This window comes from Afifella sp. H1R, from assembly GCF_021462425.1.
Taxonomy (GTDB): domain Bacteria; phylum Pseudomonadota; class Alphaproteobacteria; order Rhizobiales; family Afifellaceae; genus Afifella; species Afifella aestuarii.
The window spans coordinates 2,038,246-2,149,791 of the sequence record NZ_JAKEDY010000001.1; the positions used below are offsets into that span (position 1 = coordinate 2,038,246).

Below are 111,546 nucleotides of genomic sequence, written 5' to 3' on the forward strand. Positions count from 1 at the left end.
CGCCATCGTAAAGCGTATCGTTGCCAAGCCCTCCATGTATCGTATCATCACCAGGCGCGCCGAATTGCTCGTCGCCATAGATCACATCATTTCCGGAATCGCCCCATATCTGATCGTTCCCGCCAGCCCCGCGCAAAACATCATCATCGGTCCCACCGTGGATCTGGTCAGCATCGTCACCTCCAACCACGGTGTCGTTGCCCGCATCCCCCCACATTTCATCCGCGCCACCCCTGCCTTCAATCCAATCGTGACCGACCCCCCCTTCAAGGAGATCCACCTCATGGGAGCCGTACAGTTCGTCATCTCCCGCACCTCCAATTAAAAGCCCAGATGACTCCAGAAAAAACGTATTATCTAACGCATTTCCGATAATCTTAGTGAATCCATTTGACTCTATGTATTCTATAGGATCGGCATTTATACCTGTAAAACTTATCGGGAGATTTTTCTCCATAGCGTCAAGAATATAGTTTGTGATTTCATCTGTAGCATATCCAACGCCAGCACTCCCCACAATAACTACCGTTCCCAAAGCGATGGGGGAGCTAAATCCAATGGCCGCTGCTGCACCCGCAACAGCGACTCCGGTACCCAATGCGGCAACAACCTTTAGCGCTACACGAACGGCATCCCATTCCGCGCTTCGTTCAGTTTCGTCTATGACGTATACATCGACCACTGAAAACAACACTTCCGTTGCGGCACCAAGACCACGAAAGGCTTTCAACGTATTCGCTACTTCCGTCTTGGCTGCCGGGCTGGATAATCCGCTCGCCATGCTCTCAAGCGAGAAAATGATAGCGTCGATATGTGCCTGGAAAGCCGTGCCCACGTGAGACCAAGCCTCTTGGCGGTCTTCTGCCGGAAGGTCGCTGTAGTTCATAGTTTTTGCCCCCAATCAAAATTCGTCATTTCTCGTAATTTGATATATTGGATACTGTCAAGTTCGCCCAACACGAGATCGAAAATGCTTGCATGAAGGCGATCGCGCCCCAGAATGTTGCGAGATGAGGGACAATGAAAAGCCACATATTCCACTTATATATGTAATTGATATCAAGAATTGCGTGATCCCCTGGATTAGGAAATACTACATTGCTTAAAAATGGCATTGAAAATATCATAAATGAAGACAAAATAATACAAAATATAATAGATATTCTACGAACCCTGCCTTCCGGAGAGATTTTTGCACCGTTACGCATTAAGCGGTAATAACGTTTAGGAATATCGGAAAGGCAGATAAATGCGCACGGGATGAATACGTACGCAATGTTATAAAATATATACATACGCCGCGCGGTTGTTTCGTCGCCGATTATACCCGCGGCGTCCTTAATGGAACTCGCCGCACGCTCCGGGAACAAAATACATGATGAATTATACAAGTAATTGATAACTAAATTTGACTGAGTGGCGTTGACAAAATAAATTATACTAGTTATCAACAATATCGATACAAATATATCTACGATAATCGGAATTGAATGATGTTCCGGTGTGGTATGGTTATCAGTAGACGAGAAAGCTAACGCTGGCGCGATCAAAATCGACGAAAACACAAAAAATAGCGGGCCATATGGGGATGCAATCCACGAGAACCCGCCGAGAATACATAATATGCACTTAAATAAACGATTCGTCATTTCAAATCCGTCGTGTGGGTCGGCATTAGCGCTCGGAATAGCTTCGTCGGAGGCCAAAGAATAGTGAGACTGGCGCCGCACCGCATCGAGCGGCTCTCGACGGTGGTTAGAGGTGAAGGGATAAAGCCGGGTGTTGTGAAGGTCTTGCTGCGTTGGTTGGAGTTCAACTGAGTTGACTTTCGTGTGGTGGCGCAACCTGGAAATCCGGCTGCGGCCAAACCGCCGTGGTTCAAGACGACCCCGGGGCAGAAATTTCATCCTCAGGAGGGGCCTTCGCACATCGATGCCCTTTCTGATCTGACGCCGGTGGCGACCACGTGTCAGCATAGACGCGGATTTGGGTGACGTGGACCGGCAGGGCTCGGCGCGCTACGATGGGAGGCGCAGCCTCTGTTTCACCCCTGGGGAGCGGTCTTTGCTGCGGCCTCGCGCCATCCCGGAGCGGCATGAGGAGGTGGACGAGGACGCGATGCGACGGCGCAGTGTCGCAGTGCTGCAGCATTTGCCTCTACCCACGTTGATTCCATTTTGCCGGTCGGCGCCGTCCGACCGAATTTGCGTTTCCCTCGAGACACAGTGCCGGGGTGGGATCATTCGCGCCGTCCCCACCCCTTCAACTCTGCCGCGCGCCGGGGCATGCTGCGCGGCTGGAGTATGAATCGATCAACAGGGCATCATGGTTACGAACGACGTTGCGACGCGGCTTTGGGCGGCGGCGGATCAGCTTTGGGCGAATACCGGGCTGAAGCCCGCGGAATTCTCCACGCCGGTGCTCGGGCTCATCTTCCTGCGCTATGCCGAAAGCCGCTTTGCCGCGGTGGAGGCGGAGGTCGGGCGCGTCGGCTCCGGCAACAGGCGCAAGATCGGCAAGGCCGACTATGTCGCCAAGGGCGTCATCTTTCTGAGGCCGGAAGCACGCTTCTCCCATCTGCAGGATCTTCCCGAAGGCGAGGATCTCGGCAAGGCCATCAACGCGGCGATGGAGGCGATCGAGGAGGAAAACGAAGATCTCTCCGGCGCGCTGCCGAAGAACTACACGCAGATCGACAATTGGGTGCTGGAGGAGCTTCTCAGAACCCTCGCACCGATCGAACTTTCCGGCGATGCCTTCGGCAAGGTCTACGAATATTTCCTCGGCGAGTTCGCCCGCAAGGAGGGGCAGAAGGGCGGCGTCTTCTATACGCCGGAGGCGATCGTGCGCCTGATCGTGGAAATCATCGAGCCCTATGACGGCGACATCTACGATCCCGCCTGCGGCTCCGGCGGCATGTTCGTGCAATCGGCGGAATTCGTGCGGCGGCACAACGAGACGGCCAACGACAAGATCTCCATCTTCGGCGTGGAGAAGGACCAGACGACGGTCAATCTCAACAAGATGAACCTCGCCGTGCACGGCCTGTCCGGCCATGTCGTCAGCGCCAACAGCTATTACGAGGACCCGCACAAGGCGGTCGGGCGCAAGGGCGGACGCTTCGATTTCGTCATGGCCAATCCGCCCTTCAACGTGTCGGGCGTCGACAAGGAGCGGCTCAAAAAAGATCCGCGCTTTCCGCTCGGCATGCCGAAGCCCGACAATGCCAATTACCTCTGGATCCAGCTCTTCTATGCGGCGCTCAACGAGACGGGCCGCGCCGGCTTCGTCATGGCGAATTCGGCGGGCGATGCGCGCGGCTCTGAGCTCGAAATCCGCAAGCAGCTGATCGAGAGGGGCGCGGTCGACGTCATCGTCTCGGTCGGCCCGAATTTCTTCTACACCGTCACGCTGCCCTGCACGCTGTGGTTCCTCGACCGCGGCAAGACGCAGACGGCGCGCGCCGACGAGGTGCTCTTCATCGATGCACGCTCGATCTTCCGCCAGATCGACCGGGCGCATCGCGACTTCACGCCCGCGCAGCTGGAATTCCTTGCCAACATCGTGCGCCAGTGGCGTGGCGAGGAGGTGGAGCTCTTCTTCGGTGCGGAAAATCTGATGCGCGAGCACGGGCTGTGGGAGGGCTATGCCGATGTCCCCGGCCTCTGCAAGGTCGCGACGCGGGCAGAGATCGAGGCACAGGGTTTCAGCCTCAATCCCGGCCGCTATGTCGGCGCCGCCAACCGGGCGGAGGAGAATGTCGATTTTGCCGAAAGGTTCGAGGCGCTGAACGAGGAATTCACGCAGCTCACCCTGGAGGCGCGGGGACTGGAGGAGGAGATCGCGGAGAATGCGACGTTCGTGTTGGAGCGGGCGCTATGACTAATGCGATTGCTTGTGTCGGGGACCTTGTGGATGCCGGCGAGGCTGAGGTTAAGACGGGCCCATTCGGAACGCAGCTTAAGGCGAGCGATTATGTTGAGCGCGGGACGCCAGTCATCAACGTGCGAAATATCGGTTTCGGCAGCATTCGAGAGGACAAACTAGAGTATATAAACGAAAGTACCACTGCGCGGCTCCACTCGCACCTACTGCAGGTCGGTGACCTCGTATTCGGGCGGAAGGGAGCCGTAGAGCGACACGCTTTCATTTCCTCCAATGCCGAGGGCTGGCTGCAGGGGTCGGATTGTCTTCGTCTCCGCATTGTAACCCCGCGGCGGGCGCTCCCCCGCTTTCTGTCCTACGTGTTTCTGACGCAGCAGCATCAGCGTTGGATGCAGCAGCAGTGTTCGCATGGGGCGACGATGGCGTCGCTCAATCAAGACATCATCCGCCGCATTCCCTTAGAACTTCCCCCGCTCGATACCCAGCAGCGGATTGCAGACATCCTGTCGGCCTATGACGATCTGATCGAGAACAACACGCGGCGGATCGCGATCCTGGAGGAGATGGCCCGCCGGCTCTACGAAGAGTGGTTCGTCCACTTCCGCTTCCCCGGGCATGAGGCGGCGAAGTTTGTTGACACGCCGGAGGGGCGCCTGCCGGAGGGGTGGCGGCGCGGACGGTTACGCGACGTTGTGGTCTTGCAGCGTGGATTTGACCTGCCTCGCAAAGCGCGAGAACCCGGTCGCGCACCAATCATCTCGGCGACCGGCGCGACTGGCACCCATAGAATGAGTCGGGTCAAAGGGCCGGGTGTTGTTACCGGACGGTCCGGCTCCCTCGGAGAGGTGATGTATGTTCAGGAGGATTTTTGGCCACTGAATACCACCTTGTGGGGCAAAGAATTCCCGCTTGGTTCGCCAAGGTTGGCTTTCTATCTATTACGTACCATTGACCTCAAGGGCTTTAATTCTGGGGCAGCTGTTCCCACACTTAACCGCAACGACGTGCATGACTTGCCAATAACGTTGCCCCCTCGGGAATTGCTAAGCCTGTGGGATCCTCTGACGGATCGACTGCTGCGCCTCCAAGACAGTCTTCGGCGCCAGAACGCCAACCTCCGCGCGCAGCGCGATCTGCTTCTCCCAAAGCTCGTCTCGGGCGAAATCGACGTCTCCGCTGTCGAAGAGGAACTGAGCGAGGCCGCGGAATGAGGCGCGCTGTCATGGCCGCTTTGGTTCTCTCCGGCCCGATCCCTTCGGCGCACGCAGCCCTCTTCTGTTCCGAACCTTCCAAGCCGTATTGCATCGAATGGGCGCAGGAATTCTCAAGCGAGTCGGAGTTCGAAGACTGCAAGTGGGAGATGGAACGCTATCTGAAGGACGCTCGGGCCTATATCGACTGCCTTGAGGAGGAGCGCGACCGAGCGGTCCGCGCCACGAACGCCGCCATCGAAACCTTCAATTGCCTTGCCGAGGGCAACAGCTACTGCCCGTGAACCGCCGATCCTCATGACCGATCTCTTTCCCGAACAACCGACGCCCGTTTATGGCGGCTTCCGCGAAGACAATGTGGTCGAAGAACCGGCCCTCTATCTGCTCGGTACGCAGGGCTGGGAAACGGCCGATCTCTCTGCTGAATGGGCGGGCGGCCAATCGTCCGCCGGGCGCCGGACAAAAAAACAGGCTTTTCTGCCGCCGCGTCTCGACGCCGCCATCCGCAAGCTGAATCCGGATCTGCCGGGGGATGCGGTTGCGGAGGTGGTCGAGGAGCTGACGCGCGACCGCACCAAGCTGGTCCCCGCTGCGGCCAATCAGGAAGTCTATGGCCTCCTGAAAGACGGCGTGAAGGTGGAGGTGCGTGACGCCACCGACCGCCTGCGCACGGTCACGGCACGGGTCATCGACTGGCAGAATCCCGAGGCGAACGACTTCTTCGCCGTGCGCCAGTTCAGCGTGCAAGGGGAGATCTACGGGACGCGGGCCGACATGGTGGGCTTCGTCAACGGACTGCCGCTCGTCCTCTTCGAGTTCAAGCGCCCCTCGGAGCCCTTGCGCTCCGCACTCGACGACAACATTAAGCACTACCGCGAGGCCGTTCCGCAGCTCTTTCCCTTCAACGCCTTCGTCGTCGTCTCCAACGGCTCGGAAGCGCGACTTGGCAGCTTCACCGCCGAATGGGAACATGTCTTTCACTGGAAACGCGTGGATGAGGAGAGCGAGACCGGATCGGTGCGCCAGGAGACACTGATCCGCGGTACCTGCGAGCGGGCGCGCCTCCTCGACATCATCGAGAACTTCACCGTCTTCGAGAAGGCGAAGGGCGGTCTTATCAAGAAGATCGGCAAGAACCACCAGGTGCTCGGCGTCAACCGGGCGATCGCGGAGCTTGCCAATGTGCAGCAGCGCCCGCAGGGCGAAGCCGGGCGCCTCGGCGTCTTCTGGCACACGCAGGGGAGCGGAAAGTCACTTTCCATGGTGTTCTTCTGCCAAAAGATCCTGCGCAAGGTGGCGGGCAATTGGACCTTCGTCATCGTGACGGACCGCCAGGAACTCGACACGCAGATCTACCGCACTTTTGCGGCGACGGATGCGGTGAAGGACAACCAGACGGTCGCAACGAGCGGCGCGCATCTCCAAGAGCTCTTGAAGCTCAACCACCGCTACGTCTTTACACTGATCCAGAAATTCCAGACCGAGCGTGGCGAGACCTACCCGAAGCTCTCCGACCGCCGCGACGTCATCGTTATCACTGACGAGGCGCATCGCAGCCAGTACGACACGCTTGCGCTGAATATGCGCAACGCGCTGCCGCAGGCGGCCTTCATCGGCTTCACCGGCACGCCCTTGATCGCGGGCGAGGAGCGTACACGGGAAGTTTTCGGCGACTACGTCTCGCGCTACGATTTCGGCCGCTCCGTCGCCGACGGCGCGACCGTGCCACTCTATTACGAGAACCGCATTCCCGAGCTGCAGCTCGACAACGACGATTTTGCCGACGAGCTTGCCGAGATCGTCGACGATGCGGAACTCGACGAGGCACAGGAGGAGAAGCTTCAGCGCCAGTTTGCCCGCCAGTATCACCTCGTGGTGCGCGAGGAGCGGCTGGAGGCAATCGCCGACGATGTCGTGCAGCATTTCATGGGCCGCGGCTTTCGCGGCAAGGCGATGTTCGTCGCGATCGACAAGGCGACCGCCGTGCGCATGTACGAGAAGGTGCGCGCCAAATGGAATGCCGAGATCCGCAAGCGCAGAGACGAGCTCGATGCCCTTGAGGGTGATGAGCTGAAGGCTGCCGAGGCGCAGCTGAAGGACATGCGCGAACTCGATATGGCCGTCGTCGTCTCCCAGAGCCAGAACGAAAAGGAGCTTCTGGTCCAGCAGGGGCTCGATATCATCCCGCACCGCAAGCGCATGAAGGACGAGGCGCTGGACGAGAAGTTCAAGGACGCGAACGATCCGCTGCGCCTCGTCTTCGTCTGCGCCATGTGGATCACGGGCTTCGACGTACCCTCTTGCTCGACGATCTATCTCGACAAGCCGCTTAAAAACCACACGCTGATGCAGACGATCGCTCGGGCGAACCGCGTCTATCCCGGCAAGGCGGCGGGCCTGATCGTCGATTATTTCGGGGTCTTCCGTAACCTCAAGGATGCGCTGGCGATCTATGGCGGCGGCGCGAACGGCGCATCGCCGATTGAAAACAAGTCGGAGCTCGTCGCTCATCTGCGCCGCCTGGTCGTCGAAGCCAAGATGTTCTGTGCCCGCCACGGGATCGACATCGACGCGATCAAGGCAATGGCTGACTGGCCCGCCAAGAGTGACGCGGTCGATGATGCGGTCGAGGAGCTTCTCGAAACGCAGGATGTGAAGAAGGAGTATCTCACGGCGGCGCGTGTCGTCGCACGGCTTTACAAGGCCGTCTTACCGGATCCAGCCGCCAACGAGGTGGCGCACGATGTCGTCATTTTGGCGGAGGTCGCCAAGCGCATCCGCGCACGGACCGATCCGGTCGATATCTCCGGCGTCATGCGTGAGGTGGAAGATCTCCTCGACCGCTCGATCGCACCCGTTCCTTATATCCTGCCGCCGGATCAGGACGAGACGGAGCTCTTCGACCTCAACCGGATCGATTTCGACAAGCTGAAAGAGCAGTTCGAAAAGGGCCGCAAGCGCACCGAGGCGGAGCGACTACGCGCCCTTCTCGATCTCAAGCTCGATTCCATGGTGAAGCAGAACCCGACGCGGCGTGAGATGCTGGAACGCTTTCAGTATCTGATTGCCCGCTACAATGAGGGCAGTGTGAACATCGAGGCCTTCTTCGCCGAGCTTTTGAAGATGACCACAGAACTAAGCGAGGAGGACCAGCGGGCCGCGCGCGAGGGGCTTTCGGAAGAAGAGCTTGCCGTCTTCGATATCCTGACGCGCCCAGGCCCGAAGCTGACCGAAGCCGAGCGCACCCGCGTCAAGAAGGTGTGCCGGGATCTCCTGCAATCGCTTCAGGCGGACAAGCTCGTGCCGAACTGGCGGCTGAAGCCGCAGTCGCGCGGCCAGGTGGAAGTGGCGATCAAGACGATCTTCGACGACGGCCTGCCCGAGGCCTATGACGAGGCGACCTATGAGGCGAAGGTATCGGACACCTTCCACCATGTCTTCGAGCGCTATGACGGGCACGCAACCGGGAGCGCATGACCTCGCAGCAAGCGCTTGCCTCAGCATGATCGCCTATCTGAAAAAATGACGCTAATTTCGGATAATTATAAATCGCACTCCGAGGGCTATGTTTAGGTATTTTAGGAGGAGGACATGGGAGAGTTCCTTCATGGAACGGCTTTGGATGAAGCGATACGAAATATCCTTCGACAGGATGGCTGCTGCTGTGCAGTAGCATTTTGGGGGCGTGGGGCTTCAAAAATGCTTCCTGCCCGAAGTGCGGGCAATTGCCGGATAATATGCAACCTTTCGAGCGGAGGAACCAACCCATATGAGATAGAGAAGCTGGCTCATTTCGATATCCGCCAAGTCGATATTCTTCATGCAAAGGTTTATTTGGCGAAAGACAGGGCGGTAGTCGGATCAGCAAACGTGTCAGCAAATGGTCTGGGCTTCGAGGCTGATGAGCAAGCGCGGTGGATCGAGGCAGCCGTTCTTGTGAAGAACATCGCAGCGATCAAGGAGTGGTTCGACCGCCTATGGAAAAATGCCGATGAAATTCGGCCCGAGGACCTCGAGAAGGCTAAAAAAGCTTGGAAGCAAAGACGAAGAAGTCGCCCGTCCCTTCCGAGTTTCCGCGACTTCGATCCGAGCCAGGAAAATCCCCCGCAGCTATGGTGGGTGGTAGACGTCGCTCCTGAATATAATCCATCGTCAATTCATCGGCAGCTCGGTCGTTATGGAGTAGGGGAAAAAGAGCTCATTCGAGAAGGGCTCGATGTGTCTCACTCGAACGACAAAGGGATGATGAGTCCAGGAACCCACTTTCTGGTATGGGTCCGTCGTACACACTCGGACGGTTTACCGGACAAGCGGTATCATCCCTACTGGTTCTGTGCAGGGCGCCGGCTCAAGCGGGTCTGGAGGTTCGATCGGGAGGCAGATTGGGCAGACGCCGTTCTCCCTGCTGCCCCCCCTCAGACCCCGCCTTTTGACTTAAGCGAGCCGCACGTTGTTGGCGCTATTATGGACACTCTCGCAGCTCCCGAGTTTGCTTTGCTCCGGGAGGACGACGACGATCAATGGTTTACATCCCAGCGCATCACGGCGACACAAGAATTCTGGCGTAAATGCAAGGATCGTCATCAAGAGCTCTGCGGGGCACAGACGCAAAATCCAGGCCTTCGGACTTTCTTAAGCTAGGAGGTGGCGACAGAAGCCCGGGAGAAAGCTTCTGGTGCTAAGGGAGCCCATGAAAAGTGTAAATAATTCCTGGTTCATGAGCAGTGGTGACTGGAATGATCTCCCCTAGGCAACAAGCTCGATCGTTGTTCCCCTTTTGAATCAAAAATCTCGGAAACGCCGTTTCAGGGAGTAATGGGGGGAATCATGGCGCATCGTCGTCGGGGATGCCTTCCTTAACCCGCAGCAGATGGGGTTTGGCACGGAAGTCCCAGCCGTTTTGGTAGCGCTCCACGATTTCGTCGAAACGGCGCCTTGCACCTTCCTCTGAGAAGTCTTGCTCCACCAGTTTTTGGATGACCATGTTGCGAAGGCCGGTCAGCTGCTTCTCCTCGCCGGGAGCGAGGGCGCCGGTGATGGCCCAATGCAGGACGATGCGGGCGACGTCGTCTCGCGACGGAATCCGTTCCGCCTTCTGTTTTGCCCGATAGGCCCGCTGCTTGTCTTTCTGCTCCGGACGGCGTGGCTTGGGCTTTCTCATGATCTCAGCTTACGAGCACCAGCCGCCGGGTGTGACGCGAGACGATGCCGCGCCGTGGCCCCCCGCATCATCCTCTTCCCGATATCGTTCCCTGGCATTCGCCCGTGGCGTCGCCTTGCCCGCAAGGAGGCTGCCCTGGCGCCGCAACGTGCTGGCAACCTGCCCGTACATTATCCTGCCTTGCGCGCACATCGTGAAACAAAACTCTCAGGCTTTCGAAACACATGCACAGCCTCTCGAATCGTCCGCGCCAAGACCCGGAACGCATGTCTCGACCTTCGAAACCAATGCGCGGAGATCTGAATCGTTTGTCTCGGGGTTGTGTCACAAAAATTCGCAAGTCATCATAATGTGCAGGCACGTTATCGATGGCCGGAGCGGGCCGCGTCCGGCGATCGGCAGAGCAGCAGGAGCGTGAGTTCGACCTTTCCGAACAGCGCAAACGCCAGCCGGAAAAAAGCCGAAGTGAATGGTGTTCAGCTGATAGCGTCGGTGCCGAGGGATAACGTCCGGTCACTGCACCTCCTCCTCCGCCTTCCACCTGTCGCGCGCCAGCAGGAGCCGTTCCACCAGCCGCCTGAGGATGCGGACGGAGCCGCCCGGCCATGCCGCCTGCAGGGCCGCCAATTCTTCGCCGTCGAGCGGGATCGCCCAACGGGGATCGAGTCCGCGCTCCTGAACGATGTCCTGCATGAGGCGCCCCGCAAGCGGAAGGAGATGTTCCGGCCCGGGCTCCGGGAAATGGAACACGCGGAAGCGATCTCTCAGCGGCCCCGGGAGACTTCGGAGCTCGTTTGCGGTGGCGATCCAGACGACATGCGAGAGGTCGACATGCGCCTGGAGATAGGGGTCATGCCAGTGCGTCGCCGACAGCGGCTCCAACATCGGCAACAGGGCGTCCAGCGGGTTGCCATTGTGGCGGCTCGTCCCAACCTTCTCGATCTCATCGAGAATGATCCCGGGCGAGGCATGACGGAACTGCCGAATGAGGCTCACCGGAAGCGACGGCTCCGCCGACATCCACCGCCTTGCCGTTCCGCCAAGCGCAGCATCGGAGACGCCGCCGCAAGAATACGTCTCGTGCGGCAGAGCGAGTGCGTCGCAGAGCCGCTCCGCAAATCTTGTCTTTCCCGCGCCGGGCTCGCCGACCAGCAGGATCGGCCGGAGCCGGACGATGTCGAGTGGGACGAGTTCGGAGAGGATCGCCGAGACGATCTCGGCTGCCTGCGGAAACTCATCCGTGAGAGTTTTTTGAAGGACCGCAAGATCGGGCTTGTGAGCGAGCCGCAGGCGCGTGTTGAGAAGTTCCGCGAACTCCCGCGCCACGCGCTGCGATGTCTCGACATTGCCGACCGAGCGGAACACGACGGCGCCCGGATCCTCCGGCCGGGGCTCTTCTCCTCCGGCCTCCTCAGCGTCCCCGGTCGGTGAGGCTCCGTCCCGGTTCGGCTCGGTGCGTGTCTTGAAATAGGTCTCGACACGCCGATAGATGCGCCGTTCCCGCTCGTCGAGCATCCGCGCCAGAACTTCGAGGCCGAAGTCGGACGTATCGCCGCGGAAATCCATTCGCGGCCGGGAGCGTTGGCCGGCGAGCCGGTCGGCGGAAAGCGGTTCGTAGCGACCCGCATGGATGAGCCAGCCGACGGCGGCGGTCGCATAGTCGAGCGCCTGATCCTGTGGCGTCTGGAGATCATAGGCACGCGAGATCGCCTCACCCGCAATGCGCCACGGCGCATGCCGGTCCCCGAGACACGCAGAATAGTAATCGAGCCGCAGCGCCGCTACCGCCTTGTTGATACGCTTCAGCTTCCCCGCCCGACGGAAGGCTTCGGCAGTGTCTCTGAGATCGTCCAGGCTCGCCGAAACCGTGAGGATTGTCAGATGGTGGCGCAGAGCCGTGTGGTCCTCACGATCATCCTCCGGGATGAGCGGGTAGACGCGCTCCGCCCAGGTCTGGACATCCGCCGCAAGGTCGTTGCCGAAGAACGACATGTGGAGAATGAGCTCGGCGAGATCGGGAAGATGCCGCCGTTCTCTGGCGGCTTTCGAACGACGGGACCATCGCCGTTCGCGCCGTTCCCGTCCTTCCGGATCTGGATCGGGCCAGACGGGACATGCCGGATTGTCGTCATCGCTAGATCGGCGACGCCGCAGATAGTCCGCAAGTGCGCTTTTCTTCTGATCGTCGCTCATGAGCCGATCTCCGTCGCATCGGCCGCACGACCAAGCCGGTAATAGCGGGAGAGGGTTCGCACGACGCCGAAGTCGGGAGCCGCCACCCACACAGCGGAGGTCAGGACCTCGCGGGTGCCGAGAACCGGATGGCCCGTGACATGGCCCATGAGCGCTGAGGTGCTGATGGAGACGAAGGCCCAGCGGTCGATCATCGGTGCACCGGTGAGATCCTGCGCTGCGGGGATCCGGCCTTGATGAAGCGCGCCGAGGTCGGCCGCGAGCGCTTCCACGCGCGCGACGTCGCGCGCCGCATGTGGCCCGAGACCATCGTGGTCGAGAATGAGCATCTGCTCTGTCCTTCAAAAATAAGACGTGTTGATCCTGCCGGACCGACGCCGCCGGTCCGGTTTTGTTCTTTCCTTGTGGAGTGGTGGGGACGGAGCCTCGACTACTCGACGACTTCGAGAGACCGCCACGGATGGATGGGGCGCCACACATTGCTCGGCACATGCGAGCCCGCCAGAACCCGTGCCGCGATCGACTTCGACCAGAACGCCACCGCGGAATTGAGCCTCTGCCGGTCTTCCACGCCCGGGATCGGGGTCAGAACGCCGCGCTTCTCCAGGATCGCTCGGCGGGTTCGGACAGAGCTCTCTTCGTTGCCGTTCTCACCGAGAACGCGGACTTCAGAGCCCGGCAGCACGATGAAAAGGTTGTCGCATTCAAGCCCACGTCCGAAGAGGCCCGCATAGGTCATCTCCATCATCGGGCGCTTCGCCTGGTCCGGCGAGAGGACATCCGCTCCACCAGCCTCCGCATCGACAATGCCGAGGGCCGGATGGCGGAGAGACGGCTCCAGCAGCGGGCAGCCGAGATCCCAGAGAAGCTGCCGCTCCTGATCTGCCAGCGGGTCGGCAATGGCGGCAAAGACGGGCGGCAGCTCGGCCGCTTCCGGCGGTGCACCGACCAGCTTTACCCGGCCGGAAGCCGCAATGAGGGCCGCATATTTTGCCTGCCGGTGCCGCGCCAGATCTTTTGAGTTCAGGCCGCCCCGGCTGGTGACGACGAAGACCATCTCGGCAAAGGCCTTGTCCTTGTCGCGCCGGTGGGAGCTGAGGCGTTTCATGACATCGACGGTCTCGCCGACATAGGCAAGCGTCTCAGACCCGTTGCGCCCGACGAGAATGTAGGTCGCAGCCTCACCGGATTTGAGGCCGAGTTCGCGCAGCGCCTCGGTGTGCCGGAACGGGGCGGAGAAGGCGCAGGCCGTGCCGACGACGTTCTCAGCCGACCGAGCCGCGAGCGGACCGGACATCGCATCGAGACGCCGGATCAGCGTGACGCTGCCGAGATCTGTGGAGCAGAAGGACGTCGGTGCAAGATCTTCAAGGCTGAGATGGAGGCTCTTCGCAGCGTGCGCGGTCTCGCAGTCTCGTTCGTTGGAGTGAGGCATCTCTTCGGAGCCGGGGGCGCGGGACGAGAGATCAGAAGTGGCGGAAATGGTGTCGGACATGGATGTCTTCCTTGAGTTCAAGAGGATGTTCGGAAGACGATCGGAGAGAGCGGCCAACAGACGGCTGGTGCCGCCGGAGGCTCCTGCGGGATTGGACAAGCGCCTGCAGTCGGACAGGGGATGATGTCCGCCGCGAGGATCGCTCGGAGCATGAGGCAGCCGCCGTCGTTCCCGGACGCGGAGAACACGCCGAGCGAAAGGCATCTGCAATGTCCGAAAATCCGCTGAAGGCGCCAGCCGTCGGCCGGACGCTCTCCTGATCGTCAGATCAAAGGGAAAGCGAACTCAGGCGCGCGGGTGCGTGCGACCCGGCGATGCCGACAGGGCGCCGGACAAGCGACAAGGGGATTTTGGAAAGCGCCCAGTTCGGGCTAAGACGGCCAATAGCCATGGCAAGCATCCTTACTGCTTGGTGTGGTCAGGCCATCGGTGCTGCTGGAACAGCGCCGGTGGCCGCTTAACGCTCCCGTCATCGGGAACACGATCAGCCTGCCAGGACCCGCCCAGGTTGTGAGCTCAAAACCTCAAACATGGTTAACGAGCGCGGGACTTCGCCTTCTTCGTGCGAGGAGACGGTCGCTTCCGAACTGGTCCGCGCGGCTTCGGTTTCTCCCTCTCCTCTTCGACCTGCCCTTGATAGGGCGAGAGATCGAGACCTTCCAGAAGTGGCAGGGTTGCGAGCCGCTCGACTTCCTTCCGCCGCAGGCTCTGCCAGCCGTAATGGTCGTCGATCCCGCTCAGTGCGTGGCCGACCTGCAAATTCTCCATGCGTTTGTCGGTGCCGAGAGGACGTCCCTCCTCGCGCAGCCAGGCTTTCGTCGTGTGGCGAAGGCTGTGGAAGACGCCCGCCTGCGGCAGGTGGATGCCGACACCCTTCATCTGGCGCAGCATGCGCTTGGAGGCCGTATGGGCTGGCCATTGAGCGCGGTGGAGGAGATCGAAGATGAAGCCGTCGCGCCCACGTGCCCATTCCACGAAGCCAAGCTCATCGAGCGTCTTGTGAAGCGCAAAGACCCGCCGTCCGGCCTGTGTCTTGACCCGGCGCTCGAGCGGATCGCCATTGTCGCTCGTCAGATCGGTGCGAAGATCGACGGTCCAGTGCTCGCCGAGGCGTCGAAAATCCTGTCCCTGCAGATAGACGAGTTCGGCAAGGCGCGCGCCGGTGAGCAACCCCAGAAGAGGCAGCCACCGATCATCCGGCCTCGGGCAGGCAGCAGCCGCCGCAAGCCAGAGATTGAGATGCTCGACCTCGATCCCCTCACGTCGGGTCGGGCGCCGCAGAGTTGTGGGCAGCGTCAGTTGCGCCTTCTCCAAAGGGCGGACGCTTTCGTAGTCGATCCGGGCCGACCTCCAGAGCGTGCGCACCGCCGCGACATATTCATTCACGGTCGTCGTCGTGAGGAACGGCAATGGCTGCTTCAGACCTCTGTTGGCCTCCGCCACTTCACGCAGGCTCAGCCCCGCGAAGCGACGGCTCTTCGCCCAGTCGCGCGGCAACCTGCCGACGACAGCGACGAAATCCTGGAGGTCCGCAGAGCGGTACTCGTTGAGAGGTCGGTCGCCGACGATGTCACGGAACGCGCGCAGAGCGAGGGCGCGGCGTGCCACGAAGGAGCTCTTCGGCCCCAGCGCCTCACGCTTGCCCTTCAGGAACTCCGCTGCGGCCTCGCTGAAGAGCGGAACGGGTTGTTCTGAAGTCTCCTCGTCGGTGCTCGCCGCGTGGGCCGATGAAGCCTGACCTTCGCTGAGATCGACGACCGCCTTTTCCTTGAGCGCGAGCGCGGCTTCCTTCTCCTGAAGGCGCTGCTCCAGCTCCTTCAGCTTCGCTTCGTATTCCCGAAGGCTCTGGAATTTATCGGCAGGTGCTCCGGCAAGCTCGTCGAGGGCGGCGGCGAAGTCGGAGCGCAGCGAGGTATCAAAGCTTTTCTCGTCGTCGCCGACCATCTGGCGTGCCTGCCGCAACCGCATGAACAGGATTTCAGCCTGCCCGGCCAGAAGACGCGCGCGCCGCTGCGCCTCTCGCTTGGGCAGAAAACCGAGCGTAGTGCGGAAGGGAGTATGGCCGAGAATCGTTACCAGATCGGAAGGCACCCGAATCTGGAAGGTGGAGCCGGTTCCACGGGTCAGAACATGCATAGAACGCCTGTGTACAAAGCTGTGTACGAATCAGGCGAAAACGCGAAATTCCGAGGAAATATCAAGGACTTAGGCGCTGGTACTCCCTAGGGGAATCGAACCCCTGTTTCCGCCGTGAGAGGGCGGCGTCCTAGACCGCTAGACGAAGGGAGCAGCGGCGTCAGCCTGGCAGGCGAAAGCGCCCGCGCGAAGCATCGGAGGCGCTATGTGGCATGACCCGCGCGGCGATGCAAGAGGCGAGAAGACGAGAAATCAAAATCCCGCTTGCGAGCCGGACTGCGTCCGATCCACCCGGCCCGTTGTGCGGACGAGGCGCCACATAGAATGCCGCAAATCACAACAAAAGGCTCGTTCCCCGCCAGCGCTGCAAGGCGCGAAACACTCAACACGCCGCAAGGTGCAAAACACTCAAAGCAGCGCAAGGCGCAAAACAACAACGGCACGACAAGGAGCAAAAGCCGCAGCGCGCCATTGCGGCTTGGCGCGTGCGGATCCTGCCACCTGCGGGTCTTGCCGCGTGCGGGTCTTGCCGCCTATTCCGGCAAGCACAGCCCCCTGCCCCCAGCCAACCGCACTCACAGGCCCTCGATCAGCCGCCCGGAAGCAATTTGATGCGGTGCAGGATCGTGCCGCTCGCCGCATCGAGGACGAGAAGCTCTTCGCCCCGGCCCTCCTGCCCGTCGCCGCGCGCCGCTTCGCTGATCCGCAGCAGGATGTTGTCGCCGTCGAGCGCGGCCGACGTGACGGTGGATCCCGCCGGCAGCCGCACTTCGGCGACGCTCGGCCCCGTCCCGGCCGGGGCTCCGAGGAGACCGAGCTTGTAGACTATTGCGCCGAACACGGCGACAAAGCCCAAAACCATGGTCCCGAACGAAACGATCAACAGGCGGACGAGCCGCCGGCGCACTCTTTCTGCGGCCGGATCGAGAGGCTTTTCGTCGTCGTCGCCCACCGGCGGCAGTTTTCCGGGGCGCTCTTTGGCGGATGCGTGAGGCGTCATGAAGGATCACGAAAGCGTGTTGGATTACACTGTGGAGCCGGACGAAACCGGCCTGCGCCTCGATGCCTTTCTGGCTGCCCGCGCCGATCGTCTGTCGCGCAGCCGCCTCAAGGCTTTGATCAAGGACGGCCATGTCCGCGTCGGCGGGCGGAAATTAGACGAGCCGAACTACCGGGTCAAACCCGGCGAGACGGTCGAAGTGGATCTGCCGGAACCGGAAGAAGCCACACCGAAGCCGGAAGCGATCCCGCTTGCGATCGTTTACGAGGATGCCCATCTCGTCGTGGTCGACAAGCCTGCGGGCATGGTCGTCCACCCCGCCCCCGGCGCTCACGACGGAACCCTCGTCAATGCCCTCCTCCACCATTGCGGCGACACGCTTTCCGGCATCGGCGGCATTCGCCGTCCGGGCATCGTCCATCGCCTCGACAAGGACACGAGCGGTCTTCTGGTGATCGCCAAGAACGATGTCGCCCACCGCGATCTCTCGGCGCAATTTGCCGATCACGGCCGCCAAGGCCCGCTGAAGCGGGAATATTGCGCACTCGTCTGGGGCGTGCCGCAACTGCGCGCCGGCTCGGTCGATGCCCCGCTCGAACGCGATACGAAGAACCGCGAAAAACGTGCCGTCCGCCGCGGCGGCCGTCATGCCGTCACCCATTACCGGGTGGAGGAAACCTTTCAGAACGGGCTCGCAAGCCTCGTCACCTGTCGTCTCGAAACCGGTCGCACCCATCAAATTCGCGTGCACATGGCCCATATCGGCCATCCGCTTCTGGGCGACGCACTTTACGGCTCGGGCTTTCAGTCGAAGGTCGCAAAACTTCCCGCAGACGCGGCCGATGCCATCCACACCCTCGCCCGCCAGGCCCTGCATGCCCGCTCGCTCGGCTTTCGCCATCCGGAAACCGGCGAGACGGTGCTCTTCCATTCGCAACTGCCGAGCGATTTCGAGACACTTCTGAACGCCTTAAGAAAGCCTTCTGAAGCCTTACAAGGCCGTAATTAGGCAGCATCGCGAGAGGCATGATAGGCTTGACGCAAGCCAGGACGTGACAAAAGTTAGACAGGCGGGGTCGAAAGCTCTGCTCCAAGACAATCCACGAGTGCACAGGATGCGGCCGCTCCGCGGCGCCTCCCGGTGTCGACTCTTCTGATGACAGGCAATCCCGATGGCCACAGGCAACATCCCCGTCGTATCCACCGCCGAAGGCGGTTTGTCTCGTTATCTCGACGAGATCCGCAAATTCCCCATGCTCGAGCCGCAAGAGGAGTACATCCTCGCCAAGCGCTATCAGGAGCATGACGACCGCGATGCCGCGCATCGTCTGGTGACGAGCCATCTGCGCCTCGTCGCCAAGATCGCCATGGGCTATCGCGGCTATGGCCTGCCGATCGGCGAGGTCATTTCGGAAGGCAATGTCGGCCTCATGCAGGCCGTCAAGCGCTTCGATCCGGACAAGGGCTTCCGTCTCGCCACCTATGCGATGTGGTGGATCCGCGCCGCGATCCAGGAATATATCCTGCGCTCCTGGTCGCTCGTGAAAATGGGCACGACGGCCAATCAGAAGCGGCTCTTCTTCAACCTGCGCAAGGCCAAGAGCCAGATTTCGGCGCTGGAAGAAGGCGACCTGAAGCCCGAGCAGGTGGCGACGATCGCCAAGCGGCTCAATGTGAGCGAGGAGGAGGTCATCTCCATGAACCGGCGGCTGTCCGGCGATGCCTCGCTCAACGCGCCGATCCGCGCCAATGAGGGCGAAGGCGGCGAATGGCAGGACTGGCTGTCCGACGATGAGACGGAGAGTCAGGAGACGAACCTCATCGCCCAGGATGAGCTCGAGCAGCGCCGCGCCATGCTGAAGGACGCGATCGAGGTGCTCGACGAGCGCGAACGGCGGATCTTCGAGGCGCGTCGTCTCTCCGACGAGCCGCTGACGCTGGAAGAGCTCTCGGGCGAGTTCGGCGTCTCGCGCGAGCGTGTGCGCCAGCTCGAGGTCCGGGCCTTCGAAAAGGTGCAGAAGGCGATGATCCGCGCCTCCAAGGAACGCGACCGCGGCGCCCAGCAGCGCCTCCTCGCCGACGCCTGAGGCGGCGCACCCTCCCGAGACGAAACAGAGAAATCTGTCCCTCAAGGGATGGGACGCTCTAGCCGCCCCGCAATCGCCGCAGGGCCCGTCCGTCCATGACGACGAGCCCTGCGCCGATCATGGCCATGCCGGCGAACTGCCCCGCCGACAGGCTTTCTCCGAGCAGCACGACGCCGAGCGTCACCGCGCTCACCGGCACGAGAAGCGTGACGAGCATCGCGTTCGTGCCGCCGGCGCGCGCCAGAATCCGGAAAAACAGCACATAAGCTAAGGACGTGGACAGAAGTGCCAGGCCGAGGATCGAAAGGATCGCGGCCATGCCGGGCATTGCCGTGGCGAAGGGCCGGTCGATGAGGAATGCGACCGGAACCATCAAAAGGGTCGATGCGGAAAGCTGCATCGCCGCCGCCACGACGGGATCGGTCGCCCGAAATCCCTTTCCGACGACCGCCGAAAACCCATAAGACGTCGCCGCGGCAAGCATCGCCAGAACGGCCAGAAAATCGGCCGTCAGCCCGCGCAGGGCCGGTAGGCCGATCATCACGGCAACACCCAGAAAACCGAGAACGACGCCCGTGACCTTGTTCGTCGTCATCTTCTCGTCCGCCGTCAGAACATGCGCGATGAGAACGGTGAAGATCGGCGTCGTCGCATTGAGGATGGAGGCCGCGCCCGCACCGATTTCCACGGTCGCGAAGGTGATCAGCGAAAACGGCACGGCGTTGTTGAGAAAACCCATCAAAAGCGCGCGCAGATAAATCCCACCCCGGCTCGGCAGGCGCCGCCCCGAAGCGATGATGACAACCCAGAGTGCCGCAGCCGCGATGCCGACGCGCAAAAGCACGAGCGTGAAGACCGGCACCTCCGCGCCCGCGACGCGCATGAACAGGAACGAGCCGCCCCAGAGGAGCGACAGAAGGACGAGAAGCGTCAGGCTGCCGAGATCGAGAGAGGCCTCGGCTGACGCGGCGCGTGCAGATGTGGGGAGGGTTTTGGCGTCCATGTGACGAGCCCTAAGAGAGGCTTCTCTCCGGCTCCACCCGATTCTTGAGGCGCTGCCTCCGGCTCGCCAGGAAGACGCCGCCGAGAATGCACACGCCGCCGAAAGCGTGGGCGTAGGTAAAAGTCTCGCCAAGGGCGAAGACAGCGAGAATGGCCCCGAAGAACGGCACCAGATGGAAGAAGGGCCCCGCCCTGTTCGGACCGATGAGATCGACGCCCCGGTTGAAGCAGATATAGGCGAGCACTGAGGGAAAAACGGCGACGTAGAAGAGCGCGGCAAGGCTCGCTGCATTGATGTCGATATGGCCGCCGTGCAAAAGATCGAGCGCGCTTGCCGGCAGGAGCATGATGGCGCCCCACCCGATGGTGATCGCCAGAAAGCTCAGCCAGTGAAGAGGCGGCCGCCGCTTCAAAAGCGCGGAGTAGGTGGCATAGATGACGACGTCGACCAGCATGATCACGTCGCCCGGATTGAGCCGCAGATGCGCCAGCACCTGCAATTGCCCGCGCGAGACGATGACCACGACGCCGATGAGGGAGACGACGATCCCGGCAAGCTGGCCGAAGGTGAGCCGCTCGCGGAAGAGCATAAAAACGACGAAGGCGATGGCAAGCGGCGTCGTCGCCTGCAGAAGCACGACGTTGAGCGCCGTCGTATATTCGAGAGCCCAGTAGAGAAGCGTGTTGAAGAGCGTGATGCCGCACAAAGCCATCAGCGTCAGCACGCCGAGATGACGTTGGATCACGGGCCAGTCCGCGCGCAGGGCCTTCATGGCGAAAGGCAGGATCAACAGCGCCGCCCCACCCCAGCGCAGCTGCGCGAAAAGGATCGGTGAGAAATCATCGATCACCGCCCGCGCGACCACCGCATTGCCGGCCCAGAAGAGCGAGGTGAGCGTCAAGAGCAGATAGGGTTGATCGAAAAGCCAACGAAAAGGGGCAAAGAGGACACGCATTTCCCCGCCTCTATCCCTCTGCGACAAACTTGTCACGCATCGGGACCACGGATGAGATCGCAAACGCGCCCCAGCGGCGCCGTGAGACGGCTTGCAAGGCTCGGCCGGAAAGTTATGGTGGGCGTTTCCGAGGGGTGTGCGGACAAACCGCGCTGAGATGGCCGTGATGGCGGCCGAACCCTTTGAACCTGATCCGGATCATGCCGGCGAAGGGACGGGCCTCAGTCTCTCCAGCACGCATGATCTCTGCCATGAAAGGGGCGCGTGCTGGCTATTCTCGCAATCCGGTTATCGATCGCGATCGCGCTCCTGGCCTTGTGGGAAGGGCTCGTGCGCGCAACCGGCGTGCCGCGCTTCATCCTGCCGGCGCCGAGCGATCTCGTGGCGGCCTTCTCCGCCCTTCCCGTTTACTATCTCGGCAACGCCGCCGTCACCGCGACGGAGATCGTGGTCGGGCTCGTCGTCGGAGCGCTGGTCGGAGCCCTGACTGCGATCCTGGTCGTCGCGTCGCCGGCACTTGAAAGGCTCGCTATGCCGCTTTTGGCAGCAAGCCAGGCGCTTCCGGTCTTCGCCATCGCGCCGCTTCTCGTCATCTGGTTCGGTTTCGGCATGGCGTCCAAGGTCGTGATGGCCGGTCTCATCATCTATTTTCCGGTCGCGACCTCTTTTGCCGACGGCTTGAAGCGCACGGATCCGGGCCTTCTCGATCTCGCAAGGCTCAACCGTGCCTCGCGTCGCGACACTTTCCGCTACATCCGTATCCCTGCCGCCCTGCCGGCCCTCGCCTCCGGTCTGCGGGTCGCCGCCGCGATCGCCCCGATCGGGGCCGTGGTCGGCGAATGGGTCGGCGCATCCGCGGGCCTCGGCTTCGTCATGCTGCAGGCCAATGCCCGCATGCAGACCGACCGCGTCTTCGTCGGCCTCTTCCTGCTCGCCGCCATGGCGATCCTGCTGCGCGCCCTGATCGATCTCGTCCTGCGCCGCCTCCTCGGCTGGGTGCCGGGAGAAGCGAGCATCGCCTGAGACGATCTCCGAAACCCCGACATGATCCGAAAAGAGAGGAAATGACCATGCTCGACCGCCTGCGCCTGATGCTTCTGGCGCTCATCTTGACGGCATCGCCCGCCGCAGCCGCGGACCACCTGACCGTGCTGCTCGATTGGTTCGTGAACCCCGACCACGCGCCGCTCGTCGTCGCGCAGGAAAAGGGCTATTTCGCCGAGGAAGACCTCGATGTGGAAATGATCCCGCCGGCCGACCCGAGCGCCCCACCCCGCCTCGTTGCGGCAGGTGAAGGCGATGTCGCGATCTCCTATCAGCCCAACCTCTATCTCCAGGTTGCCGAGGGATTGCCGCTGGCGCGCTTCGGAACGCTCGTCGAGACGCCGCTCAACTCGCTCGTGGTTCTGGAAGGCAGCGATGTGACGACGCTCGCCGACCTCAAGGGGAAGACGGTCGGCTTCTCGGTTGGAGGCTTCGAGGATGTGCTTCTGAAGATGATGCTCGGAGAAAGCGGCGTGACACTCGACGACGTCGATCTCGTCAACGTCAACTTCGCACTCTCACCGGCCCTTCTTGCAGGCCGCGTCGACGCCGTCATCGGCGCATTCCGCAATGTCGAGCTCAATCAGCTCGACATCGAAGGCAAGCCCGGCCGCGCTTTCTATCCCGAGGAGCACGGCGTGCCGCCTTATGACGAGCTCATCTTCATCGCGCGCTCAGACAAGCTCGACGACGACCGGCTGCCGCGCTTTCTGAAGGCGATCGAACACGCCACGCTCTATCTCACGAACCATCCCGAGGAAGCGCTTGAGATCTTCACGAAGGCGCATCCCGATCTCGGCGACGAGCTCAATCGCCGCGCCTTCATGGATACGGTCGGCCGCTTTTCGAAAAGCCCCGGCGCCTTCGACGCCGGCCGCTATCAGCGGTTCGCGGAATTCATGAAGGATCAGGGACTGATCGAGACCGTACCGGAGCTGGAAAGCTACGCCCAGGCCGTTCGGTAAAGGCCCGTTCGGTAAAAGCCAGTCAGGCTGGGGCGATCAGGAATCGCCCCAGCTCTGCATCACATTCTCAAACACCTTGTCGCCCGGAATACCCTTCTCGAAGGTGATCAGGGCCCGCTTGCCGCCCTCGAACAGGATCGGCAGGTCGAACCAGGAACCACTGCGCAGAAGTTCCAGATTGCGCTCCACCTGATCGGGTGTGTCGGAAAGCGCGATCCAGTAGAGATCCCCGGTCACGTCGACGGCAGCGCCTGCAAGCGGCTGTCCGCGCGCCTGCTCGTTGGGCTTCATCACCAAGGCCGGCACCCGCTGCACAGCCACCGTGTCGTCGAGCGAACCTGTGAAGGCGATCTCGATGAGATGGCTCGCGGGCAAGGCGACGTCATTGTTCTTGGAGATGGTGATCGTCACCTCGGCATCCCGTTCCGGCACGTCGATCTTCGCCTGAATGGCGGCACCTCCGTCCCCGCGCTGAACCGTCGACCACGACACGGCGCCGTTCACCGCCTTGCCGGCGGCACCGTCTTCGCCCTGCTCGTAGAAGATCGCCCTTTGCCCGACGAGCGAACCGCTCGCGGCCTGTCCCGCGGCATTGTCGTTGGAGGGCGCCGTCTCGGAGAGCTCGTCCGGCGTGCCCGGCTGCGTCTCGTCGGCCGGCAGACCAGCGCCATCTGATTCGCCCGTGTCGTCCGGCAGACCTTCATCGCTCGGCGCACCGTCGAGTGGCGCATCCATCGGCTCTTCCTGGCTCGTGGAAGGTCCGGTATCGGGCGTCTCGGCTTCCGGCCCGGAGAGGAGACGATCCTCGTCCTTGCCTTCCACGCGTTCGCCCTGGCTCTCGATGAGGCCCGTCAAAGGCGACGAGGAGGTGTTGTCCTCGGCTTTCCCCGGAGCCGTTCCCTGTGCCGTCTCGTCGGAGGAAACCTGGCCGGAGATATCGTCATACGCGGTGACGATCGTATCCCATTGCGAATAGACGACCGCTCCGATGCCGAGCGCGATCAACAGAACCAGAACGGTCGCGATCAGCGCCGGCGCGCGCGATGTCCGCACCTTCTCTGAGCCATCGTCATGGCGCGGTGCCGCAACGGCCTCGTCTCTGGCCTCGCCCTTGGCTTTCTTTTCCTTCTTCCAACGCGACTTGCGGGCAGAAGGCGTTTCGTCCTCGACACCGGCGCCCTCGATCCGGGCGTCCTGCGGGTAATCGTCTTTGCCCTCGGACGTCACATTCGGCACGGGCGCGCCGGCGGGACCAGCCCCGGCCGCAGCATCCGGCCGCTTCGGCTCCCGGCTTCCGGCGAAATCGCCGCCAGCAGCACCGCCCCCAACAGAGCCGCTTCCCCGAAGGTCGCGCTCCCCATATTGGGGCACGGCCCGGGCGTGCGGCGGTTCCGCCCGAGGCGCCTCTTTTGCAGGAGGCGGGGGCGGAGGAGGCGGGGGAGGAGGAGGTGGTGGTGGCGGAGGGGGTGGAGGCGGCGGTGGTGCCGGCTCCTCGTCGGGCTCCTGGACACCGGCACTCTCGGCCGCGAAATCTTCCTCCACGACGGCAATCGCATCTTCGAGCGCCGCATGATGCCCTTCGATATCTTCGGGGGGCAGCGGAGGCTCCACGGCGGTGAGCTGGCGCGCCAACGCAGAGCGGGCGCGGTCGTAGACCGCCTGGCGCATGTCCGGCCCGTCATCGGGAAGACTGGCGATGGAGCGTTTAAGGATCGCTACGTAATCGGGCATAACGCTTGAAGAACTGTGTAACCGTGGATTAACGGCAAGGCTTAGTCCTGAAATGGGTCACGGACAAGGATCGTATCGGCTCGTTCCGGACTCGTCGACAGAAGAGCGACCGGAGCTTCGATGAGTTCTTCGATGCGCCGGACGTATTTCACCGCCTGGGCGGGAAGATCGACCCAACTTCGTGCGCCGGCTGTCGATTCCTGCCAGCCTTCGAGGCTTTCGTAGATCGGCTTCAACCGCGCCTGGGCCGCAGCGCCCGCCGGCAGCCAGGACACGCGGCGGCCGTCCACCTCGTAGCCCACGCAGACTTTGATCTCGTTCAGGCCGTCGAGCACGTCGAGCTTCGTCAAGGCGATGCCGTCGATGCCGGAGACCTTGACCGTCTGGCGCACGAGCGCCGCATCGAACCAGCCGCAACGCCGCTTGCGGCCCGTGACGGTCCCGAATTCGCGGCCGCGCTCGCCGAGGAAGTTGCCGATCTCGCCTTTGTCTTCGGTCGGGAACGGCCCCTCCCCCACCCGGGTCGTGTAGGCCTTGGTGATTCCGAGCACATAATCGAGCGCCGAAGGCCCGATCCCCGACCCGGCCGAGGCCTGTCCCGCCACCGTGTTCGAGGAGGTGACATAAGGATAGGTGCCGTGATCGATGTCGAGGAGCGCGCCCTGCGCCCCCTCGAAGAGAATGCGATCGCCCGCCTTGCGCCGCGCATCGAGCAGCGCCCACACGGTATCGCAGAACGGGATGACCCGTTCGCGCACGTCCTCGAGCTCGGCCAAAATGTCTTCGCGCGACACTTCCGGCTCCCCGAGGCCTTTCAGAAGCGCGTTGTGGTGGACGAGAAGCCGATCGATCTTGGCCGGCAGCGTCTCGGGTTCGGCAAGATCCATGACCCGGATCGAGCGCCGGCCGACCTTGTCCTCGTAGGCTGGCCCGATGCCACGCTGCGTCGTGCCGATCTTCGCCTCGGGCGCGGCGGCATTCTCCCTGAGCCCGTCGAGACGACGGTGCAGCGACAGGATGAGGGCGGCATTGTCGGCGATGCGAAGCGTCTCGGGCGTCACGGTCACGCCCTGCTCGGCGAGGCGGTCGATCTCCGCAATCAAGGCGTGCGGGTCGAGCACCACGCCGTTGCCGATGACGGCAAGCTTGCCCGGCCGCACCACTCCGGAGGGCAACAGGCTCAGCTTGAACGACACGCCATCGATGACGAGCGTATGACCGGCATTGTGGCCGCCTTGAAAACGCACCACCACATCGGCGCGCTCCGACAGCCAGTCGACGATCTTGCCCTTACCTTCGTCGCCCCATTGCGAGCCGACAACCACCACATTGGCCATGACACGAGGCCTTTCTGCGTCCAGCGTCTTTCAGGAATTCCTACCGCGAGTGCCCTGCTTTGGCCCCTTCCGTCAAGCGTTGCAGCGGATGGCGGCCCTGTCTGAGGTGCAGGGCATGGCGGCGAGCGCCGCCCGCGCCGGAGGCCGGCGGGCAGCAAAAGAGCCGGACCCCGCATTGCGGCGCCGGCTCTCGGATGATGGCGGCCGGTCAGGCCGGCCGCCGATCAGGCATCGAAGCGCGTCAGAAGACGAGCGGCTTCACCTGCTGCACGTTCTCGATCCGGTTGATCGCCTCCATCAGCTCCGGCGAGATCTTGTGGTCGACCGAAACGAGGGCGATCGCGTTGCCGCCCTCGAAGTCGCGGCCGAACTGCATGCGGGCGATGTTGATGCCGTTCTCACCGAGAAGCGTGCCGATTCGGCCGATGAAGCCCGGCTTGTCGTTGTTGGTGATGTAGAGCATCAGCTCCGACAGCTCCGCTTCCATATTGATGCCCTTGATCTGGATGATGCGGGGCTTGCCGTCGGCAAAGACCGTGCCGGCGACGGAGCGTTCCTGCTTGTCGGTCACGACGGTGAGGCGGATATAGGTTTCGTAGGCGCCGTGCTGTTCGCGGCGCGTCTCCTCCACCTGGATGCCGCGTTCCTTGGCGGCGGCCGGTGCGGAGACCATGTTGACGGACTGCAGGAGCGGCTGCAGGAAGCCCGTCAGCGCCGCAGAGGTCAGCGCCTTGGTGTTCATCTCTGCGACCGTGCCCTCATATTCGATGCGGACCCGGCGCACGCCCGTCTCCGTCAGCTGACCGGCAAACGAGCCGAGCTGTTCGGCGAGCTTGACGAAGGGCGTGAGCCGCGGCGCCTCTTCGGCCGAAATCGACGGCATGTTGAGGGCGTTCGTCACCGCCCCGGTCGTCAGGTAATCGGCCATCTGCTCGGCGACCTGCAGGGCCACATTCTCCTGCGCTTCCATCGTGGAAGCTCCAAGATGCGGCGTGCAGACGACGTTGGGCGCACCGAAGAGCACGTTTTCCTTCGCCGGCTCCTGGGCGAAGACGTCGACGCCCGCAGCCGCCACTTTGCCGCTGTCGAGCGCATCGCGCAGCGCCTGCTCGTCGATCAGCCCGCCGCGGGCGCAATTGATGATGCGCACGCCGTCGCGCATCTTGGCGATCGCATCGGCATTGATGACGTTGCGCGTCCGGTCGGTGAGCGGGGTGTGCAACGTGATGAAATCGGCACGCCGGAACAGCTCGTCGAGCTCGACCTTTTCGACACCGAGATCGGCCGCCCGGTCTTCCGACAGGAACGGATCATAGGCGACCACGCGCATGGAAAGCCCGAGCGCACGGCGCGCCACGACGGAACCGATATTGCCGCAACCGATGATGCCGAGCGTCTTGCCGGTGATCTCGACACCCATGAACTTCGACTTTTCCCATTTGCCGGCCTGGGTCGAAGCATCGGCCTTCGGGATTTGGCGGGCGCAGGCGAACATCATGGCAATCGCATGCTCGGCCGTGGTGATGGAATTGCCGAAAGGCGTGTTCATCACGATGATGCCCTTGGCGGTCGCCGCCGGGATGTCGACATTGTCGACGCCGATGCCGGCCCGGCCGATGACCCGCAGCTTGTTGGCGGCGGCGATCACCTTGTCGGTCACCTTGGTGGCGGAGCGGATGGCGAGACCGTCATACTCGCCAATGGCGGCGATCAGCGCATCCTTGTCCTTGCCGAGGGCGGGCTGAAAATCGACGTCCACTCCGCGGTCGCGAAAGATGGCGACGGCGGTTTCGGAAAGGGCGTCGGAGATGAGTACGCGGGGTTTGCTCATGGCGAAAATCCTAGTCGAGGCCTGCAGCGGTGGTCGTGTCGCCACGCCGGAGGCCGGTCAATTCGTGAAAGATCGGGAAGCGCCCGCGGGCGCTTGTCCCGCAGGCGAAGAAAAGGTCAGGCGGCTTTCTTGAGCGCGCTCTTTTCCGTGGCGAAGGCCCAGTCGAGCCAGGGCGTCAGCTTTTCCAGATCGGCCTTTTCGACCGTGCCGCCGCACCAGATTCGGAGGCCGGCCGGCGCATCGCGATAGGCGCCGATGTCGAAAGCGACGCCTTCCTTGTCGAGACGCGCAGTCAGCGCCTTGGCAAAGGCGGCCTGCTCGGCCTCGGAAAGCGCCTTCACCTCGTCGTCGACGATGACGAGGCAGACGGAGGTGTTGGAGCGGATCGCCGGGTCATGCGCCAGGAAATCGACCCAGGGGGTCTTCGCCACCCAGTCGGAAATGACGGCGAAATTCGCATCGGCGCGCCCGACGAGGCCGTTGAGGCCGCCGACGGAGCGGGCCCAGGCGAGCCCGTCGAGATAATCTTCCACGGCCAGCATCGAGGGCGTGTTGATCGTCGCGCCTTCGAAGATCTCGGCGTTGAGTTTGCCGCCCTTCACCATGCGGAAGATCTTCGGCATCGGCCAGGCGGGCGTGTAGCTCTCGAGCCGTTCCACCGCGCGCGGCGACAAGATCAGCATGCCGTGCTGCGCCTCGCCGCCCAGGACCTTCTGCCAGGAGAAGGTGACAACATCGAGCTTGTCGAAAGGCAGCTTCTGCGCAAAGGCGGCGGAGGTGGCATCGCAGATCGTCAGCCCCTCACGGTCGGCCGGGATCCATTCGCCATCGGGCACGCGCACGCCAGAGGTCGTGCCGTTCCAGGTGAAGACCACATCGCGGGTGAAATCGACCTCTCCGAGGTCGACGAGCGCGCCATACTCGGCCTTGAGCGTGCGCGTATCTTCGAGTTTCAGCTGTTTGACGACGTCCGTCACCCAGCCGGAGCCGAAGCTCTCCCAGGCAAGAACGTCGACGCCACGGGCGCCGAGCATCGACCACAGCGCCATTTCCACGGCGCCGGTATCGGAGGCGGGCACGATGCCGATTTTGTAGTCGGCGGGAACGCCGAGAATGTCGCGGGTTTCCTCGATCGCCTGCTTCAACTTGGCCTTGCCGCCCTTGGAGCGGTGCGAACGGCCGAGGAAGGCGTCGGAAAGTGCATCAAGCGTCCAACCGGGGCGCTTGGCAGTCGGTCCAGAAGAAAAGCGGGGATTGGCCGGGCGCTCTGCCGGCTGCGAAATCATCGTCATGTCAGTCTACCCTTTCAGATAGGCGCTCCGCGTTGGGGCGGAGTGTCCCGCCGCCGCCTTTACAGAAATGGGGGTGACAACGCAACTGGCTTATTGTGGGCCGCCGGAGAGCAGCCATGTCTGTTGCGCGCTTGCCTCAATATAGAGAATGCGTTTTCAGAAGAGTGTCGTCGGGGGAGCGTCGATCCGACCCTTTCGGGGGTGGCAGAGACGCGGGTTGGGGAAGATGTGATGTCGGGCGCTGTGACGCTCCTGCTTTATTCGGCCGCCACATTGGCGTGCGGCGCCGCGGTGGCGGAACTGCATGATCCCGTCAGCTGGAAATGGCGCAGGCCGCCCCTCGCAGAGCGGCTCGCCGCAATCGTCCTGATCGTGTTTTTTCTGGTTCTTCTGGCGAGCCTGCTTGCAAAACTGGCGCTCGCCTTCGGCCTTTTGGGGCTTCTCGCCCCGGCCATCGTCTTCTTTGCGATTTCGCCGCTCGTCGCGCTGCAGGTGCCGCTTCACGCGATCGAGACATGGTCGGTCGTGCGCGCCTGTTCAGCCGTCGCCGGCCTGTCGACGCTCGCTGCATGGCGCCTGGCCGCGTTCTTCTCTCCGAGCCGGCTGCCGCCCTCCCCGGGCTGAACGAGCCCTGCGCGTCACGGCCTCTGCCGCACGGCATGAGAAAAGAGCCGCAGAACGCGAAACGGGCAGGCAAAGCCGACCCGTTCCAGGAGCAGAGCCAGAGAGAGGCTCAGGACCGGAGCTTCAGTACTTAACGACGGCGGGCTCGCCATAATACATCGGATCGGGTTCCGCGGCCGGCCCCCCGAAGGTGTAGCGCACGCCGAGCTTCACATCGTGGGAATCGATGTCCTTGAACTTGATCGGGTTCACGTTGTCGTTGTTGCCGTCGTAACCGACCATGTCGCCCGATTCCGCGTCACCGAGATTGACGTAGCGATAGCCGAGGTCGAGCGCGAGATTGGGTGTGACCTGATAGGCGACGCCGGCATGCAGCGCCCAGGCGAGGTTCCACTCGCTGTGATCACGGCCGTACGACACGTAGCCGTTCGGCGTGTTGATGTCGCGCATGCCGCTGATCGTGTTGCGCGAGGCGCCGATGCCCGCGCCGACATAGGGCGAGAAGCCGTGCCAACTGCCGAGATCGACATAGGCGTTGGCCAGGAACAGCCATTCCGACTTCATCGCCTCGTATTCGTTCGAGCCGATGAAAGCCGGATCTGCGCCGACATAGGTGTCGAATGCGGAGAAGCTCGTCTTGCCGCGATATTCGCCGGTCAGGTCCACACGGGCCCAGGGATTGATCTGATAGCCGATACCGACGCCGGCGAAGCCGCCGCTGTCGAATTCCGGATCGTTGACGAAGCTGACGGTGTCGCCGTTCGCGATCGCCTGATCGATGAGGCTGCTCGTGATCTTGTCGACCCGCTGATTGGTGATGCCGATGTCACCGCGCAGATACCAGCCGCTGAAGGAAGGCGCGGCCGGCGGCAGCGGCTCTGGCTCGACGATCGGCGGAAGCGGAAGATCGGCAGCAAAAACTGCCGGTGCCGCGGTCAAGGCCGTCACGCTGGCAGCAAGCGCAAGAGTGGCGCGTTTCAACATAGTGGTCCTCGTCTTTTGCGGCGCGTCCGGCAGCCCGAAATCACCCACTGATGCTGACAAGGTTTAGCCGCAATCACTTAAGAAGGGCTTAACTATGAAGATTAACCACGCCTCTAAACCTTAACGAAAGCCTACCGGCAGCCGCGAGTTCAGCAACGTGTTGGACCCTTTCACCACGCCATGGCCGTCCGAACCGAACGCCCGGCGAGTGCTGCTTTCTTTAGAATAGATCCAGAACATAGTGTTTGATTTTGCTCCGGCCTTCTGGTTCGTTCGCAAGGTCGCGACACCCGTCGCAACGTCCTTTGATGTCAGGGCCTTGAACCCTTTCGATTGGAGGAAATGAATGAGATTTTTCTGCGCGACCGCAGCGGATCAGGCGCATCCGCCCCTCCTTCACGCAGCCGGTTCGGCCCACGGCCCAGAACCGTTCCGTGCGCCGCGTCTGCCGACGCGTCTCCAAGCGACACACCTCTCTCTCCGCGAACAGGAATAGCCCATGCACGAATGTCCTTTCGCCGGGGCCTGCGGCTATCTCAAGCGCCCTCCGGAAGCCCTCGTGGTCAACGGCTTCAGGCTGTGGGTCGCCGGCTATCAGACGGGCGACATCGAGCATTGGAGCGAGGCCTGGACTCTCTTCTCCGAAAAATTCGGTCACGGCCCGGCACGCCATTCCGTCACCCAGCTTGCCCATTGGGTGCGCTCCGTCTTCCTCTGGCGCACGGACCCGATCCAGTGCTTCAGCTCAGGCTGCCCCCATATCTGCCGCGACGAATGTCTCGCCGTGGCGATGATCGCCGCCTGTCAGCATCGAGACGGCTCCTGCCTCGATTATTGTCTGGAGCGCTTCTGCGGCTTTGCCGATCATCGCGAACCGCTCGAGGCGGCGCTCGGCTTCGCGTCGGCGCTCGAGTCACACGGCCAGCGGCTGATGTCGGTGCCGTGCGAGGTGGTTCGGGGCCTGATCGAGCCACCGGAATCTGAGCCACAGATCGCCCGCACCTACCATTGAGCCTTTCGACGAGGCGAGCGAACAGAGCTCCAAATGTTGATTCGCATTCTGGTCGCGACCGCACTGACCCTGGCATCGGTCGCCGGCTACGCCCATGCCAGTTTCCACCATCTCTCCCTGCCGACCATGATCAGCCTCGACGCCTGGATCGAAAGCGCCAAGGCGCCGGCATGCCGCGCATCGAGCGGGGCGGACAGCACCGCCGCCTGCCGGCAAGAGAGTGCCGGTGACGAGCGAACCAGTCCCGGGCGAGCCACTCAGAGGTGACAGCAGATTCGAGGGCTCAGACGAGCTCGGTCCCAAGGCCTTCGGGATCCTGAGTGCCGGCGGGCTGTGTGCCCGGATCTTGCGCCAGATCTCCTTCCGCCCGCAGCCTTGAGCTTTCCCCATGCCGCCGCCGCTTCGCCCGGTAAAGCGACCGGTCGGCGGCCGCGAACAATTCCTCGAACGTCCGTCCATCATCGGGCGATGTCGCATGGCCGATGCTGACGGTCACCGGCCGGCCGAGCGGCGGCAATTGCAGCGCCGCGACCCGGCGCATCAGGCGGTCACCGAGCGACGTCGCCTCCCAGCGGTCGAGATCGTTGCAACAGATGACGAACTCGTCGCCGCCATAGCGCACCAGCACGTCCTCCTTGCGCAGAACCCCCTGCATCGTCGCGGCCATCTCCTTGAGAACGGAATCGCCGCACGCATGGCCGAAATCGTCGTTGATCGCCTTGAACTCGTCGATGTCGACGATGAGCACGCTGAACGGCCGCCCCGCCTCGGGGGTGCAATTGAGCGCATCCTTGCCTTCGCCCGGAAGCCGGCTGCGATCGAAAACGCCGGTCAGCTCGTCGCGTCCGACGCGCTTCAGAAGATCCTCGTATTTTTCTCGATATGTGAGGATATCGAAAATGTCGGAGATCCGCTTCTGCCGCGGCGCCACCAGCGGCGGGCGCTCGAGATGGCGCAGATAAAACCAGGCGAGCACGCCGTAGATGCAGGCCGTCACCATCTTGGCGAGCCAGCCGCCGACCAGAACGTCGATCGGCGCATCGAGAAGCGCCCAGAGCGCCGAATAGAAGCCGATCTGATCGAAGGTGAGGATTGCCATGGCGCTGACCGCGATGCGCAGGCCAATGCTCTGGCGCATGATCCGGCCGAGCCGCTCGTAAAGCAGAATGATGAGGATGCTGTCGACGAACAGAAGCACCGTTCCCCACACCATCAGCCAGCCCATGTCGTTCATGAAGCTGAAATCCGGCAATTGCCCCGTCGCCGGCGCGACGATGTGATGGCGCGCCAGGAAGACGAGAGCGACGGTCAGGAAATTGCCGATGAGGAGCCCGTAGATCGGCTGGCGAACGGTGGAGGCGTCTTCGCGGATGTAGACGAGGAGAAGGAGTACGAGCTTGCCGGCGAAGAGGACGGTCGAGCCCGGTGAAATTGCAGTCCCCTCCGCGAAAGGCACGTAGAGGATCGCCGCCAGATAGGTTTCCAGGAAATGCATGGCGCCGAGGGCGCAGAAGAAGATGCCGATCCCCAGCCGATGACGAAGCCTGAAGAGACCGGCCATGACCGCGAAATAGACGGTCAGCTCCAAAAACAGCAAAAGGACGTTCATCACATCCATGAGGCGATCCCTCAAAGGTGCCGCCCTCCCCTGGTGCCGACCGCTTCACACATGCGGCGCGATTTCCAGGAAGGGGGAACGGCGTCACTTCGACTTTATGGAGCCCATAAATCCGATGTGCGGGATCAAACCAAGTGAAAAACTTGATTAAAAGGCAAGCAATCTCTCCACAGAGCCGCCGCCTTCAGCCGCCGACCGTCAAATTCGTCAGACAATAAAAAACGGCCGCAGCATGCGCTGCGGCCGTTGGAAAACCGAAATCCCTCGGACCCTAGCCGAGCGACTTGACGATCGCTTCCGTCATTTTCTTGGCATCGCCGAACAGCATCATCGTCTTGTCGAGGAAGAAGAGCTCGTTCTGAATGCCGGCATAGCCCGACGACATGGAGCGTTTGACGAAGAGCACCGTGCCCGCCTTGTCGACGTCGAGGATCGGCATGCCGTAGATCGGCGATTGCGGATCGTCGCGCGCGGCCGGGTTGGTGACGTCGTTGGCGCCGATGACATAGGCGACATCGGCCTGGCTGAACTCGGAGTTGATATCTTCGAGCTCGAAGACCTCGTCATAGGGCACGTTCGCTTCGGCCAGCAGCACGTTCATATGCCCCGGCATGCGGCCGGCGACCGGATGGATGGCGTATTTCACTTCCACGCCCTCCTTCTTCAAGGCCGCCGCCATTTCGTGAAGCGCGTGCTGCGCCTGCGCCACCGCCATGCCGTAACCCGGCACGATGATGACCTTGGAGGCGTTCTTCATCAGGAAGGCCGCGTCTTCCGCCGAGCCCTGCTTGACCGGACGATCGTCGGCGCCGCCGCTCGCAGCCGTGGTCTCGCCGCCGAAACCACCGAGGATGACGGAGATGAAGGAGCGGTTCATGCCCTTACACATGATGTAGGACAGGATCGCGCCCGACGAACCGACGAGGGCGCCCGTGATGATGAGCGCGGTGTTGCCGAGCGTGAAGCCGATGCCGGCGGCCGCCCACCCCGAATAGGAGTTCAGCATCGACACGACAACGGGCATGTCCGCTCCGCCAATCGGGACGATGATCAGAACACCCAGCGCCAGGCTGACGATGGTGATCAGCCAGAAAGCCGTGTGGCTTTCCGTGGCGGCGAAGATGATGATGCACAGAAGCAGGAAGACGCCGAGGCCGATATTCACCTGATGGCGCATCGGCAGCAGGATCGGCTTGCCGCTCATGCGCCCGTCGAGCTTCAAAAACGCAATGATCGAACCGGTGAAGGTGATCGCGCCGATCGCCACGCCGAGCGACATCTCGACGAGGCTCGCTCCGTGGATCGATCCGGGATCGCCGATGCCGAAGGCCTGCGGCGCGTAAAGCGCGGCGGCGGCCACCAGAACTGCGGCGAGGCCGACGAGCGAATGGAACGCGGCCACCAGTTGCGGCATCGCCGTCATGGCGATGCGCTTGGCGATCACCGCGCCGGCACCACCGCCGATGGCGATCGCCAGAATGATGAGACCCCAGGATCCGAAGCTGGCCGGGGGATGCCCGATCAACGTGGTCAGCACGGCAATGACCATGCCGGCCATGCCGAACTGGTTGCCCTGGCGGCTGGTTTCCGGGTGTGAAAGACCACGCAGTGCCAGAATGAAAAGGACACCCGCAATCAGATAAAGAAAGGCTGTGACGCTGGCAGACATCAGGCGCGCACTCCCTCAGCGGCGGCGCCTGCCGCCCGAGCCTTGGAAAACTGGCTCATTTTACCGCTCTTTCCGCTTGTACATGGACAGCATGCGCTGCGTGACGAGAAAGCCGCCGAAAATGTTGACGCTCGCCAGCATCACCGCAAAGAAACCGAACCAGCGCGCTGTGCTGGAACCGTCCGCGACGAGGTCGACGCCGACCGCGAGAAGCGCGCCGACGACGATGACCGACGAGATCGCATTGGTCACGGACATGAGCGGCGTATGCAGCGCCGGCGTCACCGACCAGACGACGTAATAGCCGACGAAGATCGCCAGCACGAAAATCGAGAAGCGGAAGACGAACGGGTCGATCATGCCACCGCTCGCGGCATGCGCGAGCTGACCCACGGCCTCCCCGTCTCCGAGCGCATTGAGCGCCTGCGAGGCGGCTTCCCGCGCCGCCTCCGCGGCCGACTGCGCCTGTTCGACAGCCTGCCTTACTGTTTCTTCAGCCATCGGCTATCCCCTATTTCTCGTTCGGCGCGTTCACCGGCTCGCCACCAAACTGCGGGTGCACGACGGCCCCGCCATGGGTGAGCAGCGTCGCCGCCACGATCTGGTCTTCACGGTTGATGGAAAGGGCCTTCGTCTCCTTGTCGACCATCGGCTCGACGAAGGCGTAGATGTTGCGGGCGAGAAGCGCCGAAGCGGACGCTGCGATCTGCCCCGCCATATTGACGATGCCGATGAGCGTGACGTTGTCCTTCACGACCTGCTTGTCGGCTTCCACGCCCTCGACATTGCCGCCGCGTTCCACGGCGAGATCGACGATGACGGAACCGTCCTTCATCGACTTCACCATCTCCGCATCGACGAGCTTCGGGGCCGGACGGCCGGGAATGAGCGCCGTGGTGATGACGATGTCCTGCTTGGCGATGTGCTCGCGCACCAGCTCCGCCTGCTTGGCGCGGTATTCCGCCGACATTTCCTTGGCGTAGCCGCCGGCGGTCTCCGCCGCCTTGAACTCTTCGTCCTCGACCGCGATGAACTTGCCCCCGAGGGACTCCACCTGCTCCTTGGCGGCCGGGCGCACATCCGTCGCCGTGACGACGGCGCCGAGGCGCTTGGCGGTCGCGATCGCCTGCAGGCCGGCAACGCCAGCCCCCATCACGAAGACGCGGGCGGCCGGAACAGTGCCCGCAGCCGTCATCATCATCGGCAAGGCGCGCCCATAGGCTTCCGAAGCCTCGATGACGGCACGATAGCCCGCAAGGTTCGCCTGCGAGGAGAGAACGTCCATCGACTGGGCGCGGGTGATGCGCGGAATGAGCTCGAGCGCGAAGCCGGAAAGCTTCGTCGCCGCCATCTTCTTCAGCGCCTCCTCATGGCCGTAAGGGTCCATGAGGGCGACCACGGCCGCGCCTTCCGGAAAGCCGGAAAAATCGTCCGGACGGCGAACGGTGAGGACGATGTCGGCACCTTGAAGAGCCGCCTGCCGGGTCTGGGCGATGTCCGCGCCCGCCTCGGCGAAGACCTCGTCGGCAAGCGAAGAGCCTGCCCCGGCCCCACTCTCAACGACGACATCGGCGCCGAGAGACTTGAATTTCTTGATCGATTCGGGAGTTGCCGCGACACGCGGCTCGTCGTCCCGCGGTTCCTTAAGAACTGCAATGCGCATAATGATTTAGCTCAGGCCACTGCGAAGAGGAAGAAGACGAAAGTAATCCCGAGGACGACCGCGGAGGGTCCCCATCTGCTCTGCCTGAAAAGGCCGTAGAACAGCGTGCCAAGCGTCAGCGCGAGCGCGATAGACCCGAGCCACAGGGCGCCCCCGAGGCCGAATATAGCGACGATCAGGACGATCGTGACGACATGTATGATGCCCAAGATGAGGAGCGACAGAAATCTGTCGTACGTCTTCTCATGGTACTCGTAATCCATTGCGGAACCTGTCGACGCCATCACCTGTTCAGCCATGCGCTACTGCCCTTGCATCATTTGGCGGGATATATCGCCGGCCTTACCACGCCATCTTAGACAAGGGCAACGCCGGGTAAACCTCCAAATGCCGCAGGGGTCGGAAGAGAGCTGAAAAGAAACGCAAAGACGGCGCCACTTGGGCGCCGTCTCGAGGAAAGATCAGGCGTTGCGTTCCAGACGCGGTTCTCAGACGCGGTGCAGCGTGAAAGAAGCGCCCGGCTGACGGCAGGTCATGCTGCTCGAGCCTGCAAGCGTGCAGGTGGCCGCGCGCTGCTGCTTCGTGGCGATGGAGTACCAGCTGATCTCGACCGTCTGCGGACCGGCCATATTGTAGCTGCCGGAGGCGAGCTGGGCCCCAGTCTTGGCGTCTTCGGTGGTCATGGAGCCGTTCGAGAAGGTCGAGACGAAGACCCGGTCGCTGGACATCCAGCGCCCCTCGACAGGCGATGAAATCTCTCGTCCCCCGATGCCCGTTTGACAGCCGGCCAGAAAGGCCGCGGAAAGAAGGACGGCAGCGGTAACGTAACGGGTTTGCAAATTGAGCCTCCAGCAGTTCATTGCTGCTTTAATGCCCTTGCCGCGAATTTGATCCCGCAGATTCAACGACAAGATTCGCGGCTCGAAGCGCCGCCGCCTGGTTGCGGGCGACCGTGTCGACGGAAAATCCGTCGATTTCCTCGTTGAAGAGTCGATGGAAATTCATCTCCGCACGCAGATGCAGGAAGACCCCACCGAGACCGATCGCCGCACGGTCCATGAAGACGAATTCGCGCGGCACGGTGACGGGCCCCTTCTCCTTGAGCGCCATATGCACCCGGTAGGCTTCTCCCCGTCCGTACTGCGCCGGCGAGATGCCGTCGGCAATCGCCCGCGTTCGGTCGTCGAGAAGCGGCCCATAGATGAAGCGCGCCCAGATATTGAGGATATCGATGAGTTCGTTGGAAAGCCCACGAAAGCCCCAGGTCTCGTAAGCGCTGACGATGCGCTCGCGATCGTCGGTCTGCAGCCCGCGATAGAGCTCGATCACGCCTTCCACGAAATGCGGGGGGAAGATGCGCACGCAGCCATAGTCGAGGAGATTGATGCCCGCGGGGCGCCCCTCTTCCTCGAAGACCGTGTAATTGCCGAGATGCGGATCGCCGTGAATGATCGCCTGATGGCTGAAAGGCTGCCACCAGGCCTTGAACATCGACGCGGCGAGATGATTGCGCTCCTCCATCGAATGGTCGCGGTAGTCGAGGAGCTTCTTGCCGTCGAGCCAGGTCATGGTGAGAAGCCGGCGGGTGGAAAGCTCCGGCCGCAGTTTCGGCACCCGCACCCGCGGCTCGTCGGCAAGGACGGCATCGTAGAGCGCCATGTGTTTGGCCTCACGCTCGTAATCGAGCTCTTCGCGCACCCGAGCGGCGATCTCTTCGGCCATCTCACGCGTATCGATCGCCGTATCCATGCGCCGGTGCAGCGAGAACAGAACGGACAGCTGGCCGAGATCGGCTTCGACCGCGCTCGCCATTTCCGGATATTGCAGCTTGCAGGCGAGCTTCGTTCCGTCGTGGTCGACGGCGCGATGCACCTGGCCGAGCGAGGCGGCGGCCGCCGGCTGATGCTCGAATTCCTTGAAGCGGCTTTGCCAGCCAGCCCCGAGCTCCGCCGTCATGCGCCGCTTGACGAACGCCCAACCCATCGGCGGCGCATCAGACTGAAGCTGCGTCAGCTCGGCAGCATATTCCGGCGGCAGCACGTCCGGGATCGTGGCCATCAGCTGGGCCACCTTCATGATCGGACCTTTGAGACCGCCCAGCGCCTGCGCCAGTTCCTGCGCGTTGCGGCTCGGATCGATCTCGCGACCCAAGGCGCGCGAACCGACCATACGCGCCGCAATCCCGCCCATTCCCGCGCCGACGCGCGCATAGCGCGTCATGCGGCCGGTAAAGCGGTTGCGTTCGTCGTCACGAGGCGGATCAACAGGCATCGAGGTAACCTTTTACGTCATACACGCGCGCGTCTTCGTATCCGCTAGATAGGGTGCCTGAGGCTGACCTGCATCCGCCTTTCGCGCATTGCCGGGCTGAAACTTTTTCGCTTCGGAAGGCGGACATGCAGGCGGTTTTGCTCGAACGGGTCTTCTTGCCCGGCCCGATCCGCCCCCGACCCGCAAAACACATCGCCCAGAACGCATTCCCCAAAAGGAAAAGGGCCGCCAGAACGGCGGCCCTCCGCGAGAAGCGGGCGATTTGCCCAGAATTTACTCGATCACGAAAGCGACAGAGGTTGCTCCACCGTCCTGTGACCGATCAGGCAAATACGCCATCCATTCTCACTCGACACTGGATCACCTCCTTTCAAGCTGTTTCGACCAATTCTGAGTTTCTCCATCGAGCGGCCGCTTGGCAAGCGCAAAATTTGCGGGCCCCGCAAATTTTGTAGGCTCGATGAAAAAGCGTCCATTCGGGTCGTCTGCCGCGGCTCACGCGGTCTGCACGCTCTCCAATTCGTCGATCAGCCCTTCGATGACCGAAAGCCCCTGCATCCAGAAGGCCGGGTCGGACGCATCGAGCCCGAAGGGCGCCAGAAGCTCCTTGTGCCGCTTGGTGCCGCCGGCTTTCAGCATGTCGAAATAGCGGTCCTGGAAGCCGGTCTCGGCATCGCGGTAGACGGCATAGAGCGAGTTCACCAGGCAGTCGCCGAAGGCATAAGCGTAGACATAGAACGGCGAATGCACGAAGTGCGGGATATAGGCCCAGAACACCTCATAGCCTTCGCCGAGCCGGATCGAAGGTCCAAGGCTCTCCTTCTGCACTTCCATCCAGATGTCGCCGATCACCTCGGCCGGCAGTTCGCCCTCGCGACGCGCCGTGTGGACGCGGCGCTCGAACTGATAGAAGGCGATCTGGCGCACGACCGTGTTCAGCATGTCCTCGACCTTGCCGGCGAGCAGGATCTTACGCTCCTTCGGCGTCGCGGCATTGTCGAGCATGGAGCGGAAGGTCAGCATCTCGCCGAAAACGCTCGCCGTCTCCGCCAGAGTCAGCGGCGTCTGCGCCATCAACAGCCCCTGCTCTCCGGCGAGAACCTGGTGCACGCCGTGGCCGAGCTCGTGGGCGAGCGTCATCACGTCCCGCGCTTTCCCCTGGTAATTGAGGAGCACATAAGGATGTGCGCTTGGCACCGTCGGATGCGCGAAGGCGCCCGGCGCCTTGCCCGAGCGCGTCGGCGCATCGATCCAGCTCTTGTCGAAGAAGTGCCCGGCAATCTCCGCCATGCGCGGATCGAAACTGCCATAGGCGGAAAGCACCGTCTCTTTCGCTTCCTGCCAGTCGATCGTCCGCTTCAGCGTTTCCGGAAGAGGCGCATTGCGGTCCCAATGGTCGAGCTTGTCCTTGCCGAGCCATTTCGCCTTCATCGCGTAATAGCGGTGCGACAGCTTCGGATAGGAGGTCGCCACGGCCTGCACCAGCGCATCGACCACCTCCGGCTCCACCCGGTTGGCGAGATGGCGCGCCGAAGCCACATCCGTAAAGCCACGCCAGCTATCGGAGATCGCCTTGTCCTTGGCGAGCACATTGGTGATCAAAGAGAAGGTGCGCAGGTTCTCGCGAAACGTATCGGCAAGCGCGGTGGCGGCGGCCTTGCGCTGCGCCTCGTCGTGGTCGGTCAGAAGATTGAGCGTCGGCTCCAGGGTGAGATCCTTGCCGTTCACCTTGAAGCGGAGCGCCGCCATCGTCTCATTGAAGAGCCGGTTCCAGGCGGCGCGGCCCGTCAGCGACTTCTCATGGAAGAGCCGCTCGATCTCGTCTGAAAGCTGGTAGGGGCGCTCTTCGCGCAGATCGTCGAGCCACGGCTTCCAATGCGCCAGCTCCGGGCTCGCCATGGCCTTGTCGAGCACCGCATCGTCGATCCGGTTGAGCTCCAGCGGGAAGAACAAGAGCTTCGTCGAAACCCCGGTGAGCTTGTCCTGCAGATCGCCGTTGAATTTTGCCCGCTTCGGATCGCTGGTATCGCCGGCATAGACGAGCCCCGCATAGCTCACCAGCCGGCCGATGATCTCTTCGATCGCCTGGAATTCCTCGATCACCCCGGCAAGGCGGCTGCCGCCATCCGCACTTTGAGCGATCTCGGCGAGCTTGCCCTTATAGGTCGCCTCGAAGGCCGTCGCCTTTTCGTCGACCTTGGCGATATCGGCGGCCACTTCCGGCGCATCCATCGACGGATAGAGGTCGGTCAGATCCCATTCCGGCAGGGTGCCGAGGCTCTCGTCTGCGACCTGCGCACCCTCCTTCGTCACATCGAAGCCAGGCTGGAACTGCAGCAAACTCTGCTCGGTGCGCATCAATCATTCTCCTTGATAGCTGGTGCAGACGGCGTAGCGCCCAGCCTCTCATCTGGCAATTTGTGCGGCAAGAGCAAGCTTTGCGGGCGCGCCCCACGCCTGCGGCCGAAAATTCCGGTACGGCGCAAGCGATCTCGGCGGGCAAGAATTCCACTGCTTCCGCGTCATGGGTAACAACCCCTTAACCTGAGTCGGGGCAGCTTGGTGCGAAATGAAACGCTCTCGTGCCCACGAAGACGCTTGATGCCAGCTCGTATGCTTCTGGTCGATGACGACCCGATCACCCTGCGTCTGCTCGCAGGCATGATGCAATCCTTCGGCTATCTGTCGGAATCGGTGTCCGGCGGTCAGGCCGCCCTCGACCGCCTCAAAGATACGGCCTCCTCTCCGATCGATGTCGTGATCCTCGACCTCGTCATGCCCGATGTCGACGGCATGATGGTGCTCGAGACACTGAAGAAAATGCCGGCGCCTCCAGCCGTCATCGTCCAGACCGCGCAAGGCGGCATCGACACCGCCGTCTCGGCGATGCGCGCAGGCGCCTTCGACTTTCTGGTCAAACCGGCAGCTCCCGAGCGCCTGCGGGTCTCGATCGCCAATGCGCTCAAGCTCTCGGCTTTGCAGGGAGAGGTCCAGCGCCTGCGTCACCGGCGCGAAGAGACCGTCTCCTTCGACGACATGATCGCATCCGCACCGGCGATGATGCGCACCATGGAGCTCGGCCAACGCGCGGCACGTTCCGCCATCCCCGTCCTCATCGAGGGCGAGGCCGGCACCGGCAAGGAATGGTTCGCACACGCCATCCATGGCGAAAGCGCGCGCCGCGCGAGACCCTTCGTCAGCGTCGATTGCGGGGCCGACACAGCCGACGATATCGAAACGCTTCTTTTCGGTCGCCCCGCGACGGGTGCGACGCCGGCCCTTCGCGGCCGCCTCCACGAGGCCCAGGGCGGCACCCTGCTCTTGCGGCAGATCGCGGACCTGCCGGCGAGCGTGCAGGCGCGTCTTGCCGCCGTTCTCGAAGACGGCACGCTCCCCCTTCTCGCCGGAGAGCGGACGGCACGCTGCGACTTTCGCCTCATCGCCACGACCGACCGTCGGCTTGTCGACCGCGTGGCCGAGGGCGTCTTCCGCGAGGACCTGTTCTACCGGCTCAACGTCTTCCCGATCTGGCTGCCGCCGCTGCGCGACCGCGTCGAGGATCTTCTCCCGCTCGCCGCCACCTTCCTCGCCCGCTTTGCCGCCGAAGAGGGCCGCCCTCGCCTCAAGGGGCTGGCGCCCGAGGCGGAAGCGCTTCTCGCCGCCTTCCACTGGCCCGACAACATTCGCCAACTCGAAAACGCCGTCTACCGCGCCGTCATCCTGTGCGAGGGAGAGTTTTTACGCCCCTGGGATTTCCCGCAGATCCAGACGGCTCTCGATGCCGGCGCCATCCCGGAACTGGTCAAAGCCTGGCAGAACGAGGGCGCCGCCGCGGCCAGCACGCGCGCCCGCACGACAGGCCATGTTGCACGCGCGCACCATCGCGAGAGGGAAACACCTGACAGGCCTGTCGCATCGGCTGACAAAATCTCGCCCCCCCTTTATGGTCTCCTGCATCTTCTGGATCGGGACGGTGAAATGCGGGCGCTCGATGCGCTCGAGGAGGCAGCTGTGCGCTTTGCCGTCGAGCATTACGGCGGCCGAATGAGCGAAGTGGCACGACGCCTGCACATTGGCCGCTCGACGCTTTATCGGAAGCTGAAAGACTACGGGATCGAGACGGCCGCCGCCGATGCGGCCTGAGGCGCGCGTTCGCCAAGGAATGACAAACTGGAGAGTTTGATGCGATTGAGAGGCACGGCGGTTTTCCTGGCGTTGATGGCAGCGACACCTGTCGCCGCAGCACCTGCCCTAAAGGTTGCCACGGTCGGGGTCGAAGACGCCGCCGAGACGTCGTCACCGGCCATCACGACGGAAGCCGCAGCGATCCGGGCCGCTCTCGCCCATCAGCCGCAATTTGCCGATCCTCGCGCCAAAGACATCGCCGCCTCGGTGCGCAGTTTCTACGAAGAGCGGTCTTTCGCTCCCGTGTGGATTCATGACGGCGAAGCGACGGAGCAGGCCCGTGCCTTGCTCGACCGCATGGCCCGCGCGGCCGAGGACGGCCTTGCCCCTTCCGACTATGAGGCGATCGAGCTGCCACAAGACCAGCTCACCGATGCCGATGCCATTGCGGCGAAGGACGTGGCGCTCAGCGCGAACGCCGCCCGCTTCATCACGCATCTTGCGATCGGTCGGGTTCTGCCAAAGTCGGTCAACAAGGAAGTCTATTACGCGCCGGCCCTGCCGGATCTCGGTGAAGCCCTCGCCAAGACGACCATGGCGAAGGATGTCGACGCCACGATCTCCGCCTTTGCGCCCCCGCATCCGCAATATCAGGCTCTGAAGGCGAAGCTCGCGAAACTGCGCGAGAGCGACGGCAAGCCGCTGCCGCACATCGCCGAGGGTCCGACCTTGAAGGTCGGCCAGCGCGACCCGCGCGTCCTCACATTGCGCGAGCGGCTCGGCATCGAGATCCCGGAACCGCCGCAGAAAGCGCAGTTCGCCCCCGTCCCGGCCGTGGACAGGCCGGAGCCGGAAACGACGGGCTCGCTGGCTCAGACCACGTCCTCCGCCAAGATGGATGAGGCCTCGAGGTCACAGCCCCCGGCAGGTTTCACGCAGAGGGCGCCTGACTACAGCGCCAATCTCAAGCTCGATCCGACACCGGTGGCGTTTCGCGCCGGCAACGATGCGATGCTCTACGACGAAACGGTCGTGGCCGCCGTCGAAGACTTCCAGCGCGAAAACGGCCTTTCGGTCGACGGCATGGTCGGTCCGCAGACGCTTCAGACCCTGAACGGCGCGAGCCGCGAAAACCGCATCAAGACCGTCATCGTGAATATGGAGCGGTGGCGCTGGATGCCGCGCGACTTCAGCGACGACTATATCTTCGTCAATGTGCCGGAATTCATGGTCCGTGTTTACCGCGACGGCGCGCTCAACCACGAGACACGCGTCGTCGTCGGCCAGCGATCGCATCCGACACCGCTTTTCGGCGATGAGATGGACCATCTCATCCTCAATCCTTACTGGAACGTGCCGAACTCGATCGTCACCGCGGAAATGCTGCCCAAGATCCGGCAGGATCCTTATGGATACTTCGCCTCGACGGGTTACCAGCTGCTCGCCGACATTCGCGGCAAGACGTACCGGCTCGATCCGACGCTGATCGACTGGTACGCGGTCGACACGCGGCAGCTTCGCATTCGCCAGCCGCCGGGCGATCGCAATGCGCTCGGCCGCATCAAGTTCATGTTCCCGAACCGGCACGCCGTTTACCTGCACGACACGCCCGCAAAGAGCCTGTTCCAGAGATCCTCGAGGGCTTTTTCTCACGGCTGCGTGCGCGTGCAAGATCCGATGGCGTTCGCGGACTCCATCCTGGCCAACGACGACCAGTGGAATTCTACGCGGCTGAAGCGAATGTTCTCAGACCAGGAAGTGCGCATCAATCTGCAGCGGAAACTGCCGGTTTTTCTTGCGTACTTCACGATGATCCCGGAAGCAGACGGAAGCTTGAAGACCGTTCCCGACGTTTATGGCTATGACGAGAAGCTGGCTAAGTTACTCAATCTGTAACCATGACCTAGGCTGAGGCGAGAAAATGGCGCCTCAGTCGCATTTTCGCCATAGCTTTCCATTTTGTAATTGAGCGTTAAGCAAGAGAAGCGAGAATTCGCTCTCGTGCCTGGGGATGGGGAAGGGGCTTCCCGCAAAAGAAGGCGATCACGCTTGCTGATACCGGCCGAGTCCAAACTCTCGCGCCTGCGCGGCCCAATGGTGTGCCTGACGCTGGCCTTCGCCCTCCTTCTCGGAGGTTCCGATCCGTCCCTATCGCGTTCCGGCGACCGAACTCTGAAGCTCTTTTTCGCCCATACGGGCGAACGCGGCGAGTTCACCTTCCGCCGCAACGGCCGCTATGACCAGCGCGAGCTGAAGCGCCTCAACTATTTTCTGCGCGACTGGCGTGCCGACGAGCCGACCGACATGGATCCGCGCCTCTTCGACCTCGTCTGGGAGGTCTATCAGGAGGCCGGCGCGCAAAACCCGGTCACGGTCGTCTCCGCCTTCCGCTCCCTGAAGACCAACAACATGCTGCGCTCGCGCTCCTCCGGCGTCGCCAAGCGCAGCCAGCACACCGCCGGCAAGGCGATGGATTTCTTCATCCCGGGTGTGCCGCTCGAAAAACTCCGCAAGATCGCATTGAAGAAACAGGTCGGCGGCGTCGGTTATTATCCGACGTCCGGCTCGCCCTTCGTGCATCTCGACGTCGGCAGTGTCCGCCACTGGCCGCGCATGACGCGCCAGCAGCTTCTGGCGCTCTTCCCGGACGGCAAGACCCTGCACATCCCGTCCGACGGCAAACCATTGCCGGGCTACAAGATCGTGCTCGCCGAATATGGCCGCAGCGGCAAGAAAGAGACGCTCGGCAGCTCTCGCGGCTCGTCGAACCCGAACGAGAAGGCGACCGTCGTCGCCTGGCTGAAGAATGTGTTTGACGGCGACGAGGACGAGGGCGATCAGACCCGCCCGATGCGCTCCAAGACAGCGCCGGCGCGGGCCCTTGCCCCCGTCCAGACGGCACGCTCCGCACCTCAGGAAGTTCAGGTCGCAAGCGTAGCGCCGCAAGAGCTGTCTCCTCCGGAGATGCTGCCACGCGCCGCTCCTTCCGCCATCCGGGCGATCGCAGTTGCGACGCGGACGGAGACGGTGGATCCGACCGCATCTGCGGCACCCCAGATAGCCGAGCAGGACACTGTCGGTCTTCTCGCTTATGCGGCGATGGCCCAGGCCCGCCCGGACGGCCTGCCAGCCATCATGCCTGAGACGGCACGCCTGGCGACGGCCGAGGATGCCAGCGAGTTGACGGCCCTTTATGAGCGCGCGCTTGCAGATGCCGACCCGGCCACCGCCGCCCCGCGCGATGCACAGGAGACGGCCGGCCTCGTCCTGGCGAATGCCGTGATGGCCCCGTCGAATATGGCGAAAGAAATCAGTCTGCCGGCAGCTCGTCCGATCGTGACGGCCTCGCTCGGCGCCGAGCCACAGGGTTTTGACGCCATCGACGCCGCTGCGGGTCTCGCCGGATCGAAAACCGGGATCGCCTCCGAAGAGGAAGCGACGCTCGCCTATGCCTCTCCCCAGGAGCGCCCCGCCCAGGAGCGCCCCGAGGCGCCAGCCGCGCTCGAAGAAGCCGCCGGCCTCGCCATTCCGCAGGAGACCCCGCTGAGCCTCGCCGCCGCAGTCGAGATGACGGCGCCGGCGGCACCGGTCGCTCGCCTCATCACCCAAAGGCCCGATTCCGGCGATCTCTCACGGCTGATGGGCAAGGATACGACGCGGACCTTCATCTTCGCCCTGTTGCAGGCCCCGCGGCCCTCCGGCGCGGTCGAGTTCTTCGCCATTCCGGTGAATGAGGGCGTCGCCCGGGCCATCAGCAAGGCAGAGCAGCTGCGCACCGATCGCTTCGCCACGAAGGACGACCTCGCCTTCATCGACGAACCCGACCAGGTCTATCTTCTCGTCGCGTCGCTGGACTGACGCAGATCCCAGAGATCACTCACCAGAGATCACTCAGCGGTGTCCGCGCTCAAGAATGAGCGCCGACCCATCCGCTCACGTGGCGGGGGCCGCCACCGCGCTCGCAAGCCCTTCGCCGAGATAGCGATCGAGCGCCTCCCGATCCTCCGCCGAAACGTGCAGACAGAGTTTTGAACGGCGGTTGAGGATATCCTCCGCACTCACCGCGAACTCCGCACGCCGGAGATACTCGACCTCCTTCTGATAGAGGTCGGCGCCGAAATGCCGTCCGAGATCGGCGGGCGATGACACCCCTTTCAGGATCTCGAACGTCTTCGTGCCATAGGCGCGCACAAGCCGGGCGATCAGCGGACGCGGCAGACCCGGATGCTGGCCGGCCACTTTCTCTTCGAGCGCGCCGAGACCGTCGATCGGAAAATCGCCGCCCGGCAGAGGCGCATCGGCGGTCCAGGGCTTGCCCCGCTTTTCGTTGAGCGCCGCCTCGATGCGCAGAAGAACCGTCTCGGCAAGACGCCGGTAGGTGGTCAGCTTGCCACCCAGAACGTTGACGAGCGCCGCTCGGCCATCGCCATCGTCGACCTTGATGACGTAGTCGCGGGTCGCTGCCTGCGCCGACCCGCTGCCTTCGTCGACGAGCGGACGGACACCGGAAAACGACCAGACCACCTCGTCCGGGCGCACCGTGCGGCGGAAATAGGCGCTGATAGCCTCGCACAGATAGCTGGTCTCTTCCGGCGTGATACGGACTTTGGCGGGATCGCCGTCGTAATCGCGATCGGTCGTGCCGATCAGCGTGAACTCCCTCTCATAGGGGATCGCGAAGACGATCCGCCCGTCGGCATTCTGGAAGATATAGGCGCGGTCGTGCGCGTAGAGTTTCGGCACGACGATGTGACTGCCCTGCACGAGCCGCATGGGCTGCTGCTTCGCACCCGCGGCCGTCTCCAGGACATCGTCGACCCAGGGACCGGCCGCATTGACCACGAGCCGGGCGCGAACTTCGCTTTCCTCGCCATCCGACGTGCGAAGAATGGCTTTCCAGCCGCCCTCGACGCGCTCCAGCTTGACGACCTTGGTCCGCGTCGCGACCGTCGCACCCCTGTCGCAAGCATCGCAGGCGTTGAGCGTCACGAGCCGCGCATCGTCGACGGCGCAGTCGGAATATTCGAAGCCGCGCCGATAATCGCCGGCAAGCGGCTCACCGGCCGGGTCGTGCCTGAGATCGAGCGTCTTCGTCGGCGGCAGATGCTTGCGCCCGCCCAGATGGTCATAAAGGAAAAGTCCGAGCCGCAGGAACCAGGCCGGGCGCAACCCGCGATGATGCGGCAACACGAAACGCAAGGGATGGATGATGTGCGGCGCGATCGCCCACAACCTCTCCCGCTCCATCAGCGCTTCGCGCACCAGGCGGAACTCGTAATATTCGAGATAGCGCAGACCGCCGTGAATGAGCTTCGTCGACCAGGACGAGGTGCCGCTGGCGAGATCGTTCATCTCGCACAGGAGAACCGACCAGCCCCGCCCGACAGCATCCCGCGCAATGCCGCAGCCGTTGACGCCCCCTCCGATGACGAGAATGTCGTAGTTCGGCGTCATGATAGAGGCTCCTGCGGCAGGCGAAGAAAGTTGCGGGAAAGAACGGTCGATCGCGCCCATCTCGCCTCGCAAGGTTCAGGCATGGGCGCGGGGCGATGCGCGTTGATCGGACGGGTCAGGCGGCCTCGTCGTCGTCGAGCGCAGGCGGCGCCATGCCGAGCGCATGCATATAGAGGTCGAGGATCGCCTCCTGCTCCTGCCGCTCGGCGACATCCTGCTTCCTGAGGCGCACGACCTGGCGCATCACCTTGGTGTCGAAGCCGTTCGACTTGGCCTCCGCGTAGACCTCGCGGATATCCTCAGACAGGGTCTTCTTCTCTTCCTCCAGCCGCTCGATACGTTCGATGAAGGCGCGCAGCTGGCCGGCGGCCACCCCGCCCGGTCCGGATGCCTCTTCGGCCATGGTTTTCTCCTGAGATTCAAGTTCTTGGGTTTCGCGTGCAGGTGATGCCCGCTTCGGTCAATGCCGGAAAGACCTCATCCACGTTTTCCACGCGGCGGCCGGCCTGACCTCAATGCTGTGGCTTGTTCTTCTCGAAATCGGCTTGCTGCTCGGCGTTCGCCGGCGTCTGGTGACGGCTCTTCCATTCGTCGTACGGCATGCCATAGACGATCTCGCGGCTTTCGGCCTTGCTGAGCGCAAGTCCCCTCTCCTCCGCCGCCTCCTGATACCAGTTCGACAGGCAGTTGCGGCAAAAGCCGGCCAGATTCATGAGGTCGATATTCTGCACGTCGCTGCGTGCGCGCAGATGCTCGACAAGCCGGCGAAAGACGGCCGCCTCGATCTCGCTACGCTCCCTATCTTCGCTCACTGTCTCTCCTTTCACGCTTGCGCATCGGCATGCGAGCCGTAATGGCGGATCTCGTAGAGCTCCTCATTGGCGAGAAGTGGGCGCAGGAGCGCTTCCAGGCGCTCGGCCCATTCCGCGATGCCGGAAGCGGTGGAGATAAGGTCGTTGCGGACTTCGACGAGGGCATGCGCGAGACCGCGCAACGTGCCGTGCCGGTAAAGCGTGTCGCCGGCGAGAGCCCCCGTGTAAGGCTCGTTGTCGCCGATCCTGAGACCATGCTCGCCCCTCAGCGCCTCCAGGAGCGGCAGCGGCAGGCGGGGATCCTTGTCCCACAGAATGCCCGCATGCCAGGGCCGCCGCGTTCCCTTCCAATCCGGCGTGAACGAATGCACCGAAAAGATGACCGGCGGACGCCCCGTCTCGATCATCTGATCGATCGTCTCCGACACCTTGCGATGGTACGGCCGATAGAAGCGCTCAAGACGGCGCTCGCGCTCATCGGCTCCGATGCGGGCATTGCCGGGCACCACCGCCCCGTCCGAAATCCGCATGACGAGCGTCGGATCGTCCTCGCCACGATTGGGGTCGATCAGCAATCTGGAGAATTGCGTGAGAACCGCCGGCGCATCCAGACGTTCGGCGAGTTCCTCGCTCAACGCACCGGCGCCGATATCGTAGGCGATGTGGCGCTCGAGCTCCGCCGCCGGCATGCCGAGATCTTCATATTCCGGAGGCATGCGCCGCGAAGCGTGATCGCAGAGGATCAGAATTCCGCCACCCGGATCGCCTGGGACAACCTTGTAGGAATCGGCAGGCGCGGTCTCGGTCACGGCCCGCGCCGCATTCGTGTCGTTCATCTGTCCGTGTGAAGCAGTTTCGCAAGGGGCCCGGCCATGATAGGCCCTGCCATCCATAACGCCGCCGGGCTTCGAGGCCAAGGCGTGCCGGAGATTGTCTTGAGCGAAGCTGGTGAACGTAGCGGTCTCGTGACCGCAATGCCGGATATCATCCCGATGTCCGCGCTGGTGCTCGGCGCCTTTGCCATGGGCGCCTCCCCGATCTTTGTCCGTTTTGCCGAAGTCGGCCCTTTGACGAGCGCCTTTTGGCGCGTGGCGCTCGCCCTGCCGCTCTTATGGATCTGGGCGAGGCTCGAAACCCCGTCCGGCCGCGTCGCGCCCTCCTGGCGGCCCGTCGCCGGATCGCTCGCGCTGGCCGGCATCTTCTTTGCCGGCGATCTCACCTTCTGGCATCTCGCCGTTCTCAACACGACGGTCGCCAACGCCACCTTCATGGCGACGCTCGCGCCGGTCTGGGTGGCGCTCGGGTCCGGCCTCTTCCTGGGCGAGCCGGTCGACCGCCGGCTTGTCGTCGGATTGGGCCTGTGTCTCCTCGGCGGCGGTTTCCTCATCGGTGAGAGCCTCTCCGTCTCGCCGGAAAATCTCGCCGGCGATATTTATGGCCTCATCACCTCGCTCTTCTTCGGGGGGTATTTCATCGCCGTGCGCCGTGCGCGGCGGGTCCTCGGCGGCGGCCGGACGCTGTTTCTGTCCTCCATCGTCACCGCCTCCGTTCTCGCCGTGGAAGCCGTCTCGATGGAAACGCAGCTTTGGCCGCACAGCGGTGCCGCGATCGGCGCCCTCTTATCGCTTGCCATCATCAGCCATTCCGGCGGCCAGGGCCTTCTCGCCTTCGCCCTCGGCCATCTGCCGGCCGCCTTCTCGGCACTCGTCATCTTTCTGGAAGGGGTTGCCGCGGCTCTCCTCGGCTATCTCGTCTTCGACGAATCGCTCGGCGCCCTCCAGGCCGTCGGTGCGGCCGCGATCTTCGCCGGTGTCATCTTTGCGCGACCCCGAACCCATCGTCCCGTCACCAAGCCGCTCTGAGTGCTCCCCACACCGCCCTCTGCCCAAAATCTCGCCGTTCCAGCAACGACTTTGCCGCACCACCTCGTTGACAAGCCGCGCTCACTGCGCAAAACCCGCGCTGGGGCAGCCGAGAATGTGAGAACGTCGAGAGACCTTATGACGCCAGTACGTCTCGGGCTGATGGTCACCACACTAGCCGCCTTCCTCGCCGCGACAGCCGGAACCGCTTTGGCAGACCTCCGGTTGTGCAACAAGACCTCGAGCCGCGTCGGGGTTGCAATCGGCTACAAGGGAGCCGACGACTGGCAGACGGAAGGCTGGTGGAACATTGATCCCGGCGTATGCGAAACGCTTCTCGCCGGGGCCCTGTCAGCCCGCTACTATTACATTTACGCCGTCGACTACGACCGCGGTGGCGAATGGGGCGGCAAGGCCTTCATGTGCACGCGGGACAAGGAATTCACCATCACCAGTGTCGGCGACTGCGTGGCCCGCGGCTTCCAAAGAACGGGCTTTTTCGAGGTCGACACCGGCCAACAGGCAAGCTGGACAGTACAATTGACAGAACAGACGAGCGGGGGCGTGGACAGCCAATGAGGCGCAATCGCAAGGTCAAGATCCTGGCAACCCTGGGTCCTGCCTCGAACACCGCTGAGACGATCAGCGCGCTCTTCGTGGCCGGAGCGGATATTTTTCGCATCAATATGAGCCATGCCACCCATGAGGAAATGCGCCGCCTGGTGCGCCTCATCCGCGACGTGGAGGCCGAGCATGGTCGCCCGATCGGCATTCTCGTAGATCTGCAGGGGCCGAAGCTCAGGATCGGTGAATTCGCCGAAGGCCGCATCCCACTCGAAATCGGCCAGAAGCTCACCCTCGACAGCGACCCGACGCCTGGCGACAAGAATCGGGTGCAGCTGCCGCATCGCGACGTGATGGAATCCCTGCGCCCCGGCGCCCGCGTTCTCCTCGATGACGGCCGCGTCCAGCTGCGCGTCATCAAGAACGCGCCGGACAAGGCGGAAACCGAGGTGATCGCCGGCTCGCAGCTTTCCAACCGCAAGGGCGTCAGCCTGCCGGACACGACGCTGAAGACCTCGGCCCTCACTCCGAAGGACCGGCGCGATCTCGAAGCCGCGCTCGAAGAGCCGATCGATTGGGTCGCGATGTCCTTCATTCAGCGCCCGGACGACATCGCCGAAGTGCGCAAGCTGGCGCGCGGGCGTGTCGGCGTGCTCGCCAAGATCGAAAAACCCCAGGCCGTCGAACAGCTCGACGAGATTATCGAGCTCGCCGATGCCATCATGGTGGCGCGCGGCGATCTCGGCGTCGAAATCCCGCTCGAGCAGGTGCCGGGCATTCAAAAGCGCATCACGCGGGCCGGCCGGGCCGCCGGCAAGCCGGTCGTCGTGGCGACTCAGATGCTGGAATCGATGATCGGCGCGGCGACCCCGACGCGCGCCGAGGTGTCGGACGTGGCCGGCGCCGTCTTCGAAGGGGCCGATGCCGTCATGCTGTCGGCCGAATCGGCATCCGGCGAGCATCCCGTCGATGCGGTGCGCGTGATGAATTCCATCGCGGAAGCGGTCGAGCGCGATCAATATTATCCGATGATCATCAATGCCCAGCGGGCCGAACCGCTGGCAACCGGCGCCGATGCCATTACGGCCGCAGCGCGCCAGATCGCCGAAACCCTGTCGCTTGCGGCCATCGTCTGCTTCACATCGTCGGGTTCGACGAGCATGCGCGCCTCGCGCGAGCGGCCGACCGTGCCGATCCTCGCTCTGTCGCCCGTACGCGAAACGGCACGTCGGCTCTCCCTCGTCTGGGGACTGCATTGTGTCGTCAGCGACGACGTCATGAACATCGACGAAATGGTCGACCGCGCCTGCTCCGTTGCCCACAACGAGGGCTTTGCGGCACCTGGAGAACGGATCATCACGACGGCTGGCGTCCCGTTCGGCACGCCGGGGTCGACCAATCTCCTGCGGCTCGCCTTCGTCAGCCCGGACGGTCATTCAGGGATGTAAGGCCGGCCTCTGGCCAGCATCTGAAAAGAGAAAAGGCGCCGAGCCCCTCGGCGCCTCACCTGCTGCGGCGAACACTTGGCACACCAGACGCTCTGTCAGGAGACGTCTGCCAAGAGACGCCGGACCAGAACACCCGGCCAGCGATCAGATCTCCTGGCCGGCCTGTTCCTTTTCCAGCTCTTCGAGCGCCTCGCGCGCTTCCGTCAATTGGGGATGGATGGCAAGCGCTGCCTTGAACGCGGCGATCGCCTCGTCCTTCTCGTCGAGCTCGCGCAAGATCATACCGAGCCCGACGAGCGCCCCGAAATGGCGCGGCTCGATCTGCAGCGTGCGCTCGATATCGGCGATCGACTTGCCGTATTCCTTCTGAGCGAAATGCGCGGTTGCCCGCTTGTTCCACCCTTCGGCAAAACCTGGATCGAGAATCACCACCCGGTCGAGCACGTCGAGAGCGGCGCCCCATTCCTCGCCGTTCATCGCCCGGCTCGCCCAGCCCATGAACAGATCGATCGTGTCGCTGTCGGATTCGCGGAAACGGCGCAGCAGCTCGCTCTCCGCCGGCTTGGCGGAGGCCTCGTTCGGCGCGACCTTGAGCATCTCGAAGAGGTCATCTTGCGAGAGGTCGCGCAGCGACGGCGCCTCATGGCGCATGATGGATGACGGATGGCCAGGGGATGGGTTGGCCCGCGGCAGCTCCTGCGCCCCGCCCTGAGACGGGATCGTGAGAGCGGCAAGGAGCGCGGCACAGCCGGCGCTCAGGCACAAAAGTTTCCTCATGCCGGAAAGCTAGAGCCTGCCGACATCGGCGTCAAAGGGGGAAATGCAACAAGAGGGCCGCGCAAAGACGGCCACCGGAAGGGTTCAGCCCTGGCGGACTTTGAACTTCTTCTGCGTCTTGTTGATGATGTAGATGCGTCCCTTGCGACGAACCATGCGGTTCTCGCGGTGACGGTTCTTCAGCGTCTTCAGCGAATTGCGAATTTTCATTGATCTCTCGCAGCGCCCTTCAGGCGCGCGCCCGTGCTCGTTTTCGGCGGTGAGATAGGCGCGGGTAGCGCCTTTTGTCAATCCGCAGAGGGAGAATCTGCGCTTTGTCGGCATGACGCGCGCCTCCCCGCCACCTATGCTCGCTCTCTTTGGGACGATCCCAGCAAAATAGCAGGAGAACCGGCATGCCTTCACCCATTCTGTCGTGGCAGGTCTGGGCACTTCTTGCCGCCGTCTTCGCCGCCCTGACGGCGATCTTCGCCAAAATCGGCGTGGAAAACGTCAACTCCGATCTCGCCACCTTCATCCGCACGGTGGTCATCCTGGTGGCTCTGGGCGGGATCCTCATAGCCCTCGGCGAATTCCGCGGGCTGCCGGAGATCCCGGCGCGCAGCTACGCCTTTCTCGTTCTCTCGGGCCTCGCCACCGGCGCGTCCTGGCTCTGCTATTTCCGCGCGCTCCAGCTCGGAAACGCCTCGCAGGTGGCCCCGATCGACAAATTGAGCGTGCTTCTGGTCGCCATCTTCGGCGTCACCTTCCTCGGAGAGAAACTGAGCGCGCTCAACTGGCTCGGGATCGCCGCCATTGCCGGCGGCACCTTCCTCGTCGCCTATCGCGCCTGAAGCTCGCTGCGTCCGCGGATGAGCGCACCGAACAGCTCCTCGTCGCCGATCACGCCTTTGACGCCGTCGTCACCGACGACGACGAAATCTCCCCGATGCATGAGCCGCGCATCGATCAGATCGCGCAACCCGGTCTCGCGACCGACCCGCACCAGGCTTCCGGGCGCCAGAGAACCGGAGCGGAGATTTTGCAGATCGATGAGCGGCAGCGTCTCACCGTTGCGCACGATTCCATCCGAGACGAGTTGGTAGCTCTCGGCGCCGCCGTTCTCGGCTCCTGCCCCCTCGCCCGTGGCCGTCGACCCCTCTCCGTTCACCCGCAGAGGCCGCATCACCTCCTGCGCCCGCAGGACGTTGAGCGGGTTCATATGCGAGACGAAGGCGCGCACATACTCGCTCGCCGGCGACAGCACGATCTCCTGCGGCGTGCCGACCTGGACGATGATGCCGCCTTCCATGATGGCGATGCGGTTGCCGAGCTTCAAAGCCTCGTCGAGATCGTGACTGACGAAGATGATGGTGCGCTGAAGCCGCCGCTGGAGGTCGAGAAGCTCGTCCTGCAGGCGGTCGCGGATCAGAGGATCGAGTGCCGAAAACGGCTCATCCATGAGAAGGATCGGCGCATCGTTGGCGAGCGCGCGGGCAAGCCCCACGCGCTGCTGCATGCCGCCCGACAATTCCTCCACGCGCTTGTCGCCCCAGCCGCCGAGGCCGACGAGCTCGAGCTGGCGTTCCACGTCCTTGCGCCGACGGCGGCGCCCGACATGCGAGAGTTCGAGCCCGAGCGCCACGTTTTCGCGCACCGTCCGCCACGGCAGCAGCGCGAATTGCTGGAACACCATGGAGACGCGGTTGCGCCTGAGTTTGCGCAATTGCCGCGTTCCGCAGGAATGCACCGGCACGTCGCTCTCACCGTTATGCACGAAGACCTCGCCGCGCGTCACCGGATTGAGACCGTTGACGGCGCGCAGCAGCGTCGACTTGCCGGAGCCGGAAAGCCCCATCAGCACCACGACCTCGCCGTCATAGACGTCGAGGTCGGCATTCTTGACGCCGACGATCTGATTGGTCTCGTCCTGGATCTCGGCGCGGCTCTTGCCGGCATCGATCAGCGGCAGCGCTTTCGCCGGATGATCGCCGAAGACGATATCGACGCCTTTGAAGCGGACGACCGGCTGGCGTGAGGATCTCCCGCTCATGCCTTTTTGTCCGTCTGGCCGCGGCACAGGCGATCGAGGATGATGGCGACGAGGACGATCGCCACGCCCACCTCGAAGCCGCGGGCGATGTTGACCTGGTTGAGCGCTCGCAGCGTCGGCACGCCGAGCCCGTCGGCACCGACCAGGGCGGCGATCACCACCATGGAGAGTGACAGCATGATCGTCTGCGTGAGCCCCGCCATGATCTGCGGCAGGGCATAGGGAAGCTCGACCTTGAAGAGGCGCTGCCAGGAGGTGGCCCCGAAGGAATCGGCCGCCTCGATCAAAGGCCGCGGCGTCGAAACGATGCCGAGCTGGGTGAGGCGGATGGGTGCCGGAATGGCGAAGACGACCGTGGCGATCAGGCCCGGCACCATGCCGAGCCCGAAGAGAATGAGCGCCGGGATGAGATAGACGAAGGTCGGGATCGTCTGCATCAGATCGAGGATCGGCCGCAGCCCCTGCATCAGCCAGGGTCGTCGCGCCGCCGCAATGCCGATCGGCACGCCGATCACCATGCAGATGATGGCGGAGGACAGAACGAGAGCGAGCGTTTCCGTCGTCTCTTCCCAATAGCCCTGATTGACGATGAGAAGGAGACCCGCCGCCACGAAGATCGCAAAAGCCAGCGAGCGCCTCAGGAGAAAAGCCAGCACCGCGGTGAACGCGATGACCGCAAACGCCGGTGGCTTTTGCAGGAGAAACAGGATCGCGTCGATCACATAGCTGAGGGCAAAGGAGATGCTATCGAAGAAGCCGGAGGCGTTGGCTGTCAGCCAGTCGACGCCGTCGCGCGCCAATGCGCCGATCGGCAGTTTGTGCTCTGTCAGCCACTCCATACGCTCTTCGTTCCCCCTTGCTTCACCGCGCGAAACAGCAGCGGCCATGGGGGCGCAAGAAACCAGACTCCTCGGCGACTTCCAAGTGCAATCGCACGATCGGCCTCGCCTCGTACCGCTTTCGCTTGCGGCAGAGCGACATCAAAATCTCCTGTTCACACGGCCGTGAAGGCGCGTGAAACGGCGGTTTCTGGCCACGCCAGGAACGCCCGATTTCCACAGCGCGGCTTTGTCACAGAGGCGCCGTCTCGCCAGAGAGAAACTATGGCGCCAAACGCTGAGCGGCCGCCGAAAGCTGAGCGGCCGCCGAGAGCTGAGTGGCCGGAGGGGCATCCCCTCCGGCTCAGACTGTCTCGGGCGCGGCCTATTTGGCGGCGATGTCGTGCTCGGCCGCCTGGTCGAAGAGCGCGCTGAACTTCTTCTTCGCCATGCCCGGCGTCTTCACGGCTTTGGCCTCTTCGAGATTGCTCGAGGGATCGCCGACGACGATGAGCGCCACCATACCCATGGCGAAATGCGGTGTGCAGCGAACGCCGTAGACGCCTTCCTTGTCGAGCGTCACGGAGAAATCCTTGCTCGTCTTGCTCTTGAAGGCTTCAGCACCCTCCGGGAGCATGCCCTTCATGGTTTCGGCGTTGTGCCCAGGATTGGCGGCGATGAAATTGATCGTGTCGCCCGGCTGCGCCCGCACGAAATCCGGTTCGAAGACCATGACGCCCTTTTCGCCCTTGTTGAGCATCTTGACGTCGAACTCTTCCGCCTGAGCCGGGAGCGCAAAGGATGCGAGCGCGAGGCTGGCGGCGAAAGCGGCGAGAGAGGTCTTGGCAAGGGTCATGATCATGGTCCTGTCGTTGCGGCGTCCGGGGGTGCGCCATGGCGTCTTGATAGAGCCCTTCCGACCGACCAACTTTGTGCAATCACAAACACTTGGGTCTTTGACGTGGCGTCACCCGCCCGTCTCTCAGGCGGTGAGATGGCGATAGATCGCCGGCAGCGCCGCCGGAAGCCGCTCGCCATGCGGGACGATCGCATAGGCGCCGCGGCCGAAGAGATAGGGAAAGTAATCGCGCGCCGCCTCATCGACGGTGACACCGAAGACGCGGATGCCCTCCTTGCGCGCCTCGCGGATCGCCATGCGCGTATCCTCGATGCCGTAGCGGCCCTCGTAATAATCGATGTCGTTCGGCTTACCGTCGGTCAGAAGCAGGAGCAGCCGGTGCCGCTGCGGCCGCTCTTTGAGGCCGGCGGCGACATGCCGGATGGCAGCACCCATCCTCGTATACTGGCCAGGTTTGAGCGCCTCGATCCTCCGGATCACGCGCCCGCCGAGCGGCTCGTTGTAATCCTTGACGCTCGCAACGCGCACAGATGTCCGGCGCCTGGAGGTGAAGGTGAAGAGCGCATGCTCGTCGCCACAGGCGGTGAGCCCGTACGTCAGGGCAAGGAGCGCGCTCTTCTCCACGTCGAGCACGCGGTGGCCACCGAGCCACGCATCCGTCGACAGCGAGACATCCATGAGGACGGCCATGGAGAGATCGCGGTCATTGGCGCGCGCCGTGGTGAAGACACGCTCCGATCCCGCGCCGCCCGCCCGGCGCTCGGCGATATCGCGGACGATCGCCGCAAGATCGATGTCCTCGCCATCGGGCTCGCCATAAAAGATCTGCCGTTTCGGGCGGAGCGCCTCGAACTGCCGCCGGACCTGGCGAATGCGCCGCTGCATCTCCGCATCGGGCGTCCAGTCCTCGCCCTCTTCGGCCGCCGGTCCGGCGATCACCCGGCAATGATCGCGGCGATAGCATTGGCGCTTGAAGTCCCATTCCGCATAGGTGAGGCTCGCAGAAAGCGCCTCCCCTTCGACCGCTGCCGGCGCCAGATCGAGATCCATCTTCACGCGACTTGCGGCGCGCTGCCGGTTCGAGCCGATGCTGAGTTCGGGCAAATCGTCGGCCGCCTGCCTTGCGCCGTCCTCGTCGTCGTCTTCGACCTTGCGGTTGACGTTGACCATCTCGGCGACGCTGAAGATCGTCTCGAAACGGTGCAGGATCAGCGGATCGCCGCGCTCGCTCTGCTCGCTGTCGTGGCGCGAGGCCCGCCGGCGCCTGGCATCGACTGTGACGGATTCCCCGCCCGGCTCGTCGCCCTCCTCCGCGCGGGCCAACCCGTCACCGGCCATCACCTCGCCCCAGAGCGGCACCGGCAGGAACGGCCGGTAACCCCGCGGGGCTGAGAGGCCAATGGCAGCATGCGCGTCCTCGATCTGTGCCAGGAACCGTCCGCCATCGGCCCGGCGGCCGCCCAGAAGGCTCATGATCGCAGCCTCGATCTCGGCCTCGGCGCCGGAGAGAGCCCGGCGCGGGCGCACCTCCAGCGTCGCCTGCCGCAAACGCTGATAGGTCGCCCGCAATCCGGGCCAGGCGACGAGCGTCGTGCGGATTGCGGCGACCGCGGCCCGCAGCCGCAAGACGTCCGCAACGAGCGGATCGGCGGCCGTCGGTGTGGGCCCGGCATGCGCGAACCAGGCCGCGAGCCATTCATAAAGCGCCTCGTTGTCGGCGCGGGCCGGAAAAACGTCGAGCACATCCGGCAGCCGCAGCGTCTCGGCATCGAGGATCGCCCGGGGCATCTTTTCCGCCCCGAGCCCGACCTTCTGCAAGAGCGGCAGCCGGTGCAAGGAGACGCTCGCGGCCCCTTCGGTGATGCGGACGGCACCGCTGCCGCCGAAGGCGCGAAACATGACGCCGAGCCGCGTGCGCACCTCGTCGAGACGGACGGCCGCCTCCGGATGATGCCGATAGGTGCTGACGCCACCCACAAGCCTGTGCCAGAAGACGCCGACCGTCTCCTCGGGCTCGAAGATCGACATCGCCGTCAGCCGAGCGCGATCTCTGCGATGCGGGCAAGCGCCGTCATCACGTCGGGATCGTCGGTCAGCGGCTGCAGGAGCGCCGCCTCGATCGCGATCTCCGGCTTGATGCCGCTTGCGATCAGGCTGGCGCAATGGATGACGAGACGCGTCGAGGCGCCTTCTTCGATGTCCTGACCCGTGAGTTCGCGCAGCGCATTGGCGACCCGCACCAGCGGCACGCAGCGCTCGCGCGGCAATCCGCTTTCGCTCGAAACGATGCGCGCCTCTTCCTCAGGTGCCGGAAAGCCGAACTCGAGCGCCACAAAACGCTGGCGCGTGCTCGGCTTCAAGGATTTCAGGACATTCTGGTAGCCGGGATTGTACGACACGACGAGCATGAATTCCGGCGGCGCGGCGAGGAGCTCGCCGGTGCGTTCAAGCGGCAGGAGACGGCGGTCGTCGGTGACCGGATGCAGAACGACGGTCACGTCCTTGCGGGCCTCCACCACCTCGTCGAGATAGACGATCGCGCCTTCGCGCACCGCCCGCGTCAGCGGCCCGTCGACCCAGACCGTCTCACCGCCCTTCAGAAGATAGCGCCCGGTGAGATCGGCCGAGGTGAGGTCGTCGTGGCAGGAGACCGTGTAGAGCTTCCGCCCGAGCCTTTCGGCCATGTGCGCGACGAAGCGGGTCTTTCCGCAGCCGGTCGGCCCCTTCAGAAGCACCGGCAGCTGGTTGCGATAGGCGTGTTCGAAGAGGAGGCATTCGGAGCCCGAGGGCGCGTAGAAGGGAAGCTCCGGCTCGGACAGGGCTGTGTTGATCAGCGCGGACATGATGGGCTCCGGCGGGTGTTCGGGAGATTTCGGCTGCTCGGGAAAAGACGCCGGGCGGGAGCCCCGCCCGGCGCTGGCTCAATCTATTCGGCGGGCTGCAAGACCGCAGTCTGGCTGGCACGGCGTTCCCGCACGGGACCGAAAATCGAATAGAGGTAGAGAAGCGCGGCCACGACCACGAGGGCTCCGGAGCCGAGACGGATCCAGTAGAACATGGCGAGTTGGTCCTGCACCTCCATGTAGCTTTCGCCCATCACGCGCTGCAGCTGGATCTGGACGATGCCCGCGAAGGTAAGCGCGAAGGTCATCACCGTCATCGCCGTCGTCATGATCCAGAAGGAGAGGATGTTGAGCGACTGGTTGTAGGGCTTGTGGCCGCGCAGATACGGCATCGCATAGGTGATGAGCGCAAGGTTCAGCATCACATAGGCGCCGAAGAAGGCGAGATGGCCGTGGGCTGCGGTGAGCTGCGTGCCGTGGCTGTAATAGTTCACGAAGGACAGGGTGTGCAGGAAGCCCCACACGCCCGCGCCGAAGAAGGCACCCACCGTGCAGCCGAGAGACCACAGCATCGCGGCCTTGTTCGGATGATCGCGCCGACCGCGCCAGGCCATCGAGAAGGCGAAGATCACCATGGCGAAGAAGGGCGCGACTTCGAGCGCCGAGAAGATCGAGCCGACCCACTGCCAGTACCCTGGCGCACCGATCCAGTAATAATGATGGCCGGTGCCCAGAAGCCCCGAAAACAGCGCCAGTCCGACGATCGAATAAAGCCATTTTTCGATGACCTCGCGATCGACGCCGGTCATCTTGATCATCAGGAAGGCGAGGACGGAGGCCATCACCAGTTCCCAGACGCCTTCGACCCACAGGTGGACGATGTACCACCAGTAGACCTTGTCGAGAGAGATGTTGGTGGGCTCGTAGAAGGCGAACAGCCAGAAGACTGCGATGCCCCAGAGGCCCAGAAGCAGGACATTGGTGACCGCCGTCTTGCGACCGCGCAGCACCGTCATCGAGATGTTGTAGAGGAAGATCACCGCGACGACGGCGATCGCCACCTTGATCCACAAAGGCTGTTCCAGGAACTCGCGCCCTTCATGGATGCCGACCGTATAGCCGGCGACGGCCGACAGCGCCCCGAACATCAAGAGCCCGAGCTGCACATAGGCGAGGAACGGGCTTTCGATATCCCGCTCCGCCTCTTCCGGCACGAGGTAATAGGCGCAGCCGAAGAAGCCCATCAAAAGCCAGACGATCAGCGCATTGGTGTGGATCATCCGGATGATGTTGAAGGGCAGCAATTCCGACAGGAAGTTCGGCAGGACGTAGACGGTCCCGGCCAGCCCGCCGGCGAGAAGCTGGACGGCGAAGAGGCTCATGGCGCCGGCGAAGTACCAGTACGCCACTCTTTGCGATGCGTATTTCATGGGCTTTGTTCCTTCAGCCGGCGTCGTTCGGCGGCCAGTCCTGCGTGTCGATGCGGCTGGTCCATTCCAGGAAGTCGATGAGATCGTTCAGTTCTTTTTCGCTGAGATCGAAGTGCGGCATCTGCCGGCGCCCTTCGATGCCGGTCGGCATGGAGCGGATCCAGGCTTTGAGGCCTTCGCGCGCGATCTCCGGATCGTCGCGCCCGCCGTAGCGCACCCAGACATTGCCGAGCTCGGGGGCGAAATAGGCGCCTTCGCCGAGCAGCGTGTGGCAGTCGATGCAGGCGTTCTTTTCCCACACCCTCTTGCCGTGCGCGACGGCCGGCGTGAGCGTCGCCGTGTCGGTCGATTGGCTCACGATGTGCCAGTGGCTCTCAGCCGTCAGGCCGACGAAGGCGACGAAAAAGAAGATCGACCCGCCATAGAAAATGTTGCGGGCCGCGGATTTGGTGAAGCGCTCGCTCATCGCGCGTGGCTCCGGTGACAGGCAGGCATGGCGTTCCTCTTGCTGCAGGCACTCGTGTCGATGGGCAGACGACTTACGCAGCCACGCCCCGGCGCTCTTTGCAGAAACGCAAACTTTGGAAGCGGCAGGAGCTTCGTGCTCGGAACGGCGCCATATGCGCGGGGCCACGAGCTTGTGTTTGCGCAAAGTCGCGCGCGCTCGCCCCTGCTACCTGCCCTGCCGGAACATCAGAGGACTTCGGCGATGACGGAGGCGGCGATGACGGATGCGGCAGAGGAGATTGCGGAAGGCTGGGGCCCGCTCGACGGCCTGCCCGGCAATCCGATGATGTGGATCCTGATCCTCGGAGAAATGCTGGTCTTCGCCATCCTCCTCGCCGGGTTCAGCATCACGAGAGCGCTTCACCCGGCGGAGTTCGCGGCCTCGCAGGCGCATCTCCATCCGCTCCTCGCCGGCCTCGCCACGATCACGCTCGTGACGAGCGGCTGGCTTGCGGCTCGTGCGCTTCACTCCGTCCGGCGCGGAGAGAGCGGGCGCCCACAGCTTGTCGCGGCGATGCTGATCGGCAGCGGTTTCCTGATCCTCAAAGGCATCGAATACGGGCGCGCATTCGCGGCCGGCATCGGCATCGAAACCGACACCTTCTTCACCCTCTACTTTTTGATCACCGGCTTCCACGCACTCCACGTGGTCATGGGCATCATCGTGCTCGCCATAGTCGCGTGGCAGAACAGTGCCGAGAACATCGAAACCGGAACCGCGTTCTGGCACATGGTGGATCTCGTCTGGATCCTCATCTTCCCGACCCTTTATCTGCTGCGGTGAGTGAGATGCGGGACATCGATCTGGCCTGGCTCGCGCTCGTCGCGCTGACACTGTTGTCGCTCGGCTCCAGCAGCACCGCCGGTGCCGTGTCGGCAGCCCTCATCCTCGCCCTTGCCGCGGCCAAGGCGATGGCGATCCTGCGCTGGTTTCTGGAGATCGGTCAGGCATCCCGAGGCTGGAGGCTCCTGCTCGACTTCTATGTCGTCGCCATCTGCACCACCATCGCCAGCATCTTCCTGATCGCCGGTCAATTTGCCGAGGCGGGATGAAGCCCGCACGCCGAGGTCTCAAAATTCTCGGCTCTGCGGCAAGTTTTTCGAAAGCCTGGTTCCGCTCGTGAAAAGCCATTCCTTGTGCGCGCGGGCTTTCGCGCACAAAAGGTGCGGGCGCTGCGGCCGAGGCCGCTTCCTTAACCGACCGCTGCGCTGCTAAGAGCCGAGACCTTATGCTTCAGCTATCTCCACATTCAGACAAAAGCGCGCCAGGCGGCTCCTCCGGCGGCCCCCAAAGCGGCCCCCAAAGCGGCTCGGCAGACGAGACTGCGATCGTGCGCTTCGCCTCGGCCGGCAAGCGTTTTGCGGCACCGGACGGTGGCGCCGAATTCGTCGCCCTCGACGACATCGATCTCACCGTGTCCGAAGGCAGCATCACCGGCATCATCGGGCGCTCCGGCGCCGGCAAATCGACGCTCATCCGCATGGTCAACGGCCTGGAACGGCCGAGCTCCGGGCAGGTCATCGTCGATGGCATCGACGTGGCGGCGATGGACGAGCGCAAGATGCGCACGCTGCGGCGGTCCGTCGGCATGATCTTCCAGCATTTCAACCTGCTGTCGTCGCGAACGGCCTATGCCAACGTAGCGCTGCCTTTGGAAATCGCGGGCGTCTCCAAGGCCGAGATTGCCAAACGCGTCACGCCGCTCCTCGAGCTCGTCGGCATCGCCGACAAGCGCGACCGTTACCCGGCCGAAATGTCGGGCGGCCAGAAACAGCGCGTCGGCATCGCCCGTGCACTCGCCACCAACCCCAAGGTCCTCCTGTCGGACGAGGCGACCAGTGCGCTCGATCCGGAGACGACCCGCTCGGTTCTGGCGCTTCTGAAACAGGTCAATCGCGAGCTCGGCCTCACCGTCCTTCTCATCACCCACGAAATGCAGGTGGTGCGCGAGATCGCCGACCAGGTCGCCGTTCTCGATCGCGGCCGCATCGTGGAAAAAGGCGACACCTATTCCGTCTTCGCCCGGCCGCAGCACCCGGTCACACGCACCTTCCTGGAAGGCGTGACGGGCGTGCGCCTGCCCGCCTTCGTGACCGAAAAGATGAGGAGCGAACCGGAGCCGGGCGCCGCCGCGGTCGTCCAAATCGTCTTCACCGGTCCGACCGCGACCGACCCGATCCTCGCCGAAATCGGCAAGACGCTCGCAACCGACGTCAACATCCTGGCCGGCGCTGTCGATGAAATCGCCGGCAAGCCGTTCGGCACGCTCGTCGTCGCGATCGACCAGGCGGCGCTCGCCCCTGCGCAGGCGCTCATCGAAGAGCGCGGCCTGACCTCGGAGGTCCTCGGCTATGTCCGCTAACATGTTCTGGCTGCTCTGGTCGGCGACGCTCGATACGCTCTTCATGGTGGCCGTCTCCGCCCTCATCGGCGTCGCCATCGGCGCACCGCTCGGCATCTTTCTCGCCACCAGCCGCAAGGGCGAGCTCTTCGCCGCGCCCGCCGTCAACCGCATCCTCGGCGCGATCGTGAACGCGGTGCGCTCCACGCCCTTCATCATCCTGGTGGTGGCGATCATCCCCTTCACGCGGCTTCTGACCGGCACCTCGATCGGCACCACGGCGGCGATCGTGCCGTTGACGGTGGCGACCTTCCCCTTCGTCGCGCGCCTCATCGAATCCTCCATTCGCGAGGTCGATCCGGGGTTGATCGAGGCGGCGCGCGCCATGGGCGCGAGCCCGCTGCAGATCGTCCTCAAAGTGCTGGTGCCGGAAGCGCGGCCCTCCATCACCCTCGGCCTCACCCTCACCGTCGTCAGCCTCATCGGCTATTCCGCCATGGTCGGCGCCGTCGGTGGCGGCGGCCTCGGCGATCTCGGCATCCGCTACGGCTATCAGCGCTTCATGCCGGAGATGATGCTGGCGGTGGTCGTCGTCCTCATCGTCCTCGTTCAGGCCGTGCAGTCGACGGGCGACAAGCTCGCCCGCCATTTCGACAAGCGCAGCCGCAGCAACTGAGCTTCAAAGACCCTCTCAAAACGGAAAGTATCGTCATGGGTTTGAAAACACTCCTCCTCGCAGGTTCGCTGGCCCTCGGCCTCACCGTTCCCGCTCTCGCAGAAACCATCACCGTCGGCGTGACGCCCGGCGAGCAGGGCGAGATCATGGAAAAGGTCCAGGAAATCGCCGCCAAAGACGGCCTCGACATCAAGGTCCTGGAATTCTCCGACTACGTCGTCCCGAACCAGGCCCTGGCGGACGGCGAGCTCGATGCCAACGCCTTCCAGCATCAGCCCTATCTCGACGCTCAGATCGCCGATCGCGGCTTCGACATCGTCGCCGTCGCGCCGACGATCAACACGCCGATGGGCGTCTATTCCAACAAGGTGGAAAAGATCGACGACCTTCCGGAAGGTGCGAAGGTCGCCATCCCGAACGATCCGACCAATGGCGGTCGCGCGCTTCTCCTCCTCCAGGATGCCGGCCTCATCACGCTTGATCCGGATGCCGGGCTGAAGGCGACGCCGCTCGACGTCACCGACAACCCGAAGAACATCGACATCATCGAGCTCGACGCAGCGCAGCTGCCGCGCTCCCTGCCCGATGTCGATGCGGCCGCGATCAACACCAATTACGCGCTGGAAGCCGGCCTCGACCCGCGCGCCGATGCCATCGCCAAGGAATCGGCGAAGTCGCCTTATGTGAACGTCATCGCCGTGCGCAGCGAAGACAAGGACGCCGAATGGGTGAAGCGCTTCGTCAAGGCCTATCATGACGAGGCAATCCGCGACTTCATCAACGAGCGCTTCAACGGTGCCGTCATCGCCTCCTGGTGAGGCTGAGCCATTTTCTCTGACAATCGCCGACGCGGAGCGTTCTGCACCGCGTCGGCAGCCTCCTGCGACCTCTGCGACGCGAGCCCATGAGCCGCCCTCGAGATTGTCGCCCGACAAAGAAGAGCGGCCGCGCTCGGGCGTAGCATCCTTTCGGTTCGAGAGGAGACACCAATGCCCGCACCGCCTTTGTCGTGGAACTTCGCCGACATGGCCGTCGACGAATTCCTCACCCGCTACAAAAACGCCATCCCGGTCTTCATCCGCCGCCGGCTCTTGTGCATCGGCTGTCCCTTCGGCCACATGCACTCCGTGCGCGACGCCTGCACCGAGCACGGGATCGAGCCGGAACCGCTTCTGCGCGAGCTTGCAGAGCACGTGATCCCGCATGAGCGCCCGGAGCATCAGGCCGAAACGTCCGAGCCGCGAAAGGAGGGGCCTTGAATCCTATGCACACGAGAAATCCCGCGGAGACCGGCAAGCCGATCACACGCACCGATCAGGGCTTCGACATCGATGTCGGCCTTCTCGCCGAGGCCTTCGCGCTCGACGTGGAGGAGGTGCGCACGCTCATGCGCCAGGGCGAGATCAAGAGCCGGCTCGAGCGCGGCCAGGACCGCGACGCCGGCACCTTCCGGCTCGTCTTCTTCCATCACGACCGGCGCGCGACCTTCGTGGTCGACGAGGAGGGACATCTCCTCCGCCGGACCTGCTTCACGCTCACCGACCTCGCGGCGGCCCACAGCCCCAGGGCGCCTCAATAAAACGGGGCCGGGTTCGTCCCCGCTATTCGGCCCCCTCGGCGATGACGACGAGGGCATGCGGATCGCACACCACGATCTTCTTTCGACCGCTCGAGACGAGGCCCCTCGCCTCCCAGGCACTGAGGAGCCGGCTCACCGTGTGCAGCGTCGTGCCGGTCATTTCCGCCACGTCCTGACGGGTGATCGGAAAATCGATCAGAACGCCTTCGTCGGTCTTGCGGCCCGCCTGCTTGACGAGGCGCAGGAGGGCATGGGCGACCCGCCGCTCCACCTCTTCGGTGGAGAGTTCGCGGATGCGCGTATGGGCGTCCTGCAGCCTTTGTCCGACCGTCGCCAGAGCATTGACGGCCAGCGCCGGGCAGCGCGCGACGAGCATATCCCACTGGCTCATCGGCCAGGCGAGAGTCAGGCTGTCGGCGACCGCCGTCGCCGTGCCCGGATAGTCCGGACGGCGGATCGCCTTGGCGATGCCGTAAATGTCGCCCGGATTGACATGGCGCACGACGATCTGCTGCCCGTCGGGCGTCGATTGCGTCACCTTGAGGCGCCCATGCAAGAGGGCAAAAAACTCTCCCGCCGGATCGCCCTGGTTGAAGACCGCGGTGTTGATCGGAATCCGCCGCGTCGTGGCCGAGGCGAGGACCGCATCGAGATCCTCGTCTGAAAGCGTTGCAAAGACGCCGAGATCCTTCACCAGCGAGCGGTCGAGATGTGGGGCGGGCATTCTTCCTCCGGCATCGGCGCACACGGCGGCAGAGATCACCGCGCGCAATCGCGAGCTTCGTTCCACTGTCAAAAGTCGTGCCGCGCCAGATGGTTCATCCGCATCGGCACGAAGATTGGACAGGCTTCGGATGCGTCAGAGCATAAAGAAAGAGGGGCCGCCTGCGCAGCCCCTCTCTTGTCTCTTGCCGGTGCGGGAGAATTATTCTGACTGGCTCGCCTGACCGCCGCAAAAGCTCGCCATCTCACTTGCCGAAAGCTGGCCATCGTCATCGGCATCCATCGCCTTGAACATACGCTCATGCACGGCCTGGACCTCTTCGAGCGACAGCGAACCGTTGCCGTCTGTGTCCATCATGACGAGCATCATCTTGCTCATATGAGGCCCCATCATGCCCATGGCGCCGCCCTGCATTCCGCCAGCGCCCATCATACCGGGCCCCATGCTGCCTTGGCCCATCATGCCAGGTCCCATCGCGCCTTGACCCATCATGCCCTGGCCCATCATCTGCCCGGCATTGTCGCCGGCATGATGCGCCTCGTGCTGGCTCATCGGCGTGCTGGCCTCCTGGGCCTGTGCGGCAACCGCGCCGAAGGCCGTTGCGGTCGCGAGCGCTGAAACGGCGAGAAATTTCTTCATGGGAGAACTCCTGTTCTTTCGAGTGGCCCCGCCGGGGAGAGGGCGGGCATATGCGGCATGTCGATCCCGGCGCCGCAGGCCGGGCGAAGCCTCCGATGGCTTCAGGGGGAAGGTTGCGCTGCGTCAGGGAAGGGCCGCGCCGCACTCTCTTCGGCCTGCAAGGCGCGCTGGTCCGCTGTCCATAACGTTTTGATGTAGGTCAGCACGGCATGGATCTCGTCCGGCTCCAACACGCCCTCGAAGGGCGGCATGGTGAGATCCGGCGTGCCGTTGAACGGATCGCGCCAGCCCTTAAGGATCATTTGGTAGAGCACCCCGTCGGGATGGCGCCAGGTATGCCCTTGGGCATTATGAGGTGGCGGCAGGAGGTTGCCGTTCTCATCCGGCTTCTGCCAGTTTTCGGTGCCCTCGCCCGCTTCTCCGTGGCAGGAGGCACAATAATCGCCGTAAATCTGCCTGCCGGCCGCGACGATCTCCGGATCGGACGGTGTCGCCCCGTCCGCCAGCGCATTCGAAACGGCCACGAGGCTGGCGAGAATGACGCCCAGGCCTTTAATCATCGGCCCGCGTCCAGCTCTCCGCATGGTCGCGGCTGACGAAGAGGCCGCCATCCTCGGTTCCGGCGAAGACCACGCCTTCCGCGCCGACAGCAAGCGCCGTCACCGCGCTCTCTGGCGCAGCCGCATCGCTCCAGCTCCGCCCGCCATCGCTGCTCTTGGAAAGCGTTGCGCCGGCCGCGGCATAGACATCTTCAGGATGCGCAGGATCGGCCGCGACAGCTTCCACGCTGCCGGGAAAATCCCCAACCTCGCGCCACAGGCAGAAGCAGTCCTGCGAAATGCGCAGGCCTTCGGAGGTCGCGACATAGATCCAGCCGGTCTCCATGCTACCCTCCATGCCGGTGTGAACGATCTCATTGACGCTGCCGACGACGGCATCGAGCTTGGCCGTGAGCGCGCCTTCGCGCGGTTCCGGACCGCGGCTCACCTTCGCCCACTCAACCCCGGCATTGCGGGTGCGGTAGATGCCCTTTTCGGGGATATAGGCGTAAAGCGTGTCGGCCTCGCTCGCATGTGTGGCAAAGGCCGTGACATGGGTGCCAGGCAGATCGCCGTTCGCCTCGCTCCAGCTCTCGCCGTCGTCCTTGGAGGCAAAGAGGCCGATCTCGGGCCCGGCTGCGTAGAGCGCATGATCGTCTCCCGCAGCCACGGAGATCTTATCCAGCCTGCCGGCGGCTTCGGCCGGCACATCGAGCCTGCTCCAGCTCCTGCCCGCATCGCGGCTGACGAAGAGATTGCCGCTCGCGATCTTGAGAAGTTCGTCCGGAGCCGCCACTGCGAGGGAGGTGACGGAGCCCGAAACCGTTTCGGCCTGGGCAAGGGCGAAAGAAGGGAGGGTCGCGAAAAAGAGAGCGAAAAGCGGCCGCTTCAGCGCGGAGAGCATGGAGGCCTTGGGAAGATGCGTATCTGTCGGGAGCATGGTGGCGTCGGAAAAATGCAAGGGGAAACCGTGGGAGGAGTGGAGAACGGACCGCTCCACCGAGCGGGCGGCCATGCCGGCCGCCCATATTGAGGGCTAAGCGGTCGAAGCACCGCTCGGCCCCTAGGGGGTGGGCACTCTCCACCGAAAGCGACGGGGGGTAGGCGCCTTCGGCTACGAGAGAGTGCCCACGACCCAGCCGGAGTCGAGCTTTTCGACCTGCAGCGTCTCGCCCGGGCTCAGGCAACGATGCGCCGACATCTGGTGGTTGTTGATCACGGTGATCGTGCTGCCGTCCGGCAGAGCGATCTCGTTGTGGCAGTGATTGAGGCCGAGGGCATCCGGCTCGCAATTGGCATCGCTCAACACCTTGCCGGACACTGCGGTGGCGGGCGCGCGGCCATCGACGATCTCCAGCAGATAGCGACCGCCCTCGCCGTTCTCCGCCCAACTGGAGATGGTCTGCCCCTCGGGGATCGCCGGGCTGGCGGAGCCGGCCGCGTTCAAGGAAGGATAAGCGTAGATCGCGATGCCGGCCACGAACATGAGGCTCGCGATGCCTGTCGGCAGCCAGCTGTGGCGAGGTTTCGCCTTGGCGTTCCGGGTCTTCTTCATATCGCCTCTCCCTGGACGCGGCCGGCCGCCGCGGCGCCGGATCATGTGTCGTTTCGATGGGGAGAAGAGACACCGGTCGTGAAACAGACCTTTGTCAGCGGCTCAGAAAAGTGTGTCAGTCTGTGACAAAGGCGGCCGCGCCCATGACCGGCGTCACCGCGGCAGGCGCAACGTCGCGCGCAGTCCCTCTTTGCGGTTGGCGAGCGCGATCTCACCGCCATGGGCATAGGCGACGCTCGCCACGATGCTGAGGCCGAGCCCGACACCGCCGGTCTCTCGCCCGCGCGAGCCCTCCAGCCGATAGAAGGGTCGGAACACCTGGTCGATACGATCCTCGGGGATGCCCGGGCCTTCGTCGTCGACGTGGATCAGAACGGCATCGGGCCGTGCCTCGATGGAGACCGCCGCCCGGTTGCCGTAGCGCACGGCATTTTCAACGAGATTGGTGACGGCACGGCGCAGCGCCTGTGGCCGGCAGGGAACCACCAGCGAAGGCGGATCGGCACATTCGACCGGCTGGCCGGCCTCTGCAAGATCATCGCACAGGCTCTGCACCAACGCGCCGAGATCGACCCGCTGCATCGCTTCGCCCTCCGCATCCTCGCGCGCGAAGGCGAGCGTCGAGCGGATCATCTCCTGCATCTCGTCGAGGGTCGCGAGCGTCTTGACCCGCTCCTCTTCGTCGTCGATCAGCTCGGCGCGAAGCCGCAGAAGCGTGATCGGCGTGCGCAGATCGTGCGAGATCGCAGCCAGCATCTGCGTGCGGTCTTCCACGAAACGGCGCAGCCGCGCCTGCATGAGGTTGAAGGCGCTGACGGCGCGACGCACCTCGTCGGGACCACGTTCGTCGAGCGGCGGAGCCGCCACGTCGCGGCCGAGACGATTGGCAGCCTCGGCGAATTTGCGCAGCGGCCATGTCATCCGCCTGACGGCAACGAAGGAGAGCGCCAGAACGGCGGCGGCCATGACGAGCGTCGAGGCAAGCGTGCTGGCGGAGGCGCTCATGCCGTGTGCGGGCAAGGCGCCCGCAACCGAAACGAAGCTTCCGTCGGCGAGACCGACGGAGACGCGGACATTGGCGACCGCCGTCGGATTGAGGCTGGCAAGGCCGAGACCGCTCTCCTCCGCCGGGTCGAAGACCTGGACCGTCATCCGGCTCGCGCTCTCGGACCCGAGTTCATCGACCATGAGCTCGCGGATCATCCGGCCGCGCCAGTCCTCCTCGTATTCGCGCACCAGCGGATTTTCCGGCGCAATGGATACATCGAGGTCGGTCGCCTGCGCGGCATCGACGAGCTGCGGCCGCTGCCCTGCCGGGACGGCGGCAATCATTTCGACCACCACGGCCGCACGGTGGGCGAATTCGCGCCCGCCGGAGGCCGCCAGCAGCGTATCGCGGTCATGCGAGTAAAACAGCATGCTGACGGCGTGCGTCAGCGTCAGCCCGACCACCAGAAGCAGCATGGTCTGCCCGGCCATGCTGCGTGGCCAGAACCGCATGCGGCCGCTAGCTCTCAAAGCTGACATCGGCCGTAAACATGTAACCGTCGCCCCACACCGTCTTGATCAGAGCGGGATTGGCCGGGTCGTCCTCCAGTTTGCGCCTGAGCCGGCTCACCTGCGTATCGATGCTCCGGTCGAAGGGCACGGCCGAACGCCCGCGGGCGAGATCGAGAAGCTGGTCGCGCGAAAGCACCCGCTTCGGCCTCTCCACGAAGGCGACGAGAAGCGTGTATTCGCCCTTGCTGAGCGGCAGGACGACGCCGTCGGCGCGGTGCAGATCGTGCCGCGACAGATCGAGGGACCATCCCGCAAAGCGCGCCATGGAGCGCTCTTCGTCGAGAACCTGAACCGTCTCCCTCGCCTGCGTCCGGCGCAGCACCGCCTTGATGCGCGCCAGAAGCTCGCGCGAGGAAAACGGTTTGGCGACATAATCGTCGGCGCCCATCTCGAGCCCGACCACACGGTCGGTCTCCTCGCCCATCGCCGTCAGCATGATGACCGGTGTCGCATTCCCTTCCCCGCGCATCCGCCGGCACAGGCTGAGCCCGTCCTCGCCCGGCAGCATCAGATCGAGCACGACGAGATCGATCCGGTGATTGCGCAAGGCCTCCCACATTTGCGTGCCATTGGCAGCCTGCGTCACCCGCAGCCCGTGCTTCACCAGGAACTTGCCGACGAGATCGCGAATGTCGCGATGGTCGTCGACGATCAGAATGTGGGGCGAGGAGTCCATGGCAAAACTATACAGGCGCGGCCCGCCGCAAAGGTCCAAAAAAGTGTGACGGAGTTTGTCAGAAGCGGCTCCTGTCACGAACCGTCACCGAATCCTATCCCGCCGTCAAACTTGCGAGACGTGTCGCAGCGAGGCTGCCTCTTCAAACACCAGAGGACTTTTCGCGATGCTGAATGGGATCGTCACTTATGTCAGGAACAAGCCGCGGACGACCGCACTGATGGGCCTCGTCGGCGCCGCAACGACGGCGGTTCTCGTCTGGGATGCGCGCCGCGGCGGCACCCTCTACGCCTATGCGCCACTTCTTCTGTGCTTCGCCATGCACGGTCTGATGCATGGGGGCCACGGCGGCAAAGGCCACAATCATGCGCCGGAGGACGAACAGGGCCTGCAGAGAATCCCGGTCGAGCCGAACGATCGGCGCCCCCTCAACCATGACCACCGCTGAGACCCCGCCCACCGTCGAGAGAGCTCTGCGCCCGGCCTCCAGGCGCTGGATTTTCGGGATCCCGCTTCTTCTCTTCGTCGGCCTCGGCGTCGCTTTCGCCATCGGCCTGACGAGAAATCCACGCACGCTGCCATCGGCCCTGATCGGCCAGCCGGTCTCGAACTTCGCCCTGCAGGCGATTCCGGGAGGTCCGCCGGGGCTTTCGAGCCGGGACCTCGTGGGCCAGGTGTCGATCCTCAATGTCTTCGCATCCTGGTGCAGGGCCTGCGAGGACGAACGCGCCCACTGGGTGCGGCTTGCGGCACAGGGCACCGTGCCGTTGCACGGCCTCGACTACAAAGACGATCCGAAGAAGGCGCGCACCTGGCTGGCGGACCGGGGCAATCCCTACCGCCGTGTCGGCTCCGACCGAACGGGCCGCACCGCCATCGATTTCGGCGTCTACGGCGTGCCGGAAACCTTTGTCATCGATGCCCGCGGCCGCATCGCCTACAAGCATATCGGGCCGGTGAATGCCCGTGCGCTCGACGACATCATCCTGCCCCTGGTGCGGCGCTTGCAGCAAGAAAGCTCGTCCGGCGAGGCAATCGCCGCGCGCGATCCTTCGTAGACGCCCGTCCGCATGACCCGCGGCCAGCAACCAGTTCGAGCGGAGATCTCTTCGCGAAGATATCTGGGGGAGGAGGTGGTGCGGGCGGTCGGAATCGAACCGACACTCTGTCACCAGAACTGGATTTTGAGTCCAGCGCGTCTACCAGTTCCGCCACGCCCGCAAGGGTCCCGGCCGGCCCACAAGGGGCGTCCGGAAATCCGCGCAGATGCTTAGGCGTTGCCGGCCGTCAGCGCAAGATGCTCGTCCACATGAACGCGCCCGGAACGGCAAAGAAAATGATACTGGGAAGACAAAACTGGGCGTGTCCCTGTTTCAGCAGCGTTAATGCGCCGACGCGCGAAATTCGCCATCGCCAAGTTAGGGCTTGAGCGCACCGTAACGGAAGGTGATAAGGCTGGGCCCTCGTCACTCCCCGACCGGCAAGGCCCATGCTGCGCGCCCTCTATGATTGGACGATGAACCTCGCCGCGAGCCGCCATGCGACGGCGGCGCTTGCCGGGGTCTCCTTCGTCGAGAGTTCGGTCTTTCCAATCCCGCCGGACGCGCTCCTCATCCCGATGATCCTCGCCGACCGGTCCAAGGCCTGGTATTACGCGACCGTCGCCACCATCGCCTCCGTCATCGGCGGCCTCTTCGGCTATCTCATCGGCGCCTTTCTCTATCAGGCCGTCGCCGCCCCCATTCTCGCCTTTTACGGCTATGGCGACGCCTTCGAGGCATTTGCCGCGAAATACAACGAATGGGGTGCCTGGGCCGTCCTGATCGCCGGCGTCACGCCCTTTCCCTACAAAGTGATCACCATCGCCTCGGGCGCCACACATTTGTCGCTCGTCGTCTTCATGGTGGCGAGCGTCATCGCCCGCGGCATCCGCTTCTTCGCGGTCGCCGGCCTGCTTTATGCCTTCGGGCCGCCGATCAGGACCTTCATCGAAAAGCGGCTCGGGCTCGTCTTCACCGTCTTCCTGCTGCTCTTGGTGGGAGGCTTCATCATCATCAAATATATCCTGCCAGGCTCACATTGATGGCTGCAACCGATCGCACCCTGCGCCTTCTGGCCCTCCTCCTCTTTCTGGCGGCGGGCGCCACCATTCTGACCGCACTCGGCTTCGAACATATCGGTGGCTATCAGCCCTGCGCCCTCTGCCTGCGCGAGCGCCTGCCCTATTACGTCGCTCTGCCGATCACGCTGGTGACGGTGCTGGCGGTCTGGCGGAGCGCGCCACGTGGCCTCCTCGCGGCCCTCTTCGGCGTTCTCGCCATCATCTGGGCCGTCAGCTTCGGGCTCGGCGTGCATCATGCCGGCGTCGAATATCACTGGTGGAAGGGGCCGGACACCTGCGTGCAGACGGGCGGTCCGGGCGATGCCGCATCGATGTTCAATTCGCTGCAGAGCGGCGTGTCGGGGCCGAGCTGCGACGAGGCGCTGTGGCACCTCTTCGGCCTCTCCTTCGCGGGCTGGAATGCGGTCGCCTCGCTGTTCCTTGTCGCGCTGACGATTTACGCGCTTTACAGGACGCTGGCTAAGCGGCGCTGAGACGGCATGGAGCCAACGCCGAAGCGGCTTACGGCTCCAGCTCCGTATCCCAGTAGAGATAATCCATCCAGCTCTCGTGCAGATAGTTCGGCGGGAAGAGCCGGCCGTTGCGATGCAGATCGTAGGTCGTCGGCTCGAACGGCATATGCCGCGGCCAGATCTTGATCTCCTCGCAGCTCTTGTTGCTCTTCTTCAGATTGCACGGCGCACAGGCTGTGATGACGTTGGTCCAGGTGGTCTGGCCGCCCTTCGAGCGCGGGATCACGTGGTCGAAGGTGAGATCGTCGGGCGAGCCGCAATAGGCGCATTCGAAGCGGTCGCGGAGAAAGACGTTGAAGCGTGTGAAGGCGGGATTTCGGGAAGGCTTGATGTAGGTCTTCAAGGATACGACGGAAGGAAGCTTCATGGAGAAGCTCGGACTTCGGATCTGAAAGTCGTATTCGGAGACGATATTCACTCGGTCGAGAAACACCGCCTTGATGGCGTCCTGCCACGACCAGAGCGACAAAGGATAGTAGCTGAGCGGCCGATAATCGGCGTTCAGGACGAGTGCGGGATGCGCGTTAGGCGAGACGTGTATCGTCATGGCGCTGCGCTAATGCCATCGAAGTCAACGGCCTCCTCTTAGTCGCGCGCATAGTCTATACGCTCTGTGACACGCTTGTGAAGCTCATCTGTCACGTCGGCGAATAAGGATCGCGCAAGCGCCGCGAAGCGGCAGCGCTTGCGTCTCGCCCTTCCTCAGGCTGCTCCGAGCACCCGCTGCAGGAACTGCTGCGCCAGGCTGAGCCCGTCCGGCCCGATGCCGTGGCCGATCCCTTGGCTGATGTGCCATTCGACCGGAATCTTGGCTTCCGTCAGCCCCTCATTCGCCATGAAGAGCGCCTGCACCGGGATGAGCTGATCGCTATCGCCGTGCACGAGAAGCACCGGCGGCTTCTGCGCCGCAGGCGCCGCGATCGCCGCCTTGTCGGCGAGAAGACCGGAGAAACCCACGATACCGGCTAGCTTTTTCGGCCGCAGCGGCCCGACATGGAGCGCCATCATCGTGCCCTGGGAAAAGCCGACGAGCGCCGTCTTCGTCTCGTCGACGCCCACCCGCTGCATCTCCTGATCGAGAAAACGGTCGAGCGAGGGCGCCGCCTCTGCCACACCGAGCTTGTAGACCTCCGGGTTCTGGCGGGTGAGGTCGAACCATTGCCGGCCCATCGGCGCGGCCGCGCACGGCTCCGGCGCATGCGGGGCGACGAAGGCGGTATCCGGCAGCGCCCGCGCCCATTCGCGACCGATCGCGATGAGGTCGTTGCCGTCCGCGCCGAAGCCATGAAGGAAGACGACGAGACTTTTTGCCGCGCCTCCCGAGGCTGGGGCGATTCGCGGTCCGTCGAGGAGGGTTAAAGGCATCAGGAATCTCCGAGAGGTATCACGTCTTTTTTGGCAGTGACGGCGTAATAGCGCCAGAACAGGCGGGCGGCGACGCCGCGCCACGGCGACCAGGCTTCCGCGATCCCCCGCAATTCTTTCTCTGAGGGTCGCTCCGCGGCCGCAAAGGCGTGGCGCACGGCATTTTGCAACGCAATGTCGCCGGCTGGAAAGATGTCCCGATGGCCGCAGCAGAAGAGAAGATAGACCTCGGCCGTCCAGCGCCCGACGCCATGAAGCGCGGTCATTTCGGCGATCGCCTCCTCCGCCGGCAGGTCTTCCAGCCCCTCGAAGCGGAAATCGGCGACGCAGCTCTCGGCAAGCCGCCGCAGCGTGCGGATCTTCGGCCGCGACAGACCGCAAGCCTTGAGCTCCTCCTCATCGGCGGCGAGAACGCTCTGCGGCCCGACCTCCTGAAGCTTGTCGGCAAGACGTCGCCAGATGCTGTCGGCCGCCGCCTTGGAAACCTGCTGCGCCACGATGATGGAGGCGAGCCCCTCATAGCCGCCGTGATGACGGCGCAGCGGCACGTCGCCGGCAAGCGCCACCACCGGCACCAGCCGTTCATCGGCGCGGGTGAGATGCGTAAGGCCTTCGGCGATATCCTCGAGGCTGTCGATGCGGCTCAATTCTTCATCACCACGCAGGCCCCTCCCTTGGCGCGCAGCCGATCGCAGATCCGGCTCGCCTCCGCTTTGCTGTCGGCTCCGAGCCGGACGGCATAGATCGAGGCGCGACCGCGTGCCGGCGTCTTCGCCCGCACCACCATAGGCGGCTCGTCGCCGAAGAGCGAAGCGTAGCGGCCCTTCAGCCTTTGAAATTGCGACAGAGCCGCAGCTTGCGAAAAGCTGCCGGCGACCTGCGCGCCCCACGGCTTCCAGTCGCCGGAGGCAATGGCCATGCGCGGGCTCGTGCGCGCCGCCGGCAGCTTCCGGCACGCCTCCAGGAAGGAAAGGTCGGGGTCGAGACTGAGATCGCCGAGCTTGGCTTCTCTCTCACGCCAGCGTTCCGCCGGCTCGCCGGTGATGGAGAGAACGAAATTCTGCGTCTCGAAGGGAAGACCGCTGTCGCCGGCAAGCCAGCTTCTCACGCGGTTCGGTCCGGCATTGTAGGCGGCCGCCGCCAATCCCCAATTGCCGAAGAGGCTCCAGTTTTCGCGAAGATACGAGGCCGAATGATAAAGCGCCGGCGCGATGTCGAAGGAATCGGCAAGGCCGCGCGCCCGCGCCGTCGCCGGCATGAACTGGGCGATGCCCTCCGCGCCTTTCGGGCTGACGGCACCGGCATCAAAGCGGCTCTCCTTGAAGATGAGCCGGGCGAAATAGGCGGCATCGAGCCCGAAGCGTCGTGCCTGCAGCTCGATCGACGCGCAGATCGCCTCGGGTTCGGCGGCAACCTTTTCGAAAGCGGGCGGCACATTCGCCGGCGGCCCGATGCCGACGACGGCACCCTCCTCCCACGCGATCGCCCGTGGTGCCGAAAGCCCCACGATCGCGACAACCAGAAGTGTTTTGCCGAAACGCCGCATCGCCCCGAAATCTTCAACCGGATCCGGGCGGAAATTTGGGCCGTCGTCGGCCGCGCGCAAGGGCGCGGGAGGCCTCTCTCAGGAAAGCGCGATACCCGAGCCCGACTTTTCCGCCTGATAGGCGCTCGACAGCCGCTGATACGCGTCTTTGATGCGCGCGACCCGCTCGGCAAAGGCGACCTGCGCATCGTCGGACGAGACATCGATCAGTTCGACGAGCGCCGTCGCGGTCCAGAAGGCGTTGGTGCCGCGATAGGCCCCGTCCTTGATCCCGAAGACTTCCTTGAGGATGGCGAGGTCGTGCGGGATCGCAAAGGCGTCGCGCGTCACCTCATAGGGAAAGAGATAGGTGAAATTGTCGAAGCCCGCCCAGGTGATCGCCGAAAGACACAGCGAACAGGGCTCGTGCGTGGCGAGGAACAGACAATCGGCGGTCGCCGGACGTCTCGCATCCGGCAAGCGGTAGAAGGCGTTGAGGGCCGCGACCTCGCCGTGAAAGAGCGGGTTCGTCCGCTCCTGGTTGGAGGCGGCGACGACGAGAGAATAATCGGACTTCTTCAGGATCGCCGCGCCGAACACTTTGTTGCCGGCGGCGACCCCCGCCTCGGTCAACGGCAGGATATCGGTCTCGATGACCTCGAGAAAACGGTCCGCGAGGCGTTCCGCCTCAGGCCGCATCGTCCTGCCGGGTGGCCCCGCCATAGCGGCGCGCCACATAGTCTTCGACGAGTGCGGTGAAATCTTCCGCAAGCTTCGGCCCGCGCAAGGTCGTCGCCTTCTCGCCGTCGATGAAGACCGGCGCGGCCGGCTGTTCGCCCGTGCCCGGCAGCGAGATGCCGATGTCGGCGTGCTTGGATTCACCCGGCCCGTTGACGACGCAGCCCATCACGGCGACCGACATCGCCTCGACGCCCGGATAGGTCTCTTTCCAGACAGGCATGCGTGCAGCGATATGGTTTTGGATGTCGCGCGCCAGCTCCTGGAAGAGTGACGAGGTCGTGCGCCCGCATCCGGGGCAGGCCGAAACGATCGGCAGGAACTGACGGAAGCCCATGCTCTGCAGGAGCTCCTGGCACGCCTTCACCTCGAGCGAGCGGTCGCCGCCCGGCTCCGGCGTCAGCGAATAACGGATCGTGTCGCCGATGCCTTCCTGCAGCAGGATGCCCATGGCAGCCGACGAGGCGATCAGCCCCTTGGAGCTCATGCCCGCTTCCGTCAGGCCGAGATGCAGCGCGTAATCGCAGCGCTGCGCCAGCATGCGGTAGACGGTGATGAGCTGCTGAACGTCGGAGACTTTCGCCGACAGAATGATCTTGTCGCGCGGCATGCCGATCTCTTCGGCACGCGCGGCAGAAAGAAGCGCGGAACGCACCATCGCCTCGCGCATCACCGCGGTGGCGGAGATCGGATGCGCCTGGCGGCCGTTCTCATCCATGAGGAGCGTCAGAAGCTCCTGGTCGAGCGACCCCCAATTGACGCCGATCCGCACCGGCTTGTCGTAGCGCAGCGCCGTCTCGATGATGGCGTCGAACTGGCTCACGCGCTTCTTGCGGAAGCCGACATTGCCCGGATTGATGCGGTATTTGTCGAGCGCCTCGGCGCAGCCCGGATATTCGGCCAGGAGCTTGTGGCCGATATAGTGGAAATCGCCGATCAAAGGCACGTTGACGCCGGCTGCGCGCACCTTGTCGCGAATCTGCGGGACGGCCGCAGCCGCCTCCTCGCGATCGACCGTGACCCGCACCAGCTCGGAGCCGGCCCGGGCCAGCGCCATCACCTGTGCGACGGTCGCATCGATATCGGCCGTATCGGTGTTGGTCATGGATTGGACGGCGATCGGATGATCGCTTCCGACCATCACGCCACCGACGTTGACGGCAACCGACTGGCGCCGCTGAGCGGGGCCTGCGGGCAGCGCGAAATCGCTGAGGCTCGGACGTTCTTGCATGGGCGAACTCGTGGCGAAATCGGTCCTGGAAGTCAACGTCGTTTGCGTCGCGCCGTCCTTGTGTCGCAAGCCATAAGAGAATGGCAGCTTTGCAGGAATTGCGCGCTCAGGCCGCAGTCTGCAACACGGAGACGATATCGTCGACAACGGAGTTGACGACATCGCGATCATCGCCCTCGCCCATCACCCGGATCACGGGCTCCGTGCCCGAGGGCCGGATGACGAGACGCCCGGAATTTCCAAGCTTCGTCTGCGCCGCGATGATGAGCTTCTGCACCTGCTCCTGCTCGAGCGGCAGATTGCCCTTGTAGCGGATGTTCTTCTTCACCTGCGGCACGGGATCGAAGCGGTGGCAGACCTCGCTGACCGGCTTCGCCTCCTTGCAGACGACGGCAAGCACCTGCAGCGCGGCCACGAGCCCGTCGCCCGTCGTCGTATAATCCGACAGGATGATGTGCCCGGATTGCTCGCCGCCGACATTGAAGCCGTGCTGGCGCATATATTCGGAGACATAGCGGTCGCCGACGGGCGTGCGCGCCAGCGACAGGCCGAGCCCGCCGAGAAAGCGTTCAAGGCCGAGATTGGACATGATGGTGGCGACGATGCCGTTGCCGGCGAGCCGTTCCTCGGCCTGCCAGTAAGACGCCACGACGGCCATCAGCTGATCGCCGTCGACCTCATTGCCCTTTTCGTCGACGATGACGACCCGGTCGGCGTCGCCGTCGAGCGCGATGCCGAGATCGGCGCGCACCTCATGCACTTTCCGTGCGAGCGCCGCCGGCGAGGTGGAGCCGACATCGCGGTTGATGTTGAAGCCGTCCGGCTCGATGCCGATCGGGATCACTTCCGCACCGAGCTCCCACAGAACGTTCGGAGCGGATTTGTAGGCGGCACCATTGGCGCAGTCGATGACGACCCGCAGCCCGTCGAAGTCGAGATGGCGCGGCAGGGTGCGCTTCGCAAATTCGATGTAGCGGTCGACGACCCCGTCGACGCGCTTGGCACGGCCGAGTTCGCGCGGACCCGCAAGCCGGCGCGACAGATCCGATTCCACGAGTTCCTCGATCGCCGCCTCGACCTCGTCGGACAGCTTGAAGCCTTCCGGGCCGAAGATCTTGATGCCGTTGTCGTCGAAAGGATTGTGGGAGGCGGAAATCATGACGCCGTAATCGGCGCGCATGGAGCGCGTCAGCATGGCAACGGCAGGCGTCGGGATCGGTCCGAGCAGAAACACGTCGACACCGACGGAGGTGAAACCCGCGACCAGCGCGTTCTCCAGCATATAGCCGGAAAGCCGCGTATCCTTGCCGATGACGACGCGCTGGCGATGGCCGTTGCGGTAATAGAGGCCGATCGCCTGTGCCACCTTCATGGCGATCTCCGGCGTCATCGGGAAGGCGTTCGCCGTGCCGCGGATGCCGTCGGTTCCGAAATAGCTTCGTGTCATTCTTGCCTGCGCCCTCTCCTGCGCTGCGCGGTCGCTCGCGCTCCGGCTCGTTCGGTCTGCACCGTCGAAAAACGAAACGGTGCCGCATTTTCCTCAAGGAACAATAAAGGCCCGGAGCGATCTCCGGGCCTCACTTTGTGTATACGAATATATCAGCGACGCCGCTGCAAGGTTGCAACAGGCTCGCACGCCTATCACGTGGGTTGCGGCTCCAGGCCACCATCGTTGCCCGGACGCGGCCGCGATCCCGTCGTGGGCACGGCCGAACCCTTGGCCGGCGGAAGATCGTCGCTCGGATCCTCGCGCACCGGACGCTTGCCGTTGAGGAGCGCGCGGATTTCTTCGCCCGAAAGGGTCTCGAACTCCAACAGCCCCTGCGCCAGCGTCTCCAGCTGATCGTGATGCGTGGTCAGGATCTCCCGCGCCTTGTCGTAGCCTTCGTCGACGAGACGGCGGACCTCGCGGTCGATCTTCTGCGCCGTCTGCTCGGAGATGTTCTGCTGCCGCGCCACGGAATGGCCGAGAAACACCTCTTCCTGGTTGTCGCCATAGGCCACGCGTCCGAGCTCTTCGGAGAAGCCCCAGCGCGTCACCATCGCCCGCGCCAGCTTCGTCGCCTGCTCGATATCGGACGCCGCACCGGAAGTGACCCGGTCATGGCCGAAGGTGATCTCCTCCGCCACGCGGCCGCCCATCATGATGGCGAGCCTCGAGGTCATCTGCTGGTAGGTCATGGAGAGCTGATCGCGCTCCGGCAACTGCATGACCATACCGAGCGCTCGTCCGCGCGGGATGATCGTCGCCTTGTGCACCGGATCGGTCGACGGCACGTTGAGCGCCACGATGGCGTGGCCGCCCTCGTGATAGGCCGTCAGCCGCTTCTCGTCCTCGGTCATGACGAGCGTGCGCCGTTCGGCACCCATCATCACCTTGTCCTTGGCGTCTTCGAACTCGAGCATCGTCACGAGCCGCTTGCCGCGTCGTGCCGCAAGCAGCGCCGCCTCGTTCACGAGGTTCATGAGATCGGCACCGGAGAAGCCCGGCGTCCCGCGCGCCACCGTCTTGAGATTGACGTCGGGCGCGAGCGGCACCTTGCGCGCATGCACCTTCAGGATCTTCTCGCGGCCGACGACGTCCGGATTCGGCACCACGACCTGGCGGTCGAAGCGGCCCGGGCGCAGAAGCGCAGGGTCGAGAACGTCCGGACGGTTGGTGGCGGCGATCAGGATGATGCCTTCGTTCGCCTCGAAGCCGTCCATCTCGACGAGCAGCTGGTTGAGCGTCTGCTCGCGCTCGTCGTTGCCGCCGCCGAGGCCTGCGCCACGATGCCGGCCGACGGCGTCGATTTCGTCGATGAAGATGATGCACGGCGCGTTCTTCTTCGCCTGTTCGAACATGTCGCGCACGCGGCTTGCGCCGACGCCCACGAACATCTCGACGAAGTCGGAACCGGAAATGGTGAAGAAGGGCACGCCCGCCTCACCCGCCACGGCACGGGCGATCAGCGTCTTACCGGTGCCCGGAGGGCCGACGAGGAGCACGCCGCGGGGAATACGGCCGCCGAGCCGCTGGAATTTCTGCGGATCGCGCAGAAATTCCACGATCTCTTCAAGGTCTTCCTTGGCTTCGTCGACACCGGCCACGTCCTCGAAGGTCACGCGGCCATGCGCTTCGGTCAGAAGCTTTGCCTTGGACTTGCCGAAGCCCATGGCTCTGCCGCCGGCGCCCTGCATCTGCCGCATGAAGAAGATCCACACCGCGATGAGGAGCAGCATCGGGAACCAGGAAATCAACACCGAGAAGAACGACATCTCGCTCTCGTCCGGCTCGGCCTTGATGGTGACGCCCTTGTCTTCAAGCAGCGTCACATATTCTGAGTTGTCCGGCGCGTAAGTCGTAAAGCGCTTGCCGTCGCTGTAGGTGCCAGTAATCTGCTGGCCGCTGATCGTGACGTTCTTGATGTTGCCGTCGATCGCTTCGCTGCGGAACTGCGAATAAGTGATTTCCTGCGTCGTACCCTGGCGGGACGGGCTCTGAAACAAGTTAAAGAGCGCCACCAAGAGGAGCAGGATCACGATCCACAGCGCGAAATTCCGGAAATTCTGGTTCATTCTGGCTTTCCCCGATGGCGCTTTCGGCGCCGGATCCGTGAGGGCGTCCTGTCAAACATCCCCTAGATAGGTTGCGAGGGGGTTGATGTGAAGGCACAGAAATGGAGTGCGGCCCGCAAACGCCAGCTTCCGGCAAGCCGATGAGGCCGTCACGCGCTCAACTAATTGATATTGTGCATCTCGGCCGGTCTTGGCGGCAAGCGGTTTTCCACCATCAACCGATCGTAGAGACCCCCGATATGGGGATCGCAAAGCCGGTCGTCGACAATTTGTCGAATGCCGAGATCCGTGCGGCATCCGGCATCCCCCTTGGCCGCGAGGAGGGGCGGAACGGCGATGCAGGTGTCCTCGGCAAACAGCGCCGGCATTGTGCGCTCGAACGCATTGCCGCGTCCGCACCGCCCGAAGCCACGAACACGGGCGTCTTCGCCGGCGAGCGCATGCGGCGCGACGATATAACGCCCGTCGAAGACCACATCGCGCCCGGCTGCGAAAACGCAATCATCCGGCCCCTGCCGGCCCCATTCGCGGCTGACGACGAGACGATCCTCGCGGAGATCGAGCCGGGCTCCGTGCAGTGTCGCAACGAGGGAGCCTCCGCCCCCCACCATCGCACTCAGCCTTTCATCGAGAGAAACGAGCGCCTCGCGCGAAGGCGTCGCCACGCGACCGGATGCGGCCATCAAAAGCCGGCGCAGAAGCGCGAGCCAGACTTCGAATTCCATCTCCCGGCGCACCGAAGCCGGTCGCAAAATCGTGATCGCTCCGGCCTCGCTCACCGTGGCGCTTTCGGCCGCCTGAAGCGCCGCGCGTTCAAACATTTGATGGATGTGCCCTTCGCGCGCGGCGAAGTCGGCGAGCCGTTCCGCCGTCAGCCCGATGGCAGAAAGCTCCGGCGCGGCAAGACGCACACGCGCCCGCTCCTGCGCGGGATCAGAATTCGTCGGATCATCGCAAAACGGAAGCTTGCGAGCCTCTGCGCTCAGGCGCAGCCGGGCTTTCGAGAACTGTAGGAACGGCCGCGCGATCGTCGGCCATCCCTCCCGTCTTAACGCGGCTTCGATCCCCTTGAGCGCCCGCGGCTCGGCGGTGCGTGCCATGCGCATCAGCACCGTCTCGGCCTGATCGTCCGCATGGTGGGCGGTCAGGATGGCGCGGCAGCCTGCCCGCGTCGCCACTTCGATGGCCGCCGCATAGCGCGCCAGCCGGGCGGCCGCGGCGATGCCGCTTTGCGGCCGCTCCGCCGCTTCCCAGCGGCGCACATGGTGGCGGAGGTGAAGCCGCGTGCAGACGTCTCCCACCATCCGCGCCTCGGCGGCACTCTCCGCCCGCAGGCCGTGATCGAAGGTGAAAGCCTGCGGCGCCGGTGCGCCGCGATGCGCGGCAATCTCTGCCGCAAGCGCCAGCAGCGCCAGCGAATCCGGCCCGCCGGAGACCGCGATCAGCGCACCCCGGTCGAGCCATTCGCGAAGGAGCGGCTCCGCTTCGGCCGCATCGATCGCGTCCTCAGCGGCCGGGGCGCCCTCAGCAGCCGGCGCGTTTCGCTTCTGCGGCGACGCGGTTGGTGAGTGCACCGGACGCGTCCGGATATTTGCGGCCGACTTCGTCGAAGGTGGCACAGGCAGCGTCCTTTTCGCCCAGCGCGGCAAGAGCGATGCCGAGCTTCATCAGAGCATCCGGCGCCTTACGGCTCTTCGGAGCGGTTTTGTAAAGCTCCAGAAACGTATTCGCCGCCGCCCTGTCCTTGTTCTGCTGCAGCTGGCTCTCGCCCAGCCAGAAGCGCGCATCGTTCGCCTGCGCCTCGTTGGGGAAGCGTTCCAGCCAGGCCGCGAAACTCCGCTCCGCCTCGGAATAATCGCCGGTCAGGATATAGCCATAGGCGAAGTCGTAATCCTGCCTGGGATCGCCGGAGAGGGAGGCGAGCGCCGGCCCTTGAGGCTGTTCGCCACCGTTGCCCATGTCATCGACGGGACCGACGGCCGGGGCAGGCCCGCCCGGACCACCGCCCGCAAGCGTCGAGAGATCGATCGGCGCACCGGCATCGAAACCGCCCTCGCCGTCCTGCGCGATGCGCGGATCATCCGGCGAGATGCCCACCGTGCCGAGATCCTGCGGCGGCGCGCCTGCCACGCTGCTCGAATTGTTGGAAGGATTGACGCTGCCGCCCGTCGCGCCGCCATAGGTCGCGCCACCATAGGTGTTGGAGCCGGCCCCGAATTGCTGGCCGCCGTTCGGCTGGGCGTTCGGCTGGGCACCCGTCTGTCCGCCGTTCCAGCCAAAGCTCTGGTCCATCGGGGCATCTTCCCCGCCTTGCGGCGGGCCGGCGATACCGGCCTGACGGCGGGTGACCTGCAGTTCGTGCTGAAGTTGCTCCACCTCACCGGTCAGCTGGCGCACCCGCTCTTCCAGCTGCTGGATGTAGAGCCGCATCTGGCCGATCTCCTGCGGGCTCTGCGCCTGGGCGAGGCCCGGAAAAAGGAGAAGGCCGGCAAAAACAAAAAGAATACGTCCGCTCATGACAAGGTCGCTAGCATGACTGAGTGAGGCTCCACCACCTCCAGATCAATTCGGCCAAACTTCGACACGTGTGACAGGAACGCAAAAAAGGCGGCCGAAGCCGCCTTTTCTTTACCTCTGTGGCAGGACTGCGACGGCGATCAGCTGCCGGCGCCGCCCACGACCGTAACCGCGCGGCGGTTCTGGTTCCAGCACGAGGCCGCATCGCAGACCGCGACCGGGCGCTCCTTGCCGTAGGAAATCGTCCGCATGCGGCCGGGATTGATGCCGCGCGAAGCGAGATAATCGCGGGTTGCGGCCGCGCGCCGGGCGCCGAGGGCAAGGTTGTACTCGCGCGTGCCGCGCTCGTCGGCATGGCCTTCGACGGTGATGGTGTAATTCGGATACTGGTTCAGCCACGCGGCCTGACGGTCGAGCGTCGCCCGTGCTTCCGGCGTCAGCGACGAGGAATCGACGATGAAGAAGACGCGGTCGCCGACATTGACCTGGAAGTCCTGCGGGCTGCCGGGCGTGGCCGCACCTGCGCCTCCTCCGGAACCGGCCAGATCCAACGCCTTTTGCTGGTTGGCGCAACCGCCAGCCGTCAGAAGAAGGGCTGCGCCGAAGGCAGCAGCTAGCATACGGATATTCAGGCGAAAGCTCATCGCCGCAAGCTCCTGGTGGAATCGAAGGGCTTTGATAACCCTGACAGGGTTAAGGCCTCATGAACGATTAGGGTTAAGAAGGCGTGAACGCAGACAGATGGGCGACGCAAAACAAAATGTCCGAGGAGAGCGGTGGCCACCGAATGCGGCGGAAGCTTGGCGCTCGCGCACCTTTTTGGCCACAAAGCGCGGCCTCGGCGCCTCAATTGCCGATCAGCGAGGCCTTATCCCGCGACGACGATGATCTCCGGGCTTTTTGGGCCGAACTCGCTGCGGTCAAAGGAGCCGTAGAGATTGACCTCCGAAAACCCGGCCTCGGCCAGCTTCTCCTTGAGAAGATCGCACGATGTGAACCGCACTTGATCTTCGAGGATGACTTCTTCCTCGCCGGGAAAGCGCAGATGCGTGCGGTAGGCGATGATGTCGTCTTCCGCTGACACCAGGGACAGATAGGTCTCCACGCTCGCGCTCCCGATCGGACGTATGAGGCGACGGCTGCGCCCGGGCGTCCATTGCCGCCAGCCCTCGACGACCGGATTGCGGCTTTCGAAAGCGAACCGGCCGCCCGGTGAAAGCTGCTCCCGCACCGCTTGGAAGGCGGCGTCGATGACCTCGTCGCTCAACAGGCACTGGAAGCTGTGTCCGGTCATCAGGACGAGATCGAACGGCGCCGCCGCATGACGGGTGGTGGCATCGCCCTCCACCCAATCGACACGCTCCGCCCCGGCCCCGCGGCGTGCAACCGCCAGCATCGCCGGCGCCGGATCGGCCGCCGTCACCTTGTGCCCGCGTCGGGCAAGCGCACGCGCCAGGGCACCCGTGCCGCAGCCGATGTCGAGGATCGCAAGCGGCTCGCGTCCGCCACCCTGTTCTTCGCCCTGCGCTTCAGGCTCTCCCTCGGGCTGCCTTTTGAGCTGTCCGGCAAGCTGAATGTAGAAGCGCGTATCCTCGCCCGGCGGATTGAGCAGGTCGTAAAGACCCGCCAGGCGTTCATCGCAATATGAGCTCATGGAATTTGCCTGCCCTCCGGCACCGGGCTGCCAGCATCAATCGAGGAGCGGGCTCCACGCCGGATCGGAAGCATAATTCGGCGTCGGCACGACCCGCTCGTTATAGCCGGTGATGTCGACGGAAAGGAGCTGCGGGCCAGCGCCGCCGGACTGGTCGCGGAAGAACATCAACACGCGGCCGTTGGGCGCCCAGGTCGGACCCTCGTTGTGGAAGCCTTCCGTGATGACGCGCTCGCCCGACCCGTCCGGCGTCATCACGCCGATGCCGAAGCGGCCACCTTCCTGCTTGGTGAAGGCGATGAGATCGCCGCGCGGCGACCAGACGGGGGTCGCATAGCGTCCCTGCCCGAAGGAGATCCGCTGCGCCGGGCCGCCATTCGCGCCCATCACGTAGAGCTGCTGCGTGCCGCCCCGGTCGGATTCGAAGACGATGCGCTGACCGTCCGGCGAAAACGACGGCGCCGTATCGATCGACGGCGAATCGGTGAGCCGCGTCATCTGCCGGTTCCTGAGATCGAGCAGATAGATGTTGGAATTGCCGCCCTGGGCAAGCGACAGGACCACCTTCTGTCCGTCCGGAGAAAAGCGCGGCGAGAAGGTCATGTTGGAGAAATTGCCGATCTTCTCCCGCTGCCCGTTTTCCGTGTTGAGGAGAAACACCTGCCACTGATCGCCGGAGAGCGCCGCATAGGTGATTTCCTGGCGCGTGGGTGAGAAGCGCGGCGTCAGCACGAGATCGCTGCCGTCGGTCAGATAGCGCACATTGGCGCCGTCCTGGTCCATCAGGGCGAGCCGCTTGACGCGCTGCTCCTTCGATCCGGATTCGTCGACGAAGACGATGCGGGTGTCGAAATAGCCCTTCTCACCGGTCAGGCGCTCATAGATCGCATCGGCGATGATATGCGCCACCCGTCGCCAATTGTCGGGGCTCGCCACGAATTGCTGACCCGTCAGCTGCCGGCCGGCAAAAATATCCCAGAGGCGGAATTCCGCCTGCACCCGCCCGTCGGGGGTCGCCGCAACCCGCCCGGAGACGAGCGCCTGGGCGTTGAGCGGACGCCAATTGGCGAAATCGGGCGTCACGTCCGGCGGAATCGTCGGCTGGATGAAGGCAGCCGGATCGACCGGGGCGAAGAGGCCCGAATTCTTCAGATCGGCCGTGATGACGTCGGAGATCTGCTGGCTGAGCTGGTCGGGCTGGCCACCTGTCCCGACGAAGGCCGGGATGGCGATCGGCATCGGCTGGATCGTGCCGCGCGTGATGTCGACGCGCAGCTGCGCCGACGCGCTGCCGATCAGAGCGCCAACCAGCGCGAACTGGGCAAACGCTGCGGCGATGGCGAAGGGGAAAGCCCGACTTCTCAAGCGGTCGGTAAAGGACATGGGCGTGAAGCTCCGTCAAATCTCATCCGCCGAGCATTTCGCTCGGGTCGAAGGTGAATTCGATATCCCGCCACAAGGAGTATTTCTCTGGCGGTAGTATGTCGTAAGGGGCGCATTCGTGGACGGCACGGATGGCGCTCTCCATCGCCACCCGGGAAAGCTCGTCGAAACCGCCGCCGACCGGGCGGGGCGGTGCCGCAAGCGTTCCGTCCGGCTGCAGGCTGATGGCGACCGTCACCCGGAGCCCGCCCGCCTGGCGCACGCCGATCGGCGGGTTCCAGCACTGATAAAGCCGTGCCTTCAGCGCCTCGATCTCGCTTTGCGTCATCGCCGCCTCGGCCTTGCCCTCGCGCGCGCCGAACGTCTGCGGATCGGGAGCGGGATTGGGGTCCCCGCCGCCCGTCGGATCGCGCTTGTCGAGAAGTGCCGCGATATCGTCGGGCCGGAAATCCCGCTTCGGCTCGGGCTTTTGCGTCACCTTCGGCTTTTCCGGCACGGGCTTTTCCGGTGCCGGTTTGGTCTCGGCCGGCTTCGGCGGCTTGATGTCCTTGGGCGGCGTCGGGCGCGTCTTCGGCAGGGTGTCGAGCGCGGGCGCCGCCTCTTCCGGCGTCGCTTCTGGCGCCTTCTCCGGCTGCGCGTCGGGACGAGGCGCGGGCTCCGGCTCGGGCTCGGGCTCCGGCGGCACAGAGGCGACCTTGGTCTCTTCCGGTTTCGGCTTTTCCTCCACCTTCGGCGTCGGCCGCGGCGTCGGTTCCTTCACCGATTGAACGGGTTTCGGCGCCGGCTTTTCCGCCGGCTTCGGGTCCGGCCGATCCGCCTTGGCTTGCGCCTTGGGCTGAGGCTTTTCGTCGGGCTTCGGCTTGGCCGTCTTGGAGCCGGCGAGAAGATCGGTCACTTCGGAAATCGGCACGAGATCGACAGGCAGGGCTTCCGTGTGATCCACGCTGAAAGGCTTCGCGTCCGGAAACGCGAAGAGCCCGAGCGAGATCAGCGCCAGGTGAGCCGCAAGTGAAACGCCGAGGCCGACACGCATTCCTTACCCATCAGTCTCTTGCAGGGTGACGAGACCGATCCGGCGATAGCCGGCCGCATTGAGACGGCCCATCACCCGCATGATCGTGCCGTAATCGGCATTGCGATCGCCGCGCACGAAAATGCGCTCGTTGAGTCCGTTTTTCGCAAGCGCCTGCAGCGTCGCCACCAGCTTGTCGGACGACACCTCCTGCTCCTGCAGATAGATCGACCCATCGGCATTGACCGACACCGTCAACGGCTCGGTGTCGGCATCCATCGCCTTGGCCTGCGTTTCCGGCAGGTCGATCGGCACGCCGACGGTAAGAAGCGGCGCCGCCACCATGAAGATGATCAGCAGCACCAGCATGACGTCGACGAACGGCGTGACGTTGATCTCCGCCACCAGCGCATGGCGGCGGCGCAGACGATGGCGGCTGCTGCCGCCCCTGCTCGGTGCGATCATCCCGGCGCCCATCAGGCCGCTCTCCGCTCGTCGATCTGGCGCGACAGGATCGCCGCGAACTCGTCGGCAAAGCCCTCCATGCGCGTGGCGAGCCGGGAAACCTGGCTGGCGAACTTATTGTAGAACATCACTGCGGGAATGGCGGCGAAGAGGCCAAAGGCCGTCGCGAGAAGCGCTTCGGCGATACCTGGCGCCACCACGGCGAGATTGGTGTTCTTCGAGGCCGCGATGGCCTGAAACGAGGTCATGATGCCCCACACCGTGCCGAAGAGGCCGATGAACGGGCCGGCCGAGCCGACGGTCGCGAGCACCAGGAGCCGCCGTTCGAGCCGGTCGACCTCACGTGCGATCGTGACGTCCATCACCCGGTCGATGCGCTGCCCGAGGCCTGCGAGCGACTTCGCGCCTCCCTCATAGGTGCGCTTCCACTCCTTCATCGCGGCGACGAAAAGCGCCGCCATGCCGTGCGCCTCGCGCGCCGACACCTGGTTGTAGAGCTGTTCGAGGGACTGTCCCGACCAGAACGTATCTTCGAACTTGTCGAGCTGGCCCTTCATCCGGCGGTAGAGCAGCGTCTTGTCGATGATGATCGCCCAGCACCACACGGAAGCTCCGAGCAGGCCGAGCATGACGATCTTCACGACGATATGCGCCTGCCAGAATAGAGATAGCAGGGAAAAGCCACCCGCCGGATCGGCGAGCGCTGTCTGGGCAACTTGATCCATGGAATGAGATCGCTCTTTTTCGATCTTGGCGGCTCTTGACCGCCGAATGTGACAAAAGCACGGCCTGAGAGAGCCTGCCCCGATGAAACCAGTCTAAAGGATGAGAGATCATCACGGTTAACGAACCGTTAGGAGCGGGTCCTCACAGCAAACTTTTCTTGTCCACGATAAACGATTGGAACCGTTGGAGTCGGAAGGCGTTTGGAATTCGAAACAGCAGGCCATTGCGGCCAAGAGGAATCCCATGTCGCGCTTTGATGCCCGCCTTGATCAGACTGCAGATCAGCCGACCGAGACCGACTCGCGCTTCACCGACACCTTGGTCGTTTCTGCGCTCGGCCTCTCCGTCTTCCTGGTCGCCCTCGGAGGACTGGCCGCTTAAATTTTTATGGGCTTTGTTTGAAAGAGGCGCTCAGAGCCTCTCGCACTTTTCCCGGCAGGCGCGCCGGACGGCCTTCCCCGGTCAGAAGCGCCGCTTCAACGACAGCCTTGACGAGAATGGCGTCGCCTGAGCGCAGCTCCTGCGCCAGCGTGACCCGCGCCCCGCCCACTTTCTCCGGCCTCGTGAGAACGGTCACGATATCGTCAATACGCGCCGGCTTTTCGAACTCGATCGTCATCCGCCGCACGGCAAAGGCAAGGCCGTCCGCGGCAAGGACGTGATGATGCACGCCGAGAAGGCGTAGAAAATCCGAGCGCCCCCTCTCCAGAAAATGCAGATAGCGGGCGTGATAGACGAGGCCGGAAAAATCCGTGTCTTCGAAATAGACCCGTTGATGCAGGATATGCCCATCCGCCGTCAGCCGGCCGGAAAGTTCGGCGGGCGCGTCAGCTGTCGTCGTCATTCAAGAAAAGTCCCATCTGCGCGGCCCGGTCCTGCGTCGGCACGGCAAGGCCCAGATGCTGGAAGGCTCTTGGCGTCAGCAGGCGGCCGCGCGGCGTTCTTTGGATAAACCCCTGCTGGATGAGATAGGGCTCGACGATGTCTTCGATGGCGTCGCGCGGCTCCGACAGCGCCGCCGAGATCGTCTCGATCCCCACCGGGCCGCCGCCGAAATTCTCCGCAATCATGAAAAGATAGCGTCGGTCGAGGAGATCGAGCCCGCGGGCATCGACTTCGAGCGCCAGAAGCGCCTTGTCGGCGAGAGAGCGTTCGATCCGCTCCGCCCCGTCGACCGCCGCGAAATCGCGCACGCGCCGCAGAAGCCGGCCGGCGACGCGCGGCGTGCCCCGCGCCCGCCGGGCGATCTCGCTCGCCCCCTCGTCGGAAATCGGCGCCCCCAGGATGCGCGCCCCCCGGCGCACGATCTTTTCAAGCTCCGCCTCGGTGTAGAAATCGAGCCGCACGGGAATGCCGAAGCGGTCGCGCAAGGGTGTGGTCAGAAGCCCGAGCCGCGTGGTCGCGCCGATCAGCGTGAAGGGCGCGAGATCGATCTTCACCGAACGCGCCGCCGGCCCTTCGCCAATGATGAGATCGAGCTCGAAATCCTCCATCGCCGGATAGAGAATTTCTTCCACTGCCGGGTTGAGGCGGTGGATCTCGTCGATGAAGAGCACGTCGCGCTCGTCGAGATTGGTGAGAAGGGCTGCGAGATCGCCCGCTTTGGCAATGACCGGTCCCGACGTGGAACGAAAATTGACGCCGAGCTCGCGCGCCACGATCTGCGCGAGCGTCGTCTTGCCGAGCCCTGGCGGCCCGACGAAAAGCACATGGTCGAGCGCCTCCGAGCGCGACCGCGCCGCCTCGATGAAGACTTTGAGATTGCCCCGCGCCTTCTCCTGGCCGACGAAATCGGCAAGCCGCTCCGGCCGGAACGAGGCGTCGGGATCGCTGTCCTCGACGCGCGCATCGGCGCTGACGAGACGGTCTGTGCTCACTGGCTGAGCTCCTTCAGGCCGAGCCTGATCAATTTCGCGGTTTCGGCCCCCTCACCCGCATCACGCATCGCTTTGGCGATCGCGGCCGAGGCCTGCGCCTGGGCATAGCCGAGATTGACGAGGGCGGAAACCGCATCGGCGATCGGCTGCGGCGCGACCTGATCGCCGAGATCCGATTGCAGGCGCGACAGCGACGGATCGCCACCGATGCCACTGCCGAGCGCCGGCGCCTTGTCCTTGAGCTCCGAACAGATGCGCCCAGCAAGCTTCGGCCCGACGCCGGGCGAGCGCGCGATCATTGCCTTGTCCTGCAGCGCGATCGCCGAGGAAAGATCGGCCGGCCGCAGCGTGCCGAGCACGCCGAGCGCCATCCGCGTGCCCACCCCCTGCACCGAATTCAACAGCCGGAACCATTCGCGCTCAACATCCGAGGCGAAACCGAAAAGCCGGATCTGATCCTCGCGCACATAGGTCTCGATCGAGAGTGTCGCCGCCTCTCCGGGAGACGGCAGCGCCTGCAGCGTCTGCGTCGAGCAATGCACGACATAGCCGACGCCGCCGACATCGACGATGACCCAGTCGGGTCCGTAGGAATCGATGCGCCCTTTGAGTTTGCCAATCATGGATGGGTGTCCGGCGAGATGATCTGAAGGAGCGGAAAGTACTGCCGATAGCGCTCCGGATCACGGGTGAGCAGGAAATACCCCCCGAAATCGGCGTGCGCGCCAATATAGAAATCCGGCAGTGGCGAACGTCTGGTGCCGCCGGCGCGCCGATAGGCGAGAAAGGCACGGCCTGCCGCGAAGGCCGCATCCCATGGCAGTGCCTCGCGCCGGTAGATCGCCGGGCTCAATGCCCGCTCCGCCTGGCGCTGGGTGCTGTAGCCGCAGGAGACTTCGGCGTAGATGATCGGATTGATGACGAGCCCGCCCCGCTGCCGTCCCTGGCGCAGCTGGGCCTGCGACCACGCCGCCCATTCCGCGTCTTCCTGCAACACATCGATCAGGATGTTCGTGTCGACCAGCGTCTCGCTCATTCGTCGCGCAGGAGCTTCATGAAGGCGTCGGTGCTCATGCCGGTCCGCAGAGAGCCCCGGGCTCGCTCCAGATAGGCGTCGAATTCCGCGTCCTCCGCCTTGTCCAGCGCGGCCGGCCCCGCCCGGCGCAGGACGATCTCCTCGCCACGTTCGCTCACCTCAAAGCGCGTCCCGACCGCAATGCCGCGACGATCACGGATCCCCTTCGGAATGGTGATCTGACCCTTCGTCGTCACGGTCGTCGAACTCTTCGGCATTCTTACCTCGCGCAGTAAGAATAGAACATTACAGAAACGTCGGCAAGGCGACGAGGCGCATTCTCCTGGGCTTCACCCCCGGCCGCGCACCAACCGCATGAGTTCGTCCGACGAAAGGTGTTCGTTCGCGCTGCGCGAGCCTTTGATCGCCTCGATCCCCCGGCCGCCACGCCGGCGCTTCGCCTCGACCGCAGGGCCCGCCCCCGCCTGGGCCACGGCGCTGCCGCGGTGATGCGCGTGACAGATGGCGATGGCGAGCGCGTCGGCGGCATCGTCGCTGTCGAAGGTCGCCTTCGGCATCAGGATGGAGACCATCGTGCGGATCTGCCCCTTCTGCGCATGGCCGGCGCCCACGACCGACTTCTTCACCATGTTGGGGGCGTATTCCGCCACTTCGAGCCCCGCCTTCGCCGGCGCCAGAAGCGCAATGCCGCGCGCCTGCCCGAGCTTCAGCGTGGCGCCCGCATCGCGGTTGACGAAGGTGTTTTCCACCGCCGCTTCGCCGGGACCGTGCTGCGAAATCACGGCGACGAGCCCGTCATAGAGCGCCGCCAGCCGGTCACACAGCGCGTCTTTTTCGTCGGAGCGCACCGTGCCGGCCGCGACGAAGGCGAGCCGTGTGCCGGACATATCGACGACGCCCCAGCCGGTGCGGCGCAGGCCCGGATCGATGCCGATGATGCGAATCGTCTGCTTCATCGGCTGATCATAGCGAAGACCGGGACGAACGGCGCAGCTTACGAATCCTCGGTCGAAACCGTGTAATTGAGCGGCAGGCGCCCGCCGTCGACATAGACCGTCTGCCCGGTCATGTAGCTTGCATCGTCGGAGGCAAGGAAGGCGGCAACCGCGGCCACCTCGCTCGGCTCGCCGATACGGCGCAGCGGCGTGCGCGTCAGAATGCGCTGGCGCGCTTCGGCATCGTCGGCCACATGCCCCAGCATATCGGTCATGATGGAGCCCGGCCCGATTGCGTTGACGCGGATCCCGTGCGGCGCAAGGGCAAGCGCCATCACCTTGGTGAGCTGGTTCACGCCCCCCTTGGAGACCGTGTAGGGCACCTGGTCGGGGATCGCGACGACGGCATTGACCGAGCTCATATGGATGATGACGCCCGGATCGCCACCCGCTTCGATCTGTTTGACCATGCGCTTGGCGACGGCCTGGCCGACGAGAAACGCTCCCTTCAAATTGACGTTGAGGACGCGGTCGAACTCCTCCTCCGTCAGCGCCAGGAAATCCGCCTTGAGCGCGATCGCCGCACAGGAGACGAGCACGTCGATGTCCCCATAGGCGTCGACCGTCGTCGCCAGCAGATTGCGCACCGAGAGCTTTTCGGCGACGTCGCAATGCACGAAGCGCACAGGCCCGAGATCGCCGAGCGCCTCCACCGAAGCGCTGCCCGCATCGTCGTCGATATCGGCGAGGACCACCCGCGCCCCTTCAGAGAGGAAGCGCTTGGCGACGGCACGCCCGATTCCCTTCGCTCCACCGGTCACGATGGCGACCTTGTTTTCCAGCGACATTGGCATCTTCCCTTGTGGCCCGTTCCGGCCCAACGGCAGCGGCCGAGTCGCCTCAGCCGTTGCCGATGAAGCCGGGATAAAGCGTCATGCCGCCATCGGCAAACAGACAATGGCCGTGCACGTAGTCGGCGGCGTCCGAGACGAGCCAGACGACGGCCTGGGCGATATCCTCCGGATCGCCGATCCGGCCATAGGGAATGAGGCTGCGGATCGCATCCGCATTGTCGGCACGCTCATCGGCATTGATGTCGGTCGCGATGGCGCCGGGCCCCACCGAATTCACCCGGATTTTCTCATGCCCCACCTCCTGGGCGAGAGATTGCATGAGAAGGGAAACGCCCCCCTTGGAGGCCGCATAATTGACGCGCCCGGCCCAGGGAATGCGCTCATGGACGGAGGAATTGAAGACGATCTTGCCGAGCGCCGGGCTCACCCCTTCGCGCAGCCCCTTCTTGCGGAAGCGTGTGACGGCCTCACGGGCAACCAGAAAGGCCCCGGTGAGATTGGTGGAGATGACCGCTTCCCAGTCGGCGAGCGACATCTCGCCGAAAGCGCAGTCGCGCTGGATTCCGGCATTGGAGAAGACGATATCGACCGGACCGAGCTCCGCTTCGCAGCAATCGAAAAGCTTGTGGACATCGCGCTCACGTCCGACATCGCCGCGGATGATGACGCCCCGGCTGCCGGCCCGCTCGACGGCGGAGAGGGTCTTTTCCGCTCCTTCCTCGTCGGAATGGAAGTTGATGACGACATCGGCACCCGCCTTCGCCAACCCCGCCGCAACGGCCGCTCCGATGCCCGAGCTTGCCCCTGTCACGACGGCGTTCTGGCCTTCCAGGCTTAGTCCGTTTTGAGCTGCCACTGAGCCCCTCCTGATCGTGAATGCGTGGAAGGACGCAAGCGGTGTCGGCCGAGCAGCCTTTCGCTACGGCGGATCACCTCATGAGAAGCCGCCGGCACCCTGAACCGTCCCGCGTCCCGTTGGAAAGTCTCTTCGTCGAACGTCTCCCGATGGAGCGTTGCGTTGAAACTTCGCCCCTTGGGTGGCGAACGTCAGGCTGCGAACCGGGTTCCCTCATCGCCGTCGAGCGCCCGCTCGAGCCAGTGAGCCGCGGAAATCAGCGACAGATGCGTGAGCGCCTGGGGGAAGTTTCCGAGATGCGTCCCGGATGGGCTCAACTCTTCCGCGTAGAGGCCGACATGGTTGGCGTAGGAAAGCAGCTTTTCGAACAAAAGCCTTGCCCGCGGCAGATCGCCCGTCCGCGCCAAGGCCTCCACATACCAGAAGGCGCAGGTGGTGAAGGCGCCCTCGCGCCCGGAAAGCCCGTCGACGTCCTCGGCGCCCTCCGCCTCGTCGTCATAGCGCAGGACGAGGCAGTCTTTGACGAGACGCTGCTCCACGGCACGCATCGTTCTGAGCCAGTAGCGGTCGCGGGGATTGATGAAGCGCACGAGCGGCATCAAGAGCACGGAGGCGTCCACGGTCTTGGAGCCCTTATACTGCACGAAGGCGCCGATTTCCTCGTCCCAGAACTCCTCCATGATGGAGCGGTAGATGGTGTCGCGCTCCGCCCGCCAGGCTTCCACCGGTCCGGCCAGAGAATATTTCACCGCCATGCGGGCCGCGCGATCGAAGGCCACCCACGACATCAGCCGCGAGGACAGGAATTCCCGCCTCGGCCCGCGCACCTCCCAGATGCCCTCGTCCGGCCGGCGCCAATTCTCCTTGAGCCAGTCGAGCATCTTGACGATTTCCCGCCAGGCTCGGATCGAGGGCTGGCCGAGCGATTTCGCCGCGACATAGATCGTGTCCAGAAGCTCGCCATAAATGTCGAGCTGCAATTGCTCGTAGGCGGCATTGCCGATGCGCACGGGCTGCGAATTCTTCCAGCCTTCCAGATGGTCGAGCGAGACCTCTTTCAGATCGTGCCGCCCGTCCATGGCGTACATGATCTGCATCTCGCCATCGTCTCGGCCTTCTGTCAGGCCGAGGAGGAAGGTCGAAAACTGATGCGCTTCTTCGTAGCGGCCGAGACGGGTGAAGGCGTAGACGGAAAACGCCGCATCTCTGACCCAGCAATAGCGGTAATCCCAGTTGCGGCTGTGACCCGGCACTTCCGGCAGCCCAAAGGTCGCCGCCGCCGCGATCGAGCCGTGCTTCCGCGAGGAAAGAAGTTTCAGGACGAGCCCGGAGCGCACCACGACATCGCGCCAGCGCGACGGATAATGGCCGTTTGCCACCCAATCGTGCCAGAAATCGCTCGTTTCGACGAAGCTCCTCGAAACGTAATCGGCATCGATCGGCGGAGCATCGGCGCGCCCGGGACAGAGCACGACGAAGGCATGCTCGCCCTCCTTCAAGCGGAAACGCGCTTCGGCCGCCCCATCCGAGATGCCGAGCTCGACACGGCTATAAAGGAAGAGCTGCCTTTCGCCATCGGAGAACTTGACCCCATAGGGGATCGCCTCCGCCTGCGTCGTGCCGCGCCCATAATCGAAGCGCGGCGCGCAGGAGAGCGTAAAATCGACCTCGCCCTGAATGGCCTTCGCCCGCCGCACGATGCGCCCCGACCCGTCGAGCGGCATGAAGTCGGAAACCTCCGCCACGCTCTCGTCGCCCTGGAAACGGGTGATGAGGATATTGGTGTCCGGCAGATAGAGCTGGCGCGAGCGCAGCCCGTCGCAGGCCGCATGCAGCTTGAAATGCCCGCCCTTCTCCCGATCGAGGAGCGAGGCGAAGACGGTGGGCGAATCGAAATTCGGATAGCAGAAGAAATCGATCGTGCCGTCGAGCGCGACGAGCGCCGCTGTCTGCATATCGCCGATGATGGCGTGATCTTCGATCGGCGTGAACATGTTGTCGGTCATGTGAAGATGGTGCGTGAAGGTCGAGGAACCGGCTTACTAGCCTAGCGCTCGGCCTCCCGCCGTCCAGGGCAGATGTCGAGGGCAGACGTCCAGGGCAGACGTTCAGGGCAGACGTTCAGGCCAGCCGTCCAGGGCAGAGGCCATTCTCCGACCGGCAGGCTGAAGACGGCCTTTCTGTTCAACCGAAAGGCGGTTGGCTTTCACCGGGCTTGCCATGTACTCCCCCGGCTCCTGGTGGTGAAACATGCAACGCGAGAATCGAACCCGTCCTCCAAGCGAACGACCGAGCGCCGCCTCCGGCGACAACGAACTGTCATGGCTCGGCCATGCCGGCGCGACCGTTGTCCTGGCCCTGCCGCTGATCGGTACGCAACTCGCCCAGATTACGATGAACGTCACCGACACGGTGATGGTCGGCTGGCTGGGTGCGCGTGAGCTCGCTGCGGCGGTGCTTGCCACCCAGAGCTTCTTCCTCTGCTTCATGTTCGGCGTCGGCTTCGCCCAGGCCGCGCTGCCGCTCGCCGCCAATGCCGAGGGCCGTGGCGATCTGCGCGGCGTGCGCCGCTCGGTCCGGATGAGCCTCTGGGTTCTTGGTCTCTACGGCGCAGCGATGATGATCCCGCTGTGGGAGATCGAGGCGATCCTCCTCGCCTTCGGTCAGGAACCGGATCTCGCCGCGATGGCGGCCGATTACATGCATGTGGCCCAGTGGTCGATGTTTCCGAGCCTTTTGATCATGGGCCTGCGCTCGTATCTGACGGTGGTGGGCCGCGCCTATCTGGTGCTCGCCGTCATCATCGTCGGCGCGCTCGCCAACGCGCTTTTGAACTACGTCCTGATCTTCGGCCATCTCGGCGCCCCCGCGCTCGGCCTGGTGGGCGCGGCGATCGCCACCTTGGTGTCCAATCTGCTGATGGCGGGTCTGCTCGCAGCCTATTCGGCACAGGCGGAAGGGCTGCGTCGCTATGAACTCTATGTTCGGTTCTGGCGCCCCGACTGGTACGGCTTTCGCGAGATCGTGCGGCTGGGCTGGCCGATCGGCGCGACGATCATCGCCGAAGTCGGACTGTTCGCCGCCTCCTCGGTGATGATCGGCTGGCTCGGCGCCGTGCCGCTCGCCGCCCACGGCATCGCGCTGCAGATCTCCTCGATCACCTTCATGATTCCACTGGGGCTGGCGAGCGCGGCCACGGTACGCGTTGGCCTGGCGTTCGGGCGAGCCGACAAGGTCGGGCTCGGGCGTGCCGGCACGGTCGCTCTGGTGATGGGCGCGGCGATCGCGGTCGGCGCCGCGATCACCTTCCGCCTCCTGCCGGAAGAGCTGATCGGCCTCTATCTCGACCCCGCCAACGTCAATGCCGACGAGGTGCTGGCCTATGCGGTGCCGCTGCTCCTGGTGGCCGGGGTCTTCCAGATCGTCGATTCGCTGCAGGCGGTGGCAGCCGGCATCCTGCGCGGCCTCAAGGACACGCGGATGCCGATGATCATCGCCATCGTCAGCTACTGGGTGATCGGCACGCCGACCGCCTATGTCCTCGGCTTCGTCCTGGACTGGGGGGGCGTCGGGGTCTGGTGGGGTTTGGCTGCGGGCCTTGCGGCCGCGGCCGTGCTTCTGACGACGCGCTATCTGCGCCGCGAACGCCACGGTCTCGTCCGCTTCGAGCCGGCGTGACGGGGCAAACGGCACCGCCGTTCGTGACGCCATCCCCCTCGTCCGAAGCCGATTGAAGTTCCAGGACGGCCGACAAAAAAAGCGGCCGCTCGAAAGCGACCGCAGCAACCTCATTCACGTGAACCGATCAAGGCCGCCGGGACATCCTGGCGGCCCCGAAAAGTCTCAGCTCGCCCGCATCTGATCGACGTGTTCCACGACGCCCTTGATCTCGTCGAGGATCGCCGGGTCGTCGATCGTCGCCGGCATGCGGAAATCCTCGTGATCGACGATGTGGCGCATCGTGGCACGGAGGATCTTGCCCGAACGCGTCTTCGGCAGGCGATGCACGACATGCACCGTCTTGAAGGCGGCCACCGGTCCGATCTCCTCGCGCACCAGGCGGATGCACTCTTTCTGGATTTCCATCGGGTCGCGGTCGCGTCCCGCCTTCAGGACGACGAAGCCCATCGGCATCTGCCCCTTGAGCGCATCGGCGGCACCGATGACGGCGCATTCGGCGACGTCCGGATGGTTGGAGAGCACCTCCTCCATCGCGCCCGTCGACAGGCGATGACCGGCGACGTTGATGATGTCGTCGGTGCGCGACATGACGTAGACATAGCCCTCGTCGTCGAGCATGCCGGCATCGGCCGTCTTGTAATAGCCCGGGAACTCCAGGAGATAGCTCTCCTTGAAGCGCTCATCGGCGTTCCACAAGGTGGGCAGGCACGCCGGCGGCAGCGGCAGTTTGACGACGATGTTGCCGAGCGTGTTCGCGCCGACCGGATGGCCGGCATCGTCGAGGATCTCGATCTTGTAGCCCGGCATGGCGACCGTCGGCGAGCCGTACTTGACCGGCAACAGGCCGAGGCCGGCGGGATTGGCGGCGATCGCCCAGGCCGTTTCCGTCTGCCACCAATGGTCGATCACCGGCACGCCGAGCTGGTCCTGCGCCCAGCGGATCGTATCGGGATCGGCGCGCTCGCCCGCCAGAAACAGCGTGCGCATCTGGCTGAGATCGTAGCGGCCGACATGCTCGCCCTGCGGATCTTCCTTCTTGATCGCGCGAAAGGCCGTCGGTGCCGTGAAGAGCGCGGACACCTTGTGCTCCTCGATGACGCGCCAGAAGACACCGGCATCGGGTGTGCCGACCGGCTTGCCCTCGAAGACGATCGTCGTGCAGCCGTGCAGAAGCGGCGCGTAGACGATGTAGGAATGGCCGACGACCCAGCCGACATCGGAGGCAGCCCAGAAGACCTCGCCCGGATCGATGTCGTAGATCGCCTTCATCGACCATTTGAGCGCCACCATGTGCCCGCCATTGTCGCGCACGACGCCCTTGGGCCGTCCGGTCGTCCCGGAGGTGTAGAGGATGTAGAGCGGATCGGTCGCCGCGACCGGCACCGGCGGCACCTTCGTGCCGGCATTCTTGGCCGCCTCGACGAGCTCCAGGTAATCGTAGTCGCGCCCTTCGGTCAGCTCGCAGGGCCCCTGCTCGCGCTGCACGACCAGGCAGAACTCCGGCTGGTGACGGGCGATGTCGAGCGCATGGTCGAGAAGCGGCTTGTACTTCACCACCCGGTTCGGCTCGATGCCGCAGGAGGCGGAGATGATCGCCTTCGGCTCGCAATCGTTGACGCGCGTCGCAAGCTCGTTTGCCGCGAACCCGCCGAAGACCACCGAATGCACGGCGCCGAGCCTGGCGCAGGCGAGCATGGCGAAAAGCGCCTCCGGCACCATCGGCATATAGACGATGACGCGGTCGCCCTTTTCGACGCCCTTCTCGCGCAGCACGGCGGCCAGAGCTTCCACCTCGGAGAGGAGCTCCTGATAGGTGATCGTACGCTTCGCGCCGGTGATCGGGCTGTCGTAGATGATCGCCGGCTGGCCGGGACGGCCCCGCTCCACATGCCGGTCGACGCAATTGTAACAGGTGTTGGTTTCGGCGCCGGCAAACCAGCGCCCATACATGCCCATCTCGGGATCGAAGATCTTCTCGGCTGGCTTCGACCAGTCGATCTCCTCTCCGGCTTTGGCCCAGAAGGCTTCCGGATCCTCTTCCCAGGACTTGTAAACCTCGTGATATCGGCTCGTCATATGTGTTTCCTCCCCGTCAAGTGGTACATTCCGCAGGCCCGGCCGACAATCACCTCCTGGTAGCTCCGGCCTTGCTGCACCTTCGCTTCCGATTGCCCTTCGCTCAGCGAACGACAAAGACGGAAATATCGCTGTGCGTCGCGAGATAGCCGGCACGCGAGGAGAAAACGTGCTCGGCGAAACCGGGCACATGCGAAGCCATGACGACGAGATCGGCGCCCGTCGCATGAACCTGCTCGCTCAACGTCTGGTCTAGATCTCGCGTCGGATCGTGGCTTGTCACCGCCTTGGCTTCAAATGTAACGCCGTGCTTATCGCTCTGCCGGGCTGCGAATTCACTAAGTCTTTCGGCGAACTCTGCCGGATTATGTGAAAGAGAGCCGGGAAGGGCAGACGAGACACCCACCAGGACCAGGCGCGAGCCGTATTGTTTGGCAAAACCCGCGGCCGCCTCCAGGGCTCGATCGAGCTTGTCGGCATGAGCAAGATCCGCAGGCACGAGAATGGTTCGAAACATTTTAAGCCTCCCTGGTCGTGCTGTCCCTAAGCCTAGGTCATGTGGGCCGGAAGGAAACGCATCGAGCCGCTGGCTCGACGATACGCCGTCACGTGCGCACCGGCGCGGCATCCTGTCTCGCCCCCGCATCTCTCCCGCCGGCAATTCCTCGGGCCGCACCGCCGCAAGCTTCTTTGGAGGATATCGAAACCTCGCCATCAGGTTTCGTTTGCCGAGGCCTGAGGCTCTCCCTATATCTCGCCTTCGCGCGGCTGCCCGGTTCGACAGGAGTCACATTCCCCGGGGCCTTATCGATCTCGAAGGGAGCTGTCCCTGGTCTCGCCCGTGGGCTTGACCAAAACGGCGCCCACCTACTTTGTAGGTTTCCCGGGATCGTACACTCCACCGGCCATGGCGGCCGCGCTCTCAACCCCCTTCCTCATCGATTTTCTCATGGACGTCTCCTCAGCCAAGGCCAAGCTTCGCACGCAGGCATTGCTGCGGCGCGCAGCCCTCGGCGAGAGCGAGCGGCGCCTGCGCTCCGCCCACGCTGTCCGCCACATCGAAAAGCTCTTGCGTCCCGGAGAGACGGTGGCGCTTTTCTGGCCAATCCGCGACGAGATCGATCCGCGCCCGCTCCTGCCGCTGATCGCGGCACAGGACGGCACAGCGGCTTTGCCGGCAATCGTCGAGCAGCGTCTCGTCTTCCGCCATTTTCTCGATGAGGAAAGCCTCGAGGCCGGCACGTTCGGCACCCGCCACCCCTCGCCCCATCACGGCGAAGCGACGCCCGATCTGATCGTTGCGCCGCTCGCAGCCTTCGATCGCGTCGGCGGGCGGATCGGCTATGGCCGCGGCTATTACGACACGGCCGTGGCCGAGCTGCGGGAGCGCGGTCACGCACCGCGTCTTGTGGGGCTCGCCTTCTCGTGTCAGGAGGTCGATATTGTTCCCATGGAAGATCACGATATCCCCCTGCCCCTCATCGCCACCGAAGACGAGCTCATCGACACCACCGCCAAGCCCACGGAGGCCCTGTGAGGATCCTGTTTCTCGGTGACGTCGTCGGCCGGTCCGGCCGCAAGGCGGTCCGACATCACCTCCCCTCCATGGTCGACCGCTGGAAGCTCGATTTCGTCGTCGTGAACGGCGAGAACGCCGCTGGCGGCTTCGGCATCACCGAAAAGATCTTTCAGGAGCTTCTCGACGCCGGCGCCGATTGCATCACCACCGGCAACCACGCCTTCGATCAGAAGGAGGCGCTCGTCTTTGCCGAACGGCAGGAGCGGTTTCTGCGTCCGCTCAACTATCCGCCGCAGACGCCGGGCCGCGGCGCCAACATTTATACGGCCCGTTCCGGCGCGCGCGTCCTCGTCATCAACGTCATGGGACAGCTCTTCATGACCGCTCTCGATGACCCGATCGCCGCCGTGGAGCGGGAAATCGCGGCGATGCCACTCGGCCGCGACTGCGACGCCATCATCGTCGATTTCCACGCCGAAGCGACGAGCGAAAAGCAGGTCATGGCGGCTTTCCTCGACGGCCGGGCGAGCCTCGTCGTCGGCACGCATACGCATGTTCCGACCGCCGATTACCGCATTCAGCCGGGCGGCACGGCCATGATGACCGACATCGGCATGTGCGGCGATTACGATTCCATCATCGGCATGCAGAAAGACGAACCTCTGCACCGCGCTGTCACGAAAATCTCTTCCGGCCGTCTCGGGCCTGCCATGGAAGAAGCGACCTTGTCGGGGATCGCCGTCGACGTCGATGATACGACCGGGCTGGCGAAGAAGGTCGCGGCCGTGAGGCTCGGGCCGCATCTGGAAAGATCCGTCCCGACCTTCTGGACCGACGAAGACTGAGCCGACGAAGACGGGGCCGACCGCTCGCCGCCCCCGGACCGGTCGTCGAGAGAAAGGCGCGTGAAATGGTCGACCTGCCTTTGCACGGGCGCTGCTTTTGCGGCGCCATTCGCTTTGAGGCGAAAAGCGAACCCCTTCAGGTCTCCTGGTGCCATTGCCGCGATTGCCGTCGTCAGACGGGCGCGCCGGCCGTCGTCTGGGCCGGATTTCCGAGCGATCTCGTCGTCTGGCATGGCACACCGAAAGACCGGCAATCCTCTCCGGGCGTCACCCGCTCCTTCTGTGCCGATTGCGGCACGCCCCTGACCTATAGGGATTCCCGCCTGCCCGGCGAGATCTACATCCATGCCGGGCTTTTCGACGAGGCCGACCGCCTCTCGCCGGACCGCCACGCCTATGTGACGGCCAAACTCTTCTGGCTGCATCTCGACGACACTCTGGCGAAATACGACGACGACACCCGCCACCGCCCGGACGCGCCCCACCCCTGAGGCCGCATCCGCGGCCATTTCCTGGCTGAGATGAGCCACCGTCGCGCCGGCCATGTGCGATCGCCACGCCGGCGCAAGCGTTTTGCGGCTATGATGTGCGGATCAGATTCGGGAAGCCCCGAAGAGACGCCAGGGCCCGTCGTGCCGATTTACACAGTCACTCACCTCACGACCTATCGCTACCGGAAGCGGGTCGGCTTCGGGGAGCATCGCATGATGTTCCTGCCGCGCGAGGGGCACGACCAGCATCTCCTCTCCTCCACGCTCACCATCACGCCGGAGCCGGTCAGCCTGCGCTGGCACGACGATGCGCTCGGCAACCGCGTCGGCGTCGCGCGCTTCACAGGCGGCAGCACTTCCGTCCTCGCCACGTCGCTCGTCTTCGAAAGCGTCATCCGCGTCGCGCATTTCCGGGCACATCCCGCCGGCATCAATCTCGACGAGGAGGCGCGCTTCCTGCCGGTTTCGCTCAGCGACGCAGACAAGGAGGATCTGCGCCCCTTCCTTGTCCGCCGCTATCCCGACCCCGACGGCACATTGTTGCGCTGGGCGGAGGGCTTCCTCGACCCGTCGGAGCCGCTCCCGACCTTCGAGCTTCTGACCGCGATGATCCACGCGATCCGGCACGACCATGCCTATATTCGGCGCGACCACGGCATCCAGGATCCCGCCGAAACGCTCACGCTGCGCAGCGGAACCTGTCGCGATTTCACCGAATTGATGATCGAGGCTCTGCGCGCTCTCGGCCTGCCGGCGCGTTTCGTCTCCGGCTACCTCTATGTGCCGGCCCGCGACAGCCACGACATCCATGGCGGCGGCGCCACCCATGCCTGGGTGCAGGTCTATCTCCCCGGCGCCGGCTGGATCGACATCGACCCGACCAACGCCATCCTCGGCAATGAAGGCCTGATCCGGGTCGCCGTCGCCCGCGACCCGAGCGAGGCCCTGCCCCTGTCAGGCTCCTATCTCGGCATGCCGGACGACGATCTCGGCATGGAGGTGATGGTCAAGGTCGTGCGCGAGGAGTGAAACGCGAAATTTGCCTAAAATTCCACCTGCTGCGACGGGAACCGCGTGACCTTCCAACCACTTGAGAAGAAATGAAGATCAGAGCCGGTTTCGACATCGAATATGAGTGTGTGCAGCCGACGCCCATGCTGCTCGTCCTGTCGGTGCATCCCTCGCGGCTCCGCGATCTTGAGACCCCGCACCACATCACCTTCGACCCGGAAATCCCCTCGCGCGATTACCGTGACGATTTCGGCAACATCTGCACCCGCATCGTGGCCCCGGCCGGGCTTCTGCGCATGTCGACGCAATTCACCATCCGAGACGATGGCCTGCCCGACGAGGTCGCACCCGACGCCCGCCAGACGCCGGTGGACGAGCTTCCCGACGACGTGCTCATCTTCCTTCTCGGCAGTCGCTACTGCGAGACGGACCGGCTGACCGATCTCGCCTGGTCGCTCTTCGGGCATGTGGCGCCCGGCTGGCAGATGGTCGAAGCCATCTGCGACTACGCCCATGAGCGCATCACCTTCGATTATCTGAAGGCCGATCCGATGCGCAGCGCCGTGAACGGCAATTACGAACAGACGGGTGTCTGCCGCGATTTCGCCCATCTCGCCGTCGCCCTGTGCCGCTGCATGAACATTCCCGCCCGCTATTGCACGGGCTATCTCGGCGATATCGGCGTGCCGGAAGATCCGAACCCGATGGATTTCAGTGCCTGGTTCGAGGCCTATCTCGATGGTCGCTGGTACACGTTCGATGCCCGCCACAACCATCCGCGCATCGGCCGCATCCTGATGGCGCGCGGACGCGATGCGACCGACGTCGCGATCTCCACGAGTTTCGGCGCCTCGCGTCTCGCCGGCTTCAAGGTGATCACCGAGCAAATCGTCGAAGAGGCCGCCGCCTGAAATCCGCGCCGGCCGGTCACGCAATCCAGCCTCCCGCTTTGAAGAACCCCGATCGGGCCTTATGTGCACCGCAACGGAAACAACGGGAGTTCCCCCATGCTCGACACACCAGCGAAGACGAATCTGCCGACGAAACGCTTCGGCCGCACCGATATGCACATCACCCGCGTCGGCTTCGGCGCCTGGGCGATCGGCGGCCCCGACTGGGCCGTCGGCTGGGGCGCGCAGGACGATTCCGAATCCGTCGCCGCCATCCGTCACGCCGTATCCCGCGGCATCAACTGGGTCGACACCGCCGCCGTCTATGGTCTCGGCCATTCCGAAGAGGTGGTGAAGAAGGCGCTCGCCGATGTCCCGGCCAGCGAGCGCCCCTATGTCTTCACCAAATGCGGTCTCGTCTGGGACGAGAACGACCGCAAAAAAATGCCGGCGCGCATCGGCGCCGCCGACAGCCTGCGCCGCGAGGTGGAAGCCTCGCTGAAGCGCCTCGGCGTGGAGCGCATCGATCTCTATCAGATGCACTGGCCGGCCAATGACGGCACGCCGGTGGAGGAATACTGGCAGACGCTTCTGGAGCTGAAAAAGGAAGGCAAGATCCGCGCCGCGGGCCTCTCCAACCACAATGCCGAGCAGCTGCAAAAGGCGGAAGCCGTCGGGCATGTCGACACGCTGCAGCCGCCGTTTTCGGCGATCAAGCGCGAGGTGGCGGAAAAGGAACTGCCCTGGTGCGACGCACATGAGACGGGCGTCATCGTCTATTCGCCGATGCAGTCGGGCCTCTTGAGCGGCCGCTTCAGCGTCGAGCGCGCGCGGGCCCTGCCGGCAGACGACTGGCGCTCCAGAAATCCCGACTACACCGGCGAAAAGCTTGAAAAGAACCTGGCGCTTGCCGAGAGCCTGAAGCCGATCGCGGACAAGCACGGCACCACGGTGCCTGCCGTCGCCGTTGCCTGGACGCTCGCCTGGCCGGCCGTCACCGGGGCCATCGTCGGCGCCCGCAATCCGGGTCAGGTCGATGGCTGGATCGATGCCGCGTCTCTCGAACTGACCAAAGACGATCTCGCTGACATCGCCAAGGCCATCGAAACGACCGGTGCCGGCACCGGCCCGGCCATGCCGCAGGCCTGAACGATGTCGGCCACGAAAACGAAACTCCTCGGCCTGCCGGGGAGCCTTCGCCGCGAGAGCTATTCCCGCGCCGTTCTGCAGGGCCTCGCGGCGGACAATGATGGCACGGTCGAACTTCAGATCGGCCATGTCGATCTGCCGCTCTACAATGCCGATCTCGATGGCGACGACGCGCCGGAGGCGGTGCGCGAATTCCGTCAGGCGGTCGCGGCAAGCGATGGCCTCGTCATCGCCACGCCGGAATACAATCACGGCATTCCGGGCGTCTTGAAGAATGCCCTCGATTGGGCCTCCCGCCCGCGCGGTTCGTCCTCTCTCATGGGCAAGCCGGTTCTGGTCGTCTCTGCCTCACCCGCCTTCACGGGCGGTGTCAGGGCGCAGGCACAGCTCAACGAGACGCTCCACGCCGCCGAATGCCGGCTCGTCGGCGGGCCGCAGATCGTCATCGGCAATGTCGGAGACAGGGTGCGCGACGGTCGTCTCGTCGATCCCGCCATCCTCGATTTCGCCCGCGATGGTCTGAAGCGCCTGCAAGCCATGATTGCAGCCTGACACCCGCACAGAGGGGGCGCCTGAGGGCGCTCCCTCGAGACCTCTCTGCCGCCCTCTCTGCCGCGGCCTCCCGCCTCGCTTGCGCCTTGAAATAATTGCCTTTATCTGCCCCGAGCGCGGGCTGGCGGATGAGGACGATGAGCGAGCTGCAGATCCGGGATCAAAAGGAGGCGGACCGCCCGGCCGTCAAGGAACTGGTTCGCCGGGCCTTCCTGCAAAATCCGCACTCCGATGGCACCGAAGCCTTTCTCATCGAAGCTCTATGGACGCGCGGCACGGCGACGATCGCGCTCGTCGCGGAAGCCGATGGCCGCATCATCGGCCAGGCCGCCTTCTCGCCCGTGACCCTTGTCGGCGACGACGGTCAGGCCAGAACGGGCTGGCACGGGCTCGGCCCGATCGCCGTCCTCCCGGAGGTGCAGAGAAAGGGCGTCGGGTCGGTGCTCATGGAAGTGGGCCTGACGAAGCTCCGTGCGCTCGGCAGCGAGGGCTGCGTGCTCGTCGGCGATCCCGCCTATTACGAACGCTTCAGCTTCGAGACGTTTGCAGAGCTCAAAATGCCGGGCGTGCCGCCGGAAAACCTGCTCGCCCTTCCCTTCACCGACACTCTGCCGGCCGGCGAGATCATCTTCGACGAGGCCTTCCAGGCGACCTCGTAGGACGCTCGGGCTACGCCCGCTCGGCGCCGACCATCGCCTCCTGCAGCGACTGCGCGCTATAAGGCTTGCGCACTTTGTGCGTGGCGTCGAAAGGCGCGGGCAGTGCCGCCTGCTCGCCGTAGCCGGTCGCAAATGCAAACGGCACATCCATCTCCGCCAGCCGTTCGGCGATTTCGAGGCTCGTCTCCGCGCCGAGATTGACGTCGAGAAGCGCGAATTCCGGCGCCTGACGCTCGATCTCCTTCAGCGCATCCCGCACGCCGCTCGCGGTGCGGACATTTCCGACACCGAGCGACAGAAGCATCTGTTCGGTGTCGAGCGCGATGATCATGTTGTCTTCGACGACGAGAACGTCCATCGGAAGGGCGATCTCCCCCTCGTTGGCCCTGACGGCCTCTTTCACTGTGTCCACGACGATCTCGCTGCGTTGGAAATGTTTGGGCGGAATGACGAAGCGCGCCTTGAGGCCGGTCAGCTCGTAATCGACCTTCGCCTCGCCGCCGAGGTCGTGCACGATCGACTGCTCGATCACCGTGGAGCCGAAGCCGTAACGCCTCGGTGGCTTGACCGGCGGGCCGCCGCGCTCGCCCCAGTTGATGGTGAGCCGGCCGAGCGTATCGAAATCGGTCATGATGTCGATCTGGCCGCGGCTGTCCGACAGCGCGCCATATTTCGCCGAATTGGTGATGAGCTCGTGGATGACGAGGGCGACGGTCGTGAACGCCTCCGGCTGCACGAGCACGTCGGAGCCCGTCAGCACGACCCGGTCGGCCTTGCCGCCGAGATAGGCGCCCGCCTCCGTCGTCACCAGATTGCGGAATGAAGCCGGGCTCCAATCGTCCGAGGTGATCTGGTCGTGCGCACGCGCCAAAGCCTGGATGCGTCCACCGACGACGTCGGTAAAAGCTTCGATGCTGGTCGCGTCCTTGCTCTGGTTGATGACGCCGCGAATGAGGCTCAGGATATTGCGGACGCGATGGTTGAGTTCGGCGATGAGGAGCTTTTGCCGCTCCTGCGCGCGGCGCCGCTCCGCCTCCGTCAGATTGGAGAGCTGCAGGATGACTTCCAGAAGGCTGACGCGCAGGCCTTCGGCGATCCTCTCCTCCACGGGCGACCACGGCAGCGACTGCCCGCTCACGGTCTCCTTCCAGATCTCGAAGCTCTTGCGCGGCGTGAGCCGGGCCCCGAGCGGCCCGATGTTCACCGGCTTCTCCGGATTGCCCGCCCAATTGACGCTGCGCGTCACCTCTTTGCGGAAGAAGACGAGATAATCGCCCGGCTCCCGAGACAGCGGCACGACGAGCATACCGGCGGCGCGA

Annotated in this window: 110 protein-coding genes, 2 tRNA genes, 1 other RNA gene, 1 pseudogene and 1 riboswitch (2 of these 115 cut by a window edge); of the genes and pseudogenes, 41 read left to right on the forward strand and 73 right to left on the reverse strand. The window is 64.0% G+C overall.

Annotated features, from left to right (window positions below; translation table 11 throughout):
• Positions 1-886 carry the beginning of a calcium-binding protein gene (locus L0F51_RS09620; RefSeq protein ID WP_234628957.1) on the reverse strand. Its footprint begins 4,544 nt before the window's first position, so 886 of the gene's 5,430 nt are visible here — the first part of the coding sequence; the start codon lies at positions 884-886; its stop codon lies off the left edge, out of view.
• A gap of 25 nt (positions 887-911) precedes the next feature.
• Positions 912-1,907 (reverse strand): hypothetical protein, encoded by a 996-nt coding sequence (locus L0F51_RS09625; protein ID WP_234628958.1) that lies wholly within the window; start codon positions 1,905-1,907, stop codon positions 912-914.
• Between the two features lie 418 nt (positions 1,908-2,325).
• Here L0F51_RS09625 and L0F51_RS09630 point away from each other — a divergent pair, with 418 nt between their 5' ends.
• From L0F51_RS09630 to L0F51_RS09650, 5 genes are all read left to right on the forward strand, one after another.
• Positions 2,326-3,882, forward strand: coding sequence for a class I SAM-dependent DNA methyltransferase (locus L0F51_RS09630; RefSeq protein ID WP_234628959.1), 1,557 nt, complete (start codon positions 2,326-2,328; stop codon positions 3,880-3,882).
• Positions 3,879-5,096, forward strand: coding sequence for a restriction endonuclease subunit S (locus L0F51_RS09635; protein WP_234628960.1), 1,218 nt, complete (start codon positions 3,879-3,881; stop codon positions 5,094-5,096). The genes L0F51_RS09630 and L0F51_RS09635 overlap by 4 nt, the downstream gene beginning before the upstream one ends.
• An 11-nt stretch (positions 5,097-5,107) precedes the next feature.
• Positions 5,108-5,380: a hypothetical protein gene (locus L0F51_RS09640; RefSeq protein ID WP_234628961.1), complete on the forward strand. Its 273-nt coding sequence runs from the start codon at positions 5,108-5,110 to the stop codon at positions 5,378-5,380.
• Between the two features lie 13 nt (positions 5,381-5,393).
• Positions 5,394-8,573, forward strand: a complete 3,180-nt coding sequence (locus tag L0F51_RS09645) for a type I restriction endonuclease subunit R (protein WP_234628962.1) — start codon at positions 5,394-5,396, stop codon at positions 8,571-8,573.
• Between the two features lie 114 nt (positions 8,574-8,687).
• Positions 8,688-9,737 carry a phospholipase D family protein gene (locus L0F51_RS09650; RefSeq protein WP_234628963.1) on the forward strand — a complete coding sequence of 350 codons (1,050 nt, stop codon included), beginning with the start codon at positions 8,688-8,690 and terminating at the stop codon, positions 9,735-9,737.
• Positions 9,738-9,921: 184 nt separating this feature from the next.
• Here the strand turns inward: L0F51_RS09650 and L0F51_RS09655 are convergent, their stop codons facing one another.
• From L0F51_RS09655 to L0F51_RS09685, 7 genes are all read right to left on the reverse strand, one after another.
• Positions 9,922-10,257, reverse strand: a complete 336-nt coding sequence (locus L0F51_RS09655) for a hypothetical protein (protein WP_234628964.1) — start codon at positions 10,255-10,257, stop codon at positions 9,922-9,924.
• Between the two features lie 513 nt (positions 10,258-10,770).
• Complete coding sequence (locus tag L0F51_RS09660; RefSeq protein WP_234628965.1) at positions 10,771-12,450, reverse strand: AAA family ATPase; 1,680 nt, start codon at positions 12,448-12,450, stop codon at positions 10,771-10,773.
• Positions 12,447-12,779, reverse strand: coding sequence for a DUF6634 family protein (locus tag L0F51_RS09665; RefSeq protein ID WP_234628966.1), 333 nt, complete (start codon positions 12,777-12,779; stop codon positions 12,447-12,449). Before L0F51_RS09665 ends, L0F51_RS09660 begins: the two co-directional genes overlap by 4 nt.
• Before the next feature lie 101 nt (positions 12,780-12,880).
• A complete protein-coding gene (locus tag L0F51_RS09670; RefSeq protein ID WP_234628967.1) occupies positions 12,881-13,945 on the reverse strand; it encodes a hypothetical protein in 1,065 nt (354 codons plus the stop codon).
• Between the two features lie 534 nt (positions 13,946-14,479).
• Complete coding sequence (locus L0F51_RS09675) at positions 14,480-16,081, reverse strand: DUF6538 domain-containing protein (protein ID WP_234628968.1); 1,602 nt, start codon at positions 16,079-16,081, stop codon at positions 14,480-14,482.
• A gap of 77 nt (positions 16,082-16,158) precedes the next feature.
• A tRNA-Glu gene (locus L0F51_RS09680) sits at positions 16,159-16,234 on the reverse strand.
• A 436-nt stretch (positions 16,235-16,670) separates the two neighbouring features.
• Entirely contained in the window at positions 16,671-17,081 is a 411-nt protein-coding gene (locus tag L0F51_RS09685) for a hypothetical protein (RefSeq protein WP_234628969.1), read from the reverse strand.
• Here L0F51_RS09685 and L0F51_RS09690 point away from each other — a divergent pair.
• Positions 17,080-18,090 carry an RluA family pseudouridine synthase gene (locus L0F51_RS09690; protein ID WP_234628970.1) on the forward strand — a complete coding sequence of 337 codons (1,011 nt, stop codon included), beginning with the start codon at positions 17,080-17,082 and terminating at the stop codon, positions 18,088-18,090. The two genes, L0F51_RS09685 and L0F51_RS09690, sit on opposite strands and share 2 nt — an antisense overlap.
• 163 nt (positions 18,091-18,253) lie before the next feature.
• On the forward strand, positions 18,254-19,168 hold the full coding sequence (gene rpoH / locus L0F51_RS09695; protein ID WP_234628971.1) for an RNA polymerase sigma factor RpoH: 915 nt from the start codon (positions 18,254-18,256) through the stop codon (positions 19,166-19,168).
• Positions 19,169-19,226: 58 nt separating this feature from the next.
• Here the strand turns inward: rpoH and L0F51_RS09700 are convergent, their stop codons facing one another.
• Complete coding sequence (locus L0F51_RS09700) at positions 19,227-20,171, reverse strand: DMT family transporter (protein WP_234628972.1); 945 nt, start codon at positions 20,169-20,171, stop codon at positions 19,227-19,229.
• A gap of 10 nt (positions 20,172-20,181) precedes the next feature.
• Entirely contained in the window at positions 20,182-21,126 is a 945-nt protein-coding gene (locus L0F51_RS09705) for a DMT family transporter (protein WP_234628973.1), read from the reverse strand.
• 120 nt (positions 21,127-21,246) lie between these two features.
• Positions 21,247-21,358, forward strand: a riboswitch (TPP riboswitch).
• A gap of 32 nt (positions 21,359-21,390) precedes the next feature.
• On the opposite strand from L0F51_RS09705, the gene L0F51_RS09710 reads away from it, so the two are divergent.
• Entirely contained in the window at positions 21,391-22,149 is a 759-nt protein-coding gene (locus tag L0F51_RS09710) for an ABC transporter permease (protein WP_234628974.1), read from the forward strand.
• Positions 22,150-22,196: 47 nt separating this feature from the next.
• On the forward strand, positions 22,197-23,135 hold the full coding sequence (locus L0F51_RS09715; RefSeq protein WP_234629391.1) for an ABC transporter substrate-binding protein: 939 nt from the start codon (positions 22,197-22,199) through the stop codon (positions 23,133-23,135).
• A gap of 36 nt (positions 23,136-23,171) precedes the next feature.
• On the opposite strand, the gene L0F51_RS09720 is transcribed toward L0F51_RS09715, so the two are convergent.
• The 4 genes from L0F51_RS09720 to L0F51_RS09735 form a co-directional block, all read right to left on the reverse strand.
• Positions 23,172-24,866 (reverse strand): hypothetical protein, encoded by a 1,695-nt coding sequence (locus tag L0F51_RS09720; RefSeq protein ID WP_234628975.1) that lies wholly within the window; start codon positions 24,864-24,866, stop codon positions 23,172-23,174.
• A gap of 41 nt (positions 24,867-24,907) precedes the next feature.
• Positions 24,908-26,203, reverse strand: a complete 1,296-nt coding sequence (locus tag L0F51_RS09725) for an adenylosuccinate synthase (protein ID WP_234628976.1) — start codon at positions 26,201-26,203, stop codon at positions 24,908-24,910.
• A gap of 241 nt (positions 26,204-26,444) precedes the next feature.
• Positions 26,445-28,034, reverse strand: coding sequence for a phosphoglycerate dehydrogenase (serA, locus tag L0F51_RS09730; RefSeq protein WP_234628977.1), 1,590 nt, complete (start codon positions 28,032-28,034; stop codon positions 26,445-26,447).
• 116 nt (positions 28,035-28,150) lie between these two features.
• Positions 28,151-29,326, reverse strand: a complete 1,176-nt coding sequence (locus L0F51_RS09735; protein ID WP_234628978.1) for a phosphoserine transaminase — start codon at positions 29,324-29,326, stop codon at positions 28,151-28,153.
• Between the two features lie 231 nt (positions 29,327-29,557).
• On the opposite strand from L0F51_RS09735, the gene L0F51_RS09740 reads away from it, so the two are divergent.
• Positions 29,558-29,950 carry a hypothetical protein gene (locus tag L0F51_RS09740; RefSeq protein WP_234628979.1) on the forward strand — a complete coding sequence of 131 codons (393 nt, stop codon included), beginning with the start codon at positions 29,558-29,560 and terminating at the stop codon, positions 29,948-29,950.
• A gap of 123 nt (positions 29,951-30,073) precedes the next feature.
• Here the strand turns inward: L0F51_RS09740 and L0F51_RS09745 are convergent, their stop codons facing one another.
• Positions 30,074-30,934, reverse strand: a complete 861-nt coding sequence (locus tag L0F51_RS09745) for a porin family protein (protein WP_314733304.1) — start codon at positions 30,932-30,934, stop codon at positions 30,074-30,076.
• 499 nt (positions 30,935-31,433) lie between these two features.
• Between L0F51_RS09745 and L0F51_RS09750 the strand changes: the two genes are divergently transcribed.
• Together L0F51_RS09750 and L0F51_RS09755 are read left to right on the forward strand one after the other, a co-directional pair.
• Entirely contained in the window at positions 31,434-31,946 is a 513-nt protein-coding gene (locus L0F51_RS09750) for a hypothetical protein (RefSeq protein WP_234628980.1), read from the forward strand.
• Between the two features lie 33 nt (positions 31,947-31,979).
• Positions 31,980-32,213, forward strand: coding sequence for a hypothetical protein (locus tag L0F51_RS09755; protein WP_234628981.1), 234 nt, complete (start codon positions 31,980-31,982; stop codon positions 32,211-32,213).
• A gap of 16 nt (positions 32,214-32,229) precedes the next feature.
• Here L0F51_RS09755 and L0F51_RS09760 read toward each other — a convergent pair whose 3' ends face one another.
• The 8 genes from L0F51_RS09760 to L0F51_RS09795 form a co-directional block, all read right to left on the reverse strand.
• On the reverse strand, positions 32,230-33,564 hold the full coding sequence (locus tag L0F51_RS09760) for a GGDEF domain-containing protein (RefSeq protein WP_234628982.1): 1,335 nt from the start codon (positions 33,562-33,564) through the stop codon (positions 32,230-32,232).
• A gap of 271 nt (positions 33,565-33,835) precedes the next feature.
• On the reverse strand, positions 33,836-35,233 hold the full coding sequence (locus L0F51_RS09765) for an NAD(P)(+) transhydrogenase (Re/Si-specific) subunit beta (RefSeq protein ID WP_234628983.1): 1,398 nt from the start codon (positions 35,231-35,233) through the stop codon (positions 33,836-33,838).
• Between the two features lie 60 nt (positions 35,234-35,293).
• Positions 35,294-35,734, reverse strand: coding sequence for an NAD(P) transhydrogenase subunit alpha (locus L0F51_RS09770; RefSeq protein ID WP_092815675.1), 441 nt, complete (start codon positions 35,732-35,734; stop codon positions 35,294-35,296).
• A 10-nt stretch (positions 35,735-35,744) separates the two neighbouring features.
• Positions 35,745-36,896, reverse strand: a complete 1,152-nt coding sequence (locus tag L0F51_RS09775; protein WP_234628984.1) for a Re/Si-specific NAD(P)(+) transhydrogenase subunit alpha — start codon at positions 36,894-36,896, stop codon at positions 35,745-35,747.
• Positions 36,897-36,907: 11 nt separating this feature from the next.
• Positions 36,908-37,195: an aa3-type cytochrome c oxidase subunit IV gene (locus L0F51_RS09780; RefSeq protein ID WP_234628985.1), complete on the reverse strand. Its 288-nt coding sequence runs from the start codon at positions 37,193-37,195 to the stop codon at positions 36,908-36,910.
• Positions 37,196-37,384: 189 nt separating this feature from the next.
• The gene (locus tag L0F51_RS09785; protein WP_234628986.1) at positions 37,385-37,624 is read right to left on the reverse strand and encodes a hypothetical protein; all 240 of its coding nucleotides are present in this window, start codon (positions 37,622-37,624) and stop codon (positions 37,385-37,387) included.
• 139 nt (positions 37,625-37,763) lie between these two features.
• Positions 37,764-39,167 (reverse strand): AarF/ABC1/UbiB kinase family protein, encoded by a 1,404-nt coding sequence (locus L0F51_RS09790; RefSeq protein ID WP_234628987.1) that lies wholly within the window; start codon positions 39,165-39,167, stop codon positions 37,764-37,766.
• Between the two features lie 495 nt (positions 39,168-39,662).
• Positions 39,663-41,525, reverse strand: a complete 1,863-nt coding sequence (locus tag L0F51_RS09795; protein WP_234628988.1) for a M3 family oligoendopeptidase — start codon at positions 41,523-41,525, stop codon at positions 39,663-39,665.
• Between the two features lie 243 nt (positions 41,526-41,768).
• On the opposite strand from L0F51_RS09795, the gene L0F51_RS09800 reads away from it, so the two are divergent.
• The 3 genes from L0F51_RS09800 to L0F51_RS09810 all read left to right on the forward strand — a co-directional run bounded on the left by L0F51_RS09800 (position 41,769) and on the right by L0F51_RS09810 (position 47,150).
• Positions 41,769-43,310 (forward strand): sigma-54 dependent transcriptional regulator, encoded by a 1,542-nt coding sequence (locus L0F51_RS09800; protein ID WP_234628989.1) that lies wholly within the window; start codon positions 41,769-41,771, stop codon positions 43,308-43,310.
• A gap of 39 nt (positions 43,311-43,349) precedes the next feature.
• Positions 43,350-45,188 (forward strand): murein L,D-transpeptidase, encoded by a 1,839-nt coding sequence (locus L0F51_RS09805; protein ID WP_234628990.1) that lies wholly within the window; start codon positions 43,350-43,352, stop codon positions 45,186-45,188.
• A gap of 153 nt (positions 45,189-45,341) precedes the next feature.
• Positions 45,342-47,150, forward strand: coding sequence for a DUF882 domain-containing protein (locus L0F51_RS09810; protein ID WP_234628991.1), 1,809 nt, complete (start codon positions 45,342-45,344; stop codon positions 47,148-47,150).
• 75 nt (positions 47,151-47,225) lie between these two features.
• On the opposite strand, the gene glpD is transcribed toward L0F51_RS09810, so the two are convergent.
• The 4 genes from glpD to L0F51_RS09830 form a co-directional block, all read right to left on the reverse strand.
• The gene (gene glpD / locus L0F51_RS09815) at positions 47,226-48,746 is read right to left on the reverse strand and encodes a glycerol-3-phosphate dehydrogenase (RefSeq protein ID WP_234628992.1); all 1,521 of its coding nucleotides are present in this window, start codon (positions 48,744-48,746) and stop codon (positions 47,226-47,228) included.
• A 115-nt stretch (positions 48,747-48,861) separates the two neighbouring features.
• On the reverse strand, positions 48,862-49,149 hold the full coding sequence (locus L0F51_RS09820) for a DUF2312 domain-containing protein (RefSeq protein ID WP_234628993.1): 288 nt from the start codon (positions 49,147-49,149) through the stop codon (positions 48,862-48,864).
• A gap of 109 nt (positions 49,150-49,258) precedes the next feature.
• A complete protein-coding gene (locus L0F51_RS09825) occupies positions 49,259-49,558 on the reverse strand; it encodes a DUF1244 domain-containing protein (RefSeq protein ID WP_234628994.1) in 300 nt (99 codons plus the stop codon).
• Positions 49,559-49,569: 11 nt separating this feature from the next.
• Positions 49,570-50,394 (reverse strand): N-formylglutamate amidohydrolase, encoded by an 825-nt coding sequence (locus tag L0F51_RS09830; RefSeq protein WP_234628995.1) that lies wholly within the window; start codon positions 50,392-50,394, stop codon positions 49,570-49,572.
• A gap of 99 nt (positions 50,395-50,493) precedes the next feature.
• On the opposite strand from L0F51_RS09830, the gene L0F51_RS09835 reads away from it, so the two are divergent.
• From L0F51_RS09835 to pyk, 3 genes are all read left to right on the forward strand, one after another.
• The gene (locus tag L0F51_RS09835; RefSeq protein WP_234628996.1) at positions 50,494-51,420 is read left to right on the forward strand and encodes a DMT family transporter; all 927 of its coding nucleotides are present in this window, start codon (positions 50,494-50,496) and stop codon (positions 51,418-51,420) included.
• 162 nt (positions 51,421-51,582) lie between these two features.
• Positions 51,583-51,999, forward strand: coding sequence for a DUF1036 domain-containing protein (locus tag L0F51_RS09840; protein ID WP_234629393.1), 417 nt, complete (start codon positions 51,583-51,585; stop codon positions 51,997-51,999).
• Complete coding sequence (gene pyk, locus L0F51_RS09845; protein WP_234628997.1) at positions 51,996-53,432, forward strand: pyruvate kinase; 1,437 nt, start codon at positions 51,996-51,998, stop codon at positions 53,430-53,432. The genes L0F51_RS09840 and pyk overlap by 4 nt, the downstream gene beginning before the upstream one ends.
• Positions 53,433-53,576: 144 nt before the next feature.
• Here pyk and L0F51_RS09850 read toward each other — a convergent pair whose 3' ends face one another.
• Positions 53,577-54,209: a tetratricopeptide repeat protein gene (locus L0F51_RS09850; protein ID WP_234628998.1), complete on the reverse strand. Its 633-nt coding sequence runs from the start codon at positions 54,207-54,209 to the stop codon at positions 53,577-53,579.
• A gap of 84 nt (positions 54,210-54,293) precedes the next feature.
• The gene (gene ykgO / locus L0F51_RS09855; RefSeq protein ID WP_092815928.1) at positions 54,294-54,419 is read right to left on the reverse strand and encodes a type B 50S ribosomal protein L36; all 126 of its coding nucleotides are present in this window, start codon (positions 54,417-54,419) and stop codon (positions 54,294-54,296) included.
• 185 nt (positions 54,420-54,604) lie between these two features.
• Here ykgO and L0F51_RS09860 point away from each other — a divergent pair, with 185 nt between their 5' ends.
• Positions 54,605-55,042, forward strand: coding sequence for an EamA family transporter (locus L0F51_RS09860; protein ID WP_128291040.1), 438 nt, complete (start codon positions 54,605-54,607; stop codon positions 55,040-55,042).
• Here the strand turns inward: L0F51_RS09860 and choV are convergent.
• The 7 genes from choV to L0F51_RS09895 all read right to left on the reverse strand — a co-directional run bounded on the left by choV (position 55,030) and on the right by L0F51_RS09895 (position 62,657).
• The gene (gene choV / locus L0F51_RS09865; RefSeq protein WP_234628999.1) at positions 55,030-56,241 is read right to left on the reverse strand and encodes a choline ABC transporter ATP-binding protein; all 1,212 of its coding nucleotides are present in this window, start codon (positions 56,239-56,241) and stop codon (positions 55,030-55,032) included. The two genes, L0F51_RS09860 and choV, sit on opposite strands and share 13 nt — an antisense overlap.
• The gene (gene choW, locus L0F51_RS09870) at positions 56,238-57,080 is read right to left on the reverse strand and encodes a choline ABC transporter permease subunit (protein ID WP_128291038.1); all 843 of its coding nucleotides are present in this window, start codon (positions 57,078-57,080) and stop codon (positions 56,238-56,240) included. The genes choV and choW overlap by 4 nt, the downstream gene beginning before the upstream one ends.
• A gap of 364 nt (positions 57,081-57,444) precedes the next feature.
• A complete protein-coding gene (locus tag L0F51_RS09875) occupies positions 57,445-57,915 on the reverse strand; it encodes a pseudoazurin (RefSeq protein WP_234629394.1) in 471 nt (156 codons plus the stop codon).
• Positions 57,916-58,041: 126 nt separating this feature from the next.
• Positions 58,042-59,946: a nitric oxide reductase activation protein NorD gene (locus L0F51_RS09880; RefSeq protein WP_234629000.1), complete on the reverse strand. Its 1,905-nt coding sequence runs from the start codon at positions 59,944-59,946 to the stop codon at positions 58,042-58,044.
• Between the two features lie 5 nt (positions 59,947-59,951).
• Positions 59,952-60,761 (reverse strand): CbbQ/NirQ/NorQ/GpvN family protein, encoded by an 810-nt coding sequence (locus tag L0F51_RS09885; RefSeq protein WP_234629001.1) that lies wholly within the window; start codon positions 60,759-60,761, stop codon positions 59,952-59,954.
• An 83-nt stretch (positions 60,762-60,844) separates the two neighbouring features.
• Positions 60,845-62,191 (reverse strand): cbb3-type cytochrome c oxidase subunit I, encoded by a 1,347-nt coding sequence (locus L0F51_RS09890; protein WP_234629002.1) that lies wholly within the window; start codon positions 62,189-62,191, stop codon positions 60,845-60,847.
• A 13-nt stretch (positions 62,192-62,204) separates the two neighbouring features.
• Positions 62,205-62,657, reverse strand: a complete 453-nt coding sequence (locus L0F51_RS09895; RefSeq protein WP_234629003.1) for a c-type cytochrome — start codon at positions 62,655-62,657, stop codon at positions 62,205-62,207.
• 258 nt (positions 62,658-62,915) lie between these two features.
• Here L0F51_RS09895 and L0F51_RS09900 point away from each other — a divergent pair, with 258 nt between their 5' ends.
• From L0F51_RS09900 to L0F51_RS09930, 7 genes are all read left to right on the forward strand, one after another.
• The gene (locus tag L0F51_RS09900; RefSeq protein ID WP_234629004.1) at positions 62,916-63,482 is read left to right on the forward strand and encodes a cytochrome c oxidase subunit 3 family protein; all 567 of its coding nucleotides are present in this window, start codon (positions 62,916-62,918) and stop codon (positions 63,480-63,482) included.
• 5 nt (positions 63,483-63,487) lie between these two features.
• Positions 63,488-63,751, forward strand: a complete 264-nt coding sequence (locus L0F51_RS09905; protein WP_234629005.1) for a cytochrome C oxidase subunit IV family protein — start codon at positions 63,488-63,490, stop codon at positions 63,749-63,751.
• A gap of 275 nt (positions 63,752-64,026) precedes the next feature.
• The gene (locus tag L0F51_RS09910; RefSeq protein ID WP_370642385.1) at positions 64,027-65,061 is read left to right on the forward strand and encodes a methionine ABC transporter ATP-binding protein; all 1,035 of its coding nucleotides are present in this window, start codon (positions 64,027-64,029) and stop codon (positions 65,059-65,061) included.
• The gene (locus L0F51_RS09915; RefSeq protein WP_234629007.1) at positions 65,051-65,716 is read left to right on the forward strand and encodes a methionine ABC transporter permease; all 666 of its coding nucleotides are present in this window, start codon (positions 65,051-65,053) and stop codon (positions 65,714-65,716) included. Before L0F51_RS09910 ends, L0F51_RS09915 begins: the two co-directional genes overlap by 11 nt.
• A gap of 41 nt (positions 65,717-65,757) precedes the next feature.
• Positions 65,758-66,534, forward strand: coding sequence for a MetQ/NlpA family ABC transporter substrate-binding protein (locus L0F51_RS09920; protein ID WP_234629395.1), 777 nt, complete (start codon positions 65,758-65,760; stop codon positions 66,532-66,534).
• A gap of 171 nt (positions 66,535-66,705) precedes the next feature.
• Positions 66,706-66,975 carry a DUF1858 domain-containing protein gene (locus L0F51_RS09925; RefSeq protein WP_234629008.1) on the forward strand — a complete coding sequence of 90 codons (270 nt, stop codon included), beginning with the start codon at positions 66,706-66,708 and terminating at the stop codon, positions 66,973-66,975.
• 5 nt (positions 66,976-66,980) lie between these two features.
• Positions 66,981-67,295 carry a DUF6522 family protein gene (locus L0F51_RS09930; RefSeq protein WP_234629009.1) on the forward strand — a complete coding sequence of 105 codons (315 nt, stop codon included), beginning with the start codon at positions 66,981-66,983 and terminating at the stop codon, positions 67,293-67,295.
• Between the two features lie 22 nt (positions 67,296-67,317).
• On the opposite strand, the gene L0F51_RS09935 is transcribed toward L0F51_RS09930, so the two are convergent.
• The 7 genes from L0F51_RS09935 to L0F51_RS09965 form a co-directional block, all read right to left on the reverse strand.
• Entirely contained in the window at positions 67,318-68,019 is a 702-nt protein-coding gene (locus L0F51_RS09935; RefSeq protein WP_234629010.1) for a Crp/Fnr family transcriptional regulator, read from the reverse strand.
• A 201-nt stretch (positions 68,020-68,220) separates the two neighbouring features.
• Complete coding sequence (locus L0F51_RS09940) at positions 68,221-68,658, reverse strand: EF-hand domain-containing protein (RefSeq protein ID WP_234629011.1); 438 nt, start codon at positions 68,656-68,658, stop codon at positions 68,221-68,223.
• 101 nt (positions 68,659-68,759) lie between these two features.
• Positions 68,760-69,218 carry a cytochrome c gene (locus L0F51_RS09945; protein WP_234629012.1) on the reverse strand — a complete coding sequence of 153 codons (459 nt, stop codon included), beginning with the start codon at positions 69,216-69,218 and terminating at the stop codon, positions 68,760-68,762.
• Positions 69,211-70,212, reverse strand: a complete 1,002-nt coding sequence (locus L0F51_RS09950) for a YCF48-related protein (RefSeq protein ID WP_234629013.1) — start codon at positions 70,210-70,212, stop codon at positions 69,211-69,213. Before L0F51_RS09950 ends, L0F51_RS09945 begins: the two co-directional genes overlap by 8 nt.
• A 99-nt stretch (positions 70,213-70,311) precedes the next feature.
• A complete protein-coding gene (locus tag L0F51_RS09955; RefSeq protein ID WP_234629014.1) occupies positions 70,312-70,752 on the reverse strand; it encodes a hypothetical protein in 441 nt (146 codons plus the stop codon).
• 153 nt (positions 70,753-70,905) lie between these two features.
• On the reverse strand, positions 70,906-72,252 hold the full coding sequence (locus L0F51_RS09960; protein WP_234629015.1) for an ATP-binding protein: 1,347 nt from the start codon (positions 72,250-72,252) through the stop codon (positions 70,906-70,908).
• Positions 72,253-72,259: 7 nt separating this feature from the next.
• The gene (locus tag L0F51_RS09965) at positions 72,260-72,988 is read right to left on the reverse strand and encodes a response regulator (RefSeq protein ID WP_234629016.1); all 729 of its coding nucleotides are present in this window, start codon (positions 72,986-72,988) and stop codon (positions 72,260-72,262) included.
• Between the two features lie 166 nt (positions 72,989-73,154).
• Between L0F51_RS09965 and L0F51_RS09970 the strand changes: the two genes are divergently transcribed.
• Both L0F51_RS09970 and L0F51_RS09975 read left to right on the forward strand, forming a co-directional pair.
• A complete protein-coding gene (locus L0F51_RS09970; RefSeq protein ID WP_234629017.1) occupies positions 73,155-73,436 on the forward strand; it encodes a DUF2933 domain-containing protein in 282 nt (93 codons plus the stop codon).
• Positions 73,423-74,046 (forward strand): DsbE family thiol:disulfide interchange protein, encoded by a 624-nt coding sequence (locus L0F51_RS09975; RefSeq protein ID WP_234629018.1) that lies wholly within the window; start codon positions 73,423-73,425, stop codon positions 74,044-74,046. Before L0F51_RS09970 ends, L0F51_RS09975 begins: the two co-directional genes overlap by 14 nt.
• Before the next feature lie 76 nt (positions 74,047-74,122).
• Here L0F51_RS09975 and L0F51_RS09980 read toward each other — a convergent pair.
• Positions 74,123-74,209 (reverse strand) — tRNA-Leu (locus L0F51_RS09980).
• Between the two features lie 268 nt (positions 74,210-74,477).
• Here L0F51_RS09980 and L0F51_RS09985 point away from each other — a divergent pair.
• Positions 74,478-75,071, forward strand: a complete 594-nt coding sequence (locus L0F51_RS09985) for a YqaA family protein (RefSeq protein ID WP_128291027.1) — start codon at positions 74,478-74,480, stop codon at positions 75,069-75,071.
• Positions 75,071-75,583 carry a disulfide bond formation protein B gene (locus tag L0F51_RS09990; protein ID WP_234629019.1) on the forward strand — a complete coding sequence of 171 codons (513 nt, stop codon included), beginning with the start codon at positions 75,071-75,073 and terminating at the stop codon, positions 75,581-75,583. Before L0F51_RS09985 ends, L0F51_RS09990 begins: the two co-directional genes overlap by 1 nt.
• 28 nt (positions 75,584-75,611) lie before the next feature.
• On the opposite strand, the gene L0F51_RS09995 is transcribed toward L0F51_RS09990, so the two are convergent.
• From L0F51_RS09995 to tolQ, 16 genes are all read right to left on the reverse strand, one after another.
• Positions 75,612-76,169 carry an HNH endonuclease gene (locus tag L0F51_RS09995; RefSeq protein WP_234629020.1) on the reverse strand — a complete coding sequence of 186 codons (558 nt, stop codon included), beginning with the start codon at positions 76,167-76,169 and terminating at the stop codon, positions 75,612-75,614.
• Between the two features lie 155 nt (positions 76,170-76,324).
• Positions 76,325-76,987, reverse strand: coding sequence for an alpha/beta hydrolase (locus tag L0F51_RS10000; RefSeq protein WP_234629021.1), 663 nt, complete (start codon positions 76,985-76,987; stop codon positions 76,325-76,327).
• Positions 76,987-77,634, reverse strand: a complete 648-nt coding sequence (locus L0F51_RS10005; RefSeq protein WP_234629022.1) for a DNA-3-methyladenine glycosylase — start codon at positions 77,632-77,634, stop codon at positions 76,987-76,989. The genes L0F51_RS10000 and L0F51_RS10005 overlap by 1 nt, the downstream gene beginning before the upstream one ends.
• Entirely contained in the window at positions 77,631-78,533 is a 903-nt protein-coding gene (locus L0F51_RS10010) for a lytic transglycosylase domain-containing protein (RefSeq protein WP_234629023.1), read from the reverse strand. Before L0F51_RS10010 ends, L0F51_RS10005 begins: the two co-directional genes overlap by 4 nt.
• A gap of 78 nt (positions 78,534-78,611) precedes the next feature.
• Entirely contained in the window at positions 78,612-79,211 is a 600-nt protein-coding gene (locus tag L0F51_RS10015; RefSeq protein ID WP_234629024.1) for a nucleoside deaminase, read from the reverse strand.
• Positions 79,201-80,481: a flavodoxin-dependent (E)-4-hydroxy-3-methylbut-2-enyl-diphosphate synthase gene (ispG, locus tag L0F51_RS10020; protein ID WP_128291020.1), complete on the reverse strand. Its 1,281-nt coding sequence runs from the start codon at positions 80,479-80,481 to the stop codon at positions 79,201-79,203. Before ispG ends, L0F51_RS10015 begins: the two co-directional genes overlap by 11 nt.
• 106 nt (positions 80,482-80,587) lie before the next feature.
• Positions 80,588-81,928, reverse strand: coding sequence for a phosphoglucosamine mutase (gene glmM, locus L0F51_RS10025; protein WP_092815568.1), 1,341 nt, complete (start codon positions 81,926-81,928; stop codon positions 80,588-80,590).
• A gap of 194 nt (positions 81,929-82,122) precedes the next feature.
• A complete protein-coding gene (gene ftsH, locus L0F51_RS10030; protein ID WP_234629025.1) occupies positions 82,123-84,039 on the reverse strand; it encodes an ATP-dependent zinc metalloprotease FtsH in 1,917 nt (638 codons plus the stop codon).
• 161 nt (positions 84,040-84,200) lie between these two features.
• Positions 84,201-85,613, reverse strand: coding sequence for a tRNA lysidine(34) synthetase TilS (tilS, locus tag L0F51_RS10035; RefSeq protein ID WP_234629026.1), 1,413 nt, complete (start codon positions 85,611-85,613; stop codon positions 84,201-84,203).
• Positions 85,564-86,556, reverse strand: coding sequence for a tol-pal system protein YbgF (gene ybgF, locus L0F51_RS10040; protein ID WP_234629027.1), 993 nt, complete (start codon positions 86,554-86,556; stop codon positions 85,564-85,566). Before ybgF ends, tilS begins: the two co-directional genes overlap by 50 nt.
• A gap of 140 nt (positions 86,557-86,696) precedes the next feature.
• Entirely contained in the window at positions 86,697-87,200 is a 504-nt protein-coding gene (pal, locus tag L0F51_RS10045; protein ID WP_370642346.1) for a peptidoglycan-associated lipoprotein Pal, read from the reverse strand.
• 224 nt (positions 87,201-87,424) lie between these two features.
• Complete coding sequence (locus L0F51_RS10050; RefSeq protein ID WP_234629028.1) at positions 87,425-88,210, reverse strand: bifunctional 2-polyprenyl-6-hydroxyphenol methylase/3-demethylubiquinol 3-O-methyltransferase UbiG; 786 nt, start codon at positions 88,208-88,210, stop codon at positions 87,425-87,427.
• 36 nt (positions 88,211-88,246) lie between these two features.
• Positions 88,247-89,593 (reverse strand): Tol-Pal system beta propeller repeat protein TolB, encoded by a 1,347-nt coding sequence (gene tolB / locus L0F51_RS10055; protein WP_234629029.1) that lies wholly within the window; start codon positions 89,591-89,593, stop codon positions 88,247-88,249.
• Between the two features lie 22 nt (positions 89,594-89,615).
• Positions 89,616-90,626 (reverse strand): cell envelope integrity protein TolA, encoded by a 1,011-nt coding sequence (locus tag L0F51_RS10060; RefSeq protein WP_234629030.1) that lies wholly within the window; start codon positions 90,624-90,626, stop codon positions 89,616-89,618.
• 3 nt (positions 90,627-90,629) lie between these two features.
• Positions 90,630-91,082 (reverse strand): protein TolR, encoded by a 453-nt coding sequence (tolR, locus tag L0F51_RS10065; RefSeq protein WP_092815545.1) that lies wholly within the window; start codon positions 91,080-91,082, stop codon positions 90,630-90,632.
• On the reverse strand, positions 91,082-91,795 hold the full coding sequence (tolQ, locus tag L0F51_RS10070; RefSeq protein WP_092815542.1) for a protein TolQ: 714 nt from the start codon (positions 91,793-91,795) through the stop codon (positions 91,082-91,084). Before tolQ ends, tolR begins: the two co-directional genes overlap by 1 nt.
• A gap of 244 nt (positions 91,796-92,039) precedes the next feature.
• On the opposite strand from tolQ, the gene L0F51_RS10075 reads away from it, so the two are divergent.
• On the forward strand, positions 92,040-92,177 hold the full coding sequence (locus tag L0F51_RS10075; RefSeq protein ID WP_234629031.1) for a hypothetical protein: 138 nt from the start codon (positions 92,040-92,042) through the stop codon (positions 92,175-92,177).
• 4 nt (positions 92,178-92,181) lie between these two features.
• On the opposite strand, the gene ybgC is transcribed toward L0F51_RS10075, so the two are convergent.
• The 9 genes and pseudogenes from ybgC to L0F51_RS10120 form a co-directional block, all read right to left on the reverse strand.
• Positions 92,182-92,640 carry a tol-pal system-associated acyl-CoA thioesterase gene (ybgC, locus tag L0F51_RS10080; protein ID WP_304504496.1) on the reverse strand — a complete coding sequence of 153 codons (459 nt, stop codon included), beginning with the start codon at positions 92,638-92,640 and terminating at the stop codon, positions 92,182-92,184.
• Complete coding sequence (gene ruvB / locus L0F51_RS10085; protein WP_234629032.1) at positions 92,624-93,673, reverse strand: Holliday junction branch migration DNA helicase RuvB; 1,050 nt, start codon at positions 93,671-93,673, stop codon at positions 92,624-92,626. Before ruvB ends, ybgC begins: the two co-directional genes overlap by 17 nt.
• A complete protein-coding gene (gene ruvA, locus L0F51_RS10090) occupies positions 93,670-94,296 on the reverse strand; it encodes a Holliday junction branch migration protein RuvA (protein WP_234629033.1) in 627 nt (208 codons plus the stop codon). Before ruvA ends, ruvB begins: the two co-directional genes overlap by 4 nt.
• The gene (locus L0F51_RS10095; protein WP_234629034.1) at positions 94,293-94,709 is read right to left on the reverse strand and encodes a type II toxin-antitoxin system VapC family toxin; all 417 of its coding nucleotides are present in this window, start codon (positions 94,707-94,709) and stop codon (positions 94,293-94,295) included. Before L0F51_RS10095 ends, ruvA begins: the two co-directional genes overlap by 4 nt.
• The gene (locus L0F51_RS10100; RefSeq protein WP_234629035.1) at positions 94,706-94,966 is read right to left on the reverse strand and encodes an AbrB/MazE/SpoVT family DNA-binding domain-containing protein; all 261 of its coding nucleotides are present in this window, start codon (positions 94,964-94,966) and stop codon (positions 94,706-94,708) included. Before L0F51_RS10100 ends, L0F51_RS10095 begins: the two co-directional genes overlap by 4 nt.
• A gap of 204 nt (positions 94,967-95,170) precedes the next feature.
• Positions 95,171-95,665: pseudogene (ruvC, locus tag L0F51_RS10105) on the reverse strand (crossover junction endodeoxyribonuclease RuvC); the annotation flags it as partial.
• Positions 95,666-95,703: 38 nt separating this feature from the next.
• Positions 95,704-96,492: an SDR family NAD(P)-dependent oxidoreductase gene (locus L0F51_RS10110; protein ID WP_234629036.1), complete on the reverse strand. Its 789-nt coding sequence runs from the start codon at positions 96,490-96,492 to the stop codon at positions 95,704-95,706.
• Between the two features lie 52 nt (positions 96,493-96,544).
• Positions 96,545-97,354 carry an SDR family oxidoreductase gene (locus L0F51_RS10115; protein ID WP_234629037.1) on the reverse strand — a complete coding sequence of 270 codons (810 nt, stop codon included), beginning with the start codon at positions 97,352-97,354 and terminating at the stop codon, positions 96,545-96,547.
• Positions 97,355-97,545: 191 nt separating this feature from the next.
• A complete protein-coding gene (locus L0F51_RS10120) occupies positions 97,546-99,360 on the reverse strand; it encodes a glycoside hydrolase family 15 protein (RefSeq protein WP_234629038.1) in 1,815 nt (604 codons plus the stop codon).
• 244 nt (positions 99,361-99,604) lie between these two features.
• Here L0F51_RS10120 and L0F51_RS10125 point away from each other — a divergent pair, with 244 nt between their 5' ends.
• Positions 99,605-101,032 (forward strand): MATE family efflux transporter, encoded by a 1,428-nt coding sequence (locus L0F51_RS10125; RefSeq protein WP_234629039.1) that lies wholly within the window; start codon positions 99,605-99,607, stop codon positions 101,030-101,032.
• A 165-nt stretch (positions 101,033-101,197) separates the two neighbouring features.
• On the opposite strand, the gene L0F51_RS10130 is transcribed toward L0F51_RS10125, so the two are convergent.
• On the reverse strand, positions 101,198-103,111 hold the full coding sequence (locus L0F51_RS10130) for a propionyl-CoA synthetase (RefSeq protein WP_234629040.1): 1,914 nt from the start codon (positions 103,109-103,111) through the stop codon (positions 101,198-101,200).
• Between the two features lie 103 nt (positions 103,112-103,214).
• Positions 103,215-103,628, reverse strand: a complete 414-nt coding sequence (locus L0F51_RS10135) for a universal stress protein (RefSeq protein WP_234629041.1) — start codon at positions 103,626-103,628, stop codon at positions 103,215-103,217.
• A 245-nt stretch (positions 103,629-103,873) separates the two neighbouring features.
• Here L0F51_RS10135 and ssrS point away from each other — a divergent pair.
• From ssrS to L0F51_RS10180, 9 genes are all read left to right on the forward strand, one after another.
• Positions 103,874-104,032, forward strand: a non-coding RNA gene (gene ssrS / locus L0F51_RS10140) — 6S RNA.
• Between the two features lie 28 nt (positions 104,033-104,060).
• Positions 104,061-104,648, forward strand: a complete 588-nt coding sequence (locus tag L0F51_RS10145; RefSeq protein WP_234629042.1) for a 5-formyltetrahydrofolate cyclo-ligase — start codon at positions 104,061-104,063, stop codon at positions 104,646-104,648.
• Positions 104,645-105,475 (forward strand): TIGR00282 family metallophosphoesterase, encoded by an 831-nt coding sequence (locus L0F51_RS10150; protein WP_234629043.1) that lies wholly within the window; start codon positions 104,645-104,647, stop codon positions 105,473-105,475. The genes L0F51_RS10145 and L0F51_RS10150 overlap by 4 nt, the downstream gene beginning before the upstream one ends.
• Positions 105,476-105,540: 65 nt before the next feature.
• Positions 105,541-105,966 (forward strand): GFA family protein, encoded by a 426-nt coding sequence (locus L0F51_RS10155; RefSeq protein ID WP_234629044.1) that lies wholly within the window; start codon positions 105,541-105,543, stop codon positions 105,964-105,966.
• Positions 105,967-106,107: 141 nt separating this feature from the next.
• Positions 106,108-106,995: a transglutaminase family protein gene (locus L0F51_RS10160; protein ID WP_234629045.1), complete on the forward strand. Its 888-nt coding sequence runs from the start codon at positions 106,108-106,110 to the stop codon at positions 106,993-106,995.
• A gap of 71 nt (positions 106,996-107,066) precedes the next feature.
• Entirely contained in the window at positions 107,067-107,888 is an 822-nt protein-coding gene (locus L0F51_RS10165; RefSeq protein WP_234629046.1) for a transglutaminase family protein, read from the forward strand.
• A 96-nt stretch (positions 107,889-107,984) separates the two neighbouring features.
• A complete protein-coding gene (locus L0F51_RS10170) occupies positions 107,985-109,016 on the forward strand; it encodes an aldo/keto reductase (protein ID WP_234629047.1) in 1,032 nt (343 codons plus the stop codon).
• Positions 109,017-109,019: 3 nt separating this feature from the next.
• Complete coding sequence (locus L0F51_RS10175; protein WP_234629048.1) at positions 109,020-109,568, forward strand: NADPH-dependent FMN reductase; 549 nt, start codon at positions 109,020-109,022, stop codon at positions 109,566-109,568.
• 137 nt (positions 109,569-109,705) lie between these two features.
• Complete coding sequence (locus tag L0F51_RS10180; RefSeq protein WP_234629049.1) at positions 109,706-110,227, forward strand: GNAT family N-acetyltransferase; 522 nt, start codon at positions 109,706-109,708, stop codon at positions 110,225-110,227.
• 10 nt (positions 110,228-110,237) lie between these two features.
• Here L0F51_RS10180 and L0F51_RS10185 read toward each other — a convergent pair whose 3' ends face one another.
• Positions 110,238-111,546: the 3' portion of an HWE histidine kinase domain-containing protein gene (locus L0F51_RS10185; protein WP_234629050.1), read on the reverse strand. The gene runs 1,241 nt beyond the window's last position; the window shows 1,309 of its 2,550 coding nt (coding positions 1,242-2,550); its start codon lies beyond the right edge, outside the window — the gene reads right to left on this strand; the stop codon is at positions 110,238-110,240.

Coding starts and splice junctions, on each gene's coding strand:
- L0F51_RS09795 (WP_234628988.1), bottom strand. CDS start 41,525: ATGCGCACCGAGCAGAGTTTGCTGCAGTTCCAGCCTGGCTTCGATGTG.
- tolB (WP_234629029.1), bottom strand. CDS start 89,593: ATGTCCTTTACCGACCGCTTGAGAAGTCGGGCTTTCCCCTTCGCCATC.
- L0F51_RS09790 (WP_234628987.1), bottom strand. CDS start 39,167: ATGCCTGTTGATCCGCCTCGTGACGACGAACGCAACCGCTTTACCGGC.
- L0F51_RS09670 (WP_234628967.1), bottom strand. CDS start 13,945: ATGTCCGACACCATTTCCGCCACTTCTGATCTCTCGTCCCGCGCCCCC.
- L0F51_RS09750 (WP_234628980.1), top strand. CDS start 31,434: ATGCACGAATGTCCTTTCGCCGGGGCCTGCGGCTATCTCAAGCGCCCT.
- glmM (WP_092815568.1), bottom strand. CDS start 81,928: ATGACACGAAGCTATTTCGGAACCGACGGCATCCGCGGCACGGCGAAC.
- L0F51_RS09770 (WP_092815675.1), bottom strand. CDS start 35,734: ATGGCTGAAGAAACAGTAAGGCAGGCTGTCGAACAGGCGCAGTCGGCC.
- L0F51_RS09975 (WP_234629018.1), top strand. CDS start 73,423: ATGACCACCGCTGAGACCCCGCCCACCGTCGAGAGAGCTCTGCGCCCG.
- L0F51_RS09955 (WP_234629014.1), bottom strand. CDS start 70,752: ATGAAGAAGACCCGGAACGCCAAGGCGAAACCTCGCCACAGCTGGCTG.
- L0F51_RS09640 (WP_234628961.1), top strand. CDS start 5,108: ATGGCCGCTTTGGTTCTCTCCGGCCCGATCCCTTCGGCGCACGCAGCC.
- L0F51_RS09660 (WP_234628965.1), bottom strand. CDS start 12,450: ATGAGCGACGATCAGAAGAAAAGCGCACTTGCGGACTATCTGCGGCGT.
- L0F51_RS09705 (WP_234628973.1), bottom strand. CDS start 21,126: ATGCGTGTCCTCTTTGCCCCTTTTCGTTGGCTTTTCGATCAACCCTAT.
- tolQ (WP_092815542.1), bottom strand. CDS start 91,795: ATGGATCAAGTTGCCCAGACAGCGCTCGCCGATCCGGCGGGTGGCTTT.
- L0F51_RS09760 (WP_234628982.1), bottom strand. CDS start 33,564: ATGGATGTGATGAACGTCCTTTTGCTGTTTTTGGAGCTGACCGTCTAT.
- L0F51_RS09985 (WP_128291027.1), top strand. CDS start 74,478: ATGCTGCGCGCCCTCTATGATTGGACGATGAACCTCGCCGCGAGCCGC.
- L0F51_RS09925 (WP_234629008.1), top strand. CDS start 66,706: ATGCCCGCACCGCCTTTGTCGTGGAACTTCGCCGACATGGCCGTCGAC.
- L0F51_RS09735 (WP_234628978.1), bottom strand. CDS start 29,326: ATGACGATGATTTCGCAGCCGGCAGAGCGCCCGGCCAATCCCCGCTTT.
- L0F51_RS10015 (WP_234629024.1), bottom strand. CDS start 79,211: ATGCGGCCTGAGGCGGAACGCCTCGCGGACCGTTTTCTCGAGGTCATC.
- L0F51_RS09690 (WP_234628970.1), top strand. CDS start 17,080: ATGAAGGATCACGAAAGCGTGTTGGATTACACTGTGGAGCCGGACGAA.
- L0F51_RS10100 (WP_234629035.1), bottom strand. CDS start 94,966: ATGCCGAAGAGTTCGACGACCGTGACGACGAAGGGTCAGATCACCATT.
- L0F51_RS09965 (WP_234629016.1), bottom strand. CDS start 72,988: ATGGACTCCTCGCCCCACATTCTGATCGTCGACGACCATCGCGACATT.
- L0F51_RS09805 (WP_234628990.1), top strand. CDS start 43,350: ATGCGATTGAGAGGCACGGCGGTTTTCCTGGCGTTGATGGCAGCGACA.
- L0F51_RS09740 (WP_234628979.1), top strand. CDS start 29,558: ATGTCGGGCGCTGTGACGCTCCTGCTTTATTCGGCCGCCACATTGGCG.
- pal (WP_370642346.1), bottom strand. CDS start 87,200: ATGAGCTTTCGCCTGAATATCCGTATGCTAGCTGCTGCCTTCGGCGCA.
- L0F51_RS09860 (WP_128291040.1), top strand. CDS start 54,605: ATGCCTTCACCCATTCTGTCGTGGCAGGTCTGGGCACTTCTTGCCGCC.
- L0F51_RS09755 (WP_234628981.1), top strand. CDS start 31,980: ATGTTGATTCGCATTCTGGTCGCGACCGCACTGACCCTGGCATCGGTC.
- L0F51_RS09655 (WP_234628964.1), bottom strand. CDS start 10,257: ATGAGAAAGCCCAAGCCACGCCGTCCGGAGCAGAAAGACAAGCAGCGG.
- L0F51_RS10180 (WP_234629049.1), top strand. CDS start 109,706: ATGAGCGAGCTGCAGATCCGGGATCAAAAGGAGGCGGACCGCCCGGCC.
- L0F51_RS09780 (WP_234628985.1), bottom strand. CDS start 37,195: ATGGCTGAACAGGTGATGGCGTCGACAGGTTCCGCAATGGATTACGAG.
- L0F51_RS10145 (WP_234629042.1), top strand. CDS start 104,061: ATGGACGTCTCCTCAGCCAAGGCCAAGCTTCGCACGCAGGCATTGCTG.
- L0F51_RS09960 (WP_234629015.1), bottom strand. CDS start 72,252: ATGCGGTTCTGGCCACGCAGCATGGCCGGGCAGACCATGCTGCTTCTG.
- L0F51_RS09635 (WP_234628960.1), top strand. CDS start 3,879: ATGACTAATGCGATTGCTTGTGTCGGGGACCTTGTGGATGCCGGCGAG.
- L0F51_RS09785 (WP_234628986.1), bottom strand. CDS start 37,624: ATGTCCAGCGACCGGGTCTTCGTCTCGACCTTCTCGAACGGCTCCATG.
- L0F51_RS09995 (WP_234629020.1), bottom strand. CDS start 76,169: ATGACGATACACGTCTCGCCTAACGCGCATCCCGCACTCGTCCTGAAC.
- L0F51_RS09775 (WP_234628984.1), bottom strand. CDS start 36,896: ATGCGCATTGCAGTTCTTAAGGAACCGCGGGACGACGAGCCGCGTGTC.
- L0F51_RS10000 (WP_234629021.1), bottom strand. CDS start 76,987: ATGCCTTTAACCCTCCTCGACGGACCGCGAATCGCCCCAGCCTCGGGA.
- L0F51_RS10075 (WP_234629031.1), top strand. CDS start 92,040: ATGTCGCGCTTTGATGCCCGCCTTGATCAGACTGCAGATCAGCCGACC.
- ispG (WP_128291020.1), bottom strand. CDS start 80,481: ATGCAAGAACGTCCGAGCCTCAGCGATTTCGCGCTGCCCGCAGGCCCC.
- ybgF (WP_234629027.1), bottom strand. CDS start 86,556: ATGAGCGGACGTATTCTTTTTGTTTTTGCCGGCCTTCTCCTTTTTCCG.
- L0F51_RS09945 (WP_234629012.1), bottom strand. CDS start 69,218: ATGATTAAAGGCCTGGGCGTCATTCTCGCCAGCCTCGTGGCCGTTTCG.
- L0F51_RS10125 (WP_234629039.1), top strand. CDS start 99,605: ATGCAACGCGAGAATCGAACCCGTCCTCCAAGCGAACGACCGAGCGCC.
- L0F51_RS09625 (WP_234628958.1), bottom strand. CDS start 1,907: ATGAAATTTCTGCCCCGGGGTCGTCTTGAACCACGGCGGTTTGGCCGC.
- L0F51_RS09700 (WP_234628972.1), bottom strand. CDS start 20,171: ATGGACGCCAAAACCCTCCCCACATCTGCACGCGCCGCGTCAGCCGAG.
- serA (WP_234628977.1), bottom strand. CDS start 28,034: ATGAGCAAACCCCGCGTACTCATCTCCGACGCCCTTTCCGAAACCGCC.
- L0F51_RS09990 (WP_234629019.1), top strand. CDS start 75,071: ATGGCTGCAACCGATCGCACCCTGCGCCTTCTGGCCCTCCTCCTCTTT.
- L0F51_RS09765 (WP_234628983.1), bottom strand. CDS start 35,233: ATGTCTGCCAGCGTCACAGCCTTTCTTTATCTGATTGCGGGTGTCCTT.
- L0F51_RS09895 (WP_234629003.1), bottom strand. CDS start 62,657: ATGAGCGAGCGCTTCACCAAATCCGCGGCCCGCAACATTTTCTATGGC.
- L0F51_RS09890 (WP_234629002.1), bottom strand. CDS start 62,191: ATGAAATACGCATCGCAAAGAGTGGCGTACTGGTACTTCGCCGGCGCC.
- L0F51_RS09905 (WP_234629005.1), top strand. CDS start 63,488: ATGCGGGACATCGATCTGGCCTGGCTCGCGCTCGTCGCGCTGACACTG.
- tolR (WP_092815545.1), bottom strand. CDS start 91,082: ATGGGCGCCGGGATGATCGCACCGAGCAGGGGCGGCAGCAGCCGCCAT.
- L0F51_RS10050 (WP_234629028.1), bottom strand. CDS start 88,210: ATGAGCTCATATTGCGATGAACGCCTGGCGGGTCTTTACGACCTGCTC.
- L0F51_RS09720 (WP_234628975.1), bottom strand. CDS start 24,866: ATGCCCGATTACGTAGCGATCCTTAAACGCTCCATCGCCAGTCTTCCC.
- ftsH (WP_234629025.1), bottom strand. CDS start 84,039: ATGAACCAGAATTTCCGGAATTTCGCGCTGTGGATCGTGATCCTGCTC.
- L0F51_RS10110 (WP_234629036.1), bottom strand. CDS start 96,492: ATGTCGCTGGAAAACAAGGTCGCCATCGTGACCGGTGGAGCGAAGGGA.
- L0F51_RS09715 (WP_234629391.1), top strand. CDS start 22,197: ATGCTCGACCGCCTGCGCCTGATGCTTCTGGCGCTCATCTTGACGGCA.
- L0F51_RS10010 (WP_234629023.1), bottom strand. CDS start 78,533: ATGCGGCGTTTCGGCAAAACACTTCTGGTTGTCGCGATCGTGGGGCTT.
- L0F51_RS10130 (WP_234629040.1), bottom strand. CDS start 103,111: ATGACGAGCCGATATCACGAGGTTTACAAGTCCTGGGAAGAGGATCCG.
- choV (WP_234628999.1), bottom strand. CDS start 56,241: ATGAGCGGGAGATCCTCACGCCAGCCGGTCGTCCGCTTCAAAGGCGTC.
- L0F51_RS09950 (WP_234629013.1), bottom strand. CDS start 70,212: ATGGCCGCCCGCTCGGTGGAGCGGTCCGTTCTCCACTCCTCCCACGGT.
- L0F51_RS09645 (WP_234628962.1), top strand. CDS start 5,394: ATGACCGATCTCTTTCCCGAACAACCGACGCCCGTTTATGGCGGCTTC.
- L0F51_RS09940 (WP_234629011.1), bottom strand. CDS start 68,658: ATGAAGAAATTTCTCGCCGTTTCAGCGCTCGCGACCGCAACGGCCTTC.
- pyk (WP_234628997.1), top strand. CDS start 51,996: ATGAGGCGCAATCGCAAGGTCAAGATCCTGGCAACCCTGGGTCCTGCC.
- L0F51_RS09850 (WP_234628998.1), bottom strand. CDS start 54,209: ATGAGGAAACTTTTGTGCCTGAGCGCCGGCTGTGCCGCGCTCCTTGCC.
- L0F51_RS09725 (WP_234628976.1), bottom strand. CDS start 26,203: ATGGCCAATGTGGTGGTTGTCGGCTCGCAATGGGGCGACGAAGGTAAG.
- L0F51_RS10170 (WP_234629047.1), top strand. CDS start 107,985: ATGCTCGACACACCAGCGAAGACGAATCTGCCGACGAAACGCTTCGGC.
- L0F51_RS10155 (WP_234629044.1), top strand. CDS start 105,541: ATGGTCGACCTGCCTTTGCACGGGCGCTGCTTTTGCGGCGCCATTCGC.
- L0F51_RS09915 (WP_234629007.1), top strand. CDS start 65,051: ATGTCCGCTAACATGTTCTGGCTGCTCTGGTCGGCGACGCTCGATACG.
- L0F51_RS09885 (WP_234629001.1), bottom strand. CDS start 60,761: ATGTCCGCGCTGATCAACACAGCCCTGTCCGAGCCGGAGCTTCCCTTC.
- L0F51_RS09900 (WP_234629004.1), top strand. CDS start 62,916: ATGACGGATGCGGCAGAGGAGATTGCGGAAGGCTGGGGCCCGCTCGAC.
- rpoH (WP_234628971.1), top strand. CDS start 18,254: ATGGCCACAGGCAACATCCCCGTCGTATCCACCGCCGAAGGCGGTTTG.
- ybgC (WP_304504496.1), bottom strand. CDS start 92,640: ATGACGACGACAGCTGACGCGCCCGCCGAACTTTCCGGCCGGCTGACG.
- L0F51_RS09930 (WP_234629009.1), top strand. CDS start 66,981: ATGCACACGAGAAATCCCGCGGAGACCGGCAAGCCGATCACACGCACC.
- L0F51_RS09880 (WP_234629000.1), bottom strand. CDS start 59,946: ATGTCGATCTTCGAGCCCGAGGAGACGGTCGGCGTCTTCTGGCACAGG.
- L0F51_RS09650 (WP_234628963.1), top strand. CDS start 8,688: ATGGGAGAGTTCCTTCATGGAACGGCTTTGGATGAAGCGATACGAAAT.
- L0F51_RS09665 (WP_234628966.1), bottom strand. CDS start 12,779: ATGCTCATTCTCGACCACGATGGTCTCGGGCCACATGCGGCGCGCGAC.
- L0F51_RS09840 (WP_234629393.1), top strand. CDS start 51,583: ATGGTCACCACACTAGCCGCCTTCCTCGCCGCGACAGCCGGAACCGCT.
- L0F51_RS09630 (WP_234628959.1), top strand. CDS start 2,326: ATGGTTACGAACGACGTTGCGACGCGGCTTTGGGCGGCGGCGGATCAG.
- L0F51_RS09745 (WP_314733304.1), bottom strand. CDS start 30,934: ATGTTGAAACGCGCCACTCTTGCGCTTGCTGCCAGCGTGACGGCCTTG.
- L0F51_RS09675 (WP_234628968.1), bottom strand. CDS start 16,081: ATGCATGTTCTGACCCGTGGAACCGGCTCCACCTTCCAGATTCGGGTG.
- glpD (WP_234628992.1), bottom strand. CDS start 48,746: ATGACGCCGAACTACGACATTCTCGTCATCGGAGGGGGCGTCAACGGC.
- L0F51_RS09820 (WP_234628993.1), bottom strand. CDS start 49,149: ATGGCCGAAGAGGCATCCGGACCGGGCGGGGTGGCCGCCGGCCAGCTG.
- L0F51_RS10135 (WP_234629041.1), bottom strand. CDS start 103,628: ATGTTTCGAACCATTCTCGTGCCTGCGGATCTTGCTCATGCCGACAAG.
- L0F51_RS09970 (WP_234629017.1), top strand. CDS start 73,155: ATGCTGAATGGGATCGTCACTTATGTCAGGAACAAGCCGCGGACGACC.
- L0F51_RS09875 (WP_234629394.1), bottom strand. CDS start 57,915: ATGACCCTTGCCAAGACCTCTCTCGCCGCTTTCGCCGCCAGCCTCGCG.
- L0F51_RS09935 (WP_234629010.1), bottom strand. CDS start 68,019: ATGCCCGCCCCACATCTCGACCGCTCGCTGGTGAAGGATCTCGGCGTC.
- L0F51_RS10165 (WP_234629046.1), top strand. CDS start 107,067: ATGAAGATCAGAGCCGGTTTCGACATCGAATATGAGTGTGTGCAGCCG.
- L0F51_RS10060 (WP_234629030.1), bottom strand. CDS start 90,626: ATGCGTGTCGGCCTCGGCGTTTCACTTGCGGCTCACCTGGCGCTGATC.
- ruvA (WP_234629033.1), bottom strand. CDS start 94,296: ATGATTGGCAAACTCAAAGGGCGCATCGATTCCTACGGACCCGACTGG.
- choW (WP_128291038.1), bottom strand. CDS start 57,080: ATGGAGTGGCTGACAGAGCACAAACTGCCGATCGGCGCATTGGCGCGC.
- L0F51_RS09800 (WP_234628989.1), top strand. CDS start 41,769: ATGCCAGCTCGTATGCTTCTGGTCGATGACGACCCGATCACCCTGCGT.
- ykgO (WP_092815928.1), bottom strand. CDS start 54,419: ATGAAAATTCGCAATTCGCTGAAGACGCTGAAGAACCGTCACCGCGAG.
- L0F51_RS10120 (WP_234629038.1), bottom strand. CDS start 99,360: ATGACCGACAACATGTTCACGCCGATCGAAGATCACGCCATCATCGGC.
- L0F51_RS10175 (WP_234629048.1), top strand. CDS start 109,020: ATGTCGGCCACGAAAACGAAACTCCTCGGCCTGCCGGGGAGCCTTCGC.
- L0F51_RS09685 (WP_234628969.1), bottom strand. CDS start 17,081: ATGACGCCTCACGCATCCGCCAAAGAGCGCCCCGGAAAACTGCCGCCG.
- L0F51_RS09830 (WP_234628995.1), bottom strand. CDS start 50,394: ATGAACGACACGAATGCGGCGCGGGCCGTGACCGAGACCGCGCCTGCC.
- L0F51_RS10095 (WP_234629034.1), bottom strand. CDS start 94,709: ATGAGCGAGACGCTGGTCGACACGAACATCCTGATCGATGTGTTGCAG.